Source organism: Oleiagrimonas soli (genome assembly GCF_000761445.1).
Classification (GTDB): domain Bacteria; phylum Pseudomonadota; class Gammaproteobacteria; order Xanthomonadales; family Rhodanobacteraceae; genus Oleiagrimonas; species Oleiagrimonas soli.
Genome location: NZ_KN196470.1, coordinates 294,978 through 409,585, shown reverse-complemented (window position 1 = coordinate 409,585; position 114,608 = coordinate 294,978). Strand labels below are relative to the sequence as shown.

98 protein-coding genes, 2 pseudogenes and 3 riboswitches (1 of these 103 only partly in view) are annotated in these 114,608 nt (G+C 66.8%); of the genes and pseudogenes, 32 read left to right on the top strand and 68 right to left on the bottom strand.

From position 1 onward, the window contains the following. The 20 genes from LF63_RS01750 to LF63_RS01655 all read right to left on the bottom strand — a co-directional run. Positions 1-499, bottom strand: the 5' portion of a protein-coding gene (locus LF63_RS01750; protein WP_043099198.1) for an alpha/beta hydrolase. 1,067 nt of this gene lie to the left of the window's left edge; 499 of the gene's 1,566 nt are visible here — the first part of the coding sequence; the start codon lies at positions 497-499; its stop codon lies beyond the left edge, outside the window. 2 nt (positions 500-501) lie between these two features. After that, positions 502-702 carry a helix-turn-helix transcriptional regulator gene (locus LF63_RS01745; protein WP_184655053.1) on the bottom strand — a complete coding sequence of 67 codons (201 nt, stop codon included), beginning with the start codon at positions 700-702 and terminating at the stop codon, positions 502-504. Then, on the bottom strand, positions 699-1,286 hold the full coding sequence (locus LF63_RS15125; protein WP_152569213.1) for a hypothetical protein: 588 nt from the start codon (positions 1,284-1,286) through the stop codon (positions 699-701). The genes LF63_RS01745 and LF63_RS15125 overlap by 4 nt, the downstream gene beginning before the upstream one ends. 396 nt (positions 1,287-1,682) lie before the next feature. Further along, entirely contained in the window at positions 1,683-2,219 is a 537-nt protein-coding gene (locus tag LF63_RS15120) for a thioredoxin fold domain-containing protein (RefSeq protein ID WP_161782310.1), read from the bottom strand. A gap of 303 nt (positions 2,220-2,522) precedes the next feature. Next, positions 2,523-3,242, bottom strand: coding sequence for a hypothetical protein (locus LF63_RS01730; protein ID WP_152569212.1), 720 nt, complete (start codon positions 3,240-3,242; stop codon positions 2,523-2,525). 22 nt (positions 3,243-3,264) lie between these two features. Next, positions 3,265-4,275, bottom strand: coding sequence for a pesticin C-terminus-like muramidase (locus LF63_RS01725; RefSeq protein WP_043099196.1), 1,011 nt, complete (start codon positions 4,273-4,275; stop codon positions 3,265-3,267). A 57-nt stretch (positions 4,276-4,332) separates the two neighbouring features. After that, complete coding sequence (locus LF63_RS01720; protein WP_043099195.1) at positions 4,333-5,136, bottom strand: TadE/TadG family type IV pilus assembly protein; 804 nt, start codon at positions 5,134-5,136, stop codon at positions 4,333-4,335. Next, the gene (locus LF63_RS15115; protein WP_052394549.1) at positions 5,133-5,663 is read right to left on the bottom strand and encodes a tetratricopeptide repeat protein; all 531 of its coding nucleotides are present in this window, start codon (positions 5,661-5,663) and stop codon (positions 5,133-5,135) included. The genes LF63_RS01720 and LF63_RS15115 overlap by 4 nt, the downstream gene beginning before the upstream one ends. Beyond that, the gene (locus tag LF63_RS01710; protein WP_043099194.1) at positions 5,660-6,013 is read right to left on the bottom strand and encodes a DUF192 domain-containing protein; all 354 of its coding nucleotides are present in this window, start codon (positions 6,011-6,013) and stop codon (positions 5,660-5,662) included. Before LF63_RS01710 ends, LF63_RS15115 begins: the two co-directional genes overlap by 4 nt. Further along, positions 6,010-6,891 carry a type II secretion system F family protein gene (locus tag LF63_RS01705; RefSeq protein WP_043099193.1) on the bottom strand — a complete coding sequence of 294 codons (882 nt, stop codon included), beginning with the start codon at positions 6,889-6,891 and terminating at the stop codon, positions 6,010-6,012. Before LF63_RS01705 ends, LF63_RS01710 begins: the two co-directional genes overlap by 4 nt. Positions 6,892-6,896: 5 nt before the next feature. Further along, positions 6,897-7,751 carry a type II secretion system F family protein gene (locus tag LF63_RS01700; protein WP_043099192.1) on the bottom strand — a complete coding sequence of 285 codons (855 nt, stop codon included), beginning with the start codon at positions 7,749-7,751 and terminating at the stop codon, positions 6,897-6,899. Beyond that, positions 7,748-9,514, bottom strand: a complete 1,767-nt coding sequence (locus LF63_RS01695) for a TadA family conjugal transfer-associated ATPase (protein ID WP_043099191.1) — start codon at positions 9,512-9,514, stop codon at positions 7,748-7,750. The genes LF63_RS01700 and LF63_RS01695 overlap by 4 nt, the downstream gene beginning before the upstream one ends. 9 nt (positions 9,515-9,523) lie before the next feature. Then, on the bottom strand, positions 9,524-10,882 hold the full coding sequence (locus LF63_RS01690; protein ID WP_081945040.1) for a type II and III secretion system protein family protein: 1,359 nt from the start codon (positions 10,880-10,882) through the stop codon (positions 9,524-9,526). A gap of 3 nt (positions 10,883-10,885) precedes the next feature. Continuing rightward, positions 10,886-11,653, bottom strand: coding sequence for a Flp pilus assembly protein CpaB (gene cpaB / locus LF63_RS01685; protein WP_043099190.1), 768 nt, complete (start codon positions 11,651-11,653; stop codon positions 10,886-10,888). A gap of 18 nt (positions 11,654-11,671) precedes the next feature. Next, a complete protein-coding gene (locus LF63_RS01680; protein ID WP_052394546.1) occupies positions 11,672-11,887 on the bottom strand; it encodes a hypothetical protein in 216 nt (71 codons plus the stop codon). A 9-nt stretch (positions 11,888-11,896) separates the two neighbouring features. Continuing rightward, positions 11,897-12,562 carry a hypothetical protein gene (locus tag LF63_RS01675; RefSeq protein WP_043099188.1) on the bottom strand — a complete coding sequence of 222 codons (666 nt, stop codon included), beginning with the start codon at positions 12,560-12,562 and terminating at the stop codon, positions 11,897-11,899. Then, on the bottom strand, positions 12,552-13,448 hold the full coding sequence (locus LF63_RS01670; protein ID WP_043099187.1) for a TadE/TadG family type IV pilus assembly protein: 897 nt from the start codon (positions 13,446-13,448) through the stop codon (positions 12,552-12,554). Before LF63_RS01670 ends, LF63_RS01675 begins: the two co-directional genes overlap by 11 nt. Before the next feature lie 136 nt (positions 13,449-13,584). Continuing rightward, the gene (locus tag LF63_RS01665) at positions 13,585-14,151 is read right to left on the bottom strand and encodes a hypothetical protein (RefSeq protein WP_043099186.1); all 567 of its coding nucleotides are present in this window, start codon (positions 14,149-14,151) and stop codon (positions 13,585-13,587) included. 70 nt (positions 14,152-14,221) lie between these two features. Further along, positions 14,222-15,820, bottom strand: coding sequence for a pilus assembly protein TadG-related protein (locus LF63_RS01660; protein WP_043099185.1), 1,599 nt, complete (start codon positions 15,818-15,820; stop codon positions 14,222-14,224). 326 nt (positions 15,821-16,146) lie between these two features. Next, entirely contained in the window at positions 16,147-16,380 is a 234-nt protein-coding gene (locus LF63_RS01655) for a pilus assembly protein (protein ID WP_244962445.1), read from the bottom strand. Between the two features lie 358 nt (positions 16,381-16,738). On the opposite strand from LF63_RS01655, the gene LF63_RS01650 reads away from it, so the two are divergent. The 5 genes from LF63_RS01650 to LF63_RS15110 all read left to right on the top strand — a co-directional run bounded on the left by LF63_RS01650 (position 16,739) and on the right by LF63_RS15110 (position 23,739). Beyond that, positions 16,739-17,746, top strand: coding sequence for an OmpA family protein (locus LF63_RS01650; protein WP_043099182.1), 1,008 nt, complete (start codon positions 16,739-16,741; stop codon positions 17,744-17,746). Positions 17,747-18,525: 779 nt separating this feature from the next. Continuing rightward, positions 18,526-19,077: a fimbrial protein gene (locus LF63_RS01645; protein WP_043102894.1), complete on the top strand. Its 552-nt coding sequence runs from the start codon at positions 18,526-18,528 to the stop codon at positions 19,075-19,077. 110 nt (positions 19,078-19,187) lie between these two features. Continuing rightward, entirely contained in the window at positions 19,188-19,934 is a 747-nt protein-coding gene (locus tag LF63_RS01640) for a fimbrial biogenesis chaperone (protein ID WP_043099181.1), read from the top strand. Next, positions 19,931-22,687, top strand: coding sequence for a fimbria/pilus outer membrane usher protein (locus LF63_RS01635; protein ID WP_052394544.1), 2,757 nt, complete (start codon positions 19,931-19,933; stop codon positions 22,685-22,687). The genes LF63_RS01640 and LF63_RS01635 overlap by 4 nt, the downstream gene beginning before the upstream one ends. Further along, a complete protein-coding gene (locus LF63_RS15110; protein ID WP_052394543.1) occupies positions 22,687-23,739 on the top strand; it encodes a fimbrial protein in 1,053 nt (350 codons plus the stop codon). The genes LF63_RS01635 and LF63_RS15110 overlap by 1 nt, the downstream gene beginning before the upstream one ends. A gap of 212 nt (positions 23,740-23,951) precedes the next feature. Here LF63_RS15110 and LF63_RS01625 read toward each other — a convergent pair whose 3' ends face one another. Both LF63_RS01625 and LF63_RS01620 read right to left on the bottom strand, forming a co-directional pair. Further along, the gene (locus LF63_RS01625) at positions 23,952-24,281 is read right to left on the bottom strand and encodes a hypothetical protein (protein ID WP_043099179.1); all 330 of its coding nucleotides are present in this window, start codon (positions 24,279-24,281) and stop codon (positions 23,952-23,954) included. Positions 24,282-24,537: 256 nt separating this feature from the next. After that, positions 24,538-25,287, bottom strand: a complete 750-nt coding sequence (locus tag LF63_RS01620; RefSeq protein ID WP_043099177.1) for an FAD-binding oxidoreductase — start codon at positions 25,285-25,287, stop codon at positions 24,538-24,540. Positions 25,288-25,494: 207 nt separating this feature from the next. Here LF63_RS01620 and LF63_RS01615 point away from each other — a divergent pair, with 207 nt between their 5' ends. Both LF63_RS01615 and LF63_RS01610 read left to right on the top strand, forming a co-directional pair. Beyond that, on the top strand, positions 25,495-26,436 hold the full coding sequence (locus LF63_RS01615) for an ABC transporter ATP-binding protein (protein ID WP_043099175.1): 942 nt from the start codon (positions 25,495-25,497) through the stop codon (positions 26,434-26,436). Continuing rightward, positions 26,433-27,212, top strand: a complete 780-nt coding sequence (locus tag LF63_RS01610) for an ABC transporter permease (protein WP_043099174.1) — start codon at positions 26,433-26,435, stop codon at positions 27,210-27,212. Before LF63_RS01615 ends, LF63_RS01610 begins: the two co-directional genes overlap by 4 nt. A gap of 51 nt (positions 27,213-27,263) precedes the next feature. On the opposite strand, the gene LF63_RS01605 is transcribed toward LF63_RS01610, so the two are convergent. Then, a complete protein-coding gene (locus tag LF63_RS01605; RefSeq protein ID WP_052395142.1) occupies positions 27,264-27,680 on the bottom strand; it encodes a hypothetical protein in 417 nt (138 codons plus the stop codon). Between the two features lie 172 nt (positions 27,681-27,852). Between LF63_RS01605 and LF63_RS01600 the strand changes: the two genes are divergently transcribed. Continuing rightward, on the top strand, positions 27,853-28,584 hold the full coding sequence (locus LF63_RS01600) for a 2OG-Fe dioxygenase family protein (protein ID WP_043099172.1): 732 nt from the start codon (positions 27,853-27,855) through the stop codon (positions 28,582-28,584). A gap of 64 nt (positions 28,585-28,648) precedes the next feature. On the opposite strand, the gene LF63_RS01595 is transcribed toward LF63_RS01600, so the two are convergent. The 5 genes from LF63_RS01595 to LF63_RS01575 all read right to left on the bottom strand — a co-directional run bounded on the left by LF63_RS01595 (position 28,649) and on the right by LF63_RS01575 (position 35,129). Next, positions 28,649-29,233 (bottom strand): OmpH/Skp family outer membrane protein, encoded by a 585-nt coding sequence (locus tag LF63_RS01595; protein WP_043099170.1) that lies wholly within the window; start codon positions 29,231-29,233, stop codon positions 28,649-28,651. 1,079 nt (positions 29,234-30,312) lie between these two features. Next, positions 30,313-32,631 carry a type II secretion system secretin GspD gene (gene gspD / locus LF63_RS01590; protein WP_184655055.1) on the bottom strand — a complete coding sequence of 773 codons (2,319 nt, stop codon included), beginning with the start codon at positions 32,629-32,631 and terminating at the stop codon, positions 30,313-30,315. Positions 32,632-32,636: 5 nt separating this feature from the next. Next, on the bottom strand, positions 32,637-33,386 hold the full coding sequence (locus LF63_RS01585; RefSeq protein ID WP_043099169.1) for a hypothetical protein: 750 nt from the start codon (positions 33,384-33,386) through the stop codon (positions 32,637-32,639). Then, the gene (gspM, locus tag LF63_RS01580) at positions 33,383-33,982 is read right to left on the bottom strand and encodes a type II secretion system protein GspM (RefSeq protein ID WP_043099166.1); all 600 of its coding nucleotides are present in this window, start codon (positions 33,980-33,982) and stop codon (positions 33,383-33,385) included. The genes LF63_RS01585 and gspM overlap by 4 nt, the downstream gene beginning before the upstream one ends. After that, positions 33,963-35,129 carry a PilN domain-containing protein gene (locus LF63_RS01575; RefSeq protein ID WP_235205252.1) on the bottom strand — a complete coding sequence of 389 codons (1,167 nt, stop codon included), beginning with the start codon at positions 35,127-35,129 and terminating at the stop codon, positions 33,963-33,965. The genes gspM and LF63_RS01575 overlap by 20 nt, the downstream gene beginning before the upstream one ends. A gap of 351 nt (positions 35,130-35,480) precedes the next feature. Here LF63_RS01575 and LF63_RS01570 point away from each other — a divergent pair, with 351 nt between their 5' ends. Continuing rightward, positions 35,481-36,377 carry a DUF2167 domain-containing protein gene (locus tag LF63_RS01570; protein WP_152569208.1) on the top strand — a complete coding sequence of 299 codons (897 nt, stop codon included), beginning with the start codon at positions 35,481-35,483 and terminating at the stop codon, positions 36,375-36,377. A gap of 95 nt (positions 36,378-36,472) precedes the next feature. Beyond that, positions 36,473-37,186: an SIMPL domain-containing protein gene (locus LF63_RS01565; protein ID WP_043099165.1), complete on the top strand. Its 714-nt coding sequence runs from the start codon at positions 36,473-36,475 to the stop codon at positions 37,184-37,186. 228 nt (positions 37,187-37,414) lie between these two features. Here the strand turns inward: LF63_RS01565 and LF63_RS16190 are convergent. After that, positions 37,415-38,471: pseudogene (locus LF63_RS16190) on the bottom strand (ATP-dependent helicase C-terminal domain-containing protein); the annotation flags it as partial. Position 38,472: 1 nt separating this feature from the next. Then, positions 38,473-39,853: ATP-dependent helicase HrpB (hrpB, locus tag LF63_RS16185; protein ID WP_235205251.1), on the bottom strand; the 1,381-nt coding region annotated here is incomplete at its 3' end. Between the two features lie 131 nt (positions 39,854-39,984). On the opposite strand from hrpB, the gene LF63_RS01555 reads away from it, so the two are divergent. Next, positions 39,985-40,782, top strand: a complete 798-nt coding sequence (locus LF63_RS01555) for a TatD family hydrolase (protein WP_043099161.1) — start codon at positions 39,985-39,987, stop codon at positions 40,780-40,782. An 18-nt stretch (positions 40,783-40,800) separates the two neighbouring features. On the opposite strand, the gene LF63_RS01550 is transcribed toward LF63_RS01555, so the two are convergent. The 5 genes from LF63_RS01550 to LF63_RS01530 all read right to left on the bottom strand — a co-directional run bounded on the left by LF63_RS01550 (position 40,801) and on the right by LF63_RS01530 (position 44,428). Next, positions 40,801-41,550 carry a class I SAM-dependent methyltransferase gene (locus LF63_RS01550; RefSeq protein ID WP_043099160.1) on the bottom strand — a complete coding sequence of 250 codons (750 nt, stop codon included), beginning with the start codon at positions 41,548-41,550 and terminating at the stop codon, positions 40,801-40,803. Next, complete coding sequence (locus LF63_RS01545; RefSeq protein ID WP_052394539.1) at positions 41,547-42,128, bottom strand: pseudouridine synthase; 582 nt, start codon at positions 42,126-42,128, stop codon at positions 41,547-41,549. Before LF63_RS01545 ends, LF63_RS01550 begins: the two co-directional genes overlap by 4 nt. A gap of 28 nt (positions 42,129-42,156) precedes the next feature. Next, the gene (locus LF63_RS01540) at positions 42,157-42,990 is read right to left on the bottom strand and encodes a class I SAM-dependent methyltransferase (protein WP_052395139.1); all 834 of its coding nucleotides are present in this window, start codon (positions 42,988-42,990) and stop codon (positions 42,157-42,159) included. Between the two features lie 227 nt (positions 42,991-43,217). Then, on the bottom strand, positions 43,218-43,883 hold the full coding sequence (locus LF63_RS01535) for an NYN domain-containing protein (RefSeq protein ID WP_043099159.1): 666 nt from the start codon (positions 43,881-43,883) through the stop codon (positions 43,218-43,220). 125 nt (positions 43,884-44,008) lie between these two features. Then, positions 44,009-44,428: an SRPBCC family protein gene (locus tag LF63_RS01530; protein WP_052394537.1), complete on the bottom strand. Its 420-nt coding sequence runs from the start codon at positions 44,426-44,428 to the stop codon at positions 44,009-44,011. A 330-nt stretch (positions 44,429-44,758) separates the two neighbouring features. Between LF63_RS01530 and LF63_RS01525 the strand changes: the two genes are divergently transcribed. Further along, positions 44,759-46,696, top strand: coding sequence for a sigma-54-dependent Fis family transcriptional regulator (locus LF63_RS01525; protein WP_043099156.1), 1,938 nt, complete (start codon positions 44,759-44,761; stop codon positions 46,694-46,696). A gap of 191 nt (positions 46,697-46,887) precedes the next feature. Further along, positions 46,888-49,032 (top strand): TonB-dependent receptor family protein, encoded by a 2,145-nt coding sequence (locus tag LF63_RS01520; protein WP_043099155.1) that lies wholly within the window; start codon positions 46,888-46,890, stop codon positions 49,030-49,032. Between the two features lie 12 nt (positions 49,033-49,044). On the opposite strand, the gene LF63_RS01515 is transcribed toward LF63_RS01520, so the two are convergent. The 6 genes from LF63_RS01515 to LF63_RS01490 all read right to left on the bottom strand — a co-directional run bounded on the left by LF63_RS01515 (position 49,045) and on the right by LF63_RS01490 (position 57,091). Further along, positions 49,045-51,435: a TonB-dependent receptor gene (locus LF63_RS01515; protein ID WP_043099153.1), complete on the bottom strand. Its 2,391-nt coding sequence runs from the start codon at positions 51,433-51,435 to the stop codon at positions 49,045-49,047. A gap of 118 nt (positions 51,436-51,553) precedes the next feature. Then, positions 51,554-52,129, bottom strand: coding sequence for an S-(hydroxymethyl)glutathione synthase (gene gfa / locus LF63_RS01510; protein ID WP_043099152.1), 576 nt, complete (start codon positions 52,127-52,129; stop codon positions 51,554-51,556). 230 nt (positions 52,130-52,359) lie between these two features. Then, complete coding sequence (locus LF63_RS01505) at positions 52,360-53,472, bottom strand: S-(hydroxymethyl)glutathione dehydrogenase/class III alcohol dehydrogenase (RefSeq protein WP_043099151.1); 1,113 nt, start codon at positions 53,470-53,472, stop codon at positions 52,360-52,362. A gap of 90 nt (positions 53,473-53,562) precedes the next feature. Continuing rightward, the gene (locus LF63_RS16005; protein WP_052394535.1) at positions 53,563-54,321 is read right to left on the bottom strand and encodes a c-type cytochrome; all 759 of its coding nucleotides are present in this window, start codon (positions 54,319-54,321) and stop codon (positions 53,563-53,565) included. A 29-nt stretch (positions 54,322-54,350) separates the two neighbouring features. After that, the gene (locus LF63_RS01495; protein WP_052394534.1) at positions 54,351-55,211 is read right to left on the bottom strand and encodes a transporter substrate-binding domain-containing protein; all 861 of its coding nucleotides are present in this window, start codon (positions 55,209-55,211) and stop codon (positions 54,351-54,353) included. Positions 55,212-55,291: 80 nt separating this feature from the next. Then, positions 55,292-57,091 carry a methanol/ethanol family PQQ-dependent dehydrogenase gene (locus tag LF63_RS01490; protein ID WP_043099150.1) on the bottom strand — a complete coding sequence of 600 codons (1,800 nt, stop codon included), beginning with the start codon at positions 57,089-57,091 and terminating at the stop codon, positions 55,292-55,294. Between the two features lie 343 nt (positions 57,092-57,434). Between LF63_RS01490 and LF63_RS01485 the strand changes: the two genes are divergently transcribed. After that, positions 57,435-58,304, top strand: coding sequence for an aldo/keto reductase (locus LF63_RS01485; protein ID WP_043099149.1), 870 nt, complete (start codon positions 57,435-57,437; stop codon positions 58,302-58,304). A gap of 34 nt (positions 58,305-58,338) precedes the next feature. Here the strand turns inward: LF63_RS01485 and LF63_RS01480 are convergent, their stop codons facing one another. From LF63_RS01480 to LF63_RS01455, 6 genes are all read right to left on the bottom strand, one after another. Further along, a complete protein-coding gene (locus LF63_RS01480) occupies positions 58,339-59,328 on the bottom strand; it encodes an NAD-dependent epimerase/dehydratase family protein (protein ID WP_043099147.1) in 990 nt (329 codons plus the stop codon). 96 nt (positions 59,329-59,424) lie between these two features. Then, a complete protein-coding gene (locus tag LF63_RS01475; protein ID WP_043099145.1) occupies positions 59,425-61,662 on the bottom strand; it encodes an NADP-dependent isocitrate dehydrogenase in 2,238 nt (745 codons plus the stop codon). 228 nt (positions 61,663-61,890) lie between these two features. Then, on the bottom strand, positions 61,891-62,349 hold the full coding sequence (locus LF63_RS01470; protein ID WP_052394532.1) for a hypothetical protein: 459 nt from the start codon (positions 62,347-62,349) through the stop codon (positions 61,891-61,893). Positions 62,350-62,460: 111 nt separating this feature from the next. Beyond that, positions 62,461-65,592: an efflux RND transporter permease subunit gene (locus tag LF63_RS01465; RefSeq protein WP_043099143.1), complete on the bottom strand. Its 3,132-nt coding sequence runs from the start codon at positions 65,590-65,592 to the stop codon at positions 62,461-62,463. Between the two features lie 16 nt (positions 65,593-65,608). Further along, positions 65,609-68,839, bottom strand: coding sequence for an efflux RND transporter permease subunit (locus LF63_RS01460; RefSeq protein WP_043099140.1), 3,231 nt, complete (start codon positions 68,837-68,839; stop codon positions 65,609-65,611). Between the two features lie 60 nt (positions 68,840-68,899). Next, entirely contained in the window at positions 68,900-70,153 is a 1,254-nt protein-coding gene (locus LF63_RS01455) for an efflux RND transporter periplasmic adaptor subunit (RefSeq protein WP_043099138.1), read from the bottom strand. 356 nt (positions 70,154-70,509) lie between these two features. Between LF63_RS01455 and LF63_RS01450 the strand changes: the two genes are divergently transcribed. The 3 genes from LF63_RS01450 to zapE all read left to right on the top strand — a co-directional run bounded on the left by LF63_RS01450 (position 70,510) and on the right by zapE (position 73,093). Further along, entirely contained in the window at positions 70,510-71,031 is a 522-nt protein-coding gene (locus LF63_RS01450) for a c-type cytochrome (RefSeq protein WP_043102859.1), read from the top strand. A 231-nt stretch (positions 71,032-71,262) separates the two neighbouring features. Next, positions 71,263-71,949 (top strand): alpha/beta hydrolase, encoded by a 687-nt coding sequence (locus LF63_RS01445; protein ID WP_043099136.1) that lies wholly within the window; start codon positions 71,263-71,265, stop codon positions 71,947-71,949. After that, complete coding sequence (zapE, locus tag LF63_RS01440; RefSeq protein ID WP_043099135.1) at positions 71,942-73,093, top strand: cell division protein ZapE; 1,152 nt, start codon at positions 71,942-71,944, stop codon at positions 73,091-73,093. Before LF63_RS01445 ends, zapE begins: the two co-directional genes overlap by 8 nt. A gap of 7 nt (positions 73,094-73,100) precedes the next feature. On the opposite strand, the gene LF63_RS01435 is transcribed toward zapE, so the two are convergent. Together LF63_RS01435 and btuB are read right to left on the bottom strand one after the other, a co-directional pair. Then, a complete protein-coding gene (locus LF63_RS01435) occupies positions 73,101-73,772 on the bottom strand; it encodes a cupin domain-containing protein (protein WP_081945036.1) in 672 nt (223 codons plus the stop codon). 57 nt (positions 73,773-73,829) lie between these two features. Beyond that, positions 73,830-75,707: a TonB-dependent vitamin B12 receptor gene (btuB, locus tag LF63_RS01430; RefSeq protein ID WP_052394531.1), complete on the bottom strand. Its 1,878-nt coding sequence runs from the start codon at positions 75,705-75,707 to the stop codon at positions 73,830-73,832. Positions 75,708-75,864: 157 nt separating this feature from the next. Then, positions 75,865-76,229, bottom strand: a riboswitch (cobalamin riboswitch). Between the two features lie 115 nt (positions 76,230-76,344). Beyond that, positions 76,345-76,558: riboswitch (cobalamin riboswitch) on the top strand. A 302-nt stretch (positions 76,559-76,860) separates the two neighbouring features. Between btuB and LF63_RS01420 the strand changes: the two genes are divergently transcribed. Continuing rightward, the gene (locus LF63_RS01420; RefSeq protein ID WP_081945035.1) at positions 76,861-79,359 is read left to right on the top strand and encodes a ribonucleoside-diphosphate reductase subunit alpha; all 2,499 of its coding nucleotides are present in this window, start codon (positions 76,861-76,863) and stop codon (positions 79,357-79,359) included. Positions 79,360-79,544: 185 nt separating this feature from the next. On the opposite strand, the gene LF63_RS01415 is transcribed toward LF63_RS01420, so the two are convergent. Continuing rightward, positions 79,545-79,847 carry a GIY-YIG nuclease family protein gene (locus LF63_RS01415; protein ID WP_043099131.1) on the bottom strand — a complete coding sequence of 101 codons (303 nt, stop codon included), beginning with the start codon at positions 79,845-79,847 and terminating at the stop codon, positions 79,545-79,547. A 390-nt stretch (positions 79,848-80,237) separates the two neighbouring features. Between LF63_RS01415 and LF63_RS01410 the strand changes: the two genes are divergently transcribed. The 4 genes from LF63_RS01410 (at position 80,238) to LF63_RS01395 (ending at position 84,209) form a co-directional block, all read left to right on the top strand. Continuing rightward, positions 80,238-81,251, top strand: a complete 1,014-nt coding sequence (locus tag LF63_RS01410) for a ribonucleotide-diphosphate reductase subunit beta (protein ID WP_043099130.1) — start codon at positions 80,238-80,240, stop codon at positions 81,249-81,251. 2 nt (positions 81,252-81,253) lie between these two features. Further along, complete coding sequence (locus tag LF63_RS01405; protein WP_043099127.1) at positions 81,254-81,658, top strand: acyl-CoA thioesterase; 405 nt, start codon at positions 81,254-81,256, stop codon at positions 81,656-81,658. Between the two features lie 147 nt (positions 81,659-81,805). Then, positions 81,806-82,195, top strand: coding sequence for a BlaI/MecI/CopY family transcriptional regulator (locus LF63_RS01400; protein WP_043099125.1), 390 nt, complete (start codon positions 81,806-81,808; stop codon positions 82,193-82,195). A 1-nt stretch (position 82,196) separates the two neighbouring features. Further along, positions 82,197-84,209, top strand: coding sequence for a M56 family metallopeptidase (locus LF63_RS01395; RefSeq protein WP_043099123.1), 2,013 nt, complete (start codon positions 82,197-82,199; stop codon positions 84,207-84,209). A gap of 117 nt (positions 84,210-84,326) precedes the next feature. On the opposite strand, the gene LF63_RS01390 is transcribed toward LF63_RS01395, so the two are convergent. Beyond that, positions 84,327-86,708, bottom strand: coding sequence for a S9 family peptidase (locus LF63_RS01390; protein WP_043099121.1), 2,382 nt, complete (start codon positions 86,706-86,708; stop codon positions 84,327-84,329). A gap of 167 nt (positions 86,709-86,875) precedes the next feature. Here LF63_RS01390 and queF point away from each other — a divergent pair, with 167 nt between their 5' ends. The 4 genes from queF (at position 86,876) to LF63_RS01370 (ending at position 92,607) form a co-directional block, all read left to right on the top strand. Continuing rightward, the gene (gene queF / locus LF63_RS01385) at positions 86,876-87,703 is read left to right on the top strand and encodes an NADPH-dependent 7-cyano-7-deazaguanine reductase QueF (protein WP_043102847.1); all 828 of its coding nucleotides are present in this window, start codon (positions 86,876-86,878) and stop codon (positions 87,701-87,703) included. Continuing rightward, entirely contained in the window at positions 87,700-88,227 is a 528-nt protein-coding gene (locus tag LF63_RS01380; RefSeq protein WP_052394529.1) for a DedA family protein, read from the top strand. The genes queF and LF63_RS01380 overlap by 4 nt, the downstream gene beginning before the upstream one ends. Before the next feature lie 590 nt (positions 88,228-88,817). Further along, a complete protein-coding gene (locus tag LF63_RS01375) occupies positions 88,818-90,404 on the top strand; it encodes a POT-type proton-dependent oligopeptide transporter (RefSeq protein ID WP_043099119.1) in 1,587 nt (528 codons plus the stop codon). Positions 90,405-90,531: 127 nt separating this feature from the next. Next, positions 90,532-92,607 (top strand): S46 family peptidase, encoded by a 2,076-nt coding sequence (locus LF63_RS01370; protein ID WP_043102841.1) that lies wholly within the window; start codon positions 90,532-90,534, stop codon positions 92,605-92,607. A gap of 60 nt (positions 92,608-92,667) precedes the next feature. On the opposite strand, the gene LF63_RS01365 is transcribed toward LF63_RS01370, so the two are convergent. Both LF63_RS01365 and LF63_RS01360 read right to left on the bottom strand, forming a co-directional pair. Continuing rightward, positions 92,668-93,924, bottom strand: coding sequence for a phospholipase D-like domain-containing protein (locus LF63_RS01365; RefSeq protein ID WP_081945034.1), 1,257 nt, complete (start codon positions 93,922-93,924; stop codon positions 92,668-92,670). Between the two features lie 64 nt (positions 93,925-93,988). Beyond that, entirely contained in the window at positions 93,989-94,726 is a 738-nt protein-coding gene (locus LF63_RS01360; protein WP_043099117.1) for a ZIP family metal transporter, read from the bottom strand. 60 nt (positions 94,727-94,786) lie between these two features. On the opposite strand from LF63_RS01360, the gene LF63_RS15105 reads away from it, so the two are divergent. Then, on the top strand, positions 94,787-95,848 hold the full coding sequence (locus LF63_RS15105) for a M23 family metallopeptidase (RefSeq protein WP_052394527.1): 1,062 nt from the start codon (positions 94,787-94,789) through the stop codon (positions 95,846-95,848). A 115-nt stretch (positions 95,849-95,963) separates the two neighbouring features. On the opposite strand, the gene LF63_RS01345 is transcribed toward LF63_RS15105, so the two are convergent. The 3 genes from LF63_RS01345 to LF63_RS01340 form a co-directional block, all read right to left on the bottom strand. Then, positions 95,964-96,602 carry a dihydrofolate reductase family protein gene (locus LF63_RS01345; RefSeq protein ID WP_043099113.1) on the bottom strand — a complete coding sequence of 213 codons (639 nt, stop codon included), beginning with the start codon at positions 96,600-96,602 and terminating at the stop codon, positions 95,964-95,966. Between the two features lie 158 nt (positions 96,603-96,760). After that, positions 96,761-97,306, bottom strand: a complete 546-nt coding sequence (locus tag LF63_RS15675) for a hypothetical protein (RefSeq protein ID WP_152569205.1) — start codon at positions 97,304-97,306, stop codon at positions 96,761-96,763. Positions 97,307-97,446: 140 nt separating this feature from the next. Beyond that, positions 97,447-98,274, bottom strand: a complete 828-nt coding sequence (locus tag LF63_RS01340) for a DNA ligase (protein WP_200877521.1) — start codon at positions 98,272-98,274, stop codon at positions 97,447-97,449. Between the two features lie 280 nt (positions 98,275-98,554). On the opposite strand from LF63_RS01340, the gene LF63_RS15435 reads away from it, so the two are divergent. Further along, a complete protein-coding gene (locus LF63_RS15435; protein WP_081945033.1) occupies positions 98,555-98,704 on the top strand; it encodes a hypothetical protein in 150 nt (49 codons plus the stop codon). A gap of 56 nt (positions 98,705-98,760) precedes the next feature. Here the strand turns inward: LF63_RS15435 and LF63_RS01335 are convergent, their stop codons facing one another. Further along, positions 98,761-99,858: an NADH:flavin oxidoreductase/NADH oxidase gene (locus LF63_RS01335; protein WP_043099109.1), complete on the bottom strand. Its 1,098-nt coding sequence runs from the start codon at positions 99,856-99,858 to the stop codon at positions 98,761-98,763. Positions 99,859-99,967: 109 nt separating this feature from the next. Here LF63_RS01335 and LF63_RS01330 point away from each other — a divergent pair, with 109 nt between their 5' ends. Then, positions 99,968-100,270: an ArsR/SmtB family transcription factor gene (locus tag LF63_RS01330; protein ID WP_043099108.1), complete on the top strand. Its 303-nt coding sequence runs from the start codon at positions 99,968-99,970 to the stop codon at positions 100,268-100,270. Between the two features lie 24 nt (positions 100,271-100,294). Here LF63_RS01330 and LF63_RS01325 read toward each other — a convergent pair whose 3' ends face one another. From LF63_RS01325 to LF63_RS01280, 11 genes are all read right to left on the bottom strand, one after another. Further along, on the bottom strand, positions 100,295-100,720 hold the full coding sequence (locus tag LF63_RS01325) for a hypothetical protein (protein WP_338047183.1): 426 nt from the start codon (positions 100,718-100,720) through the stop codon (positions 100,295-100,297). A 1-nt stretch (position 100,721) separates the two neighbouring features. Beyond that, the gene (locus tag LF63_RS16385; RefSeq protein WP_052394520.1) at positions 100,722-101,075 is read right to left on the bottom strand and encodes a hypothetical protein; all 354 of its coding nucleotides are present in this window, start codon (positions 101,073-101,075) and stop codon (positions 100,722-100,724) included. Between the two features lie 66 nt (positions 101,076-101,141). Then, positions 101,142-101,675, bottom strand: coding sequence for a hypothetical protein (locus tag LF63_RS01320; RefSeq protein ID WP_043099107.1), 534 nt, complete (start codon positions 101,673-101,675; stop codon positions 101,142-101,144). A gap of 28 nt (positions 101,676-101,703) precedes the next feature. Next, entirely contained in the window at positions 101,704-102,639 is a 936-nt protein-coding gene (locus LF63_RS01315; protein WP_152569203.1) for a cell division protein ZapB, read from the bottom strand. Between the two features lie 156 nt (positions 102,640-102,795). Further along, on the bottom strand, positions 102,796-103,311 hold the full coding sequence (locus LF63_RS01310; RefSeq protein WP_184655059.1) for a hypothetical protein: 516 nt from the start codon (positions 103,309-103,311) through the stop codon (positions 102,796-102,798). A gap of 620 nt (positions 103,312-103,931) precedes the next feature. Further along, the gene (locus tag LF63_RS01305) at positions 103,932-104,168 is read right to left on the bottom strand and encodes a formate dehydrogenase subunit delta (protein ID WP_043099101.1); all 237 of its coding nucleotides are present in this window, start codon (positions 104,166-104,168) and stop codon (positions 103,932-103,934) included. Beyond that, positions 104,165-105,013 (bottom strand): formate dehydrogenase accessory sulfurtransferase FdhD, encoded by an 849-nt coding sequence (fdhD, locus tag LF63_RS01300; protein WP_043099100.1) that lies wholly within the window; start codon positions 105,011-105,013, stop codon positions 104,165-104,167. Before fdhD ends, LF63_RS01305 begins: the two co-directional genes overlap by 4 nt. Beyond that, positions 104,991-107,885: a formate dehydrogenase subunit alpha gene (gene fdhF / locus LF63_RS01295; RefSeq protein ID WP_043099098.1), complete on the bottom strand. Its 2,895-nt coding sequence runs from the start codon at positions 107,883-107,885 to the stop codon at positions 104,991-104,993. Before fdhF ends, fdhD begins: the two co-directional genes overlap by 23 nt. 13 nt (positions 107,886-107,898) lie before the next feature. Next, entirely contained in the window at positions 107,899-109,458 is a 1,560-nt protein-coding gene (locus tag LF63_RS01290; protein WP_043099096.1) for a formate dehydrogenase beta subunit, read from the bottom strand. After that, positions 109,455-109,973, bottom strand: coding sequence for a formate dehydrogenase subunit gamma (locus tag LF63_RS01285; RefSeq protein ID WP_052394518.1), 519 nt, complete (start codon positions 109,971-109,973; stop codon positions 109,455-109,457). Before LF63_RS01285 ends, LF63_RS01290 begins: the two co-directional genes overlap by 4 nt. Before the next feature lie 9 nt (positions 109,974-109,982). Further along, the gene (locus tag LF63_RS01280) at positions 109,983-111,638 is read right to left on the bottom strand and encodes an OFA family MFS transporter (RefSeq protein ID WP_043099094.1); all 1,656 of its coding nucleotides are present in this window, start codon (positions 111,636-111,638) and stop codon (positions 109,983-109,985) included. A 609-nt stretch (positions 111,639-112,247) separates the two neighbouring features. Then, positions 112,248-112,385: riboswitch (molybdenum cofactor riboswitch) on the top strand. Here LF63_RS01280 and moaA point away from each other — a divergent pair. The 3 genes and pseudogenes from moaA to LF63_RS01265 form a co-directional block, all read left to right on the top strand. Further along, complete coding sequence (gene moaA, locus LF63_RS01275) at positions 112,380-113,360, top strand: GTP 3',8-cyclase MoaA (protein WP_043099092.1); 981 nt, start codon at positions 112,380-112,382, stop codon at positions 113,358-113,360. (Overlaps the previous riboswitch by 6 nt.) Before the next feature lie 2 nt (positions 113,361-113,362). After that, positions 113,363-114,364: a bifunctional molybdenum cofactor biosynthesis protein MoaC/MoaB gene (gene moaCB, locus LF63_RS01270; protein WP_043099090.1), complete on the top strand. Its 1,002-nt coding sequence runs from the start codon at positions 113,363-113,365 to the stop codon at positions 114,362-114,364. Next, positions 114,361-114,608 (top strand): annotated as a pseudogene (locus LF63_RS01265) (molybdopterin molybdenumtransferase MoeA); the annotation flags it as partial. The gene moaCB and the pseudogene LF63_RS01265, both read left to right, overlap by 4 nt.

Here is a 114,608-nt window from a genome sequence, read left to right as displayed (position 1 = left end):
TCTTCTCGGTCTGCGCGCAGGTCAGCGGATTGGAATCGCCGGTGCCGCGCTGATCCAGCAGCAGGATGTCGTGATGCTTGTGCAGCTCCTCGAAACCCTTCGACGCCATCACGTACTCGCGCGTGGCCGCCTGTCCCGGCCCGCCGGCCAGGAACACCACCATGTCCGGATCGGGCACCATCGACGCGCTGCGCACGATCGCCAGCTTCAGGCCGATCTTGCGGCCGTTCGGATCGGCACGGTTCTCCGGCACCTCGAACGGCGAGCACCAGGCCGCCGCGCGGCGGCCCGAACCCGGCCGACTCAGCTCGCAGGGTTTGAAAGTCAGACGACCGCGATGCCACACCTGCGGCTTGGCCTCGACGTGTATGGGCTTGGCCGGCGTCTGCGTCGATGCCGAATCGGCAGGCGCCGACGCATCGTGCTTGAACGCTTGCTTGCCGGCGAGAATCGCGACCACGATGCCGACGACGATCGCGATGCGTACTCCTGGTTTCATCTTCACGCTTGATCTCCCGGATCAAAGATGGATTCGATCGGCGACCCGAACACCCGCGCGATGCGGAATGCCAGCGGCAGGCTCGGGTCGTACTTTCCGGTCTCGATGGCGTTGACGGTCTGTCGCGACACATCGAGACGCTCGGCAAGGTCGGCCTGCGACCAGCCGTGTTCGGCGCGCAGCACGCGCAGCCGGTTGTTCATGGTTCGCCACCGTCGTAGCCGCGGCGGATCCACCAGACGGCGATGCCGTAGACCGCGAACATCGCCGGCAGCACCAGCACCAGCGCGTTCTTCAGCAGCACCACGCCGGCCGCCGCCATGAAGCCCAGGGCCAGACTGACCAGCCCGACGCTGAGGCTCGCAACCGAGATCGCCTGCAGCTGGATGCGTCGCTCCAGCTCGTCGCTGGCCAGCACCAGCCGCACCATCGCGCGCACCACGAAGACGATCGGCAGCACCGGCAGCAAGGCGATCAGCACGCGCAGTCCGTTGGTGTGCACGTGCTGCAGCATCGGCCAGACCGAGAACAGGATCACCACGTAGGCGACGATGGCCGGAAAGAACTCGCGCACGTAGCGTCGCTGCGGCGCGCGCAGCGGTTCGTCGCGGGTGAACAGCGAGAACAGCAGCCACACGCCGCCCAGCACCAGTCCGAGGATGCCCAGATCGCGCAGCGTCGGCCACGTCAGGATCATGCCGGCGGCCAGCGCCGCCACGCCCAGCAGAACGGCGATGCCGCCGGTCCAGCGCAACAGGCCACGTTTGCTCATCGGTTTGCCATTCATGTGTGCCTCGGACGTGTGCGGCGTGCGACGGTCGAGTGGCGACGAACGCCGGACCCGGACCGCGCACGCGTGTAAAGTGTGCTTGACATGGAGTCTGAAGCAGACGCTTCGGTGATGTCAAGCACCCTTTACTTTTGACCGAGCGCCCGGCGCACATGCTCCCGGCCGCGCGCCGAACGAGCGCCTCGTGGCGCGAAGATCATGCGGATCGCATGCTGCCGCTGCACGGCGTGGTTCGCGGCCATGGAAGTCCGACGGCACAGCAGCCGAATCGGCTCCGCCCATCGGCCGCGAACCCCTCGTGAGCATCGCGGCCACCCTGTCGGTACGACGCAGATCGCGCTTGTCCAACGCTTCATTCGGAGGCCGCCGAACGCCGTGACTCCTCGAAACGGATTACGGCGAATGCTGCTCCGCCGTCGTGGACTCGGCATGCCACGGGTCCATGGTGTGACCGAGCGTGTCCACCGCACGCTTCATCCCCGCCGCGTCCAGCATGCCGAGCATGCGGTAGTAGCGCTTGTGCGGATACAGCTCGAAGCCCAGCGTCGGCGTGGCGATCACGCCCGCATCGCGCATCAGTGTCCGGGTGTTGGCGCGGACCGTATCGAGCGCCTGCGCGGAGATGTCCGAAGGAATCGCCAGCCCGCCTTGCTGCCGGCGGAAGTCGAAACCCTGCTCGTTGCGCGCGAGCGCACTGGCCGGATCGGCCGCGGAAAGGATCGCGGCCGCGCGATGCAGGCTGGCGCCGTTGATGTAGGCCACCGGAACCCAATGGATGCGCACCCGATCCAGATAGGGCTGCAACACGCGCCACTGACGTGCGCACACCGGGCAATCGGGATCGAAGATCACCAGCATGCGCTTGTTGCTGTCCGCGGGACCCGTGTCGATGCCGGGCAGCTGCATCGCCTGCGTCCAGAATGCCTGCATGGCCGTCCAGTCGACACGCGACGCCGGATCATCGTGCGTGTCTACAGCCGCCGGCTTGGTTCCCGCATCCACCTGCGCGCTCGTGGCGGCATCCTTCCCGCTCGAACACGCCGCGAGCCAGACGCAGAGGACGATCAACGCCCATCGTGCGCCGCGCCATCCGCGATTCGCCTGCATCGCGACCCGCGTCCCGCGCGCCATCCCATCCTTGTCCATACGTCCAGGCTCCTGCGTGCCCTGCACGCTTGCGTGACGAACGCACGACCCGCCCCTTGGTCGCGCGCCTTGAATCGATGCAGTGCCTTACTGCACGAAGCGTCCCAACGGAACGGCGGCTGCCGCGCCGGATGGCGTGGCGACCTTGGCCGGTCCCTTGCCGCTCGGCCCGGCGACGAACGCCTGCACGGGCACGGAAAGCTTCTCGGCGAACGCGCACGCCGCCGCCTTCTTGGCGCAATCGATGTTGAAGCCGAGCAGGTCCGCCTGCAGCCAGCGCCGGAACAACGGATAGCCGCGGTCGAGCGCGTCGCGCGAAGCGGCGAACACCATCACCTGCGGATCGACGCCGGCGTCCTTGACCCGCTTGCCGTAGGCCTCCTGCGAAGTCACGGCCGGACCGATACCGTCGTCGACACGCACGATGTCGTTGACGATGGCCGCGAGCAGCACGTGTCCGGAGGCATCGTAAACCACCGCCGACTGCTGGTTGCCCTGCTGGAACTTGAAGCCCCAGGCGATGGAAGGACCGTCCTCGATCTGCAGCCCGGAAGGCGCGGCCTGGAAACCATCGAGAATGCGGTCCGAGATCGCATCGTCGGCATCGTCGGCATCGGGCGCGACCGCCCCCACGTTCGCATCGTCGACCAGCGCCTTGATGGCGCTCTCGTCCGGCACCTTCCCGGTGACCGCATGCGCCTGGACCGCCGTATCCGACGGGTTCGGCTGCGCGCTGCATCCGCTGCTGAGCGTCCACGTCGCAGCCATCAGCAAGCCCAACCACAGCGCGTATTGTCTGGTTTTCATGTTCATCGAATTGCGTACCGTTCTAAGGGGTGGATCCGCTTCCGCCGCCGGTGCCGCCGGTGGTGGAAGCGCAGGGGTCGCCGCTCTTGGGCAGGTTGCCGTCGTCGATACCGCTCTGCAAGCGGTCGCCCTCGCGCTTGCGGCGACTCTTGTAGGGATCGGGCTTGCTCTTCAACCAGGTCGCCAGTTTCTGCCAGTCGCCCGCATAGACATCGTTCCAGAACGTGGTGCGCACGGTGCCCTTGGAATCGCTCAGACCGTACTGGTAGGCGAAGTCGATGATGACGGTCTGCGCCTCTTCCGGCAGCTTCTGGAACGTCATGTTCTGGGTGTTGTTCTTGTCGAACTGGCTGGCGACGCGACGCTGCGTGTCGTAGCCGAAGGCCTGCTCCAGAAGGCGCGCTTCGCTGTTGGTCACGGTCAGCGACTGCTTGTTCAGCGCATCGAGCGCATCCTGCTTCTTCTTGCCGAAGTACGGATGCAGCTTTTTCATCAGCGCATCGACGTCGACCTTGTCGGGGTTGCCCTTGTCCTTGATGTAGCGATCGATCAGGCTGCGCGTGCCCGACTCGCTCTGCTGCCCCAGGTCCACGCCGGTACTGATGGTGACGCCGCTGGCGCCGATCACGTCGCCTTTCTTGTGGATGATCTTGCCGTTCTTCTTCACGTCATGGGTGTAGACCGGCACATAGCCCTTGGTGACCAGGGCGCCCTCGCTGACGCGCAGGAAGTCCTCGCTCTCGCGCCACTTCACGGTGCACTTCTTCGCGTCGTCGCTCGCACCCGTGTCGTCCGCGGTCACCTGGCAGTGATTTTGCTGCTCGAACTGGGCGATGGCGTCGTCCGCGCTTTCGCCGTCGGGCACCAGCAGGCAGATATGCGGACACGGCGGCAACGAGCCGTTCGAGGGTGTCGTGAGAAACGGGTTGGGCACGGCCTGCTGCGTGGCGCCCGCATGGTAGTCCGGCAACGACTGCGCCCGTGCGGTCGCGGAGGCCAGCAAAACGCCGACCGCCATGCAGAGCGCCGCCATCCATGTCCTTGTTACGTGTTTGTACCGCATCGTCCGTGATCTCCCTCGTCTCCGGATTCAGACGCAGACGTGATCGGGCGGCGTGCCGCCGCCATCGCCGCCGCCGGAACCGCCACCCGTGCTTCCCCCACCGCCGGAACCGCCACTTCCGGTGCCGCCGCCTGTACCTCCACCCGCACCGCCCGTGCCACCGCCGCTGCCGCTGGCCGCGTCCGGCAGCAGATTCACATCGCGAATCGGCGTCTGCATGCGCACGATGGCCTGGGTGACGATGGGCAGGCTGTAGACCTTGTGTCCCTGCGCCAGCGAGCGCACCGGATCGAGCCTGGCGATGTTCATCGCGGCGAGCAGACGGTCGATCACCGGCACGATCATCGGATAGTCGTAGCGGACCCGGATCTTCAGCAGGTTGGCGTCCTGTACCGTCACGCCGGCCTTGGTCTGGCTGCCGCGAAAGGCGAGGCTGTCGTTGGGGATGCCCTCGACGCCGTCGTACTGCTTTTCCTTCCAGGCGTCGAACATCGCCTTGTCCGGACTGATGACCTGGATCTTGGCCGCGCCGGTGGCGATGTCCGCCTGCGCCACCAGGTAGGCCTTCAGCAACGCCGTGGCCTTGGTGTCGTGCGTGTACAGCGGCAGCAGACCGCGCACCAGCCCCTGCTTCAGCGCGGCGGGCTGCGCGAAGTGGGTCGCGCCGCTGCGCGCCGCCTGCAGTGCGGCGTAGTCGACCACGGACTTGGCGCGATAGAACAGCACCGCCTGCAGCATGCCGAGGATCACCGCGCCGAACACGGGGATCACCACGATCGCCTCGACCAGACTCTGTCCGCGCTGCCGCGATCTTGCGAAGGTGTACATCATGGCCCTGCTCCCTCGGCCGGATGCCCTGCTTGCGAAGTCGCACGCGCCGGAGCGGGCACCGGATCCGCGGCGCTGCCGTTCGCCGCGCCGTCGCCCGCGAGGTCCTCCAACTGTGTGGCCATGTGCATGCTCTGCGTGCGCAGGGCTGCGTCGTGATCGGAAGTCCGCGCGCTTTCCACGAAGGCCGCCGCGGACTGGTGCAGGTAAACGACACCCAGGTTGTGCCAGGCCTTGGCGTTGTTCGGGTCGCGCTGCAGCACGTGCCGATAGGCCTTCATCGCCGCCTCCGGCTGGTTCAGCCGCGCGTAGACGTTGCCGAGACGGAACCAGCTCTGCGTGTCGTCGGGCATGTCGTCGGCCAGTTGCCGATAAGCGGTCAGCGCAGTGCCCAGATCGCCCTGCGCGTAGGCTGTCGCCGCCTGTCGCTGCAGCTGCGTCTCCTGCGCCAGCGCGCGGTGCGGCGTCGACGCGCAGGCGCTCACCAGCGCCATGACGAATACCGCGCCGCCGAGGCGAAGCGCGTTCATTGCATGAGCCATTGCCACACCTCTCCGGGTTGCGGTTGCAGAAGCGCGAGGCCCCCCGGCGCCAGCTCCACGGTGTGCCGCGCGCCGCGACAGACACGGAACCGACCCGGGCGCAGGCGTTCGTGCGTGGCCAGCACGCGCCCGTCGCGGTCGAGAAAGACGATGTCCAGGGGATAGCGCATGCCGACGGTGTGCACGCTGCCGCATGGCGTCAGCCACAACGCCTGCCGTGCGCGATCCTGCAGCGGCGGACGACCGAGCAGGCCGCGCATGCGGCTCCACGGGCGCTCGGCGCGCCAGACCTGCGGCACGAGCACGCGCTCGTCGCGCTGGATGCGTCCGCACCTCACAGGATGCCCTCCTGCTTCATGCGCAGGAAGATGAAGTAGCCCAGCACCAGGAAGATCAGCGGGAAGAAGAACATCACCAGCGGCAGCATCATCTTCACCGGCGCTTCCAGCGCCAGCTTCTCCGCATGCAGGAAACGCTCCTCGCGACGCTGCGCCGCCTGCGCGCGCAACGTCGCGCCGAGGCTGGCGCCGACGCGGTCGGCCTGGATCAGCGCGCTGGTCAGGCTGGAGATCTGCGACATCTCCATGCGCTCGGCCATGCGCGTGAGCGCCTCCGCGCGCGGCAGGCCCGAACGCACGTCGCGCAGGAAGCGCATCAGCTCCTGCGACAGCGGACCGCTCGGCCCCTTGCGCGTGGCCTGCTCGATGCCGCCGTTGATGTTGAGTCCGGCTTCCACCGACATGGTGATGAAGTCGAGAAAGGTCGGCAGGTCCTTGATGACGCGTCGGCGTCGACGCTTGCGGCGCTCGCCCAGCCACAGCGACGGATACAGCCAGCCGACCACCGCGCCGAACAGCGTGGCGATGGCGTACAGCTCGACGCCGCCCTTCTTCAGCATCAGCAACACGATCCAGAAGAACGCGGCCGCCAGTCCCGCGCCGACCACGCGCAGCCCGTACAGCTGTTCCGGGCTGAGCACGAAATCCTGCCCCGCGGTCTGCAGGTCGCGATGCGCGCGTTCGAGCTTGTCGGGCGTCAGGCGCGGACCGAGCACGAAGGTCGCCACGTTCACGAACGGCCAGATCATGCGCAGGCCGAACGGCAGCGGGTCCTGATAGTGGCGGTCAGCCTCCGGCACTTCGCGGATGAAGCCGTACAGCGCCCAGAACGCCAGGCCGATGCAGCCGGCGGCGGCGAGCGCCAGAATGAGGATCATCGCGTTCAAATGTCGATACTCATGATCTTGCGGCACATGCGGTAGCCGAGGTATTCCATGACCGCGGCGATCGCGAACACCACCCAGCCCAGCGGCGTGTGGTACATCGCGCGCATGGTGTCGGGGTAGGCGAAAGTGAGGAAGGCGATCAGGGCCACCGGCATCATCGCCATGACGATGCCCTGCAGGCGCCCCTGCGCGGTCAGCGAGCGGACCTTGTTCTCCATGATGAGTCGCCGCCGCAGCGTGTCGGCGAGCGAGGCCATGATGTCGGCGAGGTTGCCGCCGACTTCGCGCGAGATGTTCACCGCCGACACGAACAGGCCGACGTCCTGGATCGGCACGCGCTCGTTGAAGTGCTGTAGCGATTCGTCCAGCTTCACGCCCATGCGCTGCTGACGCAGGATCAGCGCGAATTCCTGCGACAGCGGCGGATCGACGTCATGGGCGATGCTCTCCAGCGACGCCGTCAGACCGAGACCGGCGCGCATGCTGCCGGCCATCATCATCAGGCTGTCGGGCAGCTGCTGCTGCACCTTGTCGATGCGGCGCTGACGCAGCCAGCGGTAGATCTTCTTCGGCAGGATGAACAACAGCACCAGCGCCACGCCGGCAATCAGCGGATTGTCCGTCAGCGACCACAGCAACAGCGGAATCGCGACCAGCGCAATCGCGTTGACGCGAAACAGGTTGCGCGTGTCCATGAACAGGAACAGGTCGGCGAGGTTGAACCGCGCCTGCTCGGTGAACGTCTCGCGGTAGCGACCCCAGAACACGGTGGAGCTGCGCAGGGCGAGAAAGCCCACCAGGCTCACGCACAGGAACACCGTCAGGACGATCGGCAGCAGGGCCGCGCTCATGCCGTGTCTCCCTGCGGCTTGAAGATCGACAGATCGACCGGCACGCCGCGATTGGCCAGTTCCTCGTAGAACTCCGGCACCGCGCCGGTGGCGAGGAACTGTCCGCGCACCCGGCCGTTGGGACCGCCCTGATCGCGCGCCTCGAAGCGGAAGATGTCCTGGGTCTGGATGGTGCCGCTCTCGATGCCGGTGATCTCGCAGATGCAGGTGACCTTGCGCGAACCGCACGGGAAGCGCCGCTGGTGCACGATCAGGTCCGCCGCCGAGGCGATCTGCTCGCGCACCACCGACACCGGCAGGTCCATGCTCGACATCAGCACCATCACCTCCAGGCGCGACAGCGCGTCGCGCGGCGAGTTGGCGTGGGCCGTGGTCAGCGATCCCTCGTGACCGGTGTTCATCGCCTGCAGCATGTCCAGCGCCTCACCGCCGCGGCACTCGCCGACCACGATGCGGTCCGGACGCATGCGCAGGGCGTTGCGCACCAGGTCGCGGATGGCGATCTCGCCCTTGCCTTCCAGATTCGCCGGACGCGACTCCATCGACACCAGATTGGGCTGGTTGAGCTTGAGTTCGGCGGCGTCCTCGATGGTGACGATGCGCTCGTCGTCGGGAATCGCGTTGGACAGGATGTTGAGCAGCGTGGTCTTGCCCGAGCCGGTGCCGCCGGTGACGATGATGTTCTTGCGCTCGCGCACCGCCATGTGCACGAACTCCAGCATTTCCTCGCTGATCGATCCGTACGTGAGCAGGTCGTCGCCGGTCAGCTTGCGCTTGCTGAATTTTCGGATGGTGACGCTGGGGCCGCGCAGCGCCACCGGCGGAATCACCGCATTCACGCGCGAACCGTCGGCCAGGCGCGCGTCGACCATCGGCGAGCTTTCGTCGATGCGGCGACCCAGCGGCGCGACGATGCGCTCGATGGCGGCCAGCACCGCCTTGGCGCTGGTGAAGGTCACCGGCGAAGTCTCGATGCGGCCGTCGCGCTCGATGAAGATCTCGTCCTCGCGATTGACCATGATCTCGGTCACGCTGTCGTCGTCCAGCAGATCTTCCAGCGGCCCCAGACCGATCGCCTCGTCCAGCACTTCCTTGGCCAGACGGCGACGGTTGATCGTCTTCGGCAGGCGGTCGGCGAACTCGTTCTCGATGATGTCCTTGATCAGCGCGGAGGTCTTGTCGCGCAGGTCGCTGTCGCTCATGCCGCGTACGTCCACGCGGCGCAGGTCCATCTGCCGCACCAGCGACTTGTGCACCTGGGTGCGCCATTCGAGCATGTCCTTGTCGACGCGCACCACGGGCAGACCGGGCTTGCCGTGCGCGCCCGCCTGCGGCGTCGACGACTCAGCACTGCGCTGGGTGTGCGCGGTCGATGTCCGCGCGGTCGGCGCCGGCGAAGGCACGGCCTCGTCGGCCTGCGCGTGGTTGGCGGCCTGCTTCGGCGCCGTCACCGTCTCCGTGTCGACCGCGCGGTCGAGCAGCACGCGCAGCTGGTAGGCGCCGATGCTGACCACGTCCTCGCGATGCAGCGGACCGTATTCGTCATCCACGCGCGAGCCGTTCACCGCCACCGAGGCGCGACCGCCCAGCACCTGGATGAACACGCCGTCGTGGCGGAACTCGAACACCGCGTGTTCGCGGGCGATGTTCCAGCCTTGCAGCACGACCAGGTTGTCCTCGCCGCGGCCGACGCCGCAGACCTCGTTCAGACAGCGCACCTGACGCGGCGTGCGATTCTTGGTTTCGATCAGAACTTCAAACACGTGGCTACCTCACTCGACGATGTCGCTGCCGATGGTCTTGCGGAAGTCGTCGCGCAGACGATTGCTCTTGTCGATCATCTTCTTGTTCTCCGGCGAGTCCGGATTGACCACCAACGGCGTCACGAAGATGACCAGGTCGGTGCGATTGGCCTGGAAGTCGCGCGAACGGAACAACGCGCCGAGGATCGGGATCTGCCCCAGACCCGGCACCTTGTCGAAGGACTTGGCGGCGTTGGCGTCGACCAGTCCGGAGATCACGATGGTCTGCCCCGTGTGCACGTTGACCTGCGCCGTGGCGCGCCGCGTGATGAAGCCGGGGTAGCCGTTGACCGTGACACTGGGATCGATGCGGCTGATCTCGGTTTCCAGATCGGCCGAGATGTCGCCCGCGCTGTTCACCACCGGCTCGATGTGCAACTTGATGCCGTAATTCTTGTACTGCACGGACGTCGAGCCGAGTCCCTGATCGACCGGAATCGGCACCTCGCCGCCGACCAGGAAATCGGCCACGCCGCCGCTGCGCGCGGCCAGTTGTGGCTCGGCCAGTTCCCAGGCGTTGCCGGTCTGCATCATCAGGTTGATCTTCGATGCGATCGAGGTGGCGATGCCGAAGTACGCCGCCGTGCCGGACACCTGCAGCGGCAGGGACACGGCCTTGCCCGCGCCGTCGATGCCAGAGAACGTCGACGGCGTCATGCGGTACATCGCGTTGGTTTTCCAGTCGTGCACGAGACCGCCGGACGGGCCGTCGATCACCGAATCCCATTTGATGCCGATCTGGTTCATGGCGTTCTTGCGGAACTCCATGATGCGCACCTTCATCATCACCATCGGCTTCATCTGCACCGCGTTGGCCGTGGTGAAATCCAGTACCTGCGGATACATCTTTTTGATCGCCGCCACATGCGCCATGTCGACCTGCGAGAGATTGCTGCCGGTCAGCACCACCTTGCCGGCGATGCTGTTGACCGAGATGTCCGAATCCTCGCCGAGCAGCTTGCGCACCAGCACGGCGGTCTGCCCGGCATTGCCGAGACCGACATGCACCGCGACGCTGCGCTGGCTGCCATCGCGCATCCACAATTGCAGCGAAGTGTCGCCGCGCTTGTTGGCGATCAGGACCAGTTCGCGGTGACCGATGGTACGCACCTCGATCAGCTTGCCGTCGCCCACCGCCACGCGCCGCAGCGGACCGGGCGCCATGCGCACCAGCGCCTGCCCCTGGTACATCGTGACCTGGTCGGAAATGACGGGTGTCTGGCCGGCGTCCGTGTCTGCCTGCGCCGCCGCGCTTGGCTGCACCGCTACTACGAGCCACCCCAGCAGCGCGATCGCCAGACCGCGTCGGTATGCCTTGCTAACGTCCATGAATTAACCATTCCCCCCGATGATGAATTGGATCCCGCTGCCGCTTCCGCGGCGCTGCATGCGCAGCAGGTCGGCCTTGCTCAGCAACTTGAGATTGAACGGCGCGTCGCTGCCCGGCCGGCGCAACATCACGCGCAGGGCGCCGACCTTGCGCGCGATACCGATACGCTGGGCCTCTTCCGGCGCCAGCTCCAGCGTGAGATTGGAGTAGTGATCGTCCTCGCTGGCGCCGCGTACGCCCTTGGCATGCTGCCCCGTGGCCAGCACCAGCACGTCGCCCAGCAGCGGGCGGATACGGTCATTGCCGTTGCTGGACGTCAGCAGCATCAAGTCGATGTGATCGCCGGGCGTGATCAGTCCGGAAATCGAATTGGTGTCGTCGACCTGGATCGTGTACGCCACCTTGCCGCGGCCGATGATGTTGGAGAAGTGATCGCTCAGCCGCTCCACCGCGCTGGCCGGAATCGGCGCGCCATGCTGCAGCGGCGCGCGCAACACCTGGCCCAGATAGGCGTGATAGTCCGACGGCGTGACCGCGTCGGCCGGCACGAAATCGGCCGGCACGTCGCGGGCCGCCACGTCGCGCGCGGTCAGGGTGTCGCCCTTGGCCAGATCGCGCACCGGCACCACCACTTTCACGGTCTGCTGCGGGGCGGTATGCGTGCGCTTGGCGACCTGCGTGTTCACGTAATGCACGGCGAGCAGACTGGCGAGCACGCCCAGCAGCACGGCCACGCCCAGGAAGATGAAATTGCGATTGATTTTTGCCATGTCGATGTCGGCTTCCGACTAGAACCAGGAAATGGAAAGTGCGTAGACGAAGCTGGTGTACGCGTTGCGCAGCGCATCCAGCAGTTGGGTCAGGGGCGCCTGCTGACCGCCGGTGCCGACCAGCAGGGCGAGCAGCAGTACGCCCAGCACCAGCGCGTACTCGACCAGGGCGCCGCCGCGCTGTGTCGCGCGCGGCCGTGGCCTTGGTCCGGTGATGGCATGTGCGGCAGGCATGGCGTCTCCCTACGGTGTCTGCATGTTCAGAACGACCTGCGAATAGCCGTCGTCGCCGCGCAGGCTCACCACCAGCATTCGGCTGTCGCCGCGGGCGTAGCGCGCGGTGCAGCGGCGGTCGTCGCATTGGCTTCGACCGTCCGGCTTCCAGTGGTCGGCTTCGAGGTGTTCACGGAAATAGCTGTCGTTCTGGCGCGGCGAGAAGGCGTTGCGCATGGCGACGGTGCGCGCCGGAATCGGATCGTCGGGGTAGCGAATGTCGTTGAAGACCTTGCTGCCTATCGGGATCGGCAGGCCCTTGCCCAACACCGGATGCTTGGGCACATGCACCACGTCGACGATGCCGATGCGGCCCTCGCTGCCGCTGCCCAGTCCGCGCAGCTGGATCGTCATGAAGTAGTCGCCCTGCATGTGCCCGACCACCTGGTAGGCACCCAGCCGGTTGACCACCACCTTGTCGCCCCAGCGCCGGCGGTAGAACGCGATCAGCGCGTCGGGCTTCTCCGACGAGCGGAAAACTTGCGCCTGCATGTCCAGACCGTTGTAGACGATGTGACGATCGACATACGCAGTCCGCGTGCCGTCGGGCAGCGGAACCTGCGGCCACGAGAGCGCCCACGCGGCGGCGGGCGTCGCGCACAGCATCGCGATGGCCAGTGCGCGCCTAGTGGACATCTTTGTAGGGCACCAGTTTGTCGGCGGGCACGACGTCCGGCGCCGTGCGACCGAATTCAAAATGCTTCAGGCCCGGACCGATGATCGGAATCCACCCCAGGATGCCGGCCGCCGTGCCCAGCACGCTCGACAGCGTGCCGCCGAACCAGGTCGTGGGCACCAGCGGCTTGATCACCGCGCGCACCGTGCGGTTCTGGTACGCACTGGAGGCCGACCGGCCGTCGCGCGTCTCGCCGCCGCCGGCCGCGTCCCAGCTGTCGACCAGCAGCACGGTCTTGGCGCTGAAGTCCAGCCGGTCGGAGGCAACGGGGCCCAGGAACGACAGGACCGCGCCGTTGCGCCCGAGCACCTGCTCGGTGTTCGCGTGCACTTCGGCCGTCACCAGCCCCTGCCTGTTCGGCGGCAGGCTGTTGCCCAGGCCGAATCGCGAGGTCACGCTTCCGATGCCGTCCACGATCTTGTCCAGATAGCTCGGCGGCTTGCCCTGCTGATACACCGTGAGCGTCATGTCCTCGGGCTTCAGCAGCGCGCGCTCCGCCGGCGTGGTCAGCATGGGATCGGCGAAGGCGTCCGGCGCCTGCGCGTCAGAGCGGATGGAGGCGTCGGCCAGCGTGAAGCGCCGGCTGCGCAGCTGCGTCTGCACGGCGTCCTTGTCCGGCAGACCGGACTGCGCGAGCGCGGCCGACGCCGCGGCGCTCCAGGCCGCCTCGCGTGCCGCGGCCTGGGTCTCCTGGCGCACATGGATGTACTGGCCCAGCAAGGCCACGCCCATCGCCAGCGGCACCAGCACGGTCAGCATCACGGCCATGCCCGCCAGACTCTGTCCCTGTTGCCGTGCCCGCGGATTCCCTCGCCTGGCCGGCCTTTGCGTTACCGCTCGTTCCATCACTGTCCCCCGATGCCATCTGCGGCATCACTCCTGCGATGCCTTCTTCCTTGCTGCGCTCGAACGTCTCCGCGTGGTTCTTCCTCGTTCGCTGCCGCGACGCCTCAATCGGTCGCGGCTTGCCGCTGTTCCGTCCTTACTTCACGTGCGTGCAATGCAGTTCGCCCTTCAAGGTCACCCACTTCGTCTTGCTCGAATCCATGGTCTGCAGCCAGTTCGTGCCAGCCACGCGAAAGCCGTCGAACACGACCTCCCACGATCCGTCGGCCTTGCGCACATGGATCCCTTGGATGGGTCGGGCCTGGTTCGTCGTGGCAAACGTGTTCTGGGCGGCGCCCTCGTCGAGCTGGAAGTTGAACTCCGTCGGCGCGCCGTTCTTCTCCAGCGTGACGCCGATCTGCGTGCCTTGCGAGGCGGGAACCCCGTTCTTCCAACGCGGTGCGTTGAGCGCCATCAGATGGCCGTCGATGACGACGCAGTCCGAATCCTTGAACGCGATCGTCCCGCTGTAGTCGCCGCTGTAGTGCAGCGTGCCGACTTCGGCCGCGCTGCCCGAACCGCTCGCACCGCCATGCCCCGCCGAACACGCCGCCATGGGCAACAGGGTCAGCGCCAGCAGGCTGCGACGCAGACGGCGCGCCGGCATGGCGTGCGCGGAAGTGCGAAGAGCATCGAATGGAAAACGGATGTACTGCATGTTCATGAACCTTTTCATCGTGCGAAAGAACCATCGATGCCGCCGGGCTTTCGGGAAGACCGCCGGCATCGTCGAGCTAGAGCGTCGGCTTGCACGGCGAAACCATGCCGTGCCGTATCGCCACCGCCTGCCGCACGTCGCAGGGCGTGTCGATCAGACGCGCCTGCCAGTACGGACTGAAGAGACTGCCCAGCTCCCGCCGCGGATCGACCGGACTCGGGAACAGGGATCGGGAACGACTGAAGTAGACCTGCGCCGAACCCAGCGCCGAAAGCTGGTCGGACACGGTCTGATCCTTGACGCGGAAATCCGGACCGCCGCCGAACACGCCGCTGGACGCGGAGGCCGGGTCGTTGCCGAGATGGTCCAGATGATCGCTGGTGTGGACGGTGTCCATGTTCTGCACCACCAGCACGGTGAACACCGGGCCGACGTCGAGCTTGCTGACGCCGTTGTCGGATGCGGAGGCGCCATTGAGGTAGGGCACCGTCGCGTGGTCGTCGGTGATGTCGTTGTAGTCCGGCAGTCCCACCGTGCCGCCGAGCTTCTGCAGCGCCGCGCCGCCCATCGGCTTGATCCACGGGTTGCCGTTCTCGGCCGGATTACTGAGCACCACGCGGCTCGCCGCGCCGTTGCCCATGGCGCCGGCATAAGGATCGTAGTGCCCCTTGGTCGCGTACTCCGGATCGCCGCCGACGTAGGGACCGTCCCAGCCGGGATTGCGACGCGCCAGCGACGCGAACGAGCGTGTCTGCTTGTCGATGGCCGCGCCGCCGCCCCACGCCAGCGGAATGTCGAAATGCTTGCCGTGCGGCGGAAAGCCGTGCACGCCGCAGAGAAAGATCGGACAGTGAAATTCAAAGTTCAGCGTGTCCAGGCCGACCCAGTTGCGGTAGTCGACCAGGTCCGTGCCGCCGCGCTTCTTGAACAGCCCGAACAGGAAGCTGCCGTTGCGTTCGCGCGAGAACGGATCGCGCGCTTCCATCACCACGTTGCGGAAGCGGTTGGCGCCCGCGTCGGCATGTCCGCCGGTCAGCGGGATCGTGTAGCGATGCACGTAGCCGTCCTTCAGCAAGGCGCTGGCGCTGACCGCGTCCTTGCCCAGCAGGGCGATGCCGAAGGCCGGAATGCTGGCGTTCGGATCGTTCATCTTCACGATCTTGGTCGCCAGGTTCACGGTATCGGCCGAACCCGCGTCGCCGATCAACTGCGACGAACGCGCGTACGTCCCGTTCATGAACGCCTCGACCGTGGCCGCGAAATCGAAGAGTTTCTGTTCGAGGTTGCGGCCCTCTTCCAGATAGCTTTTGGCTTCCTGCAGGTCGGCGGCGATTTCGTCCAGCACCTCGCCGACGCCGAAGAATTCGAGCGGAATGGAGATCACGATGAGCGCATCGCGCAGATGCGCGGTGCCGCTGATGGCGAAGTTGGTCCACGAATACCAGCTGACCATCTGCGCCATCGCGATTTCGTTGGCCACCGTCGCGCGGTTCATGTAGGCCATCAGGTTGTAGGCGCGCGCCTGCTGCACGGCGGCGCTGTAGGCCGCCGCGTCGGCCGTGTTCACCAGCTGCACCTTGGTGTTGACGGACTGCCCCGTGTTGAACAGCACGATCACGCCGACGCACAGCACCAGCAGCGCCATCATGCCGAGCACGAAGGCTTGACCGCGCACGCGCAGACGTACACGCGTGCAACCGCGAGGCAGCCGCGCGAGCCTGTTCGTTTTCGCCGCGGGAGCCGTGCTCCCCATGTGCGTTACCACCTGCATGCCGCATCCCCCGATCAGTGGAGCTGATCTTGCCCAGGGCCGGCCTGAGCGCAGACGGCGGTGCGCCGTCGTGCGCCTCAGGAGACGACCGAAGACAATCGCTCCACGCCTCCGTCACGCAGGACGGAGGTGTTGGCGTCGATGCCTGGGCGTGTGGGAGGGAGCGGTAACCCGCACCCTCCCCGCGTCACGGACCGAAGCACTTCAGTCCGTGCAGACCAGGAAACTCCTCAGGTGCCCGAGTTCGGACCGCTGTGGTAGTTGGCCAGGTTCTTCTCGGCGTCGCCCTCGTCGGCGGCATTCTTGGCTTGCTTGCCGGCGTTGCTCATCTGCGTGGTGCCGTCGTTGCCCGAAAGCTCCTGGGCCATGGCGCCGACTTGCTCGCGCGCGGTGTGGCCGAAATAGGTGACGGCGCCGATGGCGGCGATGGCGATGAGTGCGGTGATGATGATGTATTCGGTCATGCCCTGACCGCGCTGCCGGACGCGGATTCCATTTCGGCGTTCGCTGTGCAGTTTCATTTTTTGCTTCCCCATTGCGTGACTGGATTCCAAAACGCCTCGCGAACCCCTCGCGAGACGAGCTACTGAATCAGAAACGCCCCCTGTGCGATTCATCATGAATCACGTTTCACCTGGCCCCCTCCAGGGACCTGGCGACTCCCAACCTACAGCGCGATGGCTACAGTTCCGTGAAGACGCACAGGTCTGATCCCCAAATTGGGGACCTGTTGGCAAAAATATCGAGGCTGTCGCCAAGATGCAAATGCCTCTTGTGCATGTGATACGTAGACTGCCTACATCACACACGACAGGATGTCCGATGAACGCTATCGCTATCGCGCGTTGCGCCGCCGTTTTCTTGATCGCGGGATGGCTGACGTCGACCAGCGCTCACGCTGCCACGTCAATCCACGGCGATCTGCCCGGAAGCCAGGACAGCAAGATCATCCATCGCTTCGCCGGGTCGACCATCGTCGGCTATCAAACCGCAGACTATGGCTCGGTGACCCTGCCGCTGGGCGCCTATCGTCAGCATGCGCTGTCGCGCTCGGAACCGGCGCAAGGCGAAGTGCGCCGCATCGCCTACATCGCCCCGGCAGGCGTCTCCGCGCTCGAGGTCTTCCACAACTTCCATCAGGCCATGCAGCAGGCCGGCTTCCGCACACGCTTCCAGTGCCACGGCAACGATACGTGCGGCAACGCCTATGGCATCGCCAAAGCCATCTACGCGCCTGTGGCCGATCGCCTGAGCGGCAAGCTCCAGTACAAGATTCTGCGCAATGACACGCTGCTGGCCAGCGGCGGCGACGTCTACGTGGAGACGGCGCGCCTGACCCGGCCTGACGGCGTGATGGACAGCGTGTTGCTGGTCAGTCATCAGCAGGGTCAGCCAACGGGCATCCTGTTGCAGACGGTGCGGCATGCCGCCATGAAGACCGGCGAAGTGACGGTCGACGCCGACGCGCTGGGGCGCGGCCTGGCAAGCTCCGGGCACATCGCCCTGCGCGGCATCCATTTCGCGCATGACAGCAGCACGCTGACCGCCGCCTCCGACCCCACGCTCTCGGCAATGGCCACGCTTCTCAAGCATCAGCCGGCGCTCAAGGTGTTCATCGTCGGCCATACGGACGATACCGGGGCGCTCGCGCACAATCTGACGCTCTCGCGAGCCCGCGCCCGTAGTGTGATGCAGGCGCTGATCCGTCGCTTTCATGTGGCCGCGGGACGTCTTGCCGCCGAAGGCGTGGGTCCTTACGCCCCTGTGGCCAGCAACGCCAACGCCAATGGCCGCGCGGAGAATCGCCGCGTAGAGATGGTCGCCCGCTAGCGAAGTCAGACGCCGAGAGTCGTCCATCGCCTTCCGGCCTGGCCCGGAGACACCCGGCACCCGACCCCAACCGGCCATGGGCCGCGTCACGTCTCGCGACACCCGCCCTGGCGGCTCGCGCCCGGACGGCCGCGCGTGTTTGCCGCCTCTCCGGAAACACCGGCTCCCAAGGCCCCTAAAACGCGACGGACGCTGGCTTGAAGCGGGGCGTTCTCTGCAGAACGATCCCGCCTCGAGCGACCGATGCACTCGGCCGCCACCGCAGCATCAAGCCCGACGCCAGGCTCGAACGGGCACTGCCGACCGCATGAAAACGGTATCAGGTCACATATCTCGGATAGCGTGCATCCGCCGCCCGCCCTTCGCGCACCCAAAACTGCCAAATCAAGCACACCTTTTGCGCGAAACAGATCACGCTCCCGCGACGAGCGAATCGGCGCACCCAGTCCGGGATTGATCCAGGGCGATCATTCAATTTATTGATATATATGTAAATTTGTCGAATTTTCTCGACAGAAAAACCTTGCCCAAGCCCTGAAGGCTGGCATCCAGCGGAACCCTAAACACCGTCGGGAAAGTTCTGCAAAATGTGACGTGCTTCGCACACAAGGTGCCGAAGGACGTCAGTTTTCCCCTACTTTCGGCCTATGCCAACCAGGCAAAAGTGCCCTCGAAACCCTGTTTAGACCACGACATTTCCGCTTCAAGGAAACTGTGGCATACGTCTTGCTTCAACGATTCCTGCCCAACCAACTCACCGGGGAATACCAGTAATGAAGATGAAGTACAGCCTCCTCGCCGCCGCCCTGGCCCTCGGCCTGAGCGGCGTCGCCAACGCCGACCAGAACTCGGGTCCGGACGGCACCATCACGATCAACGGCAAGGTCATTGCCCAGACCTGCCAGGTCGACGGCAACGGTCTCGGCACGGCCGACAACAAGGTGGTCAACCTGCCGGACGTGCTGACCACCGCCCTGGCCAGCACCGGCGACACCGCCGGCGACACCAGCTTCCAGATCAGCGTCACCGGCTGCGACGCCAGCCTGTCCACTGTGCAGGCCTACTTCAGCGGCGGCGACGTCAACAGCGGCAATGGCCGTCTGGACAACAGCGCCACGGGTGCGGCCGGCAACGTGCAGGTCCAGCTGCTGAACGGCAGCGACAACCCGATGGATCTGAGCGGCGCCGACGCGTCGGCCCAGAGCTCGCAGCAGGTCGCCCTGTCCGGCGGCGCCGCGACCCTGAGCTACAAGGCCCGCTACTACGCCACGGGCGCTTCCAGCGCCGGCGCGGTGAAGTCGACCGTCGACTTCACGCTGATCTACCAGTAAGTCTTCGGCGTCCCTCGCTGCGACGGCCTCACGCCGTCGCAGCGCACGGGGCACCGGATGCATGGCGGGCGCCACGCCCTCGACCTTCGACTCCTCCGGTACCCGTCCCCATGACCTCTTTTTCGCGCATTCTGTGCATTCTCGTTCTCGCGCTCGGTTCCTTCGCGGGCGTGGCTCAGGCCAACGTCGTCATCGGCGGCACACGGGTCGTGTTCTCGGCCAGCCAGGGCGAGACGACGCTTCGTCTCAGCAACCAGGGCAAGCAGCCGGCACTGGTCGAAGCCTGGATCGACGAGGGCAACGAGCAATCGACCCCCAACAGCACCCATGCGCCGTTCCTGATCACCCCGCCGCTGTTCCGCATGGAAGCCGGCCGGGACCAGAGCCTGCGCATCCTGTTCACCGGCGACGCCGCCAAGCTGCCCAGCGACCGCGAGTCGTTGTTCTGGCTGAACGTGCTCGAGATTCCGCCGAAGCCGAAGCAGGCCGCCGACAGGAACCTGCTGCAGTTCGCGGTGCGCTCGCGCCTCAAGCTGTTCTATCGACCGGCCAATCTCGCCGGCAATCCGCTCAAGGCGCCCGAAAAGCTGACCTGGAGCGCGACCGACGACGCCGGCACCGCCTCGCTGGTGGTGCATAACCCCACGCCCTACTACATCACCATCACCAAGGTGTCGCTGAAGACCGCCGACACGCCGGTGACGGTGAATGCCGGCATGGTCGCTCCGTTCGGCGAGCAGAAGATCGCCCTGCCCGGCGTGCGCAACGCACCGGCCGCCGGCACGCAGATCGGCTTCACCACCATCAACGACTATGGCGCCGCGGATGTTCACGCGGGGGCGATCGTCGCGCCATGAAGCATCGTCGCGCCACGCGCTCGACTCCGGCTGCTCGCGGGCACACGCCCGCGCGCCTGGCGTTGTGCGTGGCGATGACCTCGGTCCTGTGGGGCCTGTCCGCCACGGTTTTCGCCGCGGCGGGACCGGCGGCCGGACCGGCGCGCGACGCCAACACCTCCGCGGAAGGCGGTTTCGCCGATTTCGATCCCAGCATGCTGTCGGGCGGTTCGCGCAGCGCGATCGACCTCAGCCGCTTCGAGCACGGCGCGATCGTGCTGCCGGGCGTCTACAACCTCGACGTCTACCTCAACCGGGAATGGATCGGCCGCCTGAACGTGCGCTTCGTCGCGCCGAAGCCGGGTGCCAGCGCCGTGCCCTGCATGACGCCGGAACTCATGGACCGCATGGGCCTGACGCCGGCCGAAGGCACATCCGCAAAAGCCGCCGACGCCTGCCCGCAGATCGACCAGCTGATTCCCGACGCCAAGGCGCATTTCGACCAACCCGACCTGCGCCTGGACGTCAGCGTGCCGCAGGCTTACCTGAACCAGTTGCCGCGCGGTTACGTCAATCCGTCGTCGTGGGACGCCGGCGTGCCGGCCGCGTTGCTGAACTACAACCTCAACACCTACCGCACCGACAGCAACGGCATCCGCCAGACCAGTACCTACCTCGGCCTCAACGCCGGCCTGAATGTCGGGCTCTGGCATCTGCGCCAGCAATCGACCGCAACCTGGCAATCGACCAGCAACGGCACGCCATCGCGGCAACGCTGGACCAACATCGCCGCCTACGCGCAGCGCGACCTCCCGTCGCTGCGTTCGACGCTGACCCTGGGCGACAGCTACACCGACGGCACGGTCTTCGACAGCCTCGGCCTGCGCGGCGTGCAGCTGGGCACCGACGACCGCATGCTGCCGCAGTCGCTGCGCGGCTACGCGCCGGTGGTGCGCGGCGTGGCCGAGACCAACGCCAAGGTGACGGTCACGCAGAACGGCGTGCAGATCTACCAGACCAGCGTGTCGCCGGGCCCGTTCACCATCGACGACCTGTACCCGACCGGCTATGGCGGCGACCTGCGCGTCACCGTCACCGAGGCCGACGGCCGTACACATAGTTTCTCGGTGCCCTATGCCTCGGTCGCGCAGTTGCTTCGCGCCGGCACCACGCGCTTCGACATCGCCGCGGGACGTCTGCGCAATCTCCTGATCGCCAACGAGCCGACCCTGATCCAGGCCACCGCGCAGCATGGCTTCAGCAACCTGTTCACCGGTTACGCCGGCCTGCAGGGCTCGCAGGGCTACGCTGCGGCCCTGGTCGGCGGCGCGTTCAACACCCGCTACGGCGCCTTCGCCGTGGACGTGACGCAGGCCGCAACCACCATCCCCGGTCACCGGGCCATGGACGGTCAGAGCGTGCGCCTGAGCTACAGCAAGATCATCCCCAGCTCGCAGACGGCGTTGAGCGTGGCCGCCTACCGCTATTCCAGCAGCGGTTTCCTGAGCCTGACCGACGCCGTCCGCGCCCGCGACTACGCGCGTCGCGGCCTGGACCTGACCCAGTACCTGCCGTCCGACCTGTCGACCATCGACGGCGTGCCGGTCGATAGCGCGTTGACCCCGGCGCAGCAGGCCGCGCTGGCCGGCAACCTGTCCGTCAGCGATACCGGACAGGTCGCCTCCGGCCTGGTACATCGCCGCAACCACTTCACGCTGTCGCTCAACCAGCGCCTGGGCCAGCGCGGAGGCTCGCTCTACGCCAATGCGTCGATCAGCGACTACTGGCAGCGCAGCGGCAGCGACACGCAGTTCCAGGTCGGTTACAACAACCAGTTCCACAGCGTCAGCTACAACGTCTCCGCAACGCGCACGCGGGGTCCGCAGGGCCGCTACGACAACCAGGTCTTCGTCGGCGTGAGCATTCCGCTCGGCGAAGCCGCGCACGCGCCCAGCTTCACGCTGAACTACAACCACGACAACGAGACCGGCGCGCAGGAGCAGGCCATGCTCAACGGCAGCCTCGGCGCGGACAACCAGTTCACCTACGGCGTCACCACCGCGCATGCCGACAACGGCGGCAACGCGAGTTCGGTCAACGGCACCTACCGCGGCCGCTACGCCGTGTTCGGCGCCAGCTATGGCAAGGGCAACTCGTATTCCCAGGCCTCGTTCAACGCCAGCGGCGCGGTGGCCGTGCATCCGGGCGGCGTCACGTTCGGCCAGCCGACCGGCGACACCGTCGGCATCGTGCACGCTCCCGGCGCGGTGGGCGCGCGCGTGACCAACGCATCGGGCGTGCGCGTGGACCGCTCGGGGTACGCCCTGGTGCCGTACCTGAATCCGTACCAGCTCAACACCGTTCGCCTGGACCCGCAGGGACTCTCGCTGGACGTGCAGCTGAACAGCACCAGCGAGCAGGTCGCGCCGTACGCCGGCGCCCTGGTCATGCTGGACTTCAAGACCCGTCACGGCCGCGCCCTGATCGCACGCCTGCACCTTGCCGACGGAAAGTCGGTGCCGTTCGGTGCCGAGGTGATCGACGCCAAGGGACAGAACCAGGGCGTGGTCGGCCAAGCCGGACTGGCGCTGCTGCGCGTGACGAACGACCATGGACGCCTCAGCGCGACCTGGAAAAACGCGCAGTCGACGTCCCATACCTGCCACTTCGACTACACGCTGCCTGCCCGCAGCGGCCAGACCGAAGCCCGCACGGTGATCGACGTGACCTGCGCCGCGTCACCGACCACGCCTGCCAGCGAGGGGAAATCCTGATGCAGCACGCCCTTGCACCATCCCGCTCCAGCGGCCGCCCGGTTGCGGCCGCGACGTGGTTTGTCGGCCTGCTCCTGCTGGCGCTGGCGTGGATGCCGCGCGCCGCGCTGGCCGACTGCGCGTTCACTTCCGGCGCGGCCACCACCGTAACCTTCAACGCCGGCACCATCACGCTGACGCCGAGCACCCAGGTCGGATCGGTACTGTGGACGTCGAACGCGGCCAGCCCGGCCAACCCGCCCGTCCTGACATGCGACGGCAATACCAACGGTGGCATCTTCAACACCATCGCCCCGTCGACGCCGGTCAACGGCGACAACACCCTGATGCCCACCGGCATCCCGGGCGTCTCGTACCGCCTGCTGCATCCAGACGCCAGCACCCTGCTGGCGCTGTATCCCTACTACCCGACGGGCAGCGGCACGTTCAGCGTGCCCACCAATCTGCAGCTGGTGTACACCGGCCCCTATCTGCCGCCCGACAACAGCACGCTCAGCGGGCAGCTGTCGCAATGGAAAATCGATATCTGCGACAACCCGAAGCTGTTCTTCGGTTCGTACTGGAGGTGCAACGGGTCCGTGGCCCCGCGGACGGTGGAAACCTTCAACGTCAACGCCATCATCCACATCCAGGTGCCCACCTGCTCCATCGATCCGGGCTCGGTCAGCAAGTCGGTCGCGCTGCCGATGGTCAACACCCAGCAGCTCACCAGCCAGGGCACGACGGCGGCGAACACGCCCTTCAGCCTGCTGCTGACGCAGTGCCCCAACGGTCTGCATGTCTTCATCACGCTGGACACCACCAATCCGCAGTCAGGTGCCACGGGCGTGATCGCCCCGACCACCGGTACCGGCTACGCCACCGGCGTCGGCGTGCAGATTCTCAAGGCCGACGGCACCACGCCGGTCACCTTCGGCACCGCCATCAATACCGGAACCACGGCCGCGAGCAGCTACAACATCGACCTCTACGCGCGCTACTACCAAACCGGCGCGACGGTCAGCAGCGGCAACGTCAAAGGCGTGGCGACCTACACGATCAACTACCAGTAATCGGCGATCTGGACACCGCGCCATGCGCCGGCGCGTGCGATACGCCGCGGACACCGGCGAAGATACGCAACGCATGGCAGCTGAAGCAGGCGGCGATCGACCCGGGCGTGCATGCGCCGATTCGAGCGCGACCCGTCGTCACGCCGCCCATGTTTCGGCACCAGCGTATGACACGGTGGAAGGCGCGGCATCACGCCGCTCCCAGCCACGCTTCACTCGAAGCGCTGCACCACCAGCTTGAGATCGCTGCGCTGCTGCACGTAGCCGGCGAAGTAGGCATAGGCTTCGCCCTGCAGCATGTCGCCAGGCATCGCTTCCACCTGCACCGAATACAGTCGCGCGGAGGACGCCTTGCCCGCCGTGGCCGTCTCCGGGCAGGCCAGCACGGCCGTTTCGACCGCCCGCGGCGACGCGGCCGCCGGGACTGCCGGCGCGCAAGTCGGCGTGCGCACCGCACCGTGGAACGTGATACGACCATCCGCTGCCTGTGCCGCGGGTACCTGCACGCCCAGTAGCGCCAGCGCGCAGCATGCGCCCCACATCCAACGGTTCCGTGTTTGTCGCTTGCCCATGATCGCGCCCTCGCAAAGCACTTGTCGCAACAAGCTCGAGGACAGGATGTCGCTGTTTCCACATGGGTTTTCGTGACCAAAGTCGCACAAACACCGGCATAGAACCTATGGCCGACCACGCGCTGTGCGCTGGATCACGCTTTATTTCCGCCACGCGCGTTTTTTGGAAGCGGTTCGCGTTTCCGACGGCGCCGCATGCACGTAGTGCGACTGGCTTCACGAAGGCTCAGCGCGAGGAAATGTACTTCTCGCGACGGATCTGGCGGACCGACAGGCCACGCTCCTTGAGTTCGGCGAAGGCGGCATCGACCATGTTCGGGTTGCCGCACAGGTAGGCGATGTCGCGCTCCGGATCGGGCTCGAACTCCGGCAACACGCTCTGCACGTAGCCCAGACGGTCGTGCGGACGCGGGTCCGGGCGTGCGCCGCGGCTCAGGCAGGGATGGAAGTGGAAGCCCTCGTGCTCGCGCGCGAACGCCTCGAATTCCTCGCCGTAGAGCAGCTCGGTCTCGTTGCGTGCGCCGTACAGCAGCACCACTTCGCAATCGCGCGCGCGCAGCAAGGCGCCGATCTGCGGCAGCATCGCGCGGTACGGCGTGACGCCGGTGCCGGTGGCGATCAGCAGATAGCGGCAGTTGGCGTCTTCGTCCATCAGGCAGAAGCGGCCGTACGGGCCGCTGGCCTCGATCTCCTGGCCATGTTCGAGTTCGCCCAGCAGCTTGGTCGCGGCGCCGCCTTCGACGTAGCTGACCGCGATCTCGATGCGCTGCACCGAAGTCGCGCCTTCCGCACCGACCGTGGCCACCGAATAGCTGCGCTTGGTCGGGGTGCCGTCGTCGTAGTGGAAATGCACCTGCAGGAACTGGCCGGGCCGGAACTGCAACGGCACGCCGTCCACGCGCTCGAAGGCGAGGTGACGGACCGTCGGCGCGAGCATGAAGCTGTCGACGAGGCGGAGCGGGAAGTGTTCGACCATGGGATTCGGATGCCGGGAAACGCTGCGTGCACCGCGCCGGCATGGTGCATGTGGACAAGCCCGCTATCATAGAAGGCTGCGACCCGGCTGGAAACCGTCGCCCGTCGTCGCCCGTGCGGCGTTTCGGAACGACGCGTCCCGCCGAACCCTTGAATTTCCCCGCAGGACCATCACCCTCGATGGCTTGCCTTTCCGGAATCCCGCGTCATGACCCAAGCCCCGGCATTGGAAATCACCGACCTGCGCAAGACCTACAGCAACGGCACCGAGGCGCTGAAGGGCGTCTCCCTGACCGTGCAGCCGGGCGACTTCTTCGCCCTGCTCGGCCCCAACGGCGCCGGCAAGTCGACCCTGATCGGCATCCTCAGCTCGCTGGTCAACGCCAGCGGCGGCACCGCCAAGATCTTCGGCGTGTCGATCCACGAGCAGCGCAGCCAGGCCATGCATTTGATCGGCCTGGTGCCGCAGGAAATCAACTTCAACCAGTTCGAGAAGCCGTTCGACATCTGCGTCAACGCCGCCGGCTTCTACGGCATTCCGCGCGCCGAGGCGATGCGCCGCGCCGAGAAATACCTCAAGGAACTGCGTCTGTGGGACAAGGCGCAGCATCCGGCACGCTCGCTGTCGGGCGGCATGAAGCGCCGCCTGATGATCGCCCGCGCGATGATGAACGAGCCCAAGCTGCTGATCCTCGACGAACCGACCGCCGGCGTGGACATCGAGATTCGCCGTTCGATGTGGCAATTCGTCACCGGCATCAACAAGGCCGGCACCACGGTGATCCTGACCACGCACTACCTGGAGGAAGCCGAGCAGTTGTGCCGCAACATCGCCATCATCGACCACGGCAGCATCGTCGAGAACACCGGCATGAAGCAGCTGCTGTCGAAGCTGGACGTGGAAACCTTCGTGCTCGACACCAGCGAACTGCCCGCCGCGCTGTCCGACGTCGACGGCATCGAGCTGCGCCGCGTCGACGACCACACGCTGGAAGCGGAGATGGCGCGCGGGCATGACCTCAACTCCCTGTTCGCGATGCTCAGCGACAAGGGCATCATGGTGACCTCGATGCGCAACAAGGCCAATCGCCTGGAGGAGCTGTTCGTGCGCCTGGTCGAGAACGGCAGCAAGCAGGAGAACGCGGCATGAGCCACACCTTCACGCACAACCTGGTCGCGCTGAAGACCATCGTCCGCCGCGAAATCATGCGCATCGTGCGCATCTGGTCGCAGACGCTGATTCCGCCGGCGATCACCGCCTCGCTGTACTTCATCATCTTCGGCACCGTCATCGGCAGCCACCTGCACAACGTGCATGGCTACCCCTACATGACGTACCTCGTGCCCGGCCTGGTGATGATGCAGATCATCACCAACAGCTACGGCAACATCACCAGCTCGTTCTTCGGCGCCAAGTTCCAGCGCTTCGTCGAGGAAATGCTGGTTTCGCCGACGCCCAGCTGGGTGATCCTGTCCGGCTACATCATCGGCGCGATGGTGCGCGGCCTGACCCTGGGCGTGATCGTGCTGCTGATCTCGACCGCCTTCACGTCCCTGCACGTCGAACACCCGCTGATCACGCTGACCACGGCGATGCTGACCTCGATGGTGTTCGCGCTGGCCGGTTTCGTGAATGCGGTGTTCGCCAAGAAGTTCGACGATATCGCCATCGTGCCCAGCTTCGTGCTGACGCCGCTGACCTATCTGGGCGGCGTGTTCTACTCGATCGACCAGCTCGGCGAGCCGTGGCACACCATTTCGCTGGCCAATCCGATCCTGTACATGGTCAACGCGTTCCGCTACGGCATGCTCGGCGTGTCGGACATCCACATCGGCGTGGCCTATGCGGTGATGGCGTTCTTCGCCGTGACGCTGGGCGGCTTCGGCCTGTTCCTGCTGCATCGCGGCATCGGCATGCGCAGCTGAGGCGGCTCGCGCGGAAGGCGATCCGCCTCAGCGAGGCACACCCGGGGTCGGTCAATTGCCGTTCTGGCCGCCCTGATTTCCCTGCGTGCCCATCTGCCGCATCCTGCCGCCGCCCTGACCTTGTCCTTGCCCCTGGCCCTGCCCCTGCATGCCGCGACGCATCGGCTGCTGCATGGGCATGTCCGGCAAGGTCATGCCGCGCTGACGCGCCCGCTCCTGCATGGCCTTGTGATGCTCGGCGCGAATGCGCTCACGCTCGGCCTGGGTCTTCGCCGTCATCATGCGCTGCCGGTAGGACGCGCGCTCGGCCGGCGTCATCAGTTGGCTTCCGTAGATACGATTTTGCGTGTTCTGCTGCATCTGCGTGCGGTTCTGCGTCGGAACCTGCCCGCGTTTTTGCGCCTGTGGCTGCGCGACGACCAGCGGCGCGACCGCCAGCAGAAGGGTGAAAAGAACGGTACGTTTCATGGCTAGATTCTCCTGTTCGTCATCGAACACGACTCCGTGCCCACCGGGCACCGGACTGGCAGCATGCGCGCCGCGGCCGCGCGAGATATTGACCAGCATCAATTCGCGCGACGAGAGGCCTCGATAGATTCAGCCAGCGTCGCGCCCACCTGCGAACGGTTACCATTCGGACATGCAGACACCCCATCCTTCCCAGGAAGCGCCCAGCCTCGCCTCGCTCGCCGAGCACGGCTATGCCTTCGTGCAGGGGCCGGCGCTGAACGCCCTGCTCACGCACACCGGCGATCTGAGCGATTGGGACGCCTTCGCCGACAGTTGGAACCGGCTGCAGCTGGATACCTTCATGGCCGACCAGGGCCGCTACCGGCGGCGGCGGCACGCGGTGTTCCGCATCGACCGCGAGCACGGCATCCAGGCACAGGCTCCCCAGCCGCACTTCCAGAGCCTGGAATACAACCGCCTGAACGGCGGGATCGAACGTTGGTACCCACCGGTGGAACCGGCCATCGCGTCGGGCCCGACCCTGACCACGGTGCTGAAATACGCCTGGTCGCTGTTCGGCACGCTGGCCCCTTCGGTTTCGGCCTGGCACGTGGAAATCCACCAGTTCCGCATCGAGGCGCATCCGGACTGGGCCGGGCGGCCGACGCCCGAAGGCGTGCATCGCGACGGCGTGGACTACGTGCTGGTGCTGCTGGTCGAGCGCTGCAACATCGACAGCGGCACGACCACCATCCACGCGCCGGACGGCACCGAACTGGGCAGCTTCACGCTGGCCCGGCCGCTGGATGCGGCCCTGGTTGACGACGCCCGCGTGTTCCACGGCGTGACGCCCGTGACACCGCACGACCCCAGCCACGAAGCGCACCGCGATGTGCTGGTGGTGACCTTCCGGCGCACCTGAAAAGACAACGCCCCGGCCACAAAGTGGCCGGGGCGTTGTCAGGTAACGCGTTACAGCGGTTGGCTTACTTGCCGTTCTGCTTCGGCAGCGGAGCCAGGCTGAAGCTGATGGTGCTCATCTTGGCGTCCAGCGCCTTGACGACGTCGTCGGTCAGGTCGTTGGCTTCGTTGCCACCGAGCACCGAATCGCGGTCCAGCAGCACGCCGCAATCCTGGCGCTTGTAGATACCGGACAGCAGCGGTCCGATCTCATTGCCGATGCGGCTCATGGCCTGAGCGCGGGTAATGCGCAGGCGCTGATCGTATTCCTGCGCTTCCTGCTGCACCTGGGCCATGCGCTGCTGCAACTGCTTCTGCTTCTCTTCGCGCTGCTGCGGCTGCATGCTCTGCGCCTGCTGCTGGAACTGCTGGATATCGCTCTGCAGCGGATCACGCGCCTTCTTCACGGCGGCACCCGCCTGCTGCGCCAGTTGCTGCATACGCTCGCTGGCCGCCTGGCCAACCTTCGACTGCGCCAGCACCTGGTCACGCGAAAGCATGCAGACGCCAGCCACCTTGCCGCCGAGCGAAGTCTGCGCCTGGGCCGGAAGCGCCGGCAGCGCGAACAGACCGGCCAGCGCAGCGGCGATCACGACACGATGTGAAAACATGGTTGTACCTCTTTGTGTTGAATCCACCCGGCATGCTTGCCGAGCACCTTTAATCAATAAGCTTGCCAGCATACAAGAATCTGAGCCGACAGTCCCTGCCATCTCATGAAGCCGGTTCACTTCGCGTTGGGGAGCACAAACTTTTGTTTAGACAAAGTGATGCGGAGGTAAGTTCACCCCTATGCCAACGCCCTAGCACCAGACCTGGGCCACCGAACCCGCCGATACAATGAATTTCACGTTATAGCTCTGTACCTAAGAACAAGTATGATCACCTTCACAACAAAGTCCCGACCTAGATTCAGGTCGGGACTTTGTTACATTACATTATCAGCGTGCAATTGAAAACAAGTAACAATTAATATGCACTTACTGAATCCTTCGAATGGTATATCTCGTTCTGTACGTGGGCTGCCCCACGCCGCCAACTCCAGCGCTACCGCAAATGCGAGCAGTATCAAGCGACGTGCTCACAAGGGCCCAACCAGCGGGGCGTGTTGCATCACAAATTGTCATCTGGGACCCAACGGATTTATCGAAATAAGAAGAAAAAACCATAAGCTCTCCACTTTGCCCCACACCGTAACACGATGAATCATAGTGCCCACTTGTCCATAAATATCCCGCCGGAGCACCAGAGGGATAGCACGCAGTCAACTGGTAGAGTGGCTTGTATGTATCGCCCGAACCGTTCACCGCATTGTATTTAGTGGATGCGCTAGCGCATGCAATAAATGACAGACCCAAGAGCATGCTCACAGAGACTTGCGCAACAATTTTGCCACCTTTATTAAATTTCGAAAAAGCCATCACTACTACTCCTTCCTTGTGTGTTTACAGGCCTGCTCATGCCCTGAGCCATTGCCGCGCCTTTTTAGGATTCACAACATCGCCCCAGACCATCCAGTGGCAGGCACTTTGCAAACTACCCACCCACAACCAAGCATTACGTGAATTCTCTCACAGAAACGAATTTGCACCCCCGCCCCGCACAACACTTCACAAACATTTATCTACTTGTGCACAAAATATGAACAATCGGCCTCCAAAATGATAATTTAAGGCAAATTCAGAACGAATTAATTTTTCGATTTCGAACCTTCATCCGTAACACCATTTTTTCTCTTCTCCTCTTTGAGCGCACGTATTGGAGCGAGGGACTCAAACTGACTCTGATATTCCTGAGTGATGCTACGCGCATCATCAGAGCTCGCAATCACTTTCGGAGTAATGAGCACAATTAACTCTGTTCTTTTGCGTTGCCTTGTAGTCGTCCCGAATAAACGACCAATGATAGGTATTCGGCTCAACCCTGGAACACCTGTGTCCGAACTTCCCTCGTCCTGTTGTATCAAACCACCCAACAACACCGTCTGCCCACTCTGAACTGCAATCTGTGTATTTAATTCTCGCTTATCAATTGGGAAATTTCCGAATTTATCAGCCACTCCGGGCTTGCTGACCACCTGATCCAGCGTCAGGTACACCAGTCCGCCCGGATTGACGCGCGGACGCACCTGCAGGATCACGCCGGTGTCCTTGTAGCTGACCTGGCCCACACTGGACAGGTCGTTGTTGGACGCGACGCCAATGCCGCCGGTGAAATAGGTCTGATTGACCGGCACCTGCGTGCCAACCTGGATCTTCGCCTCCTGGTTGTTCATCACCACCAGCGAGGGCGCCGACAGCACCTTGGTGTTGCCGCTGGTCTCCATCGCATGCACCGCGGCCTGCAGGTTGCTGTTGACGAAGGAGTAGAAGAAGTTGTCGGTGCCCGGCACGTAGCTCGCGCCGCCGCCGCCCAGCGCCCACTGCTGCTGGTTGCCCGGCTGGCCCGGCACGACGTTGCCGTTGCTGTCGACCGAGTTGTTGATGAGGCCTTCCAGGTACCACTGCACGCCGAAGCTGAACTCGCCGGTGAGCTGCACCTCGAGAATGCGGGTTTCGATCTGCACCTGCAGCGGCACGATGTCGAGGCGCTGGATGGCGCCCTCGATCTCGGCCCACTGCGACGGACGACAGCGCACCAGCAGCTGGTTGTTGGCGTCCACGGCGGTGATACCGATGCCGCCCTTGTCGGCCTGGCTCAGCGTGCCGGCGGTCGCCTGCGCCTGCTGCCGCGCCGGCAGGCCGGAGGCGGACATTCCGGAGCCGCCGCCGTTGCTGCTGTCACTCAGTCCCGAACTGTTGCCGAGGCCGCTGGACGAGCTGTCCATGCTTCCGCGGCCGGACGAGGACAGTCCCGACTTGCCGTCCGAACCGCCGGTGCCGGCGAACCCGCCGATGGTGCCGCTGCTCAGACCCGGGCCGACCGACCCGCCGGTGTCGGACCCCGAATTTCCGGACGTGCCGTTGTAGATCTGGTTGAGGTAGTCGGCCAGGTAGGTGGCCTGCACGTTCTTGACGTCATAGACGTACAGCTGCGGCTGGTTGCCGCCGCCGCGATCGATGCGGTCGATCCAGTCGCGCACCTCGCTCAGATAAGCCGGCTGCGGCGTGATCACGACAATCGAATTGGTGCGCTCGATCGGGATGAAACGCAGCATGCCCGCCAGCGGCGAATCGCTCTTGGGTCCGAACAACTTGTCCAGCTGCGGCATCAGCTGCGCGACGTTGGCGCGCTGCAGCCCGAACACGCCCACTGACATGCCCTTGAGCCAGTCGACGTCGAAGGTGCGGATGGTGCGCTGGTAGTTGGCCAGCTCCTGCGGCGTGCCGCCCATGACCAGCAGGTTGCGCGCCGGATCGACCAACAGGAAGGCCTTGTCCCGCGCGAACGGCTTGAGCAGCTTCTGCATCTGCTCGGCGCCGATGTAGTGCAGCGGGAACAGGCGCGCCTGCATGCCGCCGCTGGGCGCCACCGCGCCCAGGCTCGGCGAGACGTTGCCGGCAACCGCATCCTTGGCCGGCAGCACCAGGTAGCTGCCGTTCTTCTCGACCAGGGCATTGTCGGTCCACGACAGCAGCGTCTCCAGGATCGGCAGGGCCTGATCGCGGCCGACCGGCTGCGAGGTGGAGAACGTGATGCTGCCCTTCACGCCCGGCGCGATCGCGTAGTTGCGCTTGAGCAGGTCGCCGAGCACCGCCTTGACCACGGCCTGGATCGGCTGGTTCTCGAAATTGAACACCACCTTGCCTTCGGCTTCCTTGGCCTTGCCGTTCGCGCCCGGCAGATTGCGCACGAACACGCCGGTGCCCTTGGCGATCTCGCTGTTGGGCGGCGCGACCGGCGGATTCTCGCCGCGCAGCGGCCGCGTGGGTGGCGGCGGGGGCGGCTGATCGACGCCAGCCATGGCCTCCCGTTGCAGCGAGGCGTTGTCGCTGGGCTGCGGCAGCGTGCTGCAACCGGCAAGCAATGCCGTCAATGCGAGCAGAAGTAGGGCGGTCGGCTTGTGCATGATGTTCATTGTCCCTGGTTCTGTTGCGCCTGCATCTGGCGGCGCCGTGCTTCGATGCGTGCCTTCAGCGCCTGGATGCGCCGCTCTTTTTCGCGCTGGCCGGCTTCGTCCCGCGCCGCCTGCTGGGCTTGCTGGCCTTTCGGCGAACGCTGGAATTCCAGCGCGCGTCCATGCGGCCCGGTGCGCGGTGGCGGCTGATCCGGCTTCTGCGGGTTCACCTCGCTCGCCTCCGCCTTGCCGCCGTCGCCCGGATCGCCCGGACCGGCATTGGCATCGATGGTCGCGGCCACTTTCAGTTTCAGCTCGGTGCGCTGACCGTTGCCGGTGAACACCGCGCTGCGCGCCGACAGCTTGGACAGTGTCCAGCTGCTGTCGGCGATGGTAGCGCCCTCGCGCACCTGCACATCCTTGCCCGAACGGTCGTGCATCAGCGCCATGCGCAGGTCCGGCGTGAGGATGATGCCGGTCAGCTGCAGATCGCCCAGCGTCACGTTGCCGGTGCCGCTGTCGCTTTCCGGCGCCGGTTTGCGGTCGGTGGTGAACAGCGGCTTCTGCCAGGTGGTCGCGTAGCTCTGCAACGGCGGCGCGGCACGGCGCGCCGCCGCCGCCGTCGGCGGCAACTTCGCGGCCGGGCCGTGCGCTTGCCAGTGCACCTGACGGCCGAGACCCATCGCCAGCGCCGCTAGCAGGCCGGCGCCGAGCGCACAGAGCACGCCGAAAACCGGCGTCAGACGACGTTGATCGGCAGCGTTCACGACTTGCCTCCCGCCGCGGGCGGCTGGCGCAGATAGCCGCTCAGGCTGAACTGCACCTGCAAGGGCTGCATGCTGCCGTCGGGACTGCGTATCGGACTGCGGTAGGCGCTGAAGTTGTCGATGAACAGATACGGCGTGCCCTGTTCGAGGTCGTACAGCACACCCGCCAGTGCATGCATGCCGCAGCGCAGGCTGATGTTGACGGTGACCTTGCGGTAGGGACCGTCGCCGGGGTCGCTCTGCACCGGCATCTTCTGCGTCACCGAGCAGGGCCCCTGCCCGGTATGCGCCGCTGCCACTTCGACGGCGTGTTGCATCAGGTTGGCCGAGGCCGTGCTGGGATCGCTGTCGGCCAGCAGCGCGCTGCTGGCGGCCTGGCCCTGCTGCAGTTTGGCCAGACGCTTCTGCAGATCGGCGCGCTCGGCAATGATGGCGGCGTAGCGGTGTTCGTCGTCGCGCAGCTGCTGCATCTGATCGGCCATGCCCAGCTGCGGCGCGACGAACCACCAGTGCACCAGCAGCAGGTACCCCAGGCCCAGCGCCAATAGCGCCAGCAGGATGGCCAGCACACGGCTCTCAGCGGGCTTGAGTCGCATCGCCGCCCCCCTTGTTCTTGGCGTCCGCGTCGGCGGTCTTCAGGTGCGCGGTCAGGAAGAAACGCTCCTTGTGCGTGCGCGGATCGGTCTGGATCACGCCCTGGAACCCCGGCTCGGACAGGTACGGCGACTTCTTCAGCAAATCGACCAGACGCGCCGCCTGCGGACTCTGGCCCTGCATGCCGACGCTGCCGTCGTCGCCGATGTTGAAGCGCTCCAGCCAGGTGTCCATCGGCAAGCGCGTGCTGACGTCGTCGAGCACCGCCAGCACGGTCGGCGACTGCGCGCGCTGACGTGCCAGAAATCCGGCCGCGCCGGCGCTGGCAACCAGGCGTTGCCGCAGTTTCATCACGCTGCGGGCCTCGTCGTGCATGGTGTCGACATGCGCCTGCATGGCGTCGATCACGGCGCGGCGGTTGTGCAGCCACTGTCCCATCGCCAGCACCAGGAGCAGGAGGAACAAGGCGCCCAGCGCCAGATTCAGCCGCTGGCGCGGATTCACGCGGCGACGGCGCTGCTCGGGTGGCAGCAGATTGGCGCCGAGACGCTGGTCGCCGTCCAGCGCGTCGACGGCGTCCACCTCGATGCCGGCCTCGCGCAGACGCTCCAGCAGCGGCTCCAGGCGCTGGCGCGGCGTCGCCACCAGTTCGACTTCGAGCGCATCGCCCGACTTCGGCGGCGTCGATTCCAACGGATCGAAATACACCTGATCGGCCGCGAACGGCGTCTGCCGATCCATCTCGTAGGCGACGACCTGACGCAGATTCGCGGTCGCCGCGGCGGGCAGCTTCAGGCGGCGGCGCAGCACCGCGCCAGCCGGCAGGCACAACGCCAGATGCAGATCCTGCGGGTCGATGTCGACGCAGGCTTCGCGCAGCGCGGCCTGTTGTTGCGCAGGCGAGAGGCTGGCATCGATGTACGCGAGCGCGTCGGCGCGACCCGGCGCACACACGCGCCAGCGTTCACCGTCCGGCAGCAACATGCGCCACTGCGCGCCGCGCATGAGGGCGGCGCGCCAGCGCACCGGCAGACAGGCGCGAAGCTCCGCGCCCCACCAGTGCAGGAATCCGGGCAGCGGCGAGCCGCGCCAGGCACGGCGCACTTGCTCGAGCTGCGGACGCATGGACTGCGTCAGAGAAGTCATCATCCCTCCCGGATCGTCGTTGCGCGCACGGCCCCCTCCATGCGCGGATGTCCCCACGTGCCAACCGTCAAACGCGGCCTGCGCGGCACATGAACCCGGAACAATACTATGAGTGCGCGGTGTTTTGCTTGCACCGCCGCCTGCATCGCATCCGGACCTTCATGCCTCCGACCGCGCCGGCGGAGGGGAAGTTCAGCCGCCAGGCGTCGCCTCAACCGCAACGTGAAGCCCTTCGCACCCTGGGCGCGGCGCAGGACGCGGATCGGGCATGACACCCCGCGCGTGAATCTGGTAGAACGTTCGGCATAGGCGGTGCAGGGGGCGCCGCCCGTGAGGGATCACCGGGGAATCACCATGATGTTTCGTCGCATCGCCATCATCGCGATGGCTTGCCTGTCGCTCTCCGCATGGCTGCCGGCGCAGGCCGCCAATCCGCCGCTCAGCGCCGATCAGGCCCGCACGCTGCTGCATTCGCTGCATTTCCGCCAGGGTCACATCGACGTACCCGGCGCACACGCTTCGCTGGAACTGACGCCGGCCTTCAGCTACCTCGACGCCGCCGACGCGCGCAAAGTGCTGGAGCAACTTTGGCGCAACCCGCCCGATACCGGCGTGCTGGGCATGATCGTGCCGGGCAACGACGCCCGCAGCCTGGTCGCCGACGACGGCTATGCCGTGGTCATCACCTATGCCGACGACGGCTACGTGTCGGACAAAGACGCGGCCGACATCGACTACGGCGCACTGCTACAGAACATGCAGAAGGCGACGCGCGACGCCAACGACGAACGCCGCAAACAGGGCTATCGCACCATGCAACTGGTCGGCTGGGCCGAGTCGCCGCATTACGATCGCAGCCAGCACAAGCTCTACTGGGCGAAAGACCTGCGCGTGGAAGGCATTTCCAGCGACGCCCTGAACTACGACATCCGCGCGCTGGGCCGGCACGGCTATCTCAGCCTCAATGCCGTGGCCGGCATGGGCCAGCTCGCCAGCGTCAAGGCGGGCATGCAGGAGATTCTGCCGATGGTCGAATTCGACCAGGGCGCGCGTTACGCGGACTTCGACGCCAGCACCGACCGCGTCGCCGCCTACGGCATCAGCGCGCTGATCGCCGGCACCTTGGCGGCGAAGGCAGGACTGTTCGCGAAACTCTTCGCCATGCTGCTGGCGGCGAAGAAACTGGTGCTGGCGGGCGTCGCGGCCGCGGCAGCCTTCCTTCGCAAGCTGTTCAAGCGCAAGCCGGCCTAAACCCGCGCGGGATAGGAAAAGGTCATCTTCTAGCGCTAGCATGGTTTGCACGGGCGACCCCGGTCGCCGTCGCATCCGCTCGGAGGGCATTCGCCATGAAACGCATCCTCGCCGCTGCTCTTGTCGCCGTGGGCCTGATCGCGGGCGGCTGGTTCGTCGGCCACGGCTTCGAGGCCGGTCGCCTGCACCGCGCCGTGACCGTGAAGGGACTGGCCGAACGCGACGTCAAGGCCGACCTGGCGCTGTGGCCAATCCGCTTCGTCGAGGCCGGCAACGACCTCAAGGCGGTGCAGACCGCCATCCAGCGCGACGACGCCAGCGTCGACGCCTTCCTCAAGAAACACGGTCTCCCCGCGGACGCCATCGACTTCCGCCAGCTCGAAGTCACCGACCGCGCCGCGCAAGCCTACGGCACCGGCAACTATCCCAACCGCTTCATCATCACCCGCACGGTGATGGTGCGCACGCCGGACGTCGACACCGTGGCCAAGGCCTCGCAGGCCACCGGCGAACTGGTCGACGCCGGCGTGGTGCTCAGCGACCAGAACGGCAGCAGCGCGCCGAGCTACCTGTTCAACGGCCTCAACCAGCTCAAGCCGGCGATGATCGCCGAGGCCACGCGCAACGCGCGCGCCGCGGCCGAACAGTTCGCGCACGACTCCGGCAGCCATCTGGGCGGCATCGTGCAAGCCAACCAGGGCGTGTTCCAGATCCTGCCGCGCGACAAGGCGCCGATGCTGCAGGAAGAACGACAAGTGCAGAAGACCGTGCGCGTGGTCGCCACGCTGCGCTACGCGCTGCGCGACTGAGACGACTCGTCGCCGCGCCGTCATCGTCGCGGACGGCATGGCGCTCGCATGACCGACGCCCGGCGGACGTCGCTTGCAGGATCATGCGCCACGCCAGCCACGCGCGGCATCCGATCTTCGATCTGAGCGGATCGACAGCGCCCGGCGAGCACGCATATTGCGCTGCGCTCCCCATGCATCGAACCGGCCTGCGCGCAAACGAGGCGACCGGTCCGCATCCGCAGTGCCTCAGCGATCGGCGTGCCCGCGGGTGCGGTGCGTGGGCGTGGCCGACCACGGATCGTCCGGCCACGGATGCTTGGGATAGCGCCCCTTCAGTTCCTTCCTGACCTCGGGATAGGTGCGCTCCCAGAAACCGGCCAAATCCTGCGTGACCTGCATCGGACGCCCCGCCGGCGACAGCAAGTGCAGCGTCACCGGCACGCGCCCGCCGGCCACGCGCGGGGTGTCGGCCAGTCCGAACAGTTCCTGCAGTTTCACCGCCAGCACCGGGCCGGGATCGGCGGCGTAGTCGAGCTTGTGAGTGCGACCGCTGGGCACGGTCAGCGCTTCGGGCGCCTGCGCGTCGAGTTGCTGACGCTGACCGTAGTCGAACATCGCCGCCAGCGCCTGCGACAGCTCGGCCGCCGACAGCGCGTCCAGCTTGCGCTTGCCCGCCAGGTACGGCGCCAGCCAGGCCTCCAGCGTCGCCAGCAGCGCGGTCTCGGACAGGTCGGGCAGGCCCAGTTCCGGCACCCATGCGCGCAGCGCCTCGGCGCGTGCACGCAAGCGTCGCGCCGCATCGCTCCACGGCAACGCGTCCAGCCCGCGTTCGCGCACCCGCGCCAGCAGCGCCGGCACGGCATCTTCGGGCTGCACCGGCACGCTGCGACGACGCAGCACCAGCGCGTCGAAGCGGCGTTCCTCGAACGCTTCCACGGCCTCGCGCTCGGCATTCCAGTACACCGCGCGTCGCTGCTCGAAGCGCTCGCCGTAATCGCGTTCCAGCAACGCCGGATCGAACGGCGCGGCGGCGAAGATCAGGCTGTCGCGCTGCTCCAGCCGCAGGTCCAGCACTACCAGCCACGGCTCGCCGAGCAAGGCCGTGTCCTCGTGCAGACGCGCGCCGCGGCCGTTGCTGAGCTGGTAGCGCAGCGGCTGCCCTTCGACCTGCATGGCAATGCGATCGGGGAAGGCATGCGCCAACAGGTCGCCCATGGCATGACTGTGCGGCGTGCCGCTGGCCGCCGCGCGTGCGCCGATGCGCTGCCGCCAGCCACGTGCCGCGCGTTCGATGGCCGCCAGCNCGACGCGCACGCGAAAGTCGTCGTTGCGCGCGTTCGCGCCGCGCAGCGGCGAGCGCGCATCGAGCAGCGCCAGCAGGTCCGCCATCAGACCATGCTGGGCATCCTCCGCCCGCACCACGGCGGCGGCCAGACGCGGAGTCGCGCCCAGCGCATGCATACGCCGGCCGAGCGTGGTGATGCGGTCCGCGTCGTCCAGCGCGCCGAGACGCCGCAGCAGATCGCGCGCCTGCGCCAGCGCGCCGAGCGGCGGCGGGTCCAGCCACGGCAACGCATCGTTGCCCCAGGCCGCCAACTCCAACGCCAGGCCGGACAGCTCGGCCTGCGCGATCTCGGCCGATCGCTCGGCATCCAGCCGCTGACTCTGCGGCCACAGACGATAAGCCACACCCGGCGCCACACGACCGGCGCGACCGGCGCGCTGGTCGGCCGAATCGCGCGCAATGGTCACGGTGCGCAGCCGCGTGAAACCAGAATTCGGATCGAACTGCGGCACGCGCGCCAGCCCGCTGTCGACCACCGCGCGAATGCCCGGCAGAGTGACGCTGGATTCGGCCACGTTGGTCGCCAGGATCACGCGGCGACGCGCGTCGTCGGCCGGCGCCAGCGCGGCCTGCTGATCGGCCAGCGCCAGTTCGCCGTGCAACGGCAGGATCTCGACGTCGCCGTCCAGCTGTTCGTTCAACAGGCGCATCGCCTGCGCGATCTCGCGCTGTCCGGGCAGAAACGCCAGCACGTCGCCTTCGGTGTCGGCCAGCGCCAAACGTACCGTGCGCGCGAGATGCTGCTCGGGCGATTCCTGCGCACGCGCCGGCGGGTGCTCGATGCGCACCGGGAAACTGCGACCGGGACTGGCGATGCGCGGCGCGTCCAGCCATTGCGCGATGCGCTCGCCGTCCAGCGTCGCCGACATCACCAGCAGACGCAGGTCGGGACGCAATCCGGCCTGCACGTCCAACGCCAGCGCCGCGCCAAGATCGCCGGTCAGATGCCGCTCATGGAATTCGTCGAACACGATCGCGCCGACGTCTTCCAGCGACGGATCGTCCTGGATGCGCCGCGTCAGCAAACCCTCGGTGACCACTTCGATGCGCGTGGCGGCGCTCAGCCGCGACTCGAAACGGATGGCGTAGCCCACGCGCTGCCCGACCGGCTCGCCGAAGCGGCCGGCCATGAAGGTCGCCGCTGCGCGCACCGCGATGCGACGCGGTTCCAGCAGCAGGATGCGCTTGCCGTCCAGCCACGGCGCATCCAGCAGCGCCGGCGGCACCTGCGTGGTCTTGCCCGCGCCAGGCGGAGCCTCCAGCACCAGCCGCGTGTGCGTTTCCAGCGCGGCGAGGATCTCGGGAAGCAGCGGGGTGATCGGGAAGTCGGGCGTGCTCATGCTGGGCAAAGCGTACCGGCTTCCGACGCGGCGCGGTGCGCTCGATGCCGCGGCGGCCAAAGCACGTGCCTTCGCATCGGCCCGCCGGGCTGCGACAATGCCGGTTTGTCCCGCACTCAAAGCCCGTTCGCATGGAACTGATCGACATCGGCGCCAACCTGACCCACGAATCCTTCGCGCACGACTTCGACGCCGTGCTCGCGCGCGCCCGCGCGCACGACGTGACGCAGATCATGGTGACCGGCGCCAGCCGCGAAGGCAGCGAGCAGGCACTGGCGCTGGCGCGCGCGCATCCGGGTCGGTTGTTCGCCACCGCCGGCGTGCATCCGCATCACGCCATCGACTACGACACCGACACCGACGCGCAGCTGCGCCGCCTCGCCGAGGAACCCGAGGTGAAGGCCGTCGGCGAAACCGGCCTGGACTACCACCGCAACTACTCGCCGCGCGGCGTGCAGCTGGAGGTGTTCGAGAAGCAGCTGGCCATTGCCGCCGAGCGCCGCATGCCGGTGTTCCTGCACCAGCGCGACGCGCATGCCGACTTCCTGGCCCTGCTCAAGACGTTCCGCGACGCGCTGCCGGCGGCCGTCGTGCACTGCTTCACCGATACCCGCGAAGCGCTGTTCGACTACCTCGACCTGGACTGCCACATCGGCATCACCGGCTGGCTGTGCGACGAACGCCGCGGCCTGCACCTGCGCGAGTTCGTGCGCGAGATTCCCGCCGGCCGCTTGATGATCGAGACCGACGCGCCCTACCTGCTGCCACGCACGGTGCGCCCGAAACCGGACCACCGCCGCAACGAGCCGATGTACCTGAAGCACATCTGCGAGGAACTGGCGCGCGACCGCGGCGAAACCCTGGAAACCGCCGCCGCCCACACCACCGCCACCGCGCGGGCATTCTTCGGACTGGACGCAACCGACTGACGCTTCGGCGCGTGTCGCTCAGGCCGGACGGCGTCCGGCCAGCACGTGGAAGTCCCAGCGCACCGCACGCGTGGCGTCGGCATCGCCCCAAGCCTGTCGCAACTCGGTTTCGATGGTCGCTACGGCGTCCTCGCCGGTCGCCTTGCGGTAGCGCTGGCTGCCGGACCACGAGCGCAGGTAGGCCAGGAACTGGTCCGCTGTCCATGTCATCTGCATCGCGAAGGGCGGCGCCTGTACCGGTTCCAGCGGCATCGGGATGTCCGCATAGCCGCTTTCGACCAGCCGGCGCTCGGGCGGCCAGTAGGGTGCGGTGAGATCGGCGTAGACGCGATTCTTCAGCACGTCGATGACGGGCGTGACGTGGCAGTCGGCGTAGGTCCAGGCGGCGAACAGACCGCCCGGCTTCAGCACCCGGCGCACTTCGGCGAAGAAGCGCGCGAAGTCGAACCAGTGCAGCGCCTGCCCGACCGTGACCAAGTCCGCCGAGGCATCGCCCAGACTGCACTGCTCGGCCGGCTCGACGCGGTAATCGATGCGCGCATGCGGCGCGGCCTGCGCGACCTGTTCCGCGCTCGGGTCGGTCGCCGTCACCCGCGCGAAGCGCTCGGCCAGCGCCACGGCTACCTGGCCGTTGCCGCAGCCCGCGTCCCACGCCTGCGCGGTGTCTGGCGCCTGTTCGGCCAGCCAGTCGAACAGCGCCGACGGATACACCGGACGCGCCTGCCGATACAGCGCGGCGTGGCCGGAAAAATGGTCCTTGAAGTTCATCGTCGAAATCCTCCGTCCGCGCGCAGGGCCGCCGCCGCATCGCCCGGCACTTCGGTCCAGTCGCCCGGCGCCAGATCGCCCAGCTCGACCGCGCCGACGCGGATGCGCACCAGACGCAGCGTCGGCAGGCCGACGGCGGCGGTCATGCGTCGCACCTGGCGGTTGCGGCCCTCGCGAATCGTCAATTCGAGCCAGGCCGTGGGAATGTGCTTGCGGAAACGCACCGGCGGATCGCGCGGCCACAGCCAGCCCGGCGCGGCCGCGTGCAGTTCGACCTCAGCCGGACGCGTCATGCCGTCCTTCAGAGGCACGCCGCGCTGCAACTGCTGCAGCGCCTGCGCGCTCGGCACGCCCTCGACCTGCACCAGATAGGTCTTGGGCAGCTTGTGCTTCGGGTCGGTGAGGCGATGCGCCAGCGGGCCTTCGTCGGTCAGCAGCAGCAGGCCCTCGCTGTCGCGGTCCAGCCGTCCGGCCGCATAGACGCCCTTCTGCCGCACGTAGTCGGCGAGCGTGGGGCGTCCCTCGCGGTCGGTGAACTGGCACAGCACGCCGTAGGGCTTGTTGAGCGCGATCAGCATCGATGCAGGGCGCGGGCGCCGCGCCGCGTCACGGCGCCGAGGCGGCCCCGGCCGGCAGCACCGGCTTGACGAAGCGCAGCGTCATGCGGTCGGACTCGCCGATGGCCTGATACTTGGCCTTGTCGACGTCGCCCAGCGCCAGCGTCGGTGGCAGCGTCCACACGCCCTTGGGATAGTCCTTGGTGTCCTTCGGGTTGGCGTTGACGTCGCTCTTGGCGTCCAGCGTGAAACCGGCTTCGGTGGCCATCTTGATGACCGCGTCCTGCGGCAGGTAGCCGCTGCCCTTGACCGCCGCCAGCGTGGCATCGGGCGCGGCGCGATGATCGACCAGGCCCAGCGTGCCGCCCGGCTTGAGCACCGCGTAGAACGCCTTGAACATGGCCTGGGCCGTGCCCGCCTGCACCCAGTTGTGGGCGTTGCGGAAGGTCAGCACCATGTCGGCCGAGTCCGGCGCGCCCAGGTTCGGCGCTTGCGGATCGAACTGGATCACGCGCGCCTTGCCGTAGACCTTCGGCATCGACGCGAACAGTTTCTGCAGGGTGGCGTCGTCCTGCCTGGCCTCGTCGCTGGACGCTGGCGTGAATTCGGCCGCGATGTACTGCCCGTTCTGGCGCAGCAGCGGCGCCAGGATACGCGCGTACCAACCGCCGCCCGGGGTGATCTCGATCACCGTCATGTCCGGCCGGATGCCGAAGAACTGCAGTGTCTGCAGCGGATGACGGTAGGTATCGCGCGCCTTGTCGGCGTCCGGCCGCCAGGCGCCGGCCAGCGCGGCCTCGATGCGCTGCGCGGACATCTGGCTGGCCGTCATCGGCGGCACCACCTGATCCGGCTGGTCGTCGGCCATCGGCGCGGCGGACATCGGCACCGGCGTCACGCTGGATGCCGTCGCGGACGACGAGGCGTTCGCCGGCTGCTCGGTCGAATGTGTGGAGCCGCAGGCGGCAAGCAAGGCCGCCAGCGCGAAGACCCAGACTCTCTTCATGGACGTATCCCTCGACAACGTCGTTTCCACCCCGCCCCGTGGCGCAGAGTAGCACGCACCGGCGACGCCTCACGGGCACTCGCCGACGCGCTCATGACGTTTGCTCAGTAGGGTCGCGGGCAGACCGACTGCAGGCCGTCGACGTGCTCGTTGAGATCGGCGGCAATGCCCTGCCACATCGGATCGAGGATGAAGTCGATGCCCTCGCGACGCGCCAGCTTGGCGGCCGGAATGAAGTCGGCGTCGCCGGCCACCAGCACGATCTGGTCGACCTGGCGCTTGTACGCCATCGAGGCGATGTCGATGCCGATCTTCACGTCGACCTGGGTCTGGCGCATGTCCAGCTCGTAGTGATCGTCGCGCAGCTCGTTCCAGGACAGCGAACCCTCGCGCAGCGATTGCAACGTGGCGCGCTTGAGCTGCCACTCGCCGCCGCGATCGCTCAGGCGGCCCAGGCGCAGCGCCATCTTGCGCTGGCGACGCAGGTTGTCGTGCAGATCCCAGCGGAAATGCGCCATGCCGCTGTCGCCGAAGTCGATCTCGCTGCCGCTGACCGGACGCTGGAACACCTTGTCCAGCGGCTCGCAGTCGTAGAAGAAGATGCGGAACAGCGCATCCTTGGGCCGATCCAGCGCGCGGATGTGCTCGATGGCCATGGTGAAGGCGGTCTTGGCGACAACGCGCGGATCGTTGGCGTCGCGATCGTTGTAGACCTTGCGGAAACGGGCGAGGAAAAACGCCCCGTCGATGAGAACGGCGGTCGAAGGCATGGGTATGGCTTCCATAGTCGGGAATACGAGCGCGCCTTTGGCGCGCAGCGGTCGGCCATTACATCGACACGCCGCGCGGTCGTCAAGCCGCCGCCGTCACCATCCCACTTCGCGCCGCATGGCGTTCACGTCATGCCGATCACGCTTTCGAGCGCGCGCAGACCGGCGCCGTAGAGATGCTCCAGCACGACGTCCGCCTGCGCGCCGGCGTGGCCCACCGGCTCGAAACTCGACGTCCAGATCACCACGCAGTTTCGGCGATCCTCGCCCGGACGCACTTCCAGCGTGCTGTGGCAGTCCTGGATCGCGAACGGCCCGTCGACCAGCGCGTAGGCATAGCGACGCGCGCGGTCGTTGCGCGCTTCCAGTCGTTCCACCGCGTGGCCGCCGTCGTCGAAATGCAGCGTGCGGATGCGTCCCTCCCAGGACAGATCCAGGCTGCGCACCAGCGGGTGCCAACGGTGCAACCCGCCAAAGTCGCCGATCAGCGTCCACACGGTTTCGGCCGGGCAGGCCAGCCGTCGTTCGACGCGAACCTCGGTCATGATCTCCCTCCTGGGACCATCCTCGACCTTGCATGCCACTTGAGGACACGCAAGACCCGAGCCAACCACGCAGGCCGCGTCCGCGCGGGCCTGCAGCCGGACACGCTGCCGCCGGTGTTGCTTTTTTGACGCATCCGGCCGTGACACATCGTCTCAATTGCATGACTTGCGTCGCGAACCGGCGCTGTACAGGCGTACGAGCACGGTCTATGTTGCAGTGCAGTTTGTAAGCCGCCGCCGGGCGCGCGATGCTGGGCAGGTTTCCCCGTGTCGCCGCGCGGCGATCGCCGCCGTTCCCGGCGGCCGGGAGGAAGGCAGAGGGAAGAAGCCATGAGCAGCATCCCGTCCACGACCGCGACCTCGTCGCGCACGGCCAGTCTTCTGCGTGCCCGCATCGGCACGACGAAAGTGCTTCCCTACGTTGCCAAGTCCTGGGAGCGCTGCCTGCATCGCTACGGCATCGAACCGGACGCCGACCGCGACACCGCGGTGCTCGGCGCCGAATCGCTGCGCGAACGCCAGCAGCGCTTCGGCAGTCTGCTCGACGTGGCGCGCGCGGAGATGGAGAACCTGTACGAGCAGATCACCGGCTCCGGTTACGCGGTGATTCTCAGCGACGCCGACGCCGTCGTGCTCAGCGCCATCACCGATCCCAACGTGAAGCGCGAATTCCGTCAGGCCGGGCTGTGGCTGGGCGCGATCTGGAGCGAGGACCGCGAAGGCACCAACGGTCTGGGCACCTGCATCGCCGAGGGTGGGCCGGTGATGGTCTACCGCGACGAACACTTCCGCCGCTACAACGCGACCCTGGCCTGTTCCGGCGCGCCGATCCACGACGTCGACGGCAGCGTGCTCGCCGTGCTCGACGCCTCCTCGGCCCACGCTGTCGACGCACGGCCCGTGCAGCGCCACACGATGGCGCTGGTCAGCATGTCGGCCAACCTGATCGCACGCTGCCACTTCCTGGACAGCTTCAACGACGCCTGGGTGCTGCGCTTCCACAGCCGCGCCGAATTCGTCGGCCTGCTGCACGAAGCGCTGCTGGCCGTCGACGAGGAAGGCATCGTGGTGGCGGCCAACGAGAGCGCCATGGTGCAGTTGGGCATCAGTTCGCGCGCGCGGCTGGTGGGGCAGCCGGTGTCCTCGATCTTTCCGTTCGAGATCGAGACCCTGCGCCAGCGCGCCAGCGAAGCGCCCGGCACGCTGTGGCCGATCCGCGACATCGCCTACGGCCGCCGCTTCTTCGCCGTGGCGCGCGCGCCGGCCGGCCACGTGCCGCGCAGCGTCGCCGTGGCCGCGACCCCGTCGCAGCCGGACGCGCCGAGTCCGCCGCCGGCACGACGCCATGTCGGCAGCGACCCGCGCATGCAACGCAACCTCAACTGCGGCCGGCAGCTGTTCGGTCGTCGCGTGCCGCTGCTGCTGCAGGGCGCCACCGGCACCGGCAAGGAGGCCTTCGCCAAGGCCCTGCACCGCGCCAGCGCCTGGGCCGAACGCCCGTTCGTGGCGGTCAACTGCGCCGCCATTCCCGAATCGCTGATCGAGAGCGAACTGTTCGGCTACACCCGCGGCGCGTTCACCGACGCCGCCCGCGAGGGCCACGTCGGCAAGATTCGCCAGGCCAGCGGCGGCACGCTGTTCCTGGACGAGATCGGCGACATGCCGCTGGCGTTGCAGACGCGCCTGCTGCGCGTGCTGGAGGAACACGAGATCGTGCCGCTGGGCGGCAGCAAGGCCATTCCGGTCGACCTGCACGTCATCAGCGCGACCTACCACGACCTGCTGCACATGGTGCAAGACGGACGCTTCCGCGAAGACCTCTACTACCGCCTCAACGGCATCACGCTGCACCTACCGCCGCTGTCCGAACGCACCGACAAGCGCGAGCTGATCGACACCCTGCTGCGCGAGGAATGCGGCGACGAGGCCGTGCCCGACATCGATCCCGCGGCGATGGACCTGCTGCTCGGCTACGCCTGGCCCGGCAACATCCGCCAGCTGCGCAACACCCTGCGCACGGCGGCGGCGTTGTGCCAGGACCAGACCATCACCGCCGACCTGCTGCCGCCGGAAATCGTCGAAGGCGAGCATGCCGCGCAGGCGGCGCAGGAAACCGCCACGCCGCTGCGCGATGCCGAGCGCGACGCGCTGATCCGTGAACTCGAACGCATGCACTGGAACATCAGCCGCACCGCCGAGACGCTCGGCATCAGCCGCAATACGCTGTATCGCAAGATTCGCAAGCACGAGATCGTGCTGCCGGACTGATGCGGTGCGCCACGATTGGCGCACCGCATTCCCTGCGCGTGTACCGATTCCGCGACGCCTCCCCATCACGTCGCCGCTGGATGCATGCTGCACGCCGCATCCACGGGATGGCATGCTGCTTGCTGGTGTTTCAGGGACAGCGCCCACCTTCGCCGTGCACGCGCGCCCGACCGCAGACTAAGGACTAGCCCATGCATCGAGTGTTTCGTCTCCGCAGCCCCTGGTGGCTCGCCACCGTCGCCAGCCTCGCCGTCACGGCGCACGCGCAGGACGCGGGAACCACGAAACACGATCCGCAGCAGGCCCTCTCCCCCGTCGTGGTCACCGCGACGCGTCTGGCGCAGGACCCGTACGACGTGGCCGCCTCGACCGACGCCGTGAAGGCGATGCCGGACGATCAGCTCAACGTCAATCTCTCGCAATACCTGGACGCCATTCCCGGCGTGCTGGCGCGCGACCGGCAGAACTACGCCCAGGACGAGCAGATCTCGATACGCGGCTTCGGCGCGCGCGCGCCGTTCGGCATCCGCGGCGTGCGCCTGTACACCGACGGCATTCCGGCGACGATGCCCGACGGCCAGGGCCAGGTCTCACACTTCAATCTCGATTCGGCCGAGCGCGTCGAGGTGCTGCGCGGCCCGTTCTCGGCTCTGTACGGCAACGCCTCGGGCGGCGTGATCCAGCTGTTCACCGCCGACGGCACCTCGCCGCCGCAGGTGCGGCTGGGTCTGGCCGGCGGCAGCGACGGCACGCTGCGCGCCGAGGCCAACGCGCGCGGCGTGCAGGGGCCGTTCGACTACAACGTCGACTTCACCCACTTCCAGACCGACGGCTACCGCGACCACAGCCGCGCCAAGCGCGAATCCGGCAACGCCAAGCTCAACTGGCAACTGGACCCGAACCGCAAGCTGACCCTGGTGGTGAACACGCTGAACCTGCCCGAGGCGCAGGACCCGCAAGGCCTGACGCCCCAGCAGTACGCCGAGGACCCGCGCCAGGCCGCCACGCCCGCCGAGCCGTACAACACGCGCAAGAGCGTCTCGCAGCAGCAGGGCGGCCTGATCTACGACGACCAGATCGACGACGCCAACGCGCTGCGCGTGATGGGCTACTACGGCCAGCGCAGCGTGCTGCAGTACCTGTCGATTCCGCCGTTCGCGCAGGCCTCGCCGCTGAGTTCGGGCGCCGTGGTCGATCTGGGCAACACCTACGGCGGCGCGGACGTGCGCTGGACCTGGGAAGGCCAGCTCGCCGGCCGACCGTTCCAGCTCGCCGCCGGCCTGACCTACGACAACCAGCGTCAGCGCCGGCGCGGCTACAACAATTTCGTCGGCACCACGCTGGGCGTGCGCGGCGCACTGCGGCGCGACGAGGAAGACCGCGTCTACGACCTGGACCAGTACGCCCAGGCCACCTGGACGGTGAGCGACGCCTGGACTCTGATGGCCGGCGTGCGCCACAACCGCGTCGACTTCGATTCCCGCGACCACTACATCACCGCGACCAATCCCGACGACAGCGGCCGCGTGCGCTACACCGCGACCACGCCGGTCGCCGGCGTGATGTTCCGCGCCTCGCCGAAGGTCCACTTCTACGCCGACTACGGCAAGGGCTTCGAGACCCCGACCTTCTCCGAGCTGGCCTACCGCAGCGACGGCGTCAGCGGCCTGAACCTGGGCCTGCGCCCAGCCACCACGCACAGTGCCGAAGCCGGCGTGAAGCTGCGTCCGAGCGCCACCGTGCGCGCCGACATCGCAGTGTTCCGCGCCGACAGCAAGCACGAGCTGGCGGTCGACACCAACGTCGGCGGCCGCAGCACCTACCAGAACATCGACCGCGCCCGCCGCCAGGGCCTGGAGGCTTCGCTGCAGGCCCGACCACTGCCCTGGCTGACCTTCACCGGCGCTTACACCTATCTCGACGCCACCTACCGCTCGGCGTTCCTGACCTGCGTCTCGGCGGGCTGCGCCGTGCCCGACACCCTGGTCGCCGCCGGCGCGCGCATCCCCGGCGTGCCGCGCTCGGACCTGTACCTCGGCGTGCGCATGGGGCGCGACACCGGCTGGCAGTTCCAGGCCAGCGCCAGCCACCTCGACAAGGTGCCGGTGGACGACCTCAACACCACCTACGCGCCGGCCTACACGCTGTTCAATCTCGGTGCCGGCTACGTGTTGCAGGAAAGTCACTGGCGCACGCACCTGTTCGCGCGCATCGACAACGCCTTCGATCGCACCTACGTCGGCTCGGTGCGCGTCAACGACGGCAACGGCCGCTATTTCGAGCCCGGCCCGGGGCGCACCTGGCTGCTCGGCGTGGACTTGCGCTGGGAACCCTGAGCGCGGCCGGCCTCAGTCGTCATCGGCCTGCGTGCGCGGACCGAACGCGTAGCTGACGCCGACCAGCACGCTGCGCGGCGCGCCCGGCGCGATGAACGGCATCGAGGTGCCGGGGCCGGTCAGATCGATCAGCCGCCCCGGCGTGTCGAACACGTTACGGCTGAGTTGACCGCTGATGGCATAGCGGCGGTCGAACGCGTTGTCGACACGCGCAAAGAACGCCAGCCGCGGCGTCGGTCGGTAATGCAGATCCAGATCCACCACCGCGTAGCCTGGCACCGGGCCGTGCCGGTCGGCATTGTTCTCGTCGCCGATGGCGTACTGCGCGGCATACGCGCGCAGGTTGGCGCCGGCGGACCAGCGCGGATCGAAGTGGAATTCGGTCGAAACGTTGAGCATCTGCCGCGGCACGCCCGGCAGGCGGTCGCCGCGCCGCACACGGATCACGCCGTCGCCGTCGGCGCTGGAGTTGTCCGCGCTCTGGGTCTCGAAGGCCGCGCCGTAGGTGGCGCGGACGTAGCTGTAGTTGAACTGCCACTCCAATCGTCCGCTCTGACCGCCCACACCGATGTCCACGCCCTTGCGCACCGTGCGCGGCACGTTGGCGAAATAGCCTTCCGAACCGCCGCTGGTGTAGATGGTGAGGATGTCGTCGTCGACGCGGCTGTAGTACGGCGACAGGTTCCAGTGCAGCGTGCCGCCAAGCAGGCCGCGCAGACCGCCGCTCAGCGTGCGCACGACCACGGCCTTCAGCGGCGGGTCGCCGGTGAAGTCGTTGGGCAGCGAGCACGGCGCATCCGGGTCGGCGCACTCGAACTCGATCGGCGTTGGCGCGCGCATGCCCTCGCCGTAGTTCAGATAGGCGTCCAGACGCGGCGAGATCGCCCAGGTCGCGCCCAGCGTCGGATTGAAGCGGCGGAACGACTGCCGGCCGTCGATCTCCGGATGCCGGCCGGTGAGGTCGTGCACCGACAGACGGTTGAGGTTGTAGCGCCCGCCCGCGCTCAGGTGCACGGTCGGCGTTAGCGTCAGCACGTCCATCGCGTACACGCCGACGCTGCGGTTGCCGGTGGCGGCGCGCGTCAGCGGCCCGAGCGCGAACGGCAGCAGGCCGATGGTCTCGCCGCGACGCGCCGGATCGAGCGGAAAATACGCCGGCTGGCCGTACATCGAGAAGCGCGTATTGCCCGCGTCCAGACTCGCGCCGACGGTGAAACGGTTGTCGCGCCCGGCTAGCTCGCCGGTGTTGACCGCCTGCACGGAGGTGCCGAAGCCGCGCGTGTCGACGCGGTTGATCACGTTCGACGCCGGCACGTTGTTGATCGTCGCCGCCGGATCGGACGGATCGTAGGCCGGGCTGACGCCGGCGTAGTAGAACTGGCCGAGCGAGTCCGGATCGTACGGCCCGGCGGGATCGTAGCCCAGCGGTCCGTCTTCGGCGGCATCGTAGGCGTCGCGATCGTTGGTGTTGCTGTCGAAGCCGCGCGTCTTCGACAGGCGCAGGTAGGCGTTGGCCTGCAGCGACCAGTCGGTGTCCAGCTGGCGCATGCCCTGCAGGTTGAGTTGATTGAGGTTGCCGATGGCGTAGTCCGGCCAGGTGTAGGCCGTCTTCGGCGTGTCGGCCCACGCCACCGGAATGGTCTGGGTGCCGAACAGGCGGCTGTGCGCGCCGGTGTAGCTCAGCGTCAGCGTGGTGTCCTCGTTCGGCTGCCAGTCGCCGCGCAGGTACAACTGCTGCACGCGGCTGGGCGAATGGGCGCGCCAGCCGGTCTCGTCGCTGCTGGCCGCGCCGGCGTACAGCGCCCAGGTCTTGCCGTGCACGCCGACGTCGGCGTCGGTCTGGATGCGCCCCCACGAACCGCCCGACAGGTGCACCGAACCGCCCGGATCGGTGAACCCGCTCTTGGTGTTCAGCAGCAGCGCGCCGCCCAGGGTGTTGAGTCCGTACAGCGGGTTGGAACCGGGCACCAGCTGCACGTTGCGGATGGCGAAGTCCGGGACCGCGTCCCAGTTCATGGTCTCGGCGAACGGCTCGTTCTGGCGCACGCCGTCGACGTAGACCGAAATGCCCGCTGGCGATCCCAGCAGCGGCGACAGCGTGAAACCGTGGAAGTACAGGTTCCCGCTCCAGGGATTGCCCTGCGACTGGGTCACGTTCACGCCCTGGAAATTGCGCTGCAGCAGTTGGGTCACGGACTGCCCGTGCAGCTGCTCGATATCGTCGGCCTGCGCGCTCTGCACGTTCAGCGGAATCTGCAGCCGCGGCACCTCGAAGCCGGGCAGCGGCGCGACGCCGACCACCACCACTTCGTGCAATTGCTGCGTCGGCGGATCGGCATGCGCCGCGCACGCCAGCGTCGACAGCGCCGCGCACAGCGCGATCTCAAGATTTCGACGCCGCATCCATCGCACCGCTTGCCTCCTGTCTGCGCCTTGCGTGTCGATGCCGATGCGGGTGGACGCACCGACCCACGACGCCCGAGCGGACGCCGTGGTCCGACATGCCACAGCCGGCGGCGGGTCAACCGGCGTACAACGTGCCCTTGGTCTTGGCCACGTGCGTGGCAATGACGTCCATCAACGGCGGCGACAGGCAGTCGTAGGGCGGCAGACCCAGCTCCTGCAGACGACCGCGCACCGCATCCATCTTGCTCGGATCGTAGCCCGACTCGATGATCGAGGACACGAAGGCGGCGAAGCCCGGCGCCGACCAGCCGTGCTCGGACGACAGCTCGGTGTGCACGAAGTCCAGGCCGTGGAACGGATGCCCTGTGTCCTCGATGCGTCCATACATATGCACGCCGCAGCCGGTGCACGCATGGCGCTGGATCGCGGCGTTGGCGTCGACGACCTTCAGCTTGTCGCCGTTTTCGAGCACCTCGACCTTGTCGCGCGACACCACGGCGATCATGGCGAAGGTCGCGCCGTCCGGTTTCCAGCACTTCGAGCAGCCGCAAACATGGTTGTGCGCGGTCTGCGCGCCGACGCGGACCTTGACCGGCCGATCGCTGCACTTGCAGGTCAGGGTGCCGCCGGCGAAGTCGTCCTTGCCGGCATGAACGCCGCCGTCGACCGACGGGTGGATGGTTACGGCCATGGTTCACCTCCAGTTTGCAGATGGTTGTCTCCGACGGCCGCCCGGCCGCCAGTGGTCCCTTTTGCGTGCACGGCTCCCTTGCGACCGGAACCGGCCTTGCCCGTTGCGACGCCGTCTATGGCGTCATCGTCACGCCCATCGCCCGCTGCAGCAGTTGGCTCGCGCCGGCGCGCCACATGCGCCCGATGTCGTTGCGCCATTCGATGCCGCCACCCGCCGCCCGACGCATCTCAGTACTGGATGACCGAGCGGATCACCTTGCCGTCGTGCATCAGCTCGAAGGCGCGGTTGATGTCTTCCAGCGGCATCACCTCGGTGATCATCTCGTCGATCTTGATCTCGCCCTTGAGATAGCGCTCGACGTAACCCGGCAGTTGGGTGCGACCCTTCACGCCGCCGAAGGCCGAACCGCGCCAGACGCGGCCGGTGACCAGCTGGAACGGACGCGTGCTGATTTCCTCGCCCGCGCCGGCGACGCCGATGATGGTCGACTCGCCCCAGCCCTTGTGGCAGCACTCCAGCGCCGAACGCATCACGTGCACGTTGCCGATGCACTCGAACGAGTAGTCGACGCCGCCGTCGGTCATGTCGACGATGACGTCCTGGATCGGCGTGTCCGGGTAGTCCTTCGGATTGACGAAGTCGGTCGCGCCGAGCTTCTTCGCCATGTCGAACTTGTCCGGGTTCAGATCGACGCAGATGATGCGCGAGGCCTTGGCCATCACCGCGCCCTGCACCACCGACAGACCGATGCCGCCCATGCCGAAGATCGCCACGGTGGAGCCGGGCTCGACCTTGGCGGTGTTGAGCACCGCGCCGATGCCGGTGGTGATGCCGCAGCCGAGCAGGCAGACCTTGTCCAGCGGCGCTTCCTTGGAGATGTTGGCCAGCGAGATTTCCGGCACCACCGTGTACTCGGAGAACGTGCTGGTGCCCATGTAGTGCAGGATCGGCTTGCCGCCGATGGAGAAGCGCGAGGTGCCGTCCGGCATCACGCCCTTGCCCTGGGTGGCGCGCACGGCCTGGCACAAGTTGGTCTTGCCGGACAGGCAGAACTTGCACTTGCCGCATTCGGCCGTGTACAGCGGAATCACGTGGTCGCCGGGCTTGAGGCTGGTCACGCCCTCGCCGACTTCCTCGACGATGCCGCCGCCTTCGTGGCCCAGGATCACCGGGAACAGACCTTCCGGATCCTTGCCCGACAGCGTGAACGCGTCGGTGTGGCACACGCCGGTGGCGACGATGCGCACCAGCACTTCGCCCTTCTTGGGCTTGGCGACATCGACCTCCTCGATCGACAGTGGCTTGCCTGCTTCCCAGGCGACCGCGGCTCTGGATTTCATGAAACGCTCCTCGTACGGAAAAAACCATCGCCCGCGACGCGCAGGGCGCGCCGCAGACGGCAAAACCGGGACGATACCGCGAAACCGGACTCAGTCCTGATCCGACGGCGGCCGTCCCACGGGCACCAGATCGAGCTGGCGCGCCTTGACGTAATCGTAGATGGCGCGGATGTCCTTCTCCTCGAAGAAGCCCGCCCACGACGGCATGCCCTTGGCCTGGCGGCCGGCCATCGCCGTGCTCAGGAACTGCTGCCAGGTCATGCCGCCTTCCAGCGACTTGCGCAGGTCCGGCGCGTACTCGCCGCCGACCGCGTCGCCGCCGTGGCAGCGGAAGCAGTACGAGTTGTACTGCTCGTAGCCGTGGAACACCGCCTTGGTGACGTGCTTCTGGTCCGGCCCGGTGAACACCGCGAAATCGGTCTTCACGCGCTTGCCGTCCTCGGTCTTGTAGGTGTACGTCTTGCTGCCGCCCGCTTGGGCCGTCTCGGTCTTCTGACCGTTCAGCGACAGGATCCAGTGCACCATCACGGTCAGGTCGGCGTCGCTCAGGTTCGGGTGCGGCGTCATCGGGATGTCGCCCCAGTCGCCGGCGCCGCCGGCCTTGATCTTCTTCACCAACTTGGTCACCGCCGCATCGCCCTGGCCGGCGTAGCGCTTGGCGACGTCCGTGTAGGCCGGTCCGACCAGCTTGTGGTCGACCGCATGGCAGGAAAAGCAGTCGCTGGCGCGCGCCTTGGCTTCACCCTCGGGCACCTTGGTATCGGCCGCCTGCAACGCCAGCGCGCTGCCGAAACCGAACACGAGAACGAGGGCCGCGAGGACCCGCTTGGACGAGAACGGAACGTGCATGCAGTCGTGCTCCTTCTTTCTGCCGGCCCTCACAGACCGGCCGTGTCGTTGTACAGATGGCGGTTGGCGTCACCGTCGCCGGCCAATTCCACGCCGTGCTGCCGAAGGATGTTCTGCAACTGCGGACCATGCGCCTTGATGACCGCGTCGAGCCGTTTCTTCAGCGCCTCGTCGCCCTTGCGCACCGCCATCGACATCGGAAACGAGTACATCTCCGGCGAGCCGGTCGCACGCGAGTTGGGCAGCGCCACAGTGGTCAGGTCGGGGTACTTCTTGAGGAAGGCGCCGATCGACGGCTGCCAGGTGATCATCACGTCGATGGTGCCGTTTTCCACCGCGTCCAGCACGCTGCTCGGCGAGGTGCCGTTGTCGCCGCCGACGTCGTAGGCCTTGGCCGTCGTGACCATGCCGCGCAACTGCAGGCCCGCCTCCACCGGCGTCTCCGACTCGAAGCCGATCTTCAGCTTGCGCAAGTCCGGCGAATCCAGACTGCTGAGGTCGTAGCCCTTGTTCTTCTTGAACACGAACACGTACGAGGACACGTAGTACGGCGCGGTGGTCAGCTCCTCGTCGTTGCCGTAGGGCATGTTCATGACCACGTCGCAGCGGCCGCTGTCGAGGTTCTGCGCCAGATACTCGGCGAAGCCGCCGTGACCGCGCGAGTTGGCCCACACGTAGTCGAGTTTGTCGCCGAGCTGATCGGCCACGTAGCGGGCCACAGCATTCTCGAAACCCTTGCCGTCATGGTCCGAGTACGGCAGGTAGTTGGGATCGGCGCAGACCTTGAGCGTGCCGGCGGAAGGCGAAGCCGCGTGCGCGGCGTTGCAGGGCATGGCCGTCAGGGCGAGCATGCCGGCGGCGAAAAGCGTCGCTGTGCGTAGGGGCGTCATGGGGACATCTCCGTTCGGTACCGCGTGAATACGCAAACACCGACGCGGTGCCGCTGCGGGCGCCGCGTCGGTCGGCTCGGTCAGTTGAGAGCGAACACCATCAACGTGCCGCCCAGGTTGGTGTAATCGCCCAGACTGGCGGTCGCACCGACGGCGCCCAGACCCTCCGTGGCCTTGTGCAGGTCGTTGGACAGGCCGATGGCCGCCCAGCCGCCCACGCCGCTGAGCACGGCGACGTACTGCTTGCCGTCGTGCGTGTAGGTGATCGGGTTGCCGATGATTCCCGACGGGCACTTGAACTGCCACAACACCTTGCCGGTCTTCAGGTCGACCGCGCGCAGGTAGCCGGTCAGCGTGCCGTAGAAGGCCAGGCCGCCCTTGGTGGTCAGCGCGCCGCCCCAGTCCTGGAAGCGGTCGTTGATGGCCCACTTGGTCTGGCCGGTCGCCGCGTCGAAGGCGATGAAGCGGCCGCCCACGTCACCGTGGTTGTACGGATACATGTTGACCAGCGCGCCGACGTAGGGGAAACCGGCCTTGTACTTCACGTTGAACGCCTGGTAGTCCATGCACACGTGGTTGGTCGGCACCAGGAACAGGCCGCTGACCGGATCGTAGGCCGCCGGCTGCTGGTCCTTGGAACCCTGCGAGGACGGGCAGATGTCCTTCACGTTGACGCCTTCCTTGGTCATCTTCGCCGGGTTGACCACCGGGCGACCGGTCTTGAGATCGATATGGCTGGCCCAGTTCACGATCGGGTCGAACTTGTGCGCCGCCAGCAGCTTGCCGTTGCGGCGGTTCCACACGTAGGCGAAACCGTTGCGGTCGAAGTGGGTCAGGGTCGGCACCGTCTTGCCGTGGATGGTGGTATCGGTGAGGATGCTCTCGTTGACGCCGTCGTAATCCCAGCCGTCGTGCGGGGTCATCTGGAACACCCACACCGCCTCGCCGGTATCCGGGTTACGCGCCATCACCGACATCGAGTACTTGTTGTCGCCCGGACGCTGGGTCGGGTTCCAGGTGCCCGGATTGCCGGTGCCGTAGTACAGCAGGTTGAGCTTCGGATCGTAGGTGTACCAGCCCCAGGTGGTGCCGCCGCCCAGCTTCCACTGGTCGCCCTTCCAGGACTTCACGCTGGAATCCTTGCCCACCGGCTTCTGCGTGGCGCCGTCGATGGTCTTGCGCGGGTCGAACTTGATCTGCTCGTCCGGGCCGGTGCTGTAGGCACGCCAGATCTGCTTGCCGCTCTTGATGTCGTTGGCGGTGATGTAGCCGTGCACGCCGTACTCGGCGCCGGACACGCCGGTGATCACCTTGTCCTTGATGACGATGGGCGCCATGGTCTGGGTCTGGCCCAGCTGCGGATCGGCGTTCTTGGCGTGCCACACGACCTTGCCGGTCTTGGCGTCGAGCGCGTACAGATTGCCGTCCAGCGCGTTGGCGAAGATCATGCCGTCGCCGTAGGCTACGCCGCGGTTGACCACGTCGCAGCAGGCGACCGAGGGCGCGAACTTGTCCTGGTCCGGCGTGAAGCTCCAGACGATCCGGCCCGGATCGTCGAGCGAGATCGCGTAGACGTGGTTCGGATAGGAGCTCTCGACGTACATCATGTTGCCGACCACCAGCGGCTGGCCCTCGTGGCCGCGCAGGGAGCCGGTGGACATGGTCCAGGCGACGTGCAGGTTCTTCACGTTGCCGGTGTTGATCTGGTCGAGCGTGCTATGGCGCTGGCCGGTGTAGTTGCCGGTCGGCATCACCCATTGATTGGGGTTCTGCGCCATCTGCATCAGCGAGTCGTTGGCCATGGCCCCGACCGCCGGAATCGTCAACGCGATGCCGAGGGCGATGGACCACTTCCAGGAGCGTACGGGTGTCTTGTGCATGATGAATTCCCTGTGCCGTGGAATTTGTCATCCGGACGCAACAGCCCGTCCGGAGCGGTTGAACGCTTGTGCACTCTGCTATGCAGTCTGCGTGCCAGACTGTGCCTACCGACGGAATAGCCATGTTAATCAAATGTTTAGGAAAATTGCGTCGTTTTACCGCAGAAGCCGCGCAAAGCCGGTGTCCCCATTCCGCGACAGTCGGTGGTGCAGTTTTGACCCATCGCCGAAACCGCGCCGCGGGTTGATCCGCGGCAGTCGCGGACGCATGTGATGGGAGTGCCCGCGATCCCCGCGCGGGTGCCTCTCCCCCCACATCCAACGCGCAAGGAGTACCGCGCACATGACTGATTCCCACCACGCTTCCGCCTCCGGCCGCTTCGACATCGGCGGCGACCTGCCCGTGCATCGCCTCGGCTTCGGCGCCATGCGCGTCACCGGCAAGGGCATCTGGGGCGAACCGGCCGATCCCGACGCCGCCCGCGCCACGCTGCGCCGCGTGCCCGAACTCGGCATCGATCTGATCGACACCGCCGACAGCTACGGCCCGTTCGTCAGCGAGGACCTGATCCGCGAGGTGCTGCATCCATACAAGGATTTGGTCATCGCCACCAAGGGCGGCCTGACCCGTCACGGACCGGACAGCTGGCACCCCGTCGGCCGTCCCGAATACCTGCGCCAGTGCGTGCTGATGAGTCTGCGCCGGCTGGGCGTCGAGCGCATCGACCTGTGGCAGCTGCACCGCATCGATCCGAAGGTGCCGCAGGACGAGCAGTTCGAGGTCATCGCCGCGATGCAGAAAGAAGGCCTGATCCGCCATGTCGGCCTGAGCCAGGTCGGCGTCGACGAGATCGAGGCCGCGCGCAAGCACTTCGACGTCGCCACGGTGCAGAACCTGTACAACCTCACCGACCGCAGCAGCGAGGACGTGCTCGACTACTGCGAGCGCGAGCACATCGGCTTCATCCCCTGGTTCCCGCTGGCGGCGGGCGAGCTGGCCGGCCCCGGCAGTGCGCTGTCGGACATCGCCAAGCGCCTGGACGCCACGCCGGGACAGATCGCCCTGGCCTGGCTGCTCAAGCGCTCGCCGGTGATGCTGCCGATTCCCGGCACCGGCAACCCCGACCATCTGGCGCAGAACGTGGCCGCCGTCGGCATCGCGCTGTCCGACGACGACATGAAGACGCTGGATGGGCTGGCCGAAGCCGCCTGAGCGGCGGACAGCCTGTTTGCCGGAAGGAGGGCGCCTAGGCGCCCTCCACGGGATAGCGCCCGTCGCGATAGGCAGCGCCGTGGTAACCCTTGATACCGAGTCGGCGCGCCATCGGTCCGAGCACTTCGCCACCGCCCTGCACCCGCGCAAGCACGGTGGCGAAATCCTCGCGCGGACGCCAGTCCAGCGCCTCGCGCGCCAGCGCGTTGTCGTAGACGCGATCCAATGACGGCGCCATGCGCCAGCCGAGCGCCTCGTAGGATGCGCGCCAGCCGGGCACGCGCCGGTCCATCGCCGCCGCCGGGTCGCGCCGCAGCAAGGCGGCGTCTTCGCGCCGGAACGGCGTGGTCGCGCTGATGATGTAACGGCCGAAGCCGAGTGCCGGTGCGCGCTCGATCGCGCACCGATGCGCCTCCACCGCGTCCTCGATGGCGACACGGCGATGCAGGAATTCGTTGAGCTTCAGGTTGGCGTCGACGAACGCCTCGCGCGAGGCCGGCTGGTCGTCGGCCTCGGGAAAGAAGCGCGAAGTGCGCAGGATCAGACAGGGCAGCTTCTGGTTGCGGTGCGCCAGCCGACACAGGTCTTCGGCGGCCAGCTTGGTCGCGCCGTAGATGTTCTTCGGCTGCGGCACGGTGTCCTCGGTGATCCACGCCGCCGGCGCGCCGGGCGGAGGCGTCATCGCGTCGCCGAAACTGCTGGTGGTGCTGGTGAAGACGAACGCGCGCACGCCGGCATCGACGGCGGCATCGAGCAGGTTCAACGTGCCGGTGACATTGGTGTCGATGAAATCCTGCCGCGTGTGCGTGGCGATGTGCGGCTTGTGCAACGTGGCCGCGTGCAGCACCGCGTCGACGCCCTCGACCGCCGCGCGCACGACCGCGGGATCGGCGATGGAACCGACCCGGTCCGTGCACGCCGAAGCCACCTGATCCAGACCGAGCACTGCATGGCCATCCGCACGCAGCGTGCGCACCAGAGCCTCGCCCAGATGGCCCGCGCTGCCGGTCACCAGTATTCGCATGCCGCGTCTCCTTGCCCAAAAACCTCGGCGCCACACGCAAAGCGCGACGCCGAGGTTTCATGATGGATCAACGGCCCCGGCCGGACCGGGCGTCGATCACACCGATTGCGAAAGCTTCGCCAGCGCCGCGTTGAACGTCTTGCTCGGACGCATGGCCTGACTGACGCGCTGCAGATCGGCATGGTAGTAGCCGTGCATGTCGACCGGCTGTCCCTGCACCGCGTTGAGCTCGTCGACGATGGTCTGCTCGTTCTCGCTGAGCGTCTTCGCCAGCGTGCCGAACACCTGCTTCATCTCGGCGTCGTCGTCCTGCGCGGCCAGGGCCTGCGCCCAGTACATCGCCAGATAGAAATGGCTGCCGCGGTTGTCCAGCTCGCCGACCTTGCGCGAGGGCGACTTGTTGGTGTCCAGGAACTCGGCGTTGGCCTTGTCCAGCGCATCGGCCAGCAGCTTGGCGCGGGCGTTGTCGTAGGTCTTGCCCAGATGCTCCAGCGAGGCCGCCAGGGCCAGGAACTCGCCCAGCGAATCCCAGCGCAGGTGGTTCTCCTCGACGAACTGCTGCACGTGCTTGGGCGCGCTGCCGCCGGCGCCGGTCTCGAACAGGCCGCCGCCGGCCATCAGCGGCACGATCGACAGCATCTTGGCGCTGGTGCCCAGCTCCATGATCGGGAACAGGTCGGTGAGGTAGTCGCGCAACACGTTGCCGGTCACCGAGATGGTGTCCTGGCCCTTGCGGATGCGCTCGAGCGCATGCTTCGTGGCCTCGACCGGCGACAGGATCCGGATGTCCAGACCGTCGGTGTCGTGGTCCTTCAGATAGGTCTCGACCTTGGCGATCAGCTGCGCGTCGTGGGCGCGGTGCTTGTCCAGCCAGAACACGGCCGGCGTGTCGCTGTCGCGGGCGCGGGTCACGGCCAATTTCACCCAGTCGCGCACCGGCGCGTCCTTGACCTGGCACATGCGCCAGATGTCGCCGGCCTCGACGGCGTGCTCGAACACCACGTGGCCGTCTGCGTCGGTCACCTTGACGGTGCCGTCGGCCGGAATCTGGAAGGTCTTGTCGTGCGAGCCGTATTCCTCGGCCTTCTGCGCCATCAGGCCGACGTTAGGCACGCTGCCCATGGTCGCCGGATCGAACGCGCCGTGCGCCTTGCAGTCCTCGATGACCGCCTGATACACGCCAGCGTAGCAACGATCGGGAATGATCGCCTTGGCGTCCTGGCGCTCGCCTTGCGCGTTCCACATCTTGCCGGAGTCGCGAATCATCGCCGGCATCGAGGCGTCGATGATGACGTCGCTGGGCACGTGCAGGTTGGTGATGCCCTTGTCCGAATTGACCATCGCCAGCTTCGGACGCTCGGCGTACAGCGCGTCGATGTCGGCCTTGATCGCGTTCTGCTGGTCTTCGGGCAGCGAAGCGATGCGGGCGTACAGATCGCCGATGCCGTTGTTGGCGCTGAAGCCGATCTGCTTCAGCGCGTCGGCGTGCTTGTCCAGCGCGGCCTTGTAGAACTCCTCGACCACGACGCCGAAGATGATCGGGTCGGAGACCTTCATCATGGTCGCCTTCAGATGCACCGAGAACAGCACGCCGGTCGCCTTGGCGTCGGCGATCTGCGCGTCGATGAAGGCCGCCAGCTGCTTGCGATTCAACACCGCCGCATCGACGATCTCGCCTTCCTGCACGGCCACCTTGTCCTTCAGCACCGTCTGGCTGCCGTCGACGCCGTGCAGCGTGATGGTCAGCGCGCCGGCCTTGGCCATCGTGGCGGACTTCTCGCTGCCGTAGAAATCGCCGCCGTCCATGTGCGCGACGTGGGTCTGCGAATCGCTGCTCCACGCGCCCATGCGGTGCGGATGCTTGCGCGCGTAGGCCTTGACCGACTTCGGCGCGCGACGGTCGGAGTTGCCCTCGCGCAGCACCGGGTTCACCGCGCTGCCCTTGGCCTTGTCGTAACGCGCGCGGATCGCCTTCTCTTCGTCGGTCTTCGGCTCGTCCGGATAGTCCGGCAGCGCGTAGCCCTGATCCTGCAGCTCCTTCACCGCCGCCTTGATCTGCGGCACCGAGGCGCTGATGTTGGGCAGCTTGATGATGTTGGCTTCCGGCGTCTTGGCCAGTTCGCCGAGCTCGGTCAGGTCGTCGGCGACCTTGTGCTCGTCCTTCAGCATGTCCGGGAACTGCGCCAGGATGCGGCCGGCCAGCGAGATGTCGCGCGTTTCCAGCGCCACGCCCGCGGTGTCGGTGAACGCGTCGATGATCGGCAGCAGCGATTGCGTGGCCAGGAACGGCGCTTCGTCGGTCAGCGTGTAGATGATCTTCGGGGTCTTGGACATGAGTGCTCGGGCTCTCTTGCGAATTCAGGGGGCGGCGCGTCCCGGCGCGAAGCGGCGGAGCCGCGCGAATGCGCATACGGACATGCGGGCGGATGCGGGCGTTGCAAGCGTTCGCTCACGCCGCATGCCAACGCCCATTGTCGCGGTTTCCCGCGCACGGGGCAAAGCGCCGACAGCGAAACGCCGGCCCGGAGCCGGCGTGGACGTGAGCGGAAACCTGCCGGGCGCTCAGTTGACGCTGAACTCGCGACTGGCCACCGGTTCGCCGTCGACGCTAATCTGCACCTGGTAGCTGCCGCGCGGCAAGCCCTGCGGGCGCGCCAGCCGGAAGGCCGTGCTGGCCGGACCGTCGGCGTGGACGGTGGCGACCTGATCGCTGATCGCATTGCCCTCGCGGAAGCTCCAATGCGCGGCGAGCTTCACGGCCGAAGCCCGGCCGGCGGTGTTCACCGAGGCGTACACGGCATCCTCGGGAGTGAAGATCGTCGCCGGCTGCGTGATCCGATGCTCGTCGTCGACCGCCCTGCCCAGATCGACCGAGACGACGCTGATCGGCGGCTTCTCGGACCGCTTGGCCGCGGCGGCCACCGCGCCCGACATGGTGATGCGGCTACCGTCCGTGGACGAACCGCATGCACTCAGCAGCAACGCCGGAATCAGGGCGAAGGATGCATGCTGCGGTTTCATGTGCGCTCCTCCTGGAAGGTGACGGATGACCATGCATGTCCGTCGCGCACGGCAGCGCCTGGACACGCCTCTGTGTCCATTACACCTATCGCATCGCGGGTTAACCGCCGATTAGCGGGATGCTTCGGCCGCGCGCAGTCGGCGCTGCCGACGGCGCTCGTGACGGCGCGCGCGGCGGGCTTTCCAACGCTCGGACAGGCACGTGAACACTAGATAAAGTGCCGGCGTGCTGAGCAGCGTCAGGCTCTGCGAAATCACCAGACCGCCGATCACGGCCACGCCCAGCGGACGCCGCAGTTCGGCGCCCGCGCCGAGACCGATCGCCAGCGGCAGGGCGGCGAGAATCGCCACCATCGTGGTCATCATGATCGGCCGGAAGCGCACGATGCAGGCCTCGAAGATGGCATCGCGCGGCGACATGCCCTGCTCGCGCTGCGCGACCAGGGCGAAGTCGATCATCATGATCGCGTTCTTCTTCACCAGGCCGATCAGCAGCACCAGCGCCATCATCGCCACGATCGACAACTCCATGTGCGCCAGCAGCAGCGCGGCCAGCGCGCCGGTGCCCGCCGAAGGGATGGTCGAGACGATGGTGACCGGATGGATCAGGCTCTCGTAGAGCATGCCCAGCACGATGTAGACCGCGAGAATCGCGCCCAGCAGCAGCAGCGGCATGCTGGCGGCGCTCTGCTGCAGGCGGCGGAAGTTGCTGCCGAGGTTCAGCTGGATGTCGCCGGGCAGACGCATGTCGCTGATGGTCTTGCGCACCGCGGCCATGCCCTCGCCCATGCCGACGCCGGGCGCGAGATTGAAGCTGAGGTCCATGGTCGTGAACTGGTCCTCGTGCGTGATCTGGGTCGGTTCCAGCCCCGGTTCCTGCCGCGCCACCGCGGAGATCGGAATCATCGTGCCGTTGGTCGTGGACACGTAGACCTGGTTCAGCGCCGCCGGCGTCTCGGTCTGGCTGGGCAGTGCGTTGACCACGACCTGGTATTCGCTGGTGTCCGAATAGATCGTCGACACTTGCCGCTGACCGAAGGCGTTGTACAGCGCATCGTCCACCGCCGCCGGCGTCACGCCGAGGCGGCTGGCCGTGGCGCGATCGATGACGATGTTCTGGCGCAGACCCGATTCGTCGACGTCGGAACCGACGTCGCGGAAGATCGGATTCTTCTTCAGCTGGTCGACCAGTCTCGGCAGCCACACCTGCAGCTGTTTCAGGTCGTTGCCCTTCAGACCGATGCTGTACTGCGCGCCCTGGCTGGTGCCTCCGCCGCCGCTCCACAGATCTTCGTGCGCACGCAGGCGTACCTCCAGATCGGGGAACTTGGACGCCTTGGCGCTGAGCCGCGCCACCACCGCCTGCGTGGACACGCGCCGGCCCTTGCCGAGCGGTTTGAGCTGGATGCTGAACGAGCCGCTGCTGCCGCGCCGCCCGCTGCCCAGATTGGCGCCGACGTACTCGACCGCCGGATCGGCCAGGAACATCTGCGTGATGCGCTCCTGGCGCGCCTTCATGTCGGCGAAGGACAGCGTCGCGCCGCCGCTGGCGCGCGCCCAGATCAGGCCCGTGTCCTGCGGCGGGAACAGCCCGGCCTGGATGCGGCCGAACAGGAACACGGTGACGAAGATCAGGATCAGCGGCGACAGCGACATCAGCAGCGGATGCCGCAGCGCCCAGTTCAGCGAGCGCCGGTAGACGTTGAGCATGCCCTCGTGGAAACGCTCCAGCCCATGACCGAAGCGGGTCGTCTTGGCCGCCGCGGTCGGCCGCAGGAACACCGCGCACAGCGACGGCGTCAGCGTCAGCGACACCACCGCCGACACCAGGATCGCGGCCACCAGAGTGATGGTGAATTCGTTGAAGAACAGGCCGATGAAGCCGGAGGCGAACATCAGCGGAATGAACACCGCCACCAGCGAGGCGGTAATCGAGACGATGGTGAACCCGATCTCGCTGGCGCCCTTCAGCGCCGCCTCGCGCGGCGGCAGTCCCGCGTCGACGTGGCGGATCACGTTCTCGATCATGACGATGGCGTCGTCGACCACGAAGGCGATGGCGATGACCAGCGCCAGCAGCGACAGGTTGTCGAGCGTGAAGTGCAGCAGGTACATGGCGATGAACGCGCCCGCCAGCGACATCGGCATGGCGATGGCGGCGATCACCGTCGGCGCCAGCCGGCGCAGGAACAGCGCCATCGTCAGCACCACCATGCCCAGGCTGATCAGCAGGGTCAGCTGCACCTCGCGGACCGAATCGCGGATGGTCGGCGTGCCATCGTAGTACGGCGTCATCTTGGTGCCCGGCGGCAGCAGCGTGCGCACGCCGGGCAGCGCCGCCTTGATGCCGTCGACGGTGTCGATGATGTTGGCGTCGGGCCGCTTGAACAGGTCCAGCTCGATCGACGGCTTGCCGTTGAACCAGGCCGCCTGGTAACTGTCCTCTGCGCCCTGATAGACATGCGCCACGTCCTTCAGCCGCACCGGCGTGCCGTTGCGCACCGCGATGATCAGATTGGCGAAGTCGTCGGCGTTGTGCAGCTGGTCGTTGGCGGTCACCGCCATCGTGCTGCGACCGTCGTCGAGGAAGCCCAGCGGCGAGGTCACGTTGGCGGCGGTGAGCGCGTTGCGCAGGTCGTTGGACGACAGGTTCATCGCGTTCAGCGCGCGCAGATTCACGTCCACGCGCACGGCCGGCTGCGCGCTGCCGGACACGTCGACGTTGGCCACGCCCGGCAGCTGACTCAGCCGCGGCGCGATCAACGTGCTGGCGCGATCGTACAGCTCCGACAGCGGCTCGGTGTCGGAGGTCAGCGCGATCTGCAGCACCGGGTCGTCGTTGGGATTGGCCTTGCGGTAGGTCGGCGGCGAGGTCAGACCGGACGGCAGGTCCGGCTGCGCCGCGTTGATGGCTGCCTGCACCTGCTGCGCGGCCTGATCCAGATTCACGCCGCCGTTGAAGAACAGGATGATGAACATGCTGCCTTCGGAACTGCGCGAACGCATGCTGTCGACGCCGGGTACCTGGCCCAAGTGGCGTTCGAGCGGCGCGGTGACCGTGGTGGCCATGGTCGAGGCATCCGCGCCCGGCTGGCTGGCGGTCACGAAGATGGCCGGGAAGTTGACCTGCGGCAGCGCGCTGATCGACAGCAGTCGGTAACAGACGATGCCGGCGATCAACAGGCCCAGCGCCAGCAGCGAGGTACCGATGGGGCGGCGGATGAAGGGGGCGGAGATGTTCATGCTCGTTCGCCGCCGGTCACGCCGCTCCCTGCCGCTCGGCCAGACGCAGCACATGACGCTCGCGACGCGTGACCAACCAGTCGGAGAAGCGCTCCATGTACAGATAGATCACCGGCGTGGTGTACAGGGTGACCAACTGCGAAAGCAGCAGACCGCCCACGATCGACACGCCCAGCGGCTGGCGCAGCTCGGAACCGATGCCGGTACCAAAGGCCAGCGGCAAGGCGCCGAACAGCGCCGCGAAGGTGGTCATCATGATCGGCCGGAAACGCAGCAGGCAGGCGCGGCGGATGGCGTCGTGCGCGCTGAGGCCTTCGCGCTTCGCCTCGATGGCGAAGTCGATCATCATGATCGCGTTCTTCTTGACGATGCCGATCAGCAGGATGATGCCGACGATGCCGTCCACCGACAGGCTCATGCCGAACAACATCAGCGCCAGCAGCGCGCCGACGCCAGCCGGCGGCAGCGTGGAGATGATGGTCAGCGGGTGGATGTAGCTCTCGTAGAGTACGCCCAGCACGATGTAGATCACCACGATGGCGGCCAGCAGCAGCAGGATCTCGTCGCCGACCGAGGCCGAGAACTCGGCCGCCTTGCCGATGAATTGCGCCTGCACCGACGCCGGCGCGCCGAGCTGCGTCTCGGCCTTGTGGATCGCGGCCACGGCCTCGGACAGCGAATAGCCCGGCGCCAGATTGAACGAGATGGTCACCGCCGGCAGCTGGTTCTGGTGGCTGATGATGAGCGGCGCGTTGTTCACCTGCGCGCTGACCAGACTGGCCAGCGGCACGTTGCCGCCGCTGCCCAGCGGAATGCCGGTGTTGGACTGGCCGATGCCGGTCGCCGTCGACGAGTTGGCCGACTTCACCATGCCGTAGCTGGTGGCGTTGGAGCCGGTCAGCGCACCGCTGCCGTTGCTGCGCACGGTCAGCTTGTTCAGCAGATCGGTGCTGTTGCGGAACTGCGGCGCCACCTCCAGCACCACGCGGTACTGGTTGAGCTGGGTGAAGATGGTCGAGATCTGGCGCTGGCCGTAGGCGTCGTACAGCGTGTCGTCGATGGTCTGCACCGGTACGCCGAGGCGGCTGGCCTTCTCGCGGTCGATGGTCAGCTGCAGCGCGCGGCCCTTGTCGGCCAGATTGTTGTCGACGTCGGCCAGCTGCGGCAGCTGACGCATGGCCTCGGTCATGCGCGAGGCATAGGTGGCCAGCTCGTCGCTGCTGACGTCGGACATCGCGTACTGGTACTCGGTCGCGGCCACGCGCGTGTCCAGGGTGATGTCCTGCACCGGCTTCAGGTACAGCGCGACGCCGGGGATGTCGGCCACGTCCTGCTGCAGCTGCGCCACTACGCTCTGCAGGTCGCCGCGCTCGTCGCGCGACTTCAGCACGATGCTGAGCTGGCCCTGGTTCAGGGTCGGATTGACCGAACCGGCGCCGATGAAAGCGGCCACGCCGGCCACGGCGGGATCCTTGCGCAGGGCGTCGGCCACGGCGCGGGTGCGCTGCTCCATCGCCTTGAACGCGATGTTGTCGTCGGCCTGCACCACGCCGGTGATCATGCCGGTGTCCTGCTCCGGCAGCAGGCCCTTGGGGATGACCACGTACAGCCCGACCGTGACCAGGATGGTCAGGCCGAACACCAGCATGGTCAGGCGCTGATGCGCGAATACCCAGTCCAGGCTGCGCTCGTACAGGCCCACGGTGCGCGACCACAGGGTGCGCTTGCCGGCCTTCGCCGCGCGCTCGTGGGCGTCGTCGCCCTCGGGCAGCGCGTCGGCCTTGAGCAGGTAGGCGCACATCATCGGCGTCAGCGTCAGCGACACCAGCATCGAAATCGCCACCGCCGCCGTCAGCACCCAGGCGAACTCGTGGAACAGGCGGCCGGTGACGCCGGGCATCAGCAGCAGCGGCAGGAACACCGCGATCAGCGAGACGGTCAGCGACAGCACCGTGAAGCCGATCTCGCGTGCGCCGATCTCGGCCGCTTCGGGTCCGTCCTTGCCCTGCTCGATGTAGCGCACGATGTTCTCGATCATCACGATCGCATCGTCGACCACGAAGCCGGTGGCCACGGTCAGCGCCATCAGCGACAGGTTGTCCAGCGACAGTCCGGTGAAGGACATCACCGCGAACGTGCCCAGCAGCGACAACGGCACCGCCACCGACGGAATCACCGTCGCCCACAGGCGGCGCAGGAACACGAAGATCACCGCGACCACCAGCAGTACGGTCAGGATCAAAGTGAACTGCACGTCGCGCACCGAAGCGCGGATGGTCACGGTGCGGTCGGCGAACACGCCCAGATGCACGCCGTCGGGCAGCACGCTGCGCAACTGCGGGATCATCTGGTGGATGCGTTCGACCGTGTCGATGATGTTGGCGCCGGGCTGGCGACGGATGTCCAGCAGCACCGCCGGCTTGCCGTTGGCCCAGGCCGCCAGCTGGTCGTTCTCGACGCCGTCGACCACCTTCGCCACGTCGCGCAGATGCACCGGCGCGCCGTCCTTGTAGCTGATGATGACGTCGCCGTATTCCTTGGCGCTGGACAGCTGGTCGTTGGTGCCGATGGAATAGGTCTGGGTGGCGCCGTTGAGCGTACCCTTGGCGGCGTTGACGTTGGCGCGGGTCAGCGCGCTGCGCACGTCCTCCAGGGTCAGGCCGAGGTTGCCCAGCTGCGCCGGGTTGACCTGCACGCGCACCGCCGGCTTGACGTTGCCGGCGATCGACACCAGGCCCACGCCCGATACCTGCGAGAGCTTCTGCGCGATGATCGAGTCGGCGTAGTTGTTGACCTCGCGCAGCGGCAGGCTGTCGGAGGTCATCACCAGCGTCATGATCGGCGCGTCGGCCGGATTCACGCGGTTGTAGACCGGCTGGTACGGCAACCCGCCCGGCAGGCGCGCGGCGCGCAGCGCGGACTGCACGTCCTGCGCGGCGACGTCGATGTCGCGCTTCATGTTGAACTGCAACACGATGGTCGACAGCCCCGCGGAGCTGTCCGAACTCATCATGTCAATGCCGGAGATCTGGCCCAGCTGGCGCTCCAGCGGAGTCGTCACCAGGGTAGCCACGGTCTGCGCGCTGGCGCCCGGGTACTGCGTGGTCACGACCAGCGTCGGCGCGTCGATTTCCGGCAGCGCCGACACCGGCAGCGCGCGGTAGCCGAGGATGCCCAGCAGCAGCACCGCCGCCATCAGCAGCGAAGTGGCGATCGGACGGCGAATGAAGATGCTAGAGAAGCCCACGCTATGCAATTCCTGCGGTTGGTGACGAAGTCATGTCCCTGAACGATGCGTGCGGTCGGATCAGTGCCGACGTCCGCGACGTCCGCCGTCCTGTGCCGCCTTCTTCATCTCCTCGGCGGACGGCGCCTTGGGCACCTCGCCCGGCTTGTAGGCCTGCACCTTGCGACCCGGCTTGAGGCGGAACTGGCCCTCGGTGACCACGCGCTCGCCCAGCTTCAGGCCGCTGCCGATCAGCGACTCGGTGTCGCTGGCCTCGCCCTCGACCTTGACTGCGCGCATCTGCACCTTGTCGTCCTTGTCGATCACGTACACGTAGTCGCCGTCCGGACCGCGCTGCACCGCCTGCGTCGGCACGACCAGGCCGTTCTTGACCGTGTTGGTCTGCATGCGCACGTTGACGAACTGGCCGGGCCAGAGCTCGTTGTGCGCATTGGCGAACTCCGCCTTCAGCTGGAAGGTGCCGGTGCTGGTGTCGATCTGGTTGTTGATGACCTTCAGCGTGCCGCCGCCGGCCACCACGTGACTGTCGACGCGGTCCAGCGCCGTCACCGGCAGCGCGCCCTGCGCCGCCTGCGCGCTGCGCACGCCGTCCAGGTCCTGCTCGGGCAGGGTGAACAGCACGTTGATCGGATGCACCTGGGTCAGTGTGACGATGGTGTCGCTGGTCGAAAGCACGTTGCCCGGATCGGCCTGGCGGATACCGGCCAGCCCGTCGATCGGCGAGGTGACGTCGGTGTAGTCCAGGTTGATCTTGGCGTCGCGGATGCTGGCGTTGTCGCCGGCCACCGCCGCTTCCAGCTGGTGCACGGTGTTGCGCTGGGTGTCCACATCCTGCTCGGTGACGAAGCCCTTGCTGATCAGGCCCTGGCTGCGCTTGAGATTGCTGCGCGCGGTCGCCAGCTGCGCCAGATCCTGGTTGCGGCGCGACACGGCCTGGTCATAGGTGGACTGGTAGGTGCGCGGATCGATCTTGGCGATGACCTGGCCCTTCTTGACCTCGTGGCCCTCGTCGAAGGTCAGCTTCAGCAGCTGGCCGCCGACCTGCGGACGCACGTTGACCGTGTTCAACGCCTGCACCGTGCCCAGCGCGGTCAGGTAGACCGGCACGTTCTTCTGCACCACCTGCACCGCGGTGACCGGCACCGGGGCGTTGTCGCCGTTCGCCGCATCCTTCGCGCTGTCACGCGACGCGGCGGCGCGACCGTTCTCGGCGCCCGTCGCGCCGTTCCCTGCGCGGTGATGGCACATCCTCAGACCGAGCAGGGCGAGGACGATGACGACAATGACGATCAGCGCGATTTTCCAACGCGACATGGAGTTGCTCCGTGATTGATTAGGTCCAGCACGCCCACCCGCCGCGCGCTGTTTGTGTCCGACCGTCACCCTGCGCCACCACCCCGGCGCCATCGGTTCCGGAATGGCCTCGGCGCGCGAAGCGAAGCGGCCTTGATGCCCATCTGTGGGCGTAGCATAGAAGGTCCTAAACGTTCTGTAACACTGCCAGTTGACACAGATGGGACATGACTGATGGCACAGCCTCGCGGCCGACCCGTCCTGGCTGCGCTTTTTCCGCCCCGTCCGGCCCGCTATACTCGCGACCTTTGCATGCGCTGAGCCGGCAGCTATCCGGCCGTATCCAACACATCGAGGAACGACGAGTGAGCGGTCCCATCAGCAAATCCGACCAGAGTTTTCTGCGTCAGTTCTCCATGGTCATCTTTTTCCTGGTGCTGGTTGCCCTGGTCCTGATCTTCCTGGCCTGGCACATCTACAGCGACGCACCGAAGGACGAAGTGCCGGGCGCGCGCCAGGTGACCGAGCAGCGCATCGCACCGGTCGGCGGCGTCTACGCCGGCAAATCCGGCTTCGCTGCCATGCAGGCCGCGCAGGAAGCCGCCGCCAAGGCCGCCGCCGCGCAGGTCGCCTACGGCGGCACCACCGACGGCAAGACCATCTACGGCCAGCTGTGCCACAGCTGTCACACCGCTGGCGTCGCCGGCGCGCCGAAGCTGGGCGACAAGGCCAACTGGGCGCCGCGCATCGCCCAAGGCATCGACACCCTGATCAAGCATGCCGAGCAAGGCTACACCGGCCCGGACGGCAACCACATGCCGGCCCGCGGCGGCAATCCGTCGCTGTCCGACGCGCAGGTCGCCGCCACCGTGAAGTGGATGGTCAGCCAGTCGAAGTGATCGCGGCACCGCGCGCCCGACGCGCCGCCGTGTATTGAAAATGCCGCCTACGGGCGGCATTTTCGTATCCGCGACCGACCCGTCGGCGAGGGCCACATGCCCCGCGCACAGGACCGATGGCCCTTGCCGAAGAGACCGCCCCCGGGTTATTCATCAACTTCAATCAATCACTTGCGAATGCCGACCGCGTATTCCGGTCCCAACGGAACCGGCCGCGGTTATGATGCCCCGATGACCGAAACCACCCTATCCCCCGCACCCGAGACCTTCCCGGACGCGGCCAGCACCTTCGCGCTTCGCGGCCCGGTCGGCCGGCTCGAAGTGGCCGTCGACCTGCCCGAGCAGGACGCGCGCCGCGGCGTGGCCATCATTTGCCACCCGCATCCGCAGCATGGCGGCACCATGCACAACAAGGTCGTGACCATGGTCGAGCGCAGCCTGCGCGAATCCGGCCTGGCCACGGTGCGCTTCAACTTCCGCGGCGTGGGCGCTTCCGAGGGCGTCTACGACGAAGGCAACGGCGAGGGCGACGACCTGGCCGCCGTGTTCGACTGGGTGCGCAGCCGCCGCACCGACGACGCGGTCTGGCTGGCCGGCTTCTCCTTCGGCAGCTATGTGGCCCTGCGCAACGCCGCGCGCCTGGGCGCCGACGCGCTCATCACCATCGCGCCGCCGGTCGGCCGCTGGGATTTCGAGGGCTTCGAGATGCCGGCCTGCCCGTGGCTGATCATCCAAGGCGAGGAAGACGAAGTGGTCGACCCCGACGCCGTGTTCGCCTGGGCCGAGAAGCTCAAGCCCGCGCCGCACGTGGTGCGCATGCCCGAAACCAGCCACTTCTTCCATCGCCGCCTGATGGACCTGCGCGGCGCGATCAAGAATGGCGTGCGCAGCTGGCTGCCGAGCGAGCGCGATGCCTGAGTCCGACCCGGCGCCGCACGCAGACGCCGATCACGCGATCCGCCCCAGCCAACGCTACCGCGAAGGCGTGGCGGCGCACCGCTGGGAAAGCGATCCCTCGCAGCAGAACGCACTGGTCGCCTTCGACCGACTGCACGACGCACTGTGCGCCGCTCCGCGCACCGACCGCGGCGTGCTCGGCCGCCTGCGTTCGCTGCTCGGCAGTGAAGCGCCGGAAGCCCCGGACGGCCTGTACCTGTGGGGCCGCGTCGGTCGCGGCAAGACCTTTCTGATGGACTTGTTCGTCGCCGGCCTGCCGCAAGGCGTGGCGTTGCGGCGGCATTTCCACCGCTTCATGCGCGAGGTCCACGAAGCCCTGCGCGAGCACGAAAAGCGTCAGCAGAGCGACCCGCTGCAACAGGTCGCCGCCGACCTCGCCGCACGCGCCCGCGTGCTGTGCCTGGACGAGTTCATCGTCGACGACATCGGCGACGCCATGATTCTCGGCGGCCTCCTGCGCGGCCTGTTCGCGCGCGGGGTGGCGCTGGTCACCACCTCCAACACCGCGCCGGCGAACCTCTACGCCGACGGCTTGCAGCGCGCGCGCTTCGTGCCCGCCATCCGTCAGATCGAGCAGCATTGCCAGGTGCTGGAGATGACCTCGGGCCACGACTGGCGCCTGCGCGCGCTGGAACAGGCGCCGATCTACCAGACCCCGCCCGGTTCCGAGGCCAGCCACGTGCTGCAGCGGATCTTCGCCGACTACGCCGAGGGCGACGTCGCCGAGGGCGGCGAACTGCGCATCAACGATCGCCCGATCGCCGTGCAGCGCCATGCCGACAACATCGCCTGGTTCGACTTCGACGCGCTGTGCGACGGTCCGCGCGGCAACGACGACTACATCGAGCTGGCGCGGCGCTTTCCCGCCGTGGTCATCGGCAACGTGCCGATCTTCGGCGTCTACAACAACGATCCGGCGCGGCGCTTCATCCATCTGGTCGACGAGTTCTACGACCGCCACGTGAAGCTGGTGCTGTCGGCCGCCGCGCCGATCATCGACCTGTACGAAGGCGACCGCCTGCGCGCCGAGTTCGCGCGCACCGAATCGCGCCTGATCGAGATGCAGAGCCAGGACTACCTGGCGCTACCGCACCGCCCCGACTGACGCGCGTTCAGCGCAGATGGCCGGTCTTCACGAAGAGCGTGCAACCCGCATCGCTGGACACCGTCTGCCGCGTCCCGCACGGCAGACGCAGCCAGGTGCCGGCCGCATAGACGCCTTCGTCGTCGCGCAGCGCGCCGTCCAGCACCAGCCATTCGCCACCGCCCGCATAGCGGTGCGTCGGCACACGCGTGCCCGGTGCCAACCGCGCCAGCGCCGCGCGTTCGCCGCGAAAGCCGCCCAGCGGCATGATCCGCAGCCCGCACACCGCACTCGTGCGCCACGCTCGTTCGGCCGTGTCGACGACCACGCGCTCGCGTTCCTGTGGATGCATGTGCCGCAGCTTGACGAAGATCGTGCAGCCTTCGTCGGTGCGCGGCGCATGGCGCGAACCGGGCGGATTGCGCAGGTAGGTGCCGGGCGGATAGTCGCCGAACTCGTCGCCGAAGGTGCCCTCCAGCACCAGAATCTCTTCGCCGCGCGGATGCGCATGCGAAGGGAAGCGCGAGTCGGGCGCGTAACGCACCAGCGAGGTGGCGCGCGCGGCCTCGGCGCCGTCGCGCTCGATCATGCGCCGCTCGACGCCCGCCGCGGGCGAAGGCGTCCACGGCAGCGCATAGGCGTCCACGCAGGCGCGCAGATCGAGATCGGCATGCAACTGCAGGGGCGCGGTGACGGTCATGGTCCCACTATCGACGCGGTTGCGACGCCGATCAAGCGTCGCAACCGCGCTCCGGAGTCAGCGCGAAGGCGTGTAGCGCAGCGTCAGGTACGCCGTGCGGCCGGGCTGATTGAAATAGTAGACCGTCTCGTAATCACGATTCAGCGCATTGGCCAGCCGCGCCTGCAACTGCCAGCGCGGGCGGAACTGCCAGCTGGCGCGCAGATCGACCGTGGTGTAGCCGCCCAGGCGGTGCAGATTGGCCGCGTCGTCGTAGCGGTGACCGTAGGCCGACACCGTGGTCCCGACCGAGAACGCCCCGATCTCGCGGTCCAGGTCGATGCGCGCGCTGCGTCCGGCGCGGCGCGGCAGCCAGTGACCATCGTTGGGGCCGCCGTCGCGATTCTCCGGTTGCAGCCAGGTCGCGTAGCCGGCCACGCGCCAGGCGCCGACGTCGCCGCCGACCTGCGCCTCGGCGCCGCGGATGCGCGCACGGCTGATGTTGCCCGGCGTGAAGTTGCTGTCCAGCGCGATCAGGTCGCGGATGCTGTTGCGGTAGGCATCCACGCGCCAGTGCCAATGCGTGCGCACCGCGCCCAGGCCCAGTTCGAGGTTGCGCGACTGCTCCGGTTTCAGGTGCGGATCGGCGCTCGGCGGAAAGCCCGGATATGACGGGTAGTACAGGTCATTGAAGGTCGGCGCGTGGAACGCCGTGCCATACGACGCCGTCAGCAGCAGACCGCCGTCGAAGTGGTAGCCCCAGGCCAGCGCGCCGGTGTTGTGATTGCCGAACTGCTGGTTGTGGTCGCGCCGGCCGCTGATCTGCACTTCGTTGGCGCCGAAGCTTGCCTGGTACTGCGCGTAGGCGCCGACGTCCTCGCGCGCGCTGCGCAGGTAGGCGGTGTCGCTGTCGATGTGCTCGTGCTGATCGTCGAGGCCGAGGGTCAACAGCTGGCCGTGGCCGAGCGCGATGTCGTTCTGCCAGCCGAACTGGTTGCGCCGCGAGTCGCCGTAGCCGACGAAGGTGCCGTCCTTGTAGTTGCTGGCCTTGTCCAGGTTCTGGCCCGCGGTCAGCGTGACCGTCCAGGCGGCGGTCGGCTGCAGACGCAGGCGCGCGCCGGCGACCTGCTGCACGTGGCGGCTCTGGTTCTGGAAGCTGCCGTCGTACTCGACGTAGCTCTTGTTGCGCAGGACGTTGCCGGCCAGCTCGGTGCCGTCGTCCCAGCGGTAACCGGCGTTCAACAGGCCGTTCCAGGCGCGGTAGCCGTCGGCGTCCGGCTCGTTGGTGAAGCAGCCGGCGAACACGGTGCCGGCGCCTTGCTTGCAGCTGTTGATGCCGCGCGTGTAGGTGCCGCCGACGCTGAGGTTGTACCAGGCGTGCCGGGTGCCGCCGGACAGACCGACCTGGCCGTCGCGGTAACCGCGCCCGCCGCCGGTAAGACGCAGCGACGGCGTGATGCCCTCGCCGGCATGCCCGTGACGGGTGAAGATCTGGATCACGCCGCCGATGGCGTCGGCGCCGTACAGCGACGAACGCGGGCCGCGCACGACCTCGATGCGCTCGATCTGATCGACCGGAATCTGCTCGAACGCGGCCAGCCCGGCGCTGACCGAACCGATGCGCACGCCGTCGATCAGCACCAGCGTGTGGGTCGAGCTGGTGCCGCGCAGGAACAGCGACGTCTGCTGGCCGATGCCGCCAGAATTGGCCAGACTCACGCCCGGCAGGCCTTCCAGCAGCCCGACCAGCGAGGTCGGTTGCAGGCGCGCGATGTCGTCGCGGGTGAGCACGGTGACCGGCGCCAGGGTGTCGTCCAGCGACACGTCGGTGCGGGTGGCGGTGACCACCACCGGCTTCAGATCGGTGGACGCCGGCGTCGGCGCCGCGACCGCGGCGGTGGATACCGCCAGAAAGGACAGGAGCGCGAGCGGTGCGCCCGGAACCTTGGTGTACATGCAACGTCTCCTCGCCGTGCGCCCCGCGCGACGGCATGGTGCGGGTAAAGGCGGCGCATGGAAGAGGACACGGACGGACGCGAAAACCCGAAGGCGGGCGCGGCTCGATCCGCCTCGCCCTCCGCGAAGCCACCGGACAATGCGCCGCGGCGCATGCCGCAGTCGCACGTATCGGGCCGGTCTCCGGGCTTGCGGCGGATCCTCCTCGTTCGGATCCGGCGTGACCGCCTTCCCATGCCAGGAACCTAGTCGTTCCCATGCGGCCGTCGTCCCGGCGCAAACCGGAGACCCGCGCGTCTGCAACATCGCGCAGGCAGACGCTGGATTCCTGCTTGCGCAGAAATGACGCCGCAGGGGTCGGACGAAGACCCTGCAGGCACAGTGGCGGAAGGCCACGCCGCCGGCATCCGTCGATGCCGGCACACACTCACCGTTGCGGGGGCAGCGCCGGATTCACACCGGCTTCCCGTTTCATCCCGCGTCGCGAACACGCCGCAGGACACCCGAAACGAGGGCGCAGCGTAGCGCCCGCACGCGCCGCGCACAAGCGCCGCGCGGCACCCGTCATGCGCCGAAGCGACAACTGCCTGATTTGCGAAGCATCTCCATATTTCGCGTTGACCACACCAGAAAAACACCATATCTTGGGTTCGTCGGTGTTCGCCTCGCGGCGGACACAATAGGGAATCCGGTGCAAATCCGGAGCTGCCCCGCAGCGGTAAGCGGTATCGAACGCCTTGATGGGATCACTCCCACGCACTGGGTCGCTGTACCCGGGAAGCGAAGGCCAGTAGGTGAGTCGCACGACTCGAGCCGCAAGCCCGAAGACCTGCCGACACGCCAGGCCGTCCGGCCGTCGCAGTCCGTGAGATGCGAGGGACCGAACCTTGGGCCTGTCGACCCATGCGAAGTGGGCGCCCCGACCGGGCATCGCCTTTCGCATGGGGCGACGCGTCCTTGCAAGCTGCCTGGTGCGGGTGACCGCTTCCGCGGGGAGGCGCGTCGCTGAAGGGACCGGTCCGCCGGTCCGTTGGCGAGCGCGATCCGCATGGCGACACCCTCAGGCCCTGCGCGAGGGAGCAGGCGTTTGAGTCACGGACCCGTCGCGCTATCCCAGATCGGCGCGGCGGGTCCACCCATCCGGAGGTCCACCATGGATCCGCTCGACACCCTGCCGGAAACGGCTTCAACGCCCGTGGACGCGGCGTCTACCGACGCGTCCGTCGCACCCGCATCTTCGCCGTCCACCGCCGCGCGCGGCACGGACGAACCCTTTCACCTGACGCCGGCGCACAACGCTTCGCAGATGCACGTCGCCAAACGCAACGGCGCGCGCGAACCGGTCGACGTCAACAAGATCGTGCGCGCCGTGCAGCGTTGCAGCGACGGCCTGCACGCCGTCGACCCGATGCGCGTGGCGCACAAGACCATCGGCGGCCTGTACGACGGCGCCAGCACCCGCGAGCTGGACGAGCTGTCGATCCGCACCGCCGCCGCGCTGACCGCCGAGGAACCCGAATACGGCCAGCTCGCCGCGCGCCTGCTGGCCGCCACCATCGACAAGGAAGTGCGCGGCCAGGACATCCAGTCGTTCTCGCAGTCGGTCGCGCGCGGCGCCGAACTGGGCCTGATCAACGAACGCCTGCAGACCTTCGTCGCCGCCAACGCGCGCAAGCTCGACGACGCCATCGACCACGACGCCACGCGCCGCTTCGAGTACTTCGGCCTGCGCACCGTCTACGACCGCTACCTGCTGCGCCACCCCGAGGCGCGCCACGTGATCGAGAGCCCGCCGTACTTCTTCATGCGCATCGCCTGCGCGCTGGGCGGCGGCGACATGGGCGAGACGCTGGCGCTGTACGGCCTGTTCTCTTCGCTCGACTACATCCCCAGCTCGCCGACGCTGTTCAACGCCGGCACGCGGCACGAGCAGCTTTCCTCGTGCTTCCTGCTCGACTCGCCCGAAGACACGCTGGAAGCGATCTACGACAAGTACGCCGACGTCGCCAAGCTGTCCAAGTTCGCCGGCGGCATCGGCCTGGCCTACTCGCGCATCCGCTCGCGCGGTTCGCTGATCCGCGGCACCAACGGCCATTCCAACGGCCTGGTGCCGTGGCTGAAGACCCTCGACGCCTCGGTCGCCGCGGTCAACCAGGGCGGCCGCCGCAAGGGCGCGGCCTGCGTGTACCTGGAACCGTGGCACGCCGACATCGAGGAATTCCTCGAACTGCGCGACAACACCGGCGACGACGCCCGCCGCACGCACAACCTCAATCTCGCCAACTGGATCTGCGACGAATTCATGCGCCGCGTCGAGGCCGGCGCGGACTGGTCGCTGTTCGATCCCAAGACCGTGCCGCAGCTGGTCGACCTGCACGGCGAGGCTTTCGACGCCGCCTACCGCCAGGCCGAAGCCGACGGTCTGGCCGTGCGCACCCTGCCCGCGCGCGAGCTGTACACGCGCATGCTGCGTACGCTGGCACAGACCGGCAATGGCTGGATGACCTTCAAGGATCGCGCCAACGCCACTTGCAACCAGACCGCGGTGGCCGGCAACACGGTACACCTGTCCAACCTGTGCACCGAGATTCTGGAAGTCACCTCGAAGGACGAAACCGCGGTGTGCAACCTCGGCTCGATCAACCTGTCGCGCCACCTCGCGCGCGAGGCCGAGGGTCGCTGGTCGTTCGACTTCGACAAGCTGGCCGACACCGTGCGCCTGGCCGTGCGCCAGCTCGACCGCGTGATCGACCTGAACTTCTATCCGATCGCCACGGCGCGCGCGGCCAACATGAAATGGCGTCCGGTCGGCCTGGGCGTGATGGGCCTGCAGGACGTGTTCTTCCGCCTGCGCCTGCCCTTCGACAGCGACGAGGCCCGCGCGCTGTCGGCGCGCATCGCCGAGGACATCTATTTCCACGCCTTGGACACCTCCAGCGAACTGGCCGCCGAACACGGCGCACACCCGGCCTTCACCGACACTCGCGCCGCGCGCGGCCAGCTGCAGTTCGATCACTGGACGGACGCCGCGCCGCACGACGCCGAACGCTGGAACGATCTGCGCGAGACGATCCGCAACACCGGTCTGCGCAACTCGCTGCTGATCGCCATCGCGCCGACCGCCACCATCGCCTCGATCTGCGGCTGCTACGAGTGCATCGAGCCGCAGGTATCCAACCTGTTCAAGCGCGAGACGCTGTCCGGCGACTTCGTGGTGGTCAACCGGCATCTGGTCGAGGAACTGAAGGCGCTGGGCCTGTGGACCGCCGAAGTGCGCGACGCCATCAAGCGCGCCGAGGGTTCCATCCAGGGCATCGCGGCCATTCCCGAGCCGCTGCGCCGCATCTACCGCACCGCCTGGGAGCTGCCGCAGAAAGCGCTGATCGACCACGCCGCCGCGCGTGGCGCCTACATCGACCAGAGCCAGTCGCTGAACCTGTTCATGGAGAACCCCAACATCGGCCAGCTTTCGTCGATGTACATGTACGCCTGGAAAGCCGGCATCAAGACCACCTACTACCTGCGCTCGCGCCCGGCCACGCGCATCGCGCAGACCACCGTCGGCCACGCCGCCGCGCAGGCGACGCCGGACGACGGCGCCGCCGTGGTCTGCTCGCTGGAAAACCCGGAGTACTGCGAGGCCTGCCAGTGATGCATACGCTCGCCAAACAGGGGCCACGCCGGCTGACGCAATCCACCGCGTCGGCCCAATCCTGCAAGTCACTGGGCCCCGGCTTTCGCCGGGATGACAGGATAGGCGGCATGGCGCAATCTTCACGGTCGTCATCCCGGCGAAAGCCGGGACCCAGTGACTCACGACTCACCCAACGACCGTCCTCACAATCTGCTGACAAGATCGGGATACAGATCGCGCCAATACGGATTGGTCTCCTCGATCAATTGCAGCTTCCATGCCCGCTTCCAGTTCTTCAGCGTCTTTTCGCGCGCAATCGCGGACTCCATCGTTGCGTGCGACTCGAACCAGACCAGCCGATGCACGCGATAGTGGCGGGTGAAGCCGGCGACGAGATCGTTGCGGTGCTGCCATACGCGGTCTGGAAGATCCGTGGTCACGCCGATGTAAAGCGTGCCGTTGCGGCGACTGGCGAGCATGTAGACACAGGGTTCGCGGGAACGCATGGCAAAAGGTCCTGCGGCAATCGCTGGGCGTATGCGGACGGATTGCAGTCACTAGGTCCCGGCGTGCGCCGGGATGACGGTCTCGTGAGGCCCGCTGCTCCAAAAACCTTCTCGGCCTCATGCAGATAAAGCGTGCACCACCCGCCAATCACGAAACCGTCAGCGTACGCCCCGACACGGTGTAGGCACTCCCTACCTCGTCATCCCGGCGCACGCCGGGACCCAGTGACTCGCTTGCATCAGATCCACCCCTTCGTAGCCATGGACGAACCCGCCGCACGGATGCGGCATCACGGACGACCCTGAGGCACGGATGCGCATGGACGATACCGGCCGCATGGACGCGGCACCCGCCTCGGGCCGACCGACACGCACGCACAAGGAATGCCCATGAACGCTTCATCCCGCCTGCTCGATCCCGGCTTCGCGCTGACCCTGCGGCCGATGCGCTACCCGCAGTTCTACGAGATGTACCGCGCCGCGATCCGCAACACCTGGACCGTCGAGGAAGTCGACTTCGGCATGGACACCGCCGATCTCAAGCAGAAGATGAGCGATGCCGACCGCCATCTGGTCGAGCGCCTGATCGCCTTCTTCGCCACCGGCGACACCATCGTCTCCAACAACCTCGTGCTGAATCTGTACCAGCACATCAACGCGCCCGAAGCGCGCATGTTCCTGTCGCGGCAGCTGTACGAGGAAGCGCTGCACGTGCAGTTCTACCTGACCCTGCTCGACACCTACCTGCCCGACCCCGAGGCGCGCCACAAGGCGTTCGCCGCCATCGAGACCATTGCGTCGATCCGCGCCAAGGGCGACTTCTGCTTCAAGTGGATGGATTCGGTGCAGCAACTGGACCGCCTGGAAACGCGCGAACACCGCCGCCAGTTCCTGCTCAACCTGATCTGCTTCGCCGCCTGCATCGAGGGCCTGTTCTTCTTCGCCGCCTTCGCCTACGTCTACCACTTCCGCGCGCGCGGCCTGCTGCATGGCCTGGCCGGCGGCACCAACTGGGTGTTCCGCGACGAATCGGGTCACATGGCCTTCGCCTTCGCCGTGATCGAGCAGGTGCGCACCGAGGAGCCGGACCTGTTCGACGAGACCATGCAAGCCGACGTCGAAACCATGCTGGAAGAGGCCATCACCTGCGAGACGCAATTCGCCGAGGACGTGCTCGCCGGCGGCGTCGCCGGCCTGTCGCTGAAGGACATGCGCCAGTACCTCGAGTACGTCGCCGACCAGCGCCTGCGCCAGCTCGGCATGACGCCGAAGTACGGGGTCGCCAATCCGTTCGACTTCATGGATCTGCAGGACGTGCAGGAAGTGACCAACTTCTTCGAGCGACGCGTGTCGGCCTACCAGGTCGGCGTCGAGGGCGAAGTCGCCTTCGACATGGCGTTCTGAGCATGGCCGGAACCGACGCGAACGCAGCGCCGCGCGAGGCGGTGCTGATGGAGATGGTGTTCCCGCACCACACCAACCACCTCGGGACGCTGTTCGGCGGCCAGGCGCTGGCGTGGATGGACAAGGCCGCCTTCATCGCCGCCTCGCGCTACGCGCGCCGGACCGTGGTCACCGGCCGTTCCGAGCAGGCCGACTTCCACGTGCCGGTGCGCCAGGGCCAGCTGGTCGAACTGCGCGCGCACGTCGCCGACGTCGGCCGCAGCTCGATGCGGGTCGAGGTGACGCTGACCGCCGAGGACCTGCTCAGCGGCGACCGCCGCGTATGCACGCAGGCGCGCTTCGTGATGATCGCGCTGGACGCGCACGGCTCGCCGACGACTGTCGCCGGGCTTCCCGACGCGCGCTGAGCGCGGCATCGATCCGCGCGCAAGGAGTCAACGAACGACAGTCCGCGCGCCGTGCGGAGCGTCGCACGACGCATGTCCGAAGACACTTGACTACACGTGTAGGCAGGCGTAGTTTGCCTACACGTGTAGTCACACAGGATTTCCGGCATGCCTCGCACCCGCCCCTCCATCGGCGACAAGGAACTGGCGCTGCTGCGCCATCTGGCCGCGCACGAGAACGCCAGTGTCGGCGAAGTCGCCGCCGCCTTCGGCGAATCGAGCGGTCTGGCGCGCTCGACCGTGCTGACGATGATGGAACGCCTGCGCGCCAAGGGCTATCTGCGTCGTCGTCGCAGCGACGGCGTGTACCGCTACAGCACCGCCACCGCACCGGGCGATGCCGTGCGCAACGCCGTCGGTCAGTTCGTGGAGAAGACGCTGAGCGGCTCGGTCTCGCCGTTCGTGGCCTGGCTCGCCGAGCGCGGCGAAGTCAGCGACGAGGAACTGGACGAACTCAAGGCGCTGGTGGCCCAGCTGCAGACGCGGCAGGAGTCCTGACATGCATCTCCACGACCTGCTCGACACCCTGTTCACGCGCCTGGTCTGGACCTCCGCGCAAGCCGTACTACTGATCGCCCTGGTCGCGGCGCTGATCCGCTTGGCGCCGCGCCTGTCCGCCGCCCTGCGCTGCATGCTGTGGTGGCTGGTGGGCGCGCAGTTGTTGATCGGTCTGTGCTGGCCCGCGCCGCTGTCGCTGCGCCTGTTGCCTGCAGCCGCGCCAACGGCCACGACGACCATGACGCCGTCCACGCCGGACCTGTCGCTCGCCGCGGATGCCGCCGCCACGAGCGCGAACACGTACGCCCCGCGGCCCGTCGACACGACCGCCGCCAACGCGACCGCAACGCCTCCGTCACACCCCCTGCCCATCTCCACGCCGACCGCGCTGCTCGCCCTGTGGCTGGCGGGCCTGCTGCTGCAGAGCGCGTGGGCGATCCGTCACGGACGCCGCAGCCGACGCCTGCTGGCGACCTCCACGCCGTGCCGCGACACCGCGCTCGAAGCGCAATGCCGCGCGCAGGCGCAGCGCCTCGGCCTGCGCCGCGCACCCGCGCTGCGGATGTCGTGCGACATCGACTCACCGCACGTCACCGGCCTGCGCCGACCGGTCATCCTGCTGCCCGCCGATGCAGGCTTCAGCCCCGCGGAAGCCGCGATGGCCGTCGCCCATGAACTGGCGCATCTGCGTCGCGGCGACCTCTGGCTGGGCTGGATTCCGGCGCTGGCGCAACGCCTGTTCTTCTTCCACCCCCTGGCCACTCGGGCGATGCGCGAGTACGCGCTGTGCCGCGAGGCGGCCTGCGACGCGCTGGTGCTGCAACAGGCCGGCGTCGCCGCCGGCGCCTACGGCCAGCTGCTGCTGCGCATGGGCGTGTCAGCGCCTATGCATCCCGGCCTGGCCGGGGCTTCTCCCACGTTCCGCATCCTCAAGAGGCGACTGACCATGTTGCAACAGCCTTCCGACACGCCGCGCGGCGTCACGTTCTGGCTTCCGGTTCTGCTGGTGGCGCTGGCCGGCGTGCTGCCGTGGCGCGTGACGGCGCGACCGACGACCGACACGCCGGCCGCCAGCCATACCCAGGCCCGGCCGAGCGCCGCGACGAAACCTTCCGCGTATGTGCACGCCACGGCCCATGCCGATGCACATGCCGTCAGCGGCCGGCATATCCACATCGATACCGATACCCACGATCACGCCCGCGACGGCTTCGCCCTCATCGACCGCGATTCCATGATCGTGCAGGGCGCGGGCGTCGATCTCGACCACGCCCGCAGCCTGCACGACTCGCACGACTCGGCGCTGTGGGTCCGCCGCGGCGGCAAGGCCTGGGTGATCCACGATCCGGCCACGCTGAAGGCCGCGCGCGATGCCTATGCGCCGGTCGTGGCACTGTCGCGCGAACAGGGCCGCCTGGCCGGCAAGCAGGGCGAACTGGCGGGGCGTCAGGCCGGACTCGCCAGCCAACAGGCCGCCGCGGCCTCGCATCGGGCGGACCTGGCCGGACATCAGGCCGATCTGGCTGCACGCCGTGCCGCAAGAGTTGCCCGGGAAGCCGCGCGCCGATCGTCCGAACAGGCCGAACTGCAAGCGCGACGCGCAGCCCTGGACGCCGAGCGGGCATCGCTGCAGGCCAGCCCGGCTACGGCGGATGCCTCGATGGCCGAACACGCCCGCCGCATCGCCGAACTGGATGCGCAGCGCAAGGCGTTGGACACCGAGCAAGTGGCGCGCGACAAGGCCGCCCGGCAGGCCGACCAGAAAGCCATGCAGGCCGAACGCGCCGAACTGCAACGCGAGCGCGCCCACATGCAGAAGAGCGACGCGCCATCGCAGGCTCGCATCCAGGCCCGTCAGCACGAACTCGCCGAACAGCAGAAGGATCTCGGCACGCAGCAGCGCGCCCTGTCCGAACGCCAGAAAGCGGCCACCGCCGAGGCGCAGCAACGCGTGCAGAAGCTGCTGGACCAGGCCATCGCCCGCGGCATCGCCAAGCCCGTGCAGATGGATTGATCCGCGCCACGCGCGTCGCGGCGCATCCCCCCGGATGCGCCGCCCGATGCACCGATGCAAAAAAAAAGGCCTGCCCGGACACCCGGCAGGCCTTTGTCGTGAAGTGCGGCGCGTGCGTCAGTGGTGACGCATCTTCATCATCCACGCCGGCAGCTGGAACTGGAACGCGGCCGGCGGCGTGTCGCCGGCGAGGTGCTTCACGAAGTAGTCCCAGCGACGACGCGTGGCGTACATAGTGCCGGTCAGCCCGTAGCCGTGATGCACGTTCGGGATGATCAGCATGTCGAAGTTCTTGTTGGCCTTGATCAGCGCATCGACCACCAGCAGCGTCTCGCCAGTCGGCACGTTGTCGTCGATCGAACCGTGCACCAGCATCAGGCGGCCCTTGAGGTTCTTGGCGATGTCCTGATTGGCCTGGTTATCGTAGTTGGTGGTGCCGTCGGCGTTCTTCACCAGCAGGCCCTGATACTTCTCACCCCAGTCGTTCTCGTAGTTGCGGTTGTCGTGGTTGCCGCTCTCGGCCCAGCCGACCTTGAAGAAGTCCGGGTAGCGGAACAGCGCGTCCGCGGTGGCGTTGCCGCCGCCGGAATGACCCCAGATGCCGACGCGGCCGATGTCGATCCACGGATAGCGCTTGGCCAGTTCCTTGATGCCGGCCACCTGGTCGGGCAACGTGTTGTCGCCCATATCGCCGTACCACGTGGTGTGGAAGGACTTCGAGCGCCACGGCGTGCCCATGCCGTCCAGCGCGATCACCACGAAACCGAGATCGGCCAGCGCCTGATTGTCGCCGCGCGAAGCCAGGAAGCTGCGACCGCGCACCGAGCCGGTCTGCGGACCCGGGTAGATGTAATCGATGATCGGGTACTTCTTGTGCGGATCGAAGTGAGCCGGCTTGAACATCATGCCGTACAGCGTGGTCTTGCCGTCGCGCGCCTTCACCGTGAACGGCACCGGCGGCACCCAGCCCGCGGCCTTCAGGCGCGAGATGTCGGTCTTCGCCAGGGTGGCGATGACATGGCCGTCGGCGGACGAACGCAGCACCGTCACCGGCGGCGTGGTCGGCGTCGAGTAGCTGTCGACGAAGTAGGTGCCGTCCTTGGACATGGTGATGTCGTGGTCGGCGTCCTCCGGCGTCAGCAGCACCGGCTTGCCGCCGTCCAGACCGACCTTCCAGAACTGGCGGTAGTACGGGTTCACGCCCGGCGTGCGACCGACGCCGACGAACCACAGCTCGCGCGCCTTGCGGTCCACGTGACGCACCTGGGTGACGTTGCCCTCGCCCGTGGTGATGGCGTGCAGTTCCTTGCCGGTCTTCAGCGAGCGCAGGTACAGGTTGCCCCAGTCGGTGCGCTCGGAGAACCAGATGGCCTGGTCGCTGGCCGGCAGGTACTGCCAGTTCACCATGCCGTGGCCGCTCTCGTAGAAGGTGGTGACCGAATCCTCGAACACGGTGCGCACGTCGCCGTTGGCGGCGTTCACCACGTGGTACCACTCGTGATGGCGGTCGCGCGAGGTGGTGACGATGGCGAAGCTCTTGCCGTCCGGCGCCCACTTCACGTCGTCCCAGGTGCCGTCGCGGTCACAGTCGATGTCGTCGCACAGGCTCGACAGGCGCTGCTGCGGCTTCATCTTCACGCGGGTGACGGTGTGCGTGTCGACGTCGATCACCACCGGCTCGATCATGAACACGTGCTTGTCGCCCGGCAGCGGGTATTTCCAGGCTTCCAGCTTGGGATGACCGACCTGCGTGCGCAGGGTGTACATGTCGCCGACCTGGCGCTGGTCCTGCTGGTAGGTGACGACGTGGGTCGAATCCGGCGACCAGCGCACGATGGCGCCGTCCGAATGCAGCCAGCCGGCGTTGTCGGTGGCGTAGCCGAAGTTCTTCACGCCGTCGGTGGTCAGCGGGAATTCATCGCCGCTCTTCAGGTCGCGCACCCACAGGTTCCAGCGGCGCACGAACACTTCCTTGGTGCCGTCCGGCGACAGCACGCCGGGCTCGTCGCGGCTCGGGGACATCTTGTCGCGCGAGGCGGCGCTGCGCACCGCGCGGCCCTTCACGCACGCGCCCTTGGCGCCGAGATCGCAGGTGTACCAGCCGCCCAGCGCGGACACCTGCAGGCGGCCGTCTTCGCCGAAGCTCCAGTCGCGCACCGGCAGATGTTCGGCGTCGACCGGCTTGCCGGACACCGCCGCCAGACGCGCGGCCAGCACGGCCGGATCGAAGGCGACGCGGGCCTTGCCGGTCGCCGCGTCCATGCGCAGGTAGGCGGTCTTGCCGTCGGTCTGCTCCTGGTAGCCGACCTCGTGGTCGTTCAACCAGTGGATGCCGCCGACGTCGTGGTCGATCAGCGGGCTGGTGTTCATCGACAGTGCCTGCGCGGCCTGCGCGTAATCCTTGGCGGTCAGAGTCCGACCCTGGGCGGCGACGGCCGTGCAGGCCAGCGCCAGGCCGAGGCCGAGCAGCGTTCGGGAGGTACGGTTCAACGAATGCATGAGGTTCCCCATGGTCAAACTGCGGACGCAGCGCAAGCGACCATCCTAACGCGAGCCGGTCCGCGCCGACCCGTGCCATCAGTTGACCCTGAACGAAGCCGGCACGCGGCGCGATGCCGGCGCGCCGCACCGCGTACAATGCATCGTTCCGCCCCGTCGAATCCGCCATGACCACCCCCGAAGACTCCCAGCTCGGCAAGGCCACCGCGTACCGCAACCGCTACGCGCCGGACCTGCTGTTCCCCATCCCGCGCAGCAAGGGCCGTGCGGAACTGGGTCTGCGCGGCGAGCTGCCGTTCCAGGGCGTGGACCTGTGGAATGCCTACGAACTGTCCTGGCTGGACCCGCGCGGCAAGCCGATGGTGGCGCTGGCCGAATTCCACGTGCCGGCCGATTCGCCGGCAATCATCGAATCGAAGTCGTTCAAGCTGTACCTCAACAGCTTCAGCGGCGAACGCCTGGACGAAGCCACGCTGCGCAACCGTCTGGCGCGTGACCTGGGCGACGCCGCGGGCGCGCCGGTCGCCGTGCACCTGACGCCGGCCTCGGCGTTTCCCGCGCAGCGCATCGAGGAACCGGAAGGTCTGCTGATCGACGCGCTGGAGATCGACATCGACGTCTACGGCCCGCCCGACCCTTCGTTCCTGCGCGCCGATACCGCGGCCGCGCCGGTGCGCGAAACCCTGCTGTCGAACCTGCTGAAGTCGAACTGCCCGGTCACCGGCCAGCCGGACTGGGCCAGCCTGCGCATCGACTATGTCGGCGCGCCGATCGACCGCGAAGGGTTGCTGCGCTACGTCGTCTCGTTCCGCGAGCACCGCGAATTCCACGAACACTGCGTCGAGCGCATCTTCATGGACCTGCTCCGACACTGCGCACCGACGCAGCTGGACGTCGGCGCGCGCTACACGCGCCGCGGCGGCCTCGACATCAACCCGTTCCGCAGCAGCGAACCGGGCCGCACACCCGGCAACCCGCGCGGGGCTCGCCAGTGAATTGGCACGGACTGATCCAGCAGATCGCGCACTTCGTCCTGACCTACGGCTTCCTCGCCGCGCCGCTGGTCGGCGTGATCGCCTTCGCCGAGGGCATCGCCGTGGTCGGTTCGTTCGTGCCCGGTTCGACACTGCTGGTCGCCATCGCCACCAGCGCCGGCTCGCAGCACGTGTCGCTGATCTGGCTGATCTTCTGGGCCAGCTTGGGCGCGGTCGCCGGCGATCTGCTGTCGTATGAGCTGGGCCGTCGGCACGGCTCGCGCATGCTGGCGATGCGCCCGTTCGCCTACCGCCCCGAATGGACCGCGCGCGCCACCGATCTGTTGGCGCGGCGCGGCGACGTGGCCGTGTTCGTCGGCCGCCAGGTACCGCCGTTGCGCGCGCTGATGCCGGTGCTGGCGGGCATGTCCGAGCTATCGGTGCGCCGCTTCCTGATCGCCGATGCGTTCAGCGCCGTGGTCTGGGCCGGCCTGCACCTGGGCTTCGGCGCGATCCTCGGTCACTGGCTGTTCTCGCTGCAATAACTCCGGGCGCGCCGCGCACGATCGAGAGCGGGTGCCGCGACATCCGCTTGCCGAGGCGCGACGTGCGACGTGCGACGTGCGACGGAGATCATCAGGCCGGAAGCGCAACATCGAGCCTCACGCGAACGGCATCGACCCTTCCATGGCTGGGCAACGTAGCATCCCCTCCTCGGAACGAAGCTGCACACGCGCCATCGCCGGCGATACAGCCGGGCAACCGAAAGCCTCCGTACCCAAGACATTCCCTCTGGGCACACCTCGGGCACGTCCTCCGCGACACATCGCAGAAGCACGCCCAACGTCGCGGCCCAAACGATTCCTTCGGTTGTGTCACGAGCATGCCCGTTGCCCGTCATTCCGGCGCAAGCCGGAACCCAGCGACTTTATGATTGTTGAAAGAGCGAAGACACGGGGTTCCGGCTTGCGCCGGAATGACGTGCCGAGGAGCCTTCCGAAGTTCGCTCAACGTTCCATGCGCCCACGCCCGCGAACAAACATCCCCAGCCTCCGGAGCTCCTGCCTAGGCAGGTGTCGCCGTGGCGGGATTTGGCTAGCCTGAGCGCTCCCAACGATCCGTGACCGCTTCACGTATGGACACCTCCGCCGCGGCCCCGGCCGGCAAAGGCGCGTTGCCGCGCCAGATTCCCTACATCATCGGCAACGAAGGATGCGAGCGCTTCAGCTTCTACGGCATGCGCAACATCCTCACGCCGTTCCTGATCACCAGCCTGCTGCTGTTCGCACCCGAAGCCGAACGCATCGGCATTGCCAAGGACGTGTTCCACACCTTCGTCATCGGCGTGTACTTCTTTCCACTGCTGGGCGGCTGGATCTCGGACCGCTTCTTCGGCAAGTACAACACCGTGCTGTGGATGTCGCTGGTGTACTGCGCCGGCCACGCTTGCCTGGCGATGTTCGAGGGCAACCGCACCGGTTTCTACTTCGGCCTGTTCCTGATCGCACTGGGTTCGGGCGGCATCAAGCCGCTGGTGTCGGCCTTCGTCGGCGATCAGTTCGACCAGTCCAACAAGCATCTGGCCAAGGTGGTCTACGACGCCTTCTACTGGATCATCAACTTCGGCTCGTTCTTCGCCTCGTTGCTGATGCCGATCATCCTGCGCGAATACGGCGCGACCTGGGCCTTCGGCATTCCCGGCATCCTGATGTTCATCGCCACGGTGATCTTCTGGTCGGGCCGCAAGAAGTACGTGGTGGTGCCGCCGGTCGCGTCCGACCCGCACAGCTTCCTGAAGGTGGCGCGCACGGCGCTGTTCGCCGACGCGCCGGGCAAGGGCCGGCCAGGCCTGATGCTCGCCGTCACCGGCTTCGCGCTGGCGCTGATCGTGCTGGCGTGGCTGGCCGTCGACGACTTCGTCATCGCCGTACTGCTGGCGCTGGGCCTGGTCATCGGCTTCGGCGGCGCAGGCGCGGCGATGCAGATGGAGCGCGCGCGCAGCGTGCATCCGGACAGCGCCGTGGACGGTGCGCGCGCGGTGCTGCGCATTCTGGTGGTGTTTGCCATCGTCACGCCGTTCTGGTCGCTGTTCGATCAGAAGGCCTCGACCTGGATCATCCAGGGCAACGCCATGGTCATTCCGCACGACCGCTGGTGGTGGCCGAGCTGGCTGGTGAAGGAACCGGCGCAGATGCAGGCGCTGAACCCGATCCTGGTGATGCTGCTGATTCCGTTCAACAACCTGGTGATCTACCCGCTGCTGCGGCGCATGGGCGTGAAGGTCACCTCGCTGCGACGCATCGGCGCGGGCCTGGCATTCGCCGGTTTCGCGTGGATCGTGGCGGCGCTGATCCAGCTGCATATCGACGACGGCGACGCCGTCTCCATCGCCTGGCAGGTCGCACCCTACGTGCTGCTGACGATGGGCGAGGTGCTGGTCTCGGCGACCGGCCTGGAGTTCGCCTACAGCCAGGCGCCGCCACAGATGAAGGGCGTCATCATGAGCTTCTGGCTGCTGTCGGTGTCCTACGGCAACCTGTGGGTGCTGATCACCAACGCCGCCGTGCGCAACGAGGCCGTCACGCATCAGATCGCCCAGAGCGGCATCGGCGAAAACGCCTTCCTGATGTTCTTCTTCGCCGGCTTCGCCTTCCTCGCCGCGCTGGTGTTCGCGCTCTACGCGCGACGCTATCCGGTGCAGGATCACTACCGCGCGGCGTAGCGCGCATCGCCCCGTGCACGCGTGGCCGCCTCCTGCCGCGCGTGCTACGAAAGTCATGTTGTTACTTTATAACGCTGATTCGATAATGCTCGAACGGCGCCGCGCGCGCATTGCCAAGGGAGGCATCATGAAACGACTCATTCTGACCCTGCTCACCGGCCTGCTGCTGGCTACGGCGGGTTCGGCCATGGCCGACGAGGGCATGTGGACCCTCGACCACCTGCCGATCAAGCAGATGCAGCAGAAGTACGGCTTCACCCCGACCCAACAGTGGATCGACCACGTGCAGCACGCCGCGCTGCGTCTGGCCGAGGGTTGCTCGGGTTCGTTCGTGTCCGCCAACGGCCTGGTGATGACCAATCACCACTGCGCCAACACCTGCCTGTCGCAGCTGTCGGACAAGAACCACAACTACATGCAGGACGGGTACGTCGCCAAGGACGACAAGGACGAACCCAAGTGCCCGGACATGGAGCTGAACCAGCTCGAAAAGATCACCGACGTGACGGCACGCGTGAACGCCGCCACCGCCGGCAAGGAAGGCGCGGCGCGCATCAAGGCGCAGCGTGCGGTCGACAGCGCCATCGAGAAGGCGTGCGTCAACAGCGACCCGGACACCTGGCGCTGCGACGTGGTCACGCTGTACCACGGCGGCCGCTACGCGCTGTACAAGTACCGCCGCTACCAGGACGTGCGCCTGGTATTCGCGCCGGAGCAGTCCATCGCCTTCTTCGGCGGTGACCCGGACAACTTCAACTTCCCGCGCTACGACCTCGACGTCACCTTCTTCCGCGCCTATGTCGACGGCAAGCCGGCGCACACCCCGGACTTCTTCCAGTTCGATCCCAAGGGTCCGAAGGCTGGCGAGCTGACCTTCGTGGTGGGCAATCCGGGTTCGACCGAGCGCCAGACGCCGTGGGCGGTGCTGGCCTACTCGCGCGACAAGTCGCTGATCCCCTTCTTCGGCTACCTCTCCGAGGAGCGCGGCCTGCTCTGGCAGTACAGCCGCATGGGCAAGCAGCAGGCCAAGGAAGCCCAGGACGCGCTGTTCGGCATCGACAACACGCTGAAAGTGTTCAAGGGCTGGCTGGAAACGCTCAACGACGAGTCCTTCGTGGCCAAGAAGCGTGAGGAAGACGCCTCGCTGCGCGCATGGATCGACGCCGACCCGGCCCGCGTCAAGAAGTACGGCCATCCGTGGCAGACCCTGGACAAGGCGCTGCAGCGCGGCAGCCAGCTGCGTGAGCGCTATTCGATGATCGAGGGCGGCCAGGGCTTCGGCAGCACGCTGTTCCGCGACGCCCGCGCACTGGTCCGCGCCGCCACCGAGCGCGCCAAGCCGGACGCCGACCGCCTGCCGCCGTACCGCAACGCCAACCTGCCGGCGATGCAGCAGCAGGTCGAGGCGAAGACGCCGTTCTATCCGCAGTACGACGAGAACAAGCTGGCCTGGACGCTGGAGAAAATGCGCCAGGCGTTGGGCGCCGACGATCCGTTCGTGCACGAAGTGCTGGGCAAGCAGTCGCCCGAACAGCTGGCGCACGCCCTGGTCTACGGCAGCAAGCTCAGCGATCCGGCGGTGCGCAAGCAGTTGTGGGACGGCGGCGAGAAGGCCATCCAGGCTTCGCACGATCCGATGATCGAACTGGCGCGCAAGATCGACCCGGTCGCGCGCAAGCTGCGCAAGCAGTACGAGGACGAGGTCGAAGCGCCGCTGCGTCAGGCGTCCGAGGCCATCGCCCAGGCCCGCTTCGCGCGTGACGGCACGTCCAGCTATCCGGACGCCACCTTCACCATGCGCCTGAGCTACGGCACCGTGAAGGGCTGGATGGAGAAGGGCAAGGAAGTGCCGCCGTTCACGCACTTCGACGGCCTGTACAAGCGCGCCACCGGCGCCGATCCGTTCAAGCTGCCGGAGAGCTGGCTGAAGGCCAAGTCGTCGCTGGATCTGTCCACGCCGATGGATTTCGTCACCGACAACGACATCATCGGCGGCAACTCGGGCAGCCCGGTCATCAACAAGGAAGGTCACGCCGTCGGCCTGATCTTCGACGGCAACATCCACTCGCTGGGCGGCAACTTCACCTTCAACGACAGCAACAACCGCGCGGTCGCCGTGGACACCGCCGCGCTGGATCAGGCGCTGCGCAAGGTCTACCACCTGCCGCGTCTGGCCGAGGAACTGGAGAAGGGCCACCAGTAAGGCCCCTCCGCCCGCCGCGGGACATTCGTTCCGCGGCGGACGCTACCGCCGCCGTCACGCTCAGTGCGTGCGCGGCGGCGCGTAGGTTCGGTCCGGCTCGAACGTGGTCACGTACGGCCCGTTCCAGTCGCGGTCGAAGATGCCGGCCAGCGTCTTCGCCGGCCCCGCGCCCTGCGCGAACACCGAGGCGTCGACCGTGGTGTTGAAGTAACTCCAGCCCCAGTTGCCGGTGCCGATGTAGACCCGACGGTCGTCGGCGACCGCGTACTTGGCGTGCTCCACGCGTGCGTAGTCGATGAAGCCCTGCGGCGCAGGCGGCAGACGGCTGAACTTCACCGTGATGTGCGGCAGCACCGCCAGACTCTTCAAGTACGACTGCATCGGCTCGCGCAGCGCCCAGTCGGCGACGATGATGCGCACGTCCACGCCGCGCGCGGCAGCATCGCGCAACGCCGCGTCGACCGGCGTCCACCAGCCTTTCGGCCCGTACTCGCGGATCGCGCTCAGCGTCATCACCTGCACCCGCAGCACGTGCCGCGCGTCGTGGATCATGCGTACCAGCGCTGGCTGTTCGGCGCTCAGATCGTGCGGGATCAGCGACGGCGGACTGAAAGCCGGAAACGCGCTCAGCGCCTCGCCCGAAGCGTCGTGCAGCGCCACGGGATCGGCCTCGGTCACCGGCGCGAACGGCAGCGCACGCACGGCGCGCTTCGCCAGCCTGGGCATGTCCGGATGCGCGGCGGCGTCCCAGTCCAGATCGAAGCTGGCCTCGAACGTGCGCGCGAACCGCGCGTCATCGATACGCGCGCCGATCTCGTGGATCTGCGTCAGCGCGCGCCAGTCCCAGTTGGCGCTGCCGACGAACACCTCGCGCCCATCGACCACCATGTACTTGGCATGCAGCACGCCGCCGGTCAGCGCATCCATCGGCAGCACGCGGATCTGGATGTTCTTGAGCTTGCGCAGCCGCGCCACGCTGTCGCGGCTGTACTTCATGAAACTGCGGTCGAGCAGGAAGCGCACCTTCACGCCGTGACGCGCACGGTCGATCACCGCGTCCAGCACCGGCTGCAGGGCGCTGCCGGGCTTGTCGGCGAGGTAGAACGCAGCCACGTCGATGCGCGTATGCGCGCCGCGGATCATGTCCAGCCATACCGCCTGCGTGCGCGGTACGCCCGGTGTTCCGTAATCGGTGGCCTCGGGCACACTCTCGACGATGCGGAACGTCGGCTGCGCGGACGGTGCCGCCGCCCACGCGCCATGCCCCAACGAAGCGACCAGCACCATCGCCAGCCACGCGTGTCTGCTGCCTTTCATCCCGTTTCCCCGCTCTTCGCGCGACGCCGCACTGAACTTGCGCCGCCGCGCGCTGACTAATCACTCAATGCACGTGATCGACCAGCGCCGCCGCCCACATGAACACCACGCCGCCCAGCATGCCCAGCGCGGGCGCCAGGCGGTTGTGCGCGCCCAGCCGCTGCCACACGGCCGGCAGCACGTCGACGCACGCGAGATAGATCGTACAACCCGCGGCGAACGCCAAGCCGAAGCCGACCAGTCCGGTCGATTGCGCCAGCGCCAGAGCCAGCCATGCGCCCAGCGGCACACCCGCGGCGGCCATCAGCGACAGGCGGAACACGCGGCGCGGCGCGAAGCCGCCCGCCGTCAGCACACCGGCATGTCCGATGCCGCGCGGCAGCTCGTGCAGCATCACCGTGACCGCAACCACCAGCCCGAGCGTCGCATCCACCGCGAACGCCGCACCGATGACCACGCCGTCGATGACGTGATGCACGACGTCGCCGAACACGTCCATGCGCGCGAAGGCCGCCACGTCCGTGCTGGTCGCCCAGGCACGCACCACGCTCTCCACGCACACCAGCAGCACCACGCCCACGGCCATCACGCCGCCCGCCGCGCCGGCGGACAGACCGTGATCCACCGCCTCGGGCAGCATGTGCAGCAAACCGTCGCCGAGCAGCAGCCCCGCCGTGGCGGCCTGCATCCACGGCAACGCCGCGCGTACGCGCTGCATCGGTACCATCATCACCCACCGCGCCGAGACGGTGGTGGCAGCGACCAGGAAACTCGTCGCCAGCACAGGGATCAGGGACGACATGGGTGTTTGCCCCTCCAGAATTTGATACGTTATAACATAACATAAACTGCCTGCAATGCCATGAAGTCCGTTTCCCTGCCCCTGTTTCTCTCGCTGCCGTTGCTGAGCCTGCTCTCGATCGCCGCCGTGCTGGCCTCTCTGCGCACGCGCGTCGCGCACCTGCATGACGCCTCGCCGCGCACCGCGATGCGCCATCGCCCCGCGCCACCGCCCGGACCGTTCCGCCAGACCGGCGCGCCGCGTCTGCCGCAGACCGACATCGCAGCACAGCATGCCGGCGTCCCCGACGCGGCAACCCGCGTCGCCGCCGTCCCGCCTTCCACGACTGCGCCGACACCGCGACCGACCCTGACCACAGTCCACGCGATCCGCACCCAGCTACGCCATCGCGACGTGCGCGCGACCACCATCGCCGCCGCGCTGACCTACATGGAGCGCTACTGGACGCACGCCGGACACCTGCCCCGCCACGCCGCGGTGAACATCGTCTCGGGCAAGCTCGACGCGACCGGCGGCGACCCCTACATCGGCCTGGTCATGCACGAACGCACGCACGACCGCCGCGTCTTCCTGGTGCGAGCCCGTCAACATGGCCTGCTGCTGGCCGACGCACGCGGCCGCATGCTGCAGATGATCGACCTCAACGCGCCGCTGCGGCACACGCGCATCTCATCGGGTTGGGGCTGGCGCAAGCAGCCGGTGCTGGGCTGGCGCGAATTCCACAAGGGCATCGACTACGCCGCGCCGATCGGCACGCCCGTGCGCGCTGCGATGGCCGGCACCGTCGACATGGCGCGCTGGCACGGCAACTACGGCAAGCTGGTCGAAATCCGCCACGGCGACCACCTGGTCACCCGCTACGGCCACCTGTCGCGTTTCGCCCGCGGCCTGCACAACGGCAGCCATGTCCGTCGCGGACAAGTGATCGGCTACGTCGGTGTCACCGGCCTCGCCACCGGGCCGCATCTGTACTTTGAACTGTGGCGCCGCGGCCGCCGCATCGATCCGCTGCGCACCGCCCTGGTCCGCATCCGCCCGAGCACGCCGCTGCACGAGCGCCTGCTGGCCTGGGTGCGCAGCCACCACCCGCAGCATCCCGCGCCCATGCTGGCCGCGCCCTGACGACCGGAGCAAGGACGGACGCCGTCTGGCATTGAAGGGTTCGCGCCTGCGAGTCGTCCGAACGAAACAGGTGCAACCGTCTCGACGGCGCCTCCGCGCCCGGTCGCCCATCCAATCACGCCCGTACGTAACGCAGGTGCGTCGCGTGCGGGCTGTGGAAGACCGCATCGATGCGGAACTGCGGCATCGGATCATGAAGGTTCTCGAACAGGCGTCGACCCGCACCGAAGATCACCGGCGCCATCGCGATCTCCAGCTCGTCGACCACGCCCAGGCTCAGATACTGCTGGACCACGTCCGCGCCGCCGGAAATGCGCACATCGCGCTCGCCCGCCGCCGCCCGCGCCTGCTCGAGCGCGCTTTCCGGACCGTCGTTGACGAAGTGGAACGTGGTGCCGCCCGGACGCACCCAGGGCTCGCGCTTCTCATGCGTGAGCACAAAGACCGGCGTGTGGAACGGCGCGTTCTCGGGCCACGACGCCTCGCCCTGCTCGAACATCCGCTTGCCCATGATGCTGGCGCCGCTGCGCTCCATCGTGTGGCGAAGCATGTCATTGACCGCCCCCGTCTCGCCGCCCGAGCCGAACTGCAGGTGCTCGCGGAAGTACTGGAGCTTCAGAATCCAGCCCATCATCGCGCCCCACTTCGCGCCCCAATCCTTGTAATCGGGCTGCGACCAATGCGCCAGCGTCATGCCTTCCGGCGCCATGAAGCCATCCAGACTGAGACCGATGTTGACGAATACCTTGCGCATGTCGCCTCACTTGCGATCTGAGTCGCGTGGCTAGTGTCGACATCCAACCGTGCGACGAACAGACATCGACTCGAAACATGCTCGCGCACCAAGCTCTGCTCACTGATTGACGATCAGGCGCAAAAAGGTCCCTGGCACCTTTTCGCTACCCATACGATTTACGGGTGTTCTGCGCCCGCAATACAGCGACCATCCATTCTTATGTTGCTCAGCGCTGCGCCATTGGGATGAACGTATTTGAACTCTAGCGTAAGGAAGGTCGGCGTGTGGTGCGCACCGATGTATTTAAATTTGCAATAAGTCCACGCTAATGGAGCCGCGCGAGAAGGCCGTCCCAACCGGTGCTCCAACTGATCTTTTGAGATGCCCTGATCCAAGCCATAACCCAAATCAATCCTACTTTCATCGACGCGCCCGTCTGCATTAACTGTAGGATACAAAGCATCGGAAACCATGCCCGAATTTTTTGGCACTCCGAATGTCACCCGCAGTTTTTTGTAAAAAAGCCACACTGTGCTAGATGTTTCAGTCTCACCATCGGCTTTGCCCAGACTCTGCTCGAGTTCGACTCTGGACATTCCGACATAAGGGTAAATTGGACTACTGGCACTGGATCGGCGCTCCTGATGGGTAGCGCACGAGGACAATACAATCACGAAGAAAGCTACAAGTCCGAAGAAACATTCTCTCTTGCTAAACATCATTGCAGTGCACTCATCCTTATACAATTAAGCCGCCCCGGAAACACGGCAGCTTCTCGCTTCGAGTCATCAAGGTTGGAGCTATAAGCTCTCGCGTCGCTCAGTCCTGAAAAGGTCCCCGGCACCTTTTCTGAAGTCGCTCGCTAACCCGGCGGCGGACCACCCGGGCGCAAGTGCAGGAACCGCGCAAATCGCGGCAACCCGGTAGATGTGAGGCCATTGTAGCGATACGTGACCCAGGCACCGATCGACGGCGGATCGGCGCGTTGTGCATCGGTGAAGCCCGAACCGATGGCGAATGTCCGACCATCGGGCGTACGCACCTCAATCGATCCCATCCTGCCCTTCAGTCGCCCGTGACCGGGCTGAATGGCAATCACCCTCGCCTCCGCGTCCCGATACGGTTTCACCTTGAGCAGTCCGACACCGCGTCCGGCCATGTAGGGCGCGTCGCCACGGTGCAGCACCAGACCTTCCCCGCCTCGGGCCAACACGCGCTGCAATGCTGCGTGCAGGGCTGCCTTGTCGTGCACGTGGAACTGGCGGATCGCCACCACCCACGGATCGTGAATCGCCGCGACGATCCGGCGGATGGCAGGCACGCGGTGATCGAAATCGCCGCCGTACGCCGGCAGGTCGAACACCCGGTAATGGATCTCGCGCCAGGCCGGATCGTGCGGCCCGGCGCTGCGCACGATGACCGAGGCGCGGGAGAACTGGCCGTAACCCACCCACAACTCGCCATCCATCGGCACATCGGGCCAACCGTGCGTGAACCAGGCCGGCACCCGAACGCGCTGACCGCCCCGTGTCCACAGGTGATGCCCGTCCCAGTATCCGCGCACGCCGTCGAACTTCTCGCTTACCCAATACCGCGACAGATCGACGCCACCGCGATACACGTCCACCAACTCGACCGGCGGCGGCGTACCCGCCCGCGCCAACGCCACGAAACACCAGACACACGCCACCCAAATGCCAATCCTGCCGCCGCACATACACTCGCCTCCTGCGAACTACTGCATGCGCATTCTGGCTCGATGCTCCTCACGCGACTGCCCGCCACCCCGCCCGTGCCATGTCGGCGCAGATGGAAACTCGCGTAGGAAAACCCCAATCCACACTCTCCCGCTCAAAGGAAACACACGACCATGGAGGACGTGGTGCCCAAGGGACGCAAAACCGTGAAAAGGTCCCTGACACCATTTCCTGAGCCGGGGCATCACCGCGGTCGGCTCGGCGGTGACCCGGATGGACGAGGCCACACAGAGCAACGCCGCGCTGGTGGAGGAGTCCGAGACTGCCTCGCACAGCCTCAAGGAGCAGGCCGAGCGCCTGCGCCAGGCGGTCGGCGTGTTCAAGACCGCCGAGCAGATGACCCGCGGAACCACCGGCTTCTGATCGCTGCATGATCCCCGGCCGGTCGCGGCCGGGGATCATGCGTGGCGCAGCGACGGTTACGCCATGGCGTAGCGCTGCAGCCAGTGCGCATAGGGTGCCGGCAGGGTCCACGAGGCCCTGTCCACGTCCAGCTTCTTCGCCGCAGCGTAGGTCCAGTGCGGATCGGCCAGATGCGAGCGACCGACCATCACCAGGTCGAGCGACTCGCTGGTGATCGCCGCCTCGGCCGCGTCCGGCGTGCCGAAGCCCCAGGCAGAGGACACCGGCAAGCCAGTCTCCTCGCGTACACGCTTGGCGATCGGCGCCAGGAACGACGGTCCCCAGGGGATGTTCGTCTGCGGAATGGTGAAGCCGACGCTCACGCTGAGCATGTCCAGGCCTTCGCGCTTGAAGTTCTGCACCAGCGCGATGGACTCTGCGAGGGTCTCCTCGTCGCGACCGTCGAACTCCAGCACCCCGAAGCGCGCGGTCAGCGGCAGGTGCTCCGGCCACACCTTGCGTACCGCCGCCAGCGTTTCCAGCAGAAAGCGACTACGGTTCTCCGGCGAGCCGCCGTAGATATCATCGCGCTGGTTGCTGTGGTGGGAGAAGAAGCTTTGGCCCAGGTAGCCGTGGGCGAAGTGCAGCTCCAGCCATTCGAAGCCGACGTCGAGCGCGCGCTTTGCCGCGGCGACGAAATCCTCGCGCACGCGGGTGATGTCCTCGATGGTCATCGCCCTCGGCACGCGCGGCAGATGGCCGCCGAACGCCAGCGCGGACGGGGCGATCGTCTGCCAGAAGCGCGGGTCGCCCTCTGCGATATGGTCGTCGCCTTCCCATGGACGGTTGGCGTTGGCTTTGCGGCCGGCGTGACCGATCTGGATGCCGGGCACCGCGCCGCCGGCCTTGATCGCTGCCACCATCGGCTTGAGCGCGTCGGCTTGGGCGTCGTTCCACAGCCCCAGGCAGTTGGGGGTGATGCGACCCTCCGGCGATACCGCGGTCGCCTCGACGATCACCAGGCCGGCGCCGCCACGGGCCATGCCCGCGAGGTGTACGTGATGCCAGTCGTTGGCGAGACCGTCGACGGCCTCGTACTGGCACATCGGCGGCACCGCCACGCGGTTGCGCAGGGTGATGCCCTTGAGCGTGAAGGGTTGGAACAGTGCAGACATGGGGGGTAATCCTTGCCGGTCGGTGGAGAGGATGAGGGAGGCTTTATTGCGATTGTTCGATAATAATCGAACTATCGAGCAACAGCCAAGCCGGCTATTCTTGCGCCCCATGCGCCCCTTCAAGCATCCCGACCCCGAGCAGTTCGCCCTTGAGCGCATCTTCCATGCGCTCAGCGATCCGGCGCGACTGGAGATCGTCCGCCATCTCGCCGGGGTGGAACAGGCGACCTGCGGCGAACTGGAGTTCGGTCGGCCCAAGTCGAGCATGTCGCATCACTTCCGCATCCTGCGCGAGGCGGGCCTGGTGCATACCTCGTCGGCGGGCACGACGCATCTCAACTCCCTTCGCAGGAAGGAACTGGATACGCGGTTTCCCGGGCTTATCGCGGCAGTGCTGAGGCAGCGGCCATAGTCGCGGCGCGGCTGGTGCTCGATTCTATGGACGGCTGTCCGCGCGGATCACGCAGGCCGGCGGACAGCGACCATGGCCCGGATCACGGGTCGCGCGTCGGCACGCTGATGCTGCACAGGTCGACCTTGCCGGCCGGGCGGGTGTAGAACGCATCGCGGCGGTTGCGTTTGGCTCGATCAGCTTGGCGAAGCTGGCGCTGTCGGTGCGCAGTACTTCCACCTTCGGCCGCTCGGCCGGCGGCAGGTCCGCGGCCAGCCGCACCGAGACGATCGGCGTGCGCTGCTCGGCCTTCTCGCAGAAGCCCAGCGGGCCGGTACCGCGCGGCAGGGCCGAGAGGTATTCCATGCCCTCGATCACCCGGCCGGCCACTGCCAGGTTGCGGCCCAACCCGCGCGACGCCTGGCCGATGATCGCGTACAGCGAATTGCCGTTGCCGGTGGTCGGGCCCACGTCACGCGCCACACCCACACAGTACCGTAGCAGTGGGTGATCCACTCCTCGTGGCTAGCCGCAAAAAGGTCCCTGACACCATTTCCTGTGTGTCGCCCGACATGGGAATAACACCCACCGCCGCAACGAAAGCCGCCATACAAGCTGGCTTGAACAGAATCCGGAAACCGATGCGACGCAGCGCATCCACATCGCGCTGGGTCAGCGGATTGAGCTCGTAGCTGCCCGGGAAGACCACTTTGTCCTGGGCCTGGTACATCCGCGCAACCACGACGGTCAGCTGGTAGTCGGAGAGCCACAACATGAAACAAAGAAGCGGCCCGACCCACAGGCTCGTGAAAAGAACGTCTCCCATGGCCTGCATCCCTGTACATACCTAATCAAAAAGGTCCCTGACACCATTTCCGGAACCGTTTCTTGGTTAGTTCCCACTCGCAGCATCGTTGATGAACCATTGCTTACCAAATGCATTGAGGTCTTGCATTTGATGCCCAACCACGCCGAGCAAGCCACCAGTCCAAGTACCAAACGCCGGCGTCCCGTCCAAGTTGTAGACATGCTCCGGCAACGTGCGAAGAGTGTACACCGGGTTTTGAAACGCGAACTCTTCCCCAAGTTGCTTGAAGTACGCACCTTCAAGCATGAAACGTGGGGTACCTTTGTAGGCCAGAATTACCTTGCTGAAATTGCGTGACTGCACAGCCTGCGCAAACTGCAGCATGCTACGGAATACATCGGCTTCGCTGTTCGTGCCCGAGACGCCCCGTAGATCGAAGACTAGAACATCGGAATTTACGTACCACTGATAGTGCGCAAAGACCGAGAGCCCTTCATTTCTGCTGTCAGCCGCCAATGCCTCGGACAGCGGTTGTTGCACCCCAAAATAGTTCCAGCCTGCGATAGCCGTGATGGCCACGACAGGCACGAGCAACCACAGTAGTCGCCGACGTGCCATAACTGCCTCCTGCGCCAATGAACGCCCGTTAGAAATTCATACGCTTGACCACGTGATAATTCTTTCCAGCCGCTTCAGAAAGTGATAGCTCCTGCTTGAGCGATGTGCATCCGAGCGCGATATATGCCACGGCCGGTGCAAGACTTCGATTTATTCGCTCCACGCACTGCTCGTCGGACGCGATGACCAACAGCGGCTGCTTTAGATACGTGTCACTGACCTGAGCCGCAAGCGAAAACTCGACAGTTTTGGATTTAGCGAAGTCATTGCCTGAATCGCCATAATTGCCAAGATACGATCCGTAGTCGTGCCAACGCCGAAAGGCATAGGAAAAATCTGCCACCTGCTCCAACTTATTCCCCACGACTCTGTACACAGCAACTGGGAACAGCTTGGGATCTTTGTCGTTCGTAGAGCTTACATTAACCTGAAGAACGACATATTTTGTTCCTCGGTCTGCATCGCTGTAGTGATACTCATAGCTATATGAATCTGACACCCATCGGCTTGTAGTTGATGTTTTGAGGGTGCGAAACGTCATGCCGTTTTCGGTAAAAGTTGATGTGCCGTCGAGGGCCCGAAACTTTAGCTTCTGCAGCCTTGCTTGCTTCTCTTGCGCGGCCTGTAGTTGGGCAGCAAGCTCGTGCACGAGCTGTTCCGCAGTTTGCGTTTGCTGCGCATCGGGATACTTGCTCTTTAGCTTCGATGATGCGGCGCTTGCGCCGCTCACGTCGCCTTTGGCCACAAGCTGTCGGATCGCCTGCAGTCTGGCCGACGGGGTGTCCGAAAGCTCTTTCACTTTACGCGAAAGCTCATCAACCCGGACTTTGAGTTTGCTATTTTGTCCTTGAGCCTCACTCAGCTGTCCGCGCAGCGTGGCTATCGTTTGGTCGGCCTGCTGATTTGTACAGCCCGCAAAAGCTAGACAAATGCAGGCTACCGAGAGAAAGTGAAACTTCTTCATGGCGCCCCCTGTGGCAACTAACGCTTGTAAAAAACTCTCTAACAAAAAAAGGTCCCTGACACCATTTCCAAAAAGGTCCTCGACACCTTTTCTCTTATAGAGTGATCTAACGCTGAAGTTAAACGGCGTGGGTACGGCGTCCGCCTGGACGATTGGTTAGAGCTCAGCGCGCAACTTCTTAACTTCGTACTCGCTGATGTTGAGAACTAGCGATATTTGGAAGTCGTTCAGACCTTCATCTTTCAGTTGAGCGACAAGCCGCAAACGCACACCCGTTGCACTATGACTGTCATAATAGTCTTGCATGGTGTCGCCACCGCTGAACATTGCTTGAGTGTAGTACTGGCTTGGCGTTTGGAAATATGTGGGCGTTGCCAGACACGAACCTCGCAGGCTTAGGTATCCAAGCAGAGTGCCGGTGAAGCGAAGTAAGTAAAGCGAAAATAGTTGTTCGTTGAAATGACGACCCTTTACGAGCTCAAGAAGCTGATTGCTAAAATATTCTAACTGCTCCTTGTGCTTGGCAGACGCATCAATGGTTTGAACTTGTTTAACAATTTTCTTGAAAACCTTTCTATACCACTGAACGCGAGCCTTTTCGCTATGCGCTTGACTCGCAATGTGGTACGCCTTTTGGCCCAAGAATGTCCGAATAGTGGTCTCGAAGAGCATCTCTTGACCTATATCCATCCGGGTTACCTCCCTGTCAACTCTAACGCAAAGGTAAGCGGCGGCGGTACGCCGTCCGCTTGAGCGCCGGGTTAGTCCGCAAACCGCTCATAACTTGACCTCTAGCCACCCGTTACCGGCACAGCTTACTGCCAAGTCCGTTTGTTCTTGTGAAAATTGCGCAGTTGGTCTCTCGGTGTTGACCGTTAGCACATGCTCACGATCATCCAGTAGCGCGACATCGACGCCTGCTGGGAACTCCCCAGCGGCCAACTGAACGATAGCGCCGTTGACCATGAAGACTGGTTGGCGTACCGCTTGCGCTGCAAACTGCAAGATCGCGCTGTGCGCGTTACCGATGACTGGATAGAAAACAGATTTAGGGTAATAAGCCACAAACCGTCTCTTGCCGACTAACGCTTATTCGACGTCAAAATGACGCGTTACACCGAGTATGGCTTCCCGAGCCTGACCAGACAAATCCGCATACCGCCCTCTTCACTAGGCACTTATCGGGCCACCCGCCAAAACAGGCAATGAAGCTATTGGCGTTATGCGTAGTGGTGAAGGTGTATCAGTTACGCAGAACAAGTGTTGATGTAACCACCTTCCCACAAGCGAATTCACGCAGCCGCTTCACTCTTCTGCATCACTCCCAACCGCTCCACCGCCTCCCGCGACAACGGCTCCAGCCCTTCCCCACCCGCCTCCAGGTGCGCGAGGATCTGCTTGCGCATGACCGGGTCCCAGAACTTGCGCAGGTGGTCGGCGATGCCCTGCACAGCCGCATCGTGATCCGGCTCGGCAGCAAAGTAATGACTGATGTCGTTGACCATGGTGGTCAGGTGCTCGATGTTCATGCGGGCGCTCCGGCGGCGTGCAGCAGACGCTGCGGGTGGGCGTAGACGACGTGGCTGCCCGGGCGGGCGAAGCCGATCAGGGTGAGGCCGGTGGATTGGGCCAGGTGGATGGCCAGCGCGGTGGGCGCGGAGATTGCGGCCATCACGGTGATGCCGGCGCTGGCGGCCTTGGTGACCATTTCGTAGCTGGCGCGGCTGGTGACGATCAGGAAGCCGGCCTGCGGGTCGGTGCCGGCGCGCAGCATGGCGCCGATCAGCTTGTCGAGGGCGTTGTGGCGGCCGACGTCCTCGCGCACCAGTTGGATCTTTCCCTGTGGATCGACCCAGGCAGCGGCGTGCACGGAGCCGGTGGCGCGGTTGATCGGCTGCGCCTCGCGCAACGCGGCGAGCGCGGTTTCCAGCACGGCGGCGTCGATGCGCGGGCCTTCGCCGACCGGCTTCGGATGGCGCACGGCGTCTTCCAGGGTGCGCGCGCCGCACAGGCCGCAGCCGCTGCGACCGGGCAGCAGGCGTTCGCGGTCGACGCCGGTGCGTGCCTGCACGACATCCTCGTGTACGCGCATCGCCAGCTCGTAGCCTTCCAGGCGTTCGTGCACGTCGATCTGTTGCAGGTCGCTGGCCCGCTCGATCAGGCCTTCGCTGAGCGAGAAGCCGAGCGCGAAGTCCTCGAAATCGGCGGGGGTGAGCATCATCACCGCGAACGGCGCGTCGTTGTAGACCATCGCGACGGGCACTTCCTCGGCGACGGCGTCGTCCAGCCGCGTGTCGCGGCCGTCGCGGAAGCGCTGCACCGGGCGGCGGACGAAGCCCGCCGCGCCGGCTTCAGGGCGCGTCGGCCGCGGCATGCCGCGATTGCTCCAGCAGTTCCCGCTGCCGTTCGGAGAAGGCCTCGTGGCGCTGCTGCCAGGCCGAGGGCTGCTCCACGCGCGTGACCTGCACGGCGGTGACCTTGTACTCGGGGCAGTTGGTGGCCCAGTCGGAGTTCTCGGTGGTGATGACGTTGGCGCCGGAGCCGGGGAAGTGGAACGTGGTGTAGACCACGCCCGGCTGCATGCGCTCGGCGATCTTGGCGCGCAGCACGGTGTCGCCGGCGCGGCTCTCGATACCGACCCAGTCGCCGTCCCGGATGCCGCGCTCGTCGGCGTCGTGCGGGTGGATTTCCAGCAGGTCTTCGTCGTGCCACATGACGTTGGCGGTACGCCGCGTCTGCGCGCCGACGTTGTACTGGCTGAGGATGCGCCCGGTGGTGAGGATCAGCGGATGCTTCGCGTTGACCTTCTCGGAAGTCGGCACGTACTCGGTGAGCATGAAGCGGCCCTGCCCGCGCACGAACTCGCCCACGTGCATGACCGGCGTGCCGTCCGGGTGCTCGTCGTTGCACGGCCACTGCACGGAGCCGAGCTGGTCGATCTTGTCGAAGCTCATGTTCGTGAAGGTCGGCGTCAGGCGCGCGATCTCGTCCATGATCTCGGACGGATGCGCGTAGTGCATCGGGTAGCCCATGGCGTTGGACAGCAGCTGGGTGACTTCCCAGTCGGCGTAGCGGCAGCGCGGCTCCATCACCTTGCGCACGCGCGAGACGCGACGCTCGGCGTTGGTGAAGGTGCCGTCCTTCTCCAGGAACGAGGTGCCGGGCAGAAACACGTGCGCGTACTTGGCCGTCTCGTTGAGGAACAGGTCCTGCACCACGATGCATTCCATCGCCTGCAGCGCGGCGGTGACGTGCTGGGTGTTGGGGTCGGACTGGGCGATGTCCTCGCCTTCCACGTACAGGCCAAGGAAGCTGCCGTCGAGCGCGGCCTCGAACATGTTGGGAATGCGCAGGCCCGGTTCGTCGTGCAGCGGCACGCCCCAGGCGTTCTCGAAATCGGCGCGCACCTCGGCGTCGCCGACGTGGCGATAGCCGGGGAATTCGTGCGGGAACGAACCCATGTCGCACGAACCCTGCACGTTGTTCTGGCCGCGCATCGGGTTCACGCCGACGCCTTCGCGGCCGAGGTTGCCGGTGGCCATCGCCAGGTTCGCGATGCCCATCACCGCGGTCGAGCCTTGCGCGTGTTCGGTCACGCCCAGGCCGTAGTAGATGGCCGCGTTGCCGCCGGTGGCGTACAGCCGCGCCGCGCCGCGCACCTGCTCGGCGGGCACGCCCAGTTCGGCCGCCTGCGCCTCGGGGCTGTTGCGTTCCTCGGCGATGAAGGCGCGCCACTTGTCGAAGGCGGCCTTTTCGCAGCGTTCGGCGACGAAGGCCTCGTCGACCAGCCCCTCGGTGACGATCACGTGCGCCAGCGCGTTGAGCATGGCGACGTTGGTGCCCGGACGCAGCTTGAGATGGAAGTCGGCCTGCACGTGCGGCGTGCGCACCAGGTCGATGCCGCGCGGATCGATGACGATCAGCTTCGCGCCCTGGCGCAGGCGCTGCTTCATCTTCGAGCCGAACACCGGATGCGCGTCGGTGGGGTTGGAGCCCATCACCAGCACCACGTCGGTCTGCTCGATGGAGTCGAAGTCCTGGGTGCCGGCCGATTCGCCCAGCGTCGACTTCAGGCCGTAGCCGGTCGGCGAATGGCACACGCGCGCGCAGGTGTCGACGTTGTTGTTGCCGAACGCGGCGCGCACCAGCTTCTGCACCAGGTAGGTCTCCTCGTTGGTGCATCGCGAGGAGGTGATGCCGCCGACGGCGAACTTGCCGTGCTGCTTCTGGATGCGCTTGAACTCGCTGGCGACGTGGTCGATGGCCTGCTCCCAGCTGACCACGCGCCACGGGTCGGTGATCTTCTCGCGGATCATCGGCGTGGTGATGCGGTCCGGGTGCGTGGCGTAGCCGATGGCGAAGCGACCCTTAACGCAGGAATGGCCGTGGTTCGCCTTGCCGTCCATGTCCGGCACCATGCGCACGATGTCCTCGCCCTTCATCTCGGCGCGGAAGCTGCAACCGACGCCGCAGTAGGCGCAGGTGGTGACCACGCTGTGCTCGGCCTGGCCCTTGTCGATCAGCGACTTCTCCGACAGCGTCGCGGTCGGGCAGGCCTGCACGCACGCACCGCACGACACGCACTCGGAATCGAGGAAGCGGTCGTCCTGGCTGGCCGCGACCTTGGAGTCGAAACCGCGCCCCTGGATGGTCAGCGCGAAGGTGCCCTGCACCTCGTCGCAGGCGCGCACGCAGCGCGAGCAGACGATGCACTTGGACGGGTCGAAGGCGAAGTACGGATTGGACTCGTCCTTGGCGACGAAGCGCGGATTGGCTTCGCCGTCCTTCGTCTGCGCGTAGACGTGATTCTCCCCGTCGTAGCCGTAGCGCACTTCGCGCAGGCCGACCACGCCGGCCATGTCCTGCAGTTCGCAGTGGCCGTTGGCGGGGCAAGTCAGGCAGTCCAGTGGATGATCGGAGATGTACAGCTCCATCACGCCGCGGCGCAGGTGGCCCAACTTCTCGTTCTGGGTGACCACCTTCATGCCCTCGGCCACCGGCGTGGTGCACGAGGCCGGATAGCCCTTGCGGCCCTCGATCTCGACCAGGCACAACCGGCACGAACCGAAGGCGTCGACCATCTCGGTGGCGCACAGCTTGGGAATGTGGATGCCCGCCTGCGCCGCCGCGCGCATCACCGAGGTGCCCTCGGGCACGGTGACGGTGCGACCGTCGATGTCCAGGGACACGGTCTTCTTCGACGTCGCCTTCGGCGTGCCGCGATCGATCTCGACGATGGACAGCATCTCGCTTACCTCCTCACGAGGCCGCCTTGTCGGCGACCTTCGCGAAATCCTCGGAAAAATGATCCAGCGCGCTCAGCACCGGGTACGGCGCCAGGCCGCCCAGCGCGCACAGCGATCCGTCGATCATGGTCTGGCACAGATCGCGCAGCAGCGCTTCGTTGCGTTGGCGCTCGGCGGCGTTGCCGGCGAGCATGCGGTCGATGACCTCGACGCCGCGGGTCGAGCCGATGCGGCACGGCGTGCACTTGCCGCAGGACTCGATGGCGCAGAATTCCATCGCGTAGCGCGCCTGCGCGGCCATGTCGACGGTGTCGTCGAACACCACGATGCCGCCGTGACCGAGCATGCCGCCGATGCCGGCGATGGCCTCGTAGTCCAGTTCGACGTCGAGCTGATCGGCGGTCAGGTACGCGCCCAGCGGCCCGCCAATCTGCACCGCACGCAGCGGCCGGCCGCTAGCGGTGCCGCCGCCGTAGCCCTCGATCAACTCGCGCAGGCTCAGCCCGAAGGCGCGTTCGACCAGACCCGGCCGCTTGACGTTGCCGGCCAGCTGGATCGGCAGCGTGCCGCGCGAACGGCCCATGCCGTAGTCCTTGTAGAAGTCCGCGCCCTCGGCCAGCACCACCGGCACCGAGGCCAGGGTGATGACGTTGTTGATGACGGTCGGCTTGCCGAATAGTCCTTCGATGGCCGGCAGCGGCGGCTTGAAGCGCACCTGCCCGCGTTTGCCTTCCAGGCTGTCCAGCAGCGAGGTCTCCTCGCCGCAGATGTAGGCGCCGGCGGCCATGCGCACTTCCAGATGGAAGGCCTTGCCGCTACCGCGCACGTCGTCGCCCAGCCAGCCGTCGGCCGTCGCCGCGGACAGCGCGACTTCCAGTATGCGCTGCGCGTGCGGGTATTCGGCGCGCAGGTAGATGTAGCCCTGCGTCGCACCGACGGCGAGTCCGGCGATGACCATGCCTTCGATCAGCTGGAACGGATCGCCTTCCATCAGCATGCGGTCGGAATAGGTGCCCGAATCGCCTTCGTCGGCGTTGCACACGATGTACTTCTGCGTCGCCTGCGCTTGCAGACAGGTCTTCCACTTGATGCCGGTCGGAAAGGCCGCGCCACCGCGACCGCGCAGGCCCGAATCGGCGACGGCCTGCACGATGTCGGCGGGCTTCATCGCCAGTGCCTTTTCCAGGCCCTTGAAGCCGCCGTGGGCGCGGTAGTCGTCCAGGCTGCGCGGATCGATCACGCCGACGCGGGCGAAGGTCAGACGCTGCTGGCTCTTCAGCCAGTCGAGCTCTTCGGTGGGACCCAACGCCAGCGCGTGCACGCCACCGCTCAGGAAATCGGCGTCGAACAGGCCGGCCACGTCGTCGGCCTGCACCGGCCCGTAGGCCACGCGCCCGGCCTCGGTGGCGACTTCGACCATCGGCTCCAGCCAGTACAGACCGCGCGAACCGTTGCGCACGATGCGCACGTCCGCGCCGCGGCGCGCGGCCTCGGCGGCGAGGACTTCGGCGGTGGCGTCGGCGCCCAGCGACAGCGCGCCGGCATCGCCGGGCACGTAGACGGTGATGCTCATGACGCGTCCTCCGTGCGGGCGGCCTGTGTTTCCAACCAGGCGTCGAAGCGTTCGGGTGTGACGCGACCGTGCAGTTCGTCGTCGACCAGCATCGCCGGCGAGCAGGCGCAGTTGCCGAGGCAGTAGACCGGCTCCAGCGAGAACGCGCCGTCGGCGGTGGTCTGATGGAAATCCACACCCAAGCGCTGCTTGACGTGCCGTTCGAGCTGCGCCGCGCCCATCGCCTGGCACGATTCGGCGCGACACAGGAACACGGTGCGGCGACCCGGCGGCGTGGTGCGGAAGAAGTGGTAGAAACTGATCACGCCATGCACGTCGGCGCGCGAGAGGTTCATCTCGTGCGCGATCAGCGGCACCGCATCCTCGGGCACGTGGCCGAGCGCGTTCTGCACGCCGTGCAGCACCGGCAACAGCGCGCCCGGCTTGTCCTTCAGCCGGTCGAGGACGTCCATCACCGCGTCGTGGATCGCCGGTTCCAATGCCGGCAGCGGCACGGCATTCGCAGCTCGCTTCATGCGTTCACCTCAAAACAGTGCGGCAGCCTTGGCCACCGCTATCCATACTCCGATCAGGAACGGAATGCCAACCAGCGCCCAGGCCACCACGCCGCGCGCGCCGAACGCGCCGCGCGCCGCCTCGGCGGCCACGGCGCCCGTCGCGGGGCGTTCGTGCTGCAGCGATCGTTCGCGTTCCAGCTCGGCCTCGCTCATGTGGTGCTTGTCCTTGACCGGCTTGATCAGGAAGTTGCACAGCATGCCGACCAGCAGCAGCACCGCAAGAATATAGAGCGTGCGGTCGTACACGAGGTTCCGCGCCACGCCCGCATTCAACTGCGCCTGACGCACGGCGGCGATCAGGAACGGCCCGGCGATGCCGGCCACCGACCACGCCGTCAGCAGGCGACCATGGATGGCGCCGACCATCTGCGTGCCGAAGATGTCGGCCAGGTAGGCCGGCACCGTGGCGAAGCCGCCGCCGTACATCGACAGGATCACGCACACCGCGACCACGAACGCGCCGGCCATGCCCAGATGACCCAGCGTCGGCAGCAGGCAGTACAGCACGATGCCCAGCGCGAAGAACACGAAATAGGTGGTCTTGCGGCCGATGAAGTCCGAGGTCGAAGCCCAGAAGATGCGTCCGAGGCTGTTGAACAGGCTGATCAGGCCGACCAGCCCCGCCGCCGACGCGGCGATGGCGGCCTTCTGCGCCGCGCTCAATTCGATGCCGCTGGCCTGCCCCAGCAGCCGCGCGCCGAACACGTCCTGCAGCATCGGGCTGGCCATCGAGATCACGCCGATGCCGGCGGTGACGTTCAGGCACAGCACCGCCCAGATCAGCCAGAACTGCGGCGTCTTCCAGGCCGTGTTCAGATGCACGTGGCGGTCCGTGACGAGTTTGTTGGCGTTCTGCGCCGGCGGCGTCCAGCCGGCCGGTCGCCAGCCGTTCGGCGGCACGCGGAAACCGATCGCGCCCGCGCCCATCGCGACGACGTACAGCACGCCCAGCCCGGCCAGCGCACCGGCCACGCCGGGGATGCCGTCGTGGGTGAAGTGCTGCATCAGCGCCACCGCGATCGGCGCGCCGATCATCGCGCCGCCGCCGTAACCCATGATGGCGAAACCGGTGGCTAGGCCGCGCCGATCCGGAAACCACTTGATGAGGCTGGACACCGGCGTGATGTAGCCCAGCCCCTGACCGATGCCGCCGAGCACGCCGCAACCCAGGTACACCAGCCACAGCTGATGCACGGCCACGCCGAGCGCGCCGACGATCAGGCCGCCGCCCCAGCACAGCGCGGCGATGCAGCCGGCCTTGCGCGGCCCGGCGCGTTCCAGCCAGCCGCCCCAGATCGCCGCCGCCACGCCGAGCATGGCGATGAAGGTCTCGAAGATGTGATTGACCGCCGGCACGGTCCAGTTGCAGGTGGTGGTGAACAACTGCGCGAAGAAGCCCGTGTCGGCGCTGCACATCGTTGCGTCCGCGCCCGGCACCAGCCGCGTCATCGGCAGCCAGAACACCGAGAAGCCATAGGCCATGCCGATGCTGAGATGGATCGCCAGCGCCGCCGGCGGCACCAGCCAGCGATGGAAGCCCGGCCCGGCGATGGTGCGTTCGCGGGCGAAGAAACCGGGCGCGGCGGGCGCCGGCGTCGAGATCGTTTCCTGCAGACGGGCCATACCCCCTCCTGGTGTCGAATCGCGGACATGCGAGGCCGTTCGCCGACGCGCCAGCACGGCTCCGGTGCGGCCGCGAGGGGTCGTCGCACGAACGACGCCCCTTTGACTACGCAAGAGCCGCGCCAACCCGGCGATGCCCGTCACGTCGCGCTTGCATGCGCGCCCGCGTGGACGACTGTCGCGTTTTTGGCGCAACGGGCCGTGACAACCGCGTGCCGAATGCTGCACGGCGCGCGGTGTGCGGTGTGCGGTGTGCGGTGTGCGGTGTGCTTCTGATGATCCACCATGCAGCGTGTCACGCGCACCCGCACCGATCGTCATCCCGGCGAAAGCCGGGACCCAGGGACTTCTTTGCGCGCCAGAGTCGCTGGGTGACTCGCTGCGCTCGCCCCATCGGGGCCGTCCTTCGGACGTTCTGCGCGCTTCGCGCTTGTCCGGCTTTCGCCGGGATGACGTTGGGAAATCGGGCGCCGCCGTTGCGGTTTGCCGTCCATGTGCAGCGGCGTAACAGGGCATCCCTCGGCCGAATATCGAACGTTCACATCACCCGAACACCCGTCCGCGGCACCGCTTTTGCATCGTGACGCAGTGCTAGACTCGAGACGGACACACGTCCGACAACTCCGAGGCGGCACGGCCTACGTTCCCCAGGGAATACGGTCTGCCGTCCGTGGTCTTCGCGATCACCAGGGCGACGCCGGAAACGACGCCGCCTCCCGGCCTTGGAAAGGAGCACAGACCATGCACCCGCTGGCCGATACCTACGGCCGCCGGTTTCCGTACCTGCGCCTGTCGGTCATTCCCGCGTGCAATTTCCGTTGCACGTACTGCCTGCCGCACGGCTATCGGGCCGACCCGAACGCCGCCGGACCGCTGTCGCTGGACGAGATCGCGCGGCTGCTGCGCGGCTTCACCCGGCTGGGCATGCGCAAGCTGCGCATCACCGGCGGCGAACCCAGCCTGCGCCGCGACCTGACCGACATCCTGCGCACCGCGGCGTCGGTGCCGGGCGTCGAGCGCCTCGCCATGACCACCAACGGCAGCCTGCTGACCAAGCGCCTCGACGCCTGGGCCGACGCCGGGCTGAACGCCATCAACGTCAGCGTCGACACGCTGGATGCCACCGCCTTCGCCGCGCTGACCGGTCACGACCGCCTGTCCGACATCCTCGAAGGCGTCGACCGCGCGGTCGAACGCGGCCTGACCGTGAAGCTCAACGCCGTGCTGCTGCGCGGCGTCAACGACGACCAGTTGCCGGCCTGGCTGGACTACCTGCGCACCCACCGCGTCGGCGTGCGCTTCATCGAACTGATGCAGACCGGCGACAACCTGGACTACTTCCGCCGGCACCACGTGCGCGCCGAGCTGCTCGAACAGCGCCTGCGCGACGCCGGCTGGACGGCCCTGCCGCGCGCCGCCGACGCCGGACCGGCGCGCGAGTATCTGCACCCCGACTACGCCGGCCGCGTCGGCATCATCGCGCCCTACTCGAAGGACTTCTGCGCCGGCTGCAACCGCCTGCGCGTGACCGCGACCGGCGATCTGCGCCTGTGCCTGTTCGGCGAATTCGGCATTCCCCTGCGTGCGCTGCTGCAGCGCGACGAGCAGATCGACGACCTGGTGCGCGCCATCGGCGGCCAGATCGGACGCAAGGAGAAAGGCCACTTCCTGCACGAAGGCCGCACCGGCATCACCCCGCATCTGGCATCCACCGGAGGTTGAGCATGAACGAGCGCGTCGAGCGCGCCCATTTCCACATGGCCGACGTGCGCCGCAAGCGGGTCACCGCGCGCCGCGCCGTCGCCGTCGGCGAACTGCACGCCGGGCCGGAGGCGTTTCCGATCATCGTCGAGGGCCGCCTGCCCAAGGGCGATGCGCGCACCATGGCCGAGATCGCCGGTCTGCAGGGCGCCAAGAACGCCTCGCAGCTGATGCCGCTGTGCCATCCGCTGCCGCTGGAGTTCATCGAGGTGCACACCGAACCGGTGCCCGAACGCCACGCGATCCGCGTGTACTGCGAAGTCGCCACGTTCGCCCGCACCGGCGTCGAGATGGAAGCCCTGGCCGGCGCCAGCGCCGCGCTGCTGACGCTGTACGACCTGACCAAGCCGGTCGAGCCGGCGCTGAGCATCGGCGGCGTGCGGCTGCTGTTCAAAGAGGGCGGCAAGAAAGGGCTGTGGCTGCATCCGGACGGGATGACCGACGCCGAGCGCGAGCGCTATCGACCGCGCGGTCCGGCGCGGCTGGACGGCGTGCCGTGCGCAGTCGTCACCCTCAGCGACCGCGCCAGCGCCGGCGACTACGCGGATGCCGCCGGGCCGCTGCTGGTCGAACGGCTGCGCGCGCTGGGCGCGGAGACGGGCAACGCCACCGTCCTGCCCGACGATCCCGACGCGCTGGTCGCACGCCTGCGCGCCTGTGCCGACGATGGCGTGCGACTGGTGCTGTGCACCGGCGGCACCGGCCTGGGACCGCGCGACCGCACGCCCGAGGCGCTGGCGCAGATCGCCGACCGCCGCGTCGACGGCATAGGCGAGCTGTTCCGCAGCGAAAGCAGCCAGCACACGCCGATGGCCTGGCTCAGCCGCACCGACGCGGTGCTGCTCGGACACACCCTGATCGTCGCCCTGCCCGGCAGCGCCAAGGCCGTGGCGCAGGGCATGGACATCCTCGCGCCGATCCTCGCGCACGCGCTGGCCATGGCCGCCGGCGAGGGGCACGGATGACCGACCTGCTGTCCTACGACGACGCTCTGCGCATCATTCTCGACACCAGCGCGCCGCTGCCGAGCGAACGCCGCGCGCCCGTCGACGCGCTCGACCGCGTACTGGCCGCGCCGGTGATCGCCGGCGAAGCCCTGCCGCCGTTCGACAACTCGGCGATGGACGGCTACGCGCTGGCGGGCGACGGCGTGGTACCGGCCGGCACCGAACTCGACGTGCGCGGTGAGCAGGCCGCTGGCGACGACGC

What these genes read in the sequence shown, in the direction of transcription:
- LF63_RS01525 (WP_043099156.1), top strand. Translation starts at nt 44,759, where the DNA reads ATGAGCAGCATCCCGTCCACGACCGCGACCTCGTCGCGCACGGCCAGT.
- gfa (WP_043099152.1), bottom strand. Translation starts at nt 52,129, where the DNA reads ATGGCCGTAACCATCCACCCGTCGGTCGACGGCGGCGTTCATGCCGGC.
- LF63_RS01575 (WP_235205252.1), bottom strand. Translation starts at nt 35,129, where the DNA reads ATGATGACTTCTCTGACGCAGTCCATGCGTCCGCAGCTCGAGCAAGTG.
- btuB (WP_052394531.1), bottom strand. Translation starts at nt 75,707, where the DNA reads ATGTACACCAAGGTTCCGGGCGCACCGCTCGCGCTCCTGTCCTTTCTG.
- LF63_RS16005 (WP_052394535.1), bottom strand. Translation starts at nt 54,321, where the DNA reads ATGCACGTTCCGTTCTCGTCCAAGCGGGTCCTCGCGGCCCTCGTTCTC.
- cpaB (WP_043099190.1), bottom strand. Translation starts at nt 11,653, where the DNA reads ATGGCAAAAATCAATCGCAATTTCATCTTCCTGGGCGTGGCCGTGCTG.
- LF63_RS01470 (WP_052394532.1), bottom strand. Translation starts at nt 62,349, where the DNA reads ATGAAACCGCAGCATGCATCCTTCGCCCTGATTCCGGCGTTGCTGCTG.
- moaA (WP_043099092.1), top strand. Translation starts at nt 112,380, where the DNA reads ATGCACCCGCTGGCCGATACCTACGGCCGCCGGTTTCCGTACCTGCGC.
- LF63_RS01680 (WP_052394546.1), bottom strand. Translation starts at nt 11,887, where the DNA reads ATGCCTGCCGCACATGCCATCACCGGACCAAGGCCACGGCCGCGCGCG.
- LF63_RS01720 (WP_043099195.1), bottom strand. Translation starts at nt 5,136, where the DNA reads ATGATGTACACCTTCGCAAGATCGCGGCAGCGCGGACAGAGTCTGGTC.
- LF63_RS01595 (WP_043099170.1), bottom strand. Translation starts at nt 29,233, where the DNA reads ATGTTTTCACATCGTGTCGTGATCGCCGCTGCGCTGGCCGGTCTGTTC.
- LF63_RS01645 (WP_043102894.1), top strand. Translation starts at nt 18,526, where the DNA reads ATGAAGTACAGCCTCCTCGCCGCCGCCCTGGCCCTCGGCCTGAGCGGC.
- LF63_RS01555 (WP_043099161.1), top strand. Translation starts at nt 39,985, where the DNA reads ATGGAACTGATCGACATCGGCGCCAACCTGACCCACGAATCCTTCGCG.
- LF63_RS15120 (WP_161782310.1), bottom strand. Translation starts at nt 2,219, where the DNA reads ATGCAGGCATTCTGGACGCAGGCGATGCAGCTGCCCGGCATCGACACG.
- LF63_RS01315 (WP_152569203.1), bottom strand. Translation starts at nt 102,639, where the DNA reads ATGAAGAAGTTTCACTTTCTCTCGGTAGCCTGCATTTGTCTAGCTTTT.
- LF63_RS01330 (WP_043099108.1), top strand. Translation starts at nt 99,968, where the DNA reads ATGCGCCCCTTCAAGCATCCCGACCCCGAGCAGTTCGCCCTTGAGCGC.
- LF63_RS01280 (WP_043099094.1), bottom strand. Translation starts at nt 111,638, where the DNA reads ATGGCCCGTCTGCAGGAAACGATCTCGACGCCGGCGCCCGCCGCGCCC.
- LF63_RS01700 (WP_043099192.1), bottom strand. Translation starts at nt 7,751, where the DNA reads ATGAGCGCGGCCCTGCTGCCGATCGTCCTGACGGTGTTCCTGTGCGTG.
- LF63_RS01480 (WP_043099147.1), bottom strand. Translation starts at nt 59,328, where the DNA reads ATGCGAATACTGGTGACCGGCAGCGCGGGCCATCTGGGCGAGGCTCTG.
- LF63_RS01640 (WP_043099181.1), top strand. Translation starts at nt 19,188, where the DNA reads ATGACCTCTTTTTCGCGCATTCTGTGCATTCTCGTTCTCGCGCTCGGT.
- LF63_RS15110 (WP_052394543.1), top strand. Translation starts at nt 22,687, where the DNA reads ATGCAGCACGCCCTTGCACCATCCCGCTCCAGCGGCCGCCCGGTTGCG.
- LF63_RS01475 (WP_043099145.1), bottom strand. Translation starts at nt 61,662, where the DNA reads ATGTCCAAGACCCCGAAGATCATCTACACGCTGACCGACGAAGCGCCG.
- LF63_RS01610 (WP_043099174.1), top strand. Translation starts at nt 26,433, where the DNA reads ATGAGCCACACCTTCACGCACAACCTGGTCGCGCTGAAGACCATCGTC.
- LF63_RS01375 (WP_043099119.1), top strand. Translation starts at nt 88,818, where the DNA reads ATGGACACCTCCGCCGCGGCCCCGGCCGGCAAAGGCGCGTTGCCGCGC.
- LF63_RS01745 (WP_184655053.1), bottom strand. Translation starts at nt 702, where the DNA reads ATGAACAACCGGCTGCGCGTGCTGCGCGCCGAACACGGCTGGTCGCAG.
- LF63_RS01665 (WP_043099186.1), bottom strand. Translation starts at nt 14,151, where the DNA reads ATGAACATGCAGTACATCCGTTTTCCATTCGATGCTCTTCGCACTTCC.
- LF63_RS01490 (WP_043099150.1), bottom strand. Translation starts at nt 57,091, where the DNA reads ATGCACAAGACACCCGTACGCTCCTGGAAGTGGTCCATCGCCCTCGGC.
- LF63_RS01405 (WP_043099127.1), top strand. Translation starts at nt 81,254, where the DNA reads ATGGCCGGAACCGACGCGAACGCAGCGCCGCGCGAGGCGGTGCTGATG.
- LF63_RS01550 (WP_043099160.1), bottom strand. Translation starts at nt 41,550, where the DNA reads ATGAACTTCAAGGACCATTTTTCCGGCCACGCCGCGCTGTATCGGCAG.
- LF63_RS01305 (WP_043099101.1), bottom strand. Translation starts at nt 104,168, where the DNA reads ATGAACATCGAGCACCTGACCACCATGGTCAACGACATCAGTCATTAC.
- LF63_RS01530 (WP_052394537.1), bottom strand. Translation starts at nt 44,428, where the DNA reads ATGACCGAGGTTCGCGTCGAACGACGGCTGGCCTGCCCGGCCGAAACC.
- LF63_RS01335 (WP_043099109.1), bottom strand. Translation starts at nt 99,858, where the DNA reads ATGTCTGCACTGTTCCAACCCTTCACGCTCAAGGGCATCACCCTGCGC.
- LF63_RS01415 (WP_043099131.1), bottom strand. Translation starts at nt 79,847, where the DNA reads ATGCGTTCCCGCGAACCCTGTGTCTACATGCTCGCCAGTCGCCGCAAC.
- LF63_RS01725 (WP_043099196.1), bottom strand. Translation starts at nt 4,275, where the DNA reads ATGGCGGCGCTCTGCATGGCGGTCGGCGTTTTGCTGGCCTCCGCGACC.
- LF63_RS01625 (WP_043099179.1), bottom strand. Translation starts at nt 24,281, where the DNA reads ATGTGGGGCGCATGCTGCGCGCTGGCGCTACTGGGCGTGCAGGTACCC.
- LF63_RS01705 (WP_043099193.1), bottom strand. Translation starts at nt 6,891, where the DNA reads ATGATCCTCATTCTGGCGCTCGCCGCCGCCGGCTGCATCGGCCTGGCG.
- moaCB (WP_043099090.1), top strand. Translation starts at nt 113,363, where the DNA reads ATGAACGAGCGCGTCGAGCGCGCCCATTTCCACATGGCCGACGTGCGC.
- LF63_RS01370 (WP_043102841.1), top strand. Translation starts at nt 90,532, where the DNA reads ATGAAACGACTCATTCTGACCCTGCTCACCGGCCTGCTGCTGGCTACG.
- LF63_RS01600 (WP_043099172.1), top strand. Translation starts at nt 27,853, where the DNA reads ATGCAGACACCCCATCCTTCCCAGGAAGCGCCCAGCCTCGCCTCGCTC.
- LF63_RS01565 (WP_043099165.1), top strand. Translation starts at nt 36,473, where the DNA reads ATGAAACGCATCCTCGCCGCTGCTCTTGTCGCCGTGGGCCTGATCGCG.
- LF63_RS01465 (WP_043099143.1), bottom strand. Translation starts at nt 65,592, where the DNA reads ATGAACATCTCCGCCCCCTTCATCCGCCGCCCCATCGGTACCTCGCTG.
- LF63_RS15435 (WP_081945033.1), top strand. Translation starts at nt 98,555, where the DNA reads ATGGACGAGGCCACACAGAGCAACGCCGCGCTGGTGGAGGAGTCCGAG.
- LF63_RS01605 (WP_052395142.1), bottom strand. Translation starts at nt 27,680, where the DNA reads ATGAAACGTACCGTTCTTTTCACCCTTCTGCTGGCGGTCGCGCCGCTG.
- LF63_RS01365 (WP_081945034.1), bottom strand. Translation starts at nt 93,924, where the DNA reads ATGAAAGGCAGCAGACACGCGTGGCTGGCGATGGTGCTGGTCGCTTCG.
- LF63_RS01320 (WP_043099107.1), bottom strand. Translation starts at nt 101,675, where the DNA reads ATGGCACGTCGGCGACTACTGTGGTTGCTCGTGCCTGTCGTGGCCATC.
- LF63_RS01455 (WP_043099138.1), bottom strand. Translation starts at nt 70,153, where the DNA reads ATGTCGCGTTGGAAAATCGCGCTGATCGTCATTGTCGTCATCGTCCTC.
- LF63_RS15125 (WP_152569213.1), bottom strand. Translation starts at nt 1,286, where the DNA reads ATGAATGGCAAACCGATGAGCAAACGTGGCCTGTTGCGCTGGACCGGC.
- zapE (WP_043099135.1), top strand. Translation starts at nt 71,942, where the DNA reads ATGCCTGAGTCCGACCCGGCGCCGCACGCAGACGCCGATCACGCGATC.
- LF63_RS01545 (WP_052394539.1), bottom strand. Translation starts at nt 42,128, where the DNA reads ATGCTGATCGCGCTCAACAAGCCCTACGGCGTGCTGTGCCAGTTCACC.
- LF63_RS01285 (WP_052394518.1), bottom strand. Translation starts at nt 109,973, where the DNA reads ATGAAGCGAGCTGCGAATGCCGTGCCGCTGCCGGCATTGGAACCGGCG.
- LF63_RS01535 (WP_043099159.1), bottom strand. Translation starts at nt 43,883, where the DNA reads ATGCCTTCGACCGCCGTTCTCATCGACGGGGCGTTTTTCCTCGCCCGT.
- LF63_RS01400 (WP_043099125.1), top strand. Translation starts at nt 81,806, where the DNA reads ATGCCTCGCACCCGCCCCTCCATCGGCGACAAGGAACTGGCGCTGCTG.
- LF63_RS01495 (WP_052394534.1), bottom strand. Translation starts at nt 55,211, where the DNA reads ATGACGCCCCTACGCACAGCGACGCTTTTCGCCGCCGGCATGCTCGCC.
- LF63_RS01670 (WP_043099187.1), bottom strand. Translation starts at nt 13,448, where the DNA reads ATGGAACGAGCGGTAACGCAAAGGCCGGCCAGGCGAGGGAATCCGCGG.
- LF63_RS01635 (WP_052394544.1), top strand. Translation starts at nt 19,931, where the DNA reads ATGAAGCATCGTCGCGCCACGCGCTCGACTCCGGCTGCTCGCGGGCAC.
- LF63_RS01505 (WP_043099151.1), bottom strand. Translation starts at nt 53,472, where the DNA reads ATGAAATCCAGAGCCGCGGTCGCCTGGGAAGCAGGCAAGCCACTGTCG.
- LF63_RS01395 (WP_043099123.1), top strand. Translation starts at nt 82,197, where the DNA reads ATGCATCTCCACGACCTGCTCGACACCCTGTTCACGCGCCTGGTCTGG.
- LF63_RS01615 (WP_043099175.1), top strand. Translation starts at nt 25,495, where the DNA reads ATGACCCAAGCCCCGGCATTGGAAATCACCGACCTGCGCAAGACCTAC.
- gspD (WP_184655055.1), bottom strand. Translation starts at nt 32,631, where the DNA reads ATGCACAAGCCGACCGCCCTACTTCTGCTCGCATTGACGGCATTGCTT.
- LF63_RS15115 (WP_052394549.1), bottom strand. Translation starts at nt 5,663, where the DNA reads ATGAACGCGCTTCGCCTCGGCGGCGCGGTATTCGTCATGGCGCTGGTG.
- LF63_RS15675 (WP_152569205.1), bottom strand. Translation starts at nt 97,306, where the DNA reads ATGATGTTTAGCAAGAGAGAATGTTTCTTCGGACTTGTAGCTTTCTTC.
- fdhD (WP_043099100.1), bottom strand. Translation starts at nt 105,013, where the DNA reads ATGCCGCGGCCGACGCGCCCTGAAGCCGGCGCGGCGGGCTTCGTCCGC.
- LF63_RS01650 (WP_043099182.1), top strand. Translation starts at nt 16,739, where the DNA reads ATGAACGCTATCGCTATCGCGCGTTGCGCCGCCGTTTTCTTGATCGCG.
- LF63_RS01520 (WP_043099155.1), top strand. Translation starts at nt 46,888, where the DNA reads ATGCATCGAGTGTTTCGTCTCCGCAGCCCCTGGTGGCTCGCCACCGTC.
- LF63_RS01690 (WP_081945040.1), bottom strand. Translation starts at nt 10,882, where the DNA reads ATGGACGTTAGCAAGGCATACCGACGCGGTCTGGCGATCGCGCTGCTG.
- LF63_RS01570 (WP_152569208.1), top strand. Translation starts at nt 35,481, where the DNA reads ATGATGTTTCGTCGCATCGCCATCATCGCGATGGCTTGCCTGTCGCTC.
- LF63_RS01360 (WP_043099117.1), bottom strand. Translation starts at nt 94,726, where the DNA reads ATGTCGTCCCTGATCCCTGTGCTGGCGACGAGTTTCCTGGTCGCTGCC.
- LF63_RS01420 (WP_081945035.1), top strand. Translation starts at nt 76,861, where the DNA reads ATGGATCCGCTCGACACCCTGCCGGAAACGGCTTCAACGCCCGTGGAC.
- queF (WP_043102847.1), top strand. Translation starts at nt 86,876, where the DNA reads ATGACCACCCCCGAAGACTCCCAGCTCGGCAAGGCCACCGCGTACCGC.
- LF63_RS01540 (WP_052395139.1), bottom strand. Translation starts at nt 42,990, where the DNA reads ATGTCCGCCGCGCCGATGGCCGACGACCAGCCGGATCAGGTGGTGCCG.
- LF63_RS01675 (WP_043099188.1), bottom strand. Translation starts at nt 12,562, where the DNA reads ATGTCCACTAGGCGCGCACTGGCCATCGCGATGCTGTGCGCGACGCCC.
- LF63_RS01620 (WP_043099177.1), bottom strand. Translation starts at nt 25,287, where the DNA reads ATGGTCGAACACTTCCCGCTCCGCCTCGTCGACAGCTTCATGCTCGCG.
- LF63_RS01655 (WP_244962445.1), bottom strand. Translation starts at nt 16,380, where the DNA reads ATGACCGAATACATCATCATCACCGCACTCATCGCCATCGCCGCCATC.
- LF63_RS01410 (WP_043099130.1), top strand. Translation starts at nt 80,238, where the DNA reads ATGAACGCTTCATCCCGCCTGCTCGATCCCGGCTTCGCGCTGACCCTG.
- LF63_RS01310 (WP_184655059.1), bottom strand. Translation starts at nt 103,311, where the DNA reads ATGCTCTTCGAGACCACTATTCGGACATTCTTGGGCCAAAAGGCGTAC.
- LF63_RS01515 (WP_043099153.1), bottom strand. Translation starts at nt 51,435, where the DNA reads ATGCGGCGTCGAAATCTTGAGATCGCGCTGTGCGCGGCGCTGTCGACG.
- LF63_RS01290 (WP_043099096.1), bottom strand. Translation starts at nt 109,458, where the DNA reads ATGAGCATCACCGTCTACGTGCCCGGCGATGCCGGCGCGCTGTCGCTG.
- LF63_RS01485 (WP_043099149.1), top strand. Translation starts at nt 57,435, where the DNA reads ATGACTGATTCCCACCACGCTTCCGCCTCCGGCCGCTTCGACATCGGC.
- LF63_RS01730 (WP_152569212.1), bottom strand. Translation starts at nt 3,242, where the DNA reads ATGAAAACCAGACAATACGCGCTGTGGTTGGGCTTGCTGATGGCTGCG.
- LF63_RS01345 (WP_043099113.1), bottom strand. Translation starts at nt 96,602, where the DNA reads ATGCGCAAGGTATTCGTCAACATCGGTCTCAGTCTGGATGGCTTCATG.
- fdhF (WP_043099098.1), bottom strand. Translation starts at nt 107,885, where the DNA reads ATGCTGTCCATCGTCGAGATCGATCGCGGCACGCCGAAGGCGACGTCG.
- LF63_RS01390 (WP_043099121.1), bottom strand. Translation starts at nt 86,708, where the DNA reads ATGCATTCGTTGAACCGTACCTCCCGAACGCTGCTCGGCCTCGGCCTG.
- LF63_RS01435 (WP_081945036.1), bottom strand. Translation starts at nt 73,772, where the DNA reads ATGACCGTCACCGCGCCCCTGCAGTTGCATGCCGATCTCGATCTGCGC.
- LF63_RS01445 (WP_043099136.1), top strand. Translation starts at nt 71,263, where the DNA reads ATGACCGAAACCACCCTATCCCCCGCACCCGAGACCTTCCCGGACGCG.
- LF63_RS15105 (WP_052394527.1), top strand. Translation starts at nt 94,787, where the DNA reads ATGAAGTCCGTTTCCCTGCCCCTGTTTCTCTCGCTGCCGTTGCTGAGC.
- LF63_RS16385 (WP_052394520.1), bottom strand. Translation starts at nt 101,075, where the DNA reads ATGGGAGACGTTCTTTTCACGAGCCTGTGGGTCGGGCCGCTTCTTTGT.
- gspM (WP_043099166.1), bottom strand. Translation starts at nt 33,982, where the DNA reads ATGCGACTCAAGCCCGCTGAGAGCCGTGTGCTGGCCATCCTGCTGGCG.